The organism is Paenibacillus sp. FSL E2-0190, from assembly GCF_037992965.1.
Classification (GTDB): Bacteria; Bacillota; Bacilli; order Paenibacillales; family Paenibacillaceae; genus Paenibacillus_AQ; species Paenibacillus_AQ odorifer.
Genome location: NZ_CP150306.1, coordinates 864,576 through 979,918, shown reverse-complemented (window position 1 = coordinate 979,918; position 115,343 = coordinate 864,576). Strand labels below are relative to the sequence as shown.

Annotated in this window: 80 protein-coding genes, 15 tRNA genes, 3 rRNA genes and 1 riboswitch (1 of these 99 only partly in view); of the genes, 22 read left to right on the top strand and 76 right to left on the bottom strand. The window is 45.7% G+C overall.

All coding sequences use genetic code 11. From position 1 onward, the window contains the following. Positions 1–139: 139 nt before the first annotated feature. Together glgP and katA are read left to right on the top strand one after the other, a co-directional pair. Positions 140–1,756 carry an alpha-glucan family phosphorylase gene (glgP, locus tag NST25_RS04205; RefSeq protein WP_076219778.1) on the top strand — a complete coding sequence of 539 codons (1,617 nt, stop codon included), beginning with the start codon at positions 140–142 and terminating at the stop codon, positions 1,754–1,756. A gap of 262 nt (positions 1,757–2,018) precedes the next feature. Continuing rightward, positions 2,019–3,476 carry a catalase KatA gene (gene katA, locus NST25_RS04200; RefSeq protein WP_340393374.1) on the top strand — a complete coding sequence of 486 codons (1,458 nt, stop codon included), beginning with the start codon at positions 2,019–2,021 and terminating at the stop codon, positions 3,474–3,476. A gap of 151 nt (positions 3,477–3,627) precedes the next feature. Here the strand turns inward: katA and NST25_RS04195 are convergent, their stop codons facing one another. Further along, positions 3,628–3,822 carry a sporulation protein Cse60 gene (locus NST25_RS04195; protein WP_036686883.1) on the bottom strand — a complete coding sequence of 65 codons (195 nt, stop codon included), beginning with the start codon at positions 3,820–3,822 and terminating at the stop codon, positions 3,628–3,630. A 396-nt stretch (positions 3,823–4,218) separates the two neighbouring features. On the opposite strand from NST25_RS04195, the gene NST25_RS04190 reads away from it, so the two are divergent. Continuing rightward, positions 4,219–4,674, top strand: a complete 456-nt coding sequence (locus NST25_RS04190) for a GreA/GreB family elongation factor (protein WP_340393373.1) — start codon at positions 4,219–4,221, stop codon at positions 4,672–4,674. A gap of 69 nt (positions 4,675–4,743) precedes the next feature. Here NST25_RS04190 and NST25_RS04185 read toward each other — a convergent pair whose 3' ends face one another. The 32 genes from NST25_RS04185 to NST25_RS04030 all read right to left on the bottom strand — a co-directional run bounded on the left by NST25_RS04185 (position 4,744) and on the right by NST25_RS04030 (position 42,822). Further along, on the bottom strand, positions 4,744–5,208 hold the full coding sequence (locus NST25_RS04185; protein ID WP_076279888.1) for a YdeI/OmpD-associated family protein: 465 nt from the start codon (positions 5,206–5,208) through the stop codon (positions 4,744–4,746). A gap of 101 nt (positions 5,209–5,309) precedes the next feature. Further along, positions 5,310–5,380 (bottom strand) — tRNA-Gly (locus NST25_RS04180). Positions 5,381–5,392: 12 nt separating this feature from the next. Further along, positions 5,393–5,466 (bottom strand) — tRNA-Pro (locus tag NST25_RS04175). Positions 5,467–5,498: 32 nt separating this feature from the next. Beyond that, positions 5,499–5,575 (bottom strand) — tRNA-Arg (locus tag NST25_RS04170). Between the two features lie 10 nt (positions 5,576–5,585). Then, a tRNA-Gly gene (locus NST25_RS04165) sits at positions 5,586–5,660 on the bottom strand. Between the two features lie 7 nt (positions 5,661–5,667). Beyond that, positions 5,668–5,752: transfer RNA gene (locus tag NST25_RS04160), tRNA-Leu, on the bottom strand. A 15-nt stretch (positions 5,753–5,767) separates the two neighbouring features. Then, positions 5,768–5,843 (bottom strand) — tRNA-Lys (locus NST25_RS04155). A 7-nt stretch (positions 5,844–5,850) separates the two neighbouring features. Continuing rightward, a tRNA-Gln gene (locus NST25_RS04150) sits at positions 5,851–5,925 on the bottom strand. A gap of 16 nt (positions 5,926–5,941) precedes the next feature. Continuing rightward, positions 5,942–6,019, bottom strand: a tRNA-Asp gene (locus NST25_RS04145). A 25-nt stretch (positions 6,020–6,044) separates the two neighbouring features. Beyond that, positions 6,045–6,121 (bottom strand) — tRNA-Met (locus NST25_RS04140). A 71-nt stretch (positions 6,122–6,192) separates the two neighbouring features. Next, positions 6,193–6,269, bottom strand: a tRNA-Met gene (locus NST25_RS04135). A gap of 15 nt (positions 6,270–6,284) precedes the next feature. Continuing rightward, positions 6,285–6,360: transfer RNA gene (locus tag NST25_RS04130), tRNA-Val, on the bottom strand. Between the two features lie 6 nt (positions 6,361–6,366). Then, positions 6,367–6,438, bottom strand: a tRNA-Glu gene (locus NST25_RS04125). 16 nt (positions 6,439–6,454) lie between these two features. Continuing rightward, positions 6,455–6,547, bottom strand: a tRNA-Ser gene (locus NST25_RS04120). A gap of 5 nt (positions 6,548–6,552) precedes the next feature. Then, positions 6,553–6,628: transfer RNA gene (locus tag NST25_RS04115), tRNA-Asn, on the bottom strand. Positions 6,629–6,631: 3 nt separating this feature from the next. Continuing rightward, positions 6,632–6,708: transfer RNA gene (locus NST25_RS04110), tRNA-Ile, on the bottom strand. A 57-nt stretch (positions 6,709–6,765) separates the two neighbouring features. Further along, positions 6,766–6,882 (bottom strand): 5S ribosomal RNA (rrf, locus tag NST25_RS04105). Positions 6,883–7,024: 142 nt separating this feature from the next. After that, a 23S ribosomal RNA gene (locus tag NST25_RS04100) occupies positions 7,025–9,951 on the bottom strand. Positions 9,952–10,213: 262 nt separating this feature from the next. Next, positions 10,214–11,771 (bottom strand): 16S ribosomal RNA (locus NST25_RS04095). Together the 16S, 23S and 5S rRNA genes with 15 tRNA genes alongside form the textbook arrangement of a ribosomal RNA operon. Before the next feature lie 601 nt (positions 11,772–12,372). Then, positions 12,373–15,120, bottom strand: coding sequence for an alpha-mannosidase (locus tag NST25_RS04090; RefSeq protein ID WP_340011956.1), 2,748 nt, complete (start codon positions 15,118–15,120; stop codon positions 12,373–12,375). Between the two features lie 21 nt (positions 15,121–15,141). Next, a complete protein-coding gene (locus NST25_RS04085) occupies positions 15,142–18,360 on the bottom strand; it encodes an alpha-amylase family protein (RefSeq protein ID WP_340011955.1) in 3,219 nt (1,072 codons plus the stop codon). Continuing rightward, positions 18,300–19,619, bottom strand: coding sequence for a glycoside hydrolase family 125 protein (locus tag NST25_RS04080; protein WP_076185072.1), 1,320 nt, complete (start codon positions 19,617–19,619; stop codon positions 18,300–18,302). Before NST25_RS04080 ends, NST25_RS04085 begins: the two co-directional genes overlap by 61 nt. Before the next feature lie 36 nt (positions 19,620–19,655). Next, the gene (locus tag NST25_RS04075) at positions 19,656–22,814 is read right to left on the bottom strand and encodes an alpha-mannosidase (protein ID WP_340011954.1); all 3,159 of its coding nucleotides are present in this window, start codon (positions 22,812–22,814) and stop codon (positions 19,656–19,658) included. Between the two features lie 4 nt (positions 22,815–22,818). Further along, positions 22,819–25,113 carry a glycoside hydrolase family 3 N-terminal domain-containing protein gene (locus NST25_RS04070; RefSeq protein ID WP_340011953.1) on the bottom strand — a complete coding sequence of 765 codons (2,295 nt, stop codon included), beginning with the start codon at positions 25,111–25,113 and terminating at the stop codon, positions 22,819–22,821. Then, positions 25,110–26,033, bottom strand: a complete 924-nt coding sequence (locus NST25_RS04065) for a carbohydrate ABC transporter permease (RefSeq protein ID WP_036684927.1) — start codon at positions 26,031–26,033, stop codon at positions 25,110–25,112. Before NST25_RS04065 ends, NST25_RS04070 begins: the two co-directional genes overlap by 4 nt. 24 nt (positions 26,034–26,057) lie before the next feature. After that, positions 26,058–26,987, bottom strand: coding sequence for an ABC transporter permease subunit (locus NST25_RS04060; protein ID WP_036684959.1), 930 nt, complete (start codon positions 26,985–26,987; stop codon positions 26,058–26,060). 100 nt (positions 26,988–27,087) lie between these two features. Next, positions 27,088–28,590, bottom strand: coding sequence for an ABC transporter substrate-binding protein (locus NST25_RS04055; protein ID WP_076130103.1), 1,503 nt, complete (start codon positions 28,588–28,590; stop codon positions 27,088–27,090). Between the two features lie 175 nt (positions 28,591–28,765). Next, positions 28,766–30,286: a response regulator transcription factor gene (locus NST25_RS04050; RefSeq protein WP_076185075.1), complete on the bottom strand. Its 1,521-nt coding sequence runs from the start codon at positions 30,284–30,286 to the stop codon at positions 28,766–28,768. Continuing rightward, positions 30,279–32,102 carry a sensor histidine kinase gene (locus tag NST25_RS04045; protein WP_036684922.1) on the bottom strand — a complete coding sequence of 608 codons (1,824 nt, stop codon included), beginning with the start codon at positions 32,100–32,102 and terminating at the stop codon, positions 30,279–30,281. Before NST25_RS04045 ends, NST25_RS04050 begins: the two co-directional genes overlap by 8 nt. 178 nt (positions 32,103–32,280) lie before the next feature. Beyond that, positions 32,281–37,335 (bottom strand): S-layer homology domain-containing protein, encoded by a 5,055-nt coding sequence (locus NST25_RS04040; RefSeq protein WP_340393372.1) that lies wholly within the window; start codon positions 37,333–37,335, stop codon positions 32,281–32,283. An 88-nt stretch (positions 37,336–37,423) separates the two neighbouring features. Then, positions 37,424–37,591: a hypothetical protein gene (locus NST25_RS04035; protein WP_340393371.1), complete on the bottom strand. Its 168-nt coding sequence runs from the start codon at positions 37,589–37,591 to the stop codon at positions 37,424–37,426. Between the two features lie 842 nt (positions 37,592–38,433). After that, the gene (locus NST25_RS04030) at positions 38,434–42,822 is read right to left on the bottom strand and encodes an S-layer homology domain-containing protein (RefSeq protein ID WP_340393370.1); all 4,389 of its coding nucleotides are present in this window, start codon (positions 42,820–42,822) and stop codon (positions 38,434–38,436) included. Positions 42,823–42,990: 168 nt separating this feature from the next. Here NST25_RS04030 and NST25_RS04025 point away from each other — a divergent pair, with 168 nt between their 5' ends. Then, positions 42,991–43,116 carry a DUF4023 domain-containing protein gene (locus NST25_RS04025; protein ID WP_051491363.1) on the top strand — a complete coding sequence of 42 codons (126 nt, stop codon included), beginning with the start codon at positions 42,991–42,993 and terminating at the stop codon, positions 43,114–43,116. Positions 43,117–43,214: 98 nt separating this feature from the next. Here NST25_RS04025 and NST25_RS04020 read toward each other — a convergent pair whose 3' ends face one another. Both NST25_RS04020 and NST25_RS04015 read right to left on the bottom strand, forming a co-directional pair. Continuing rightward, positions 43,215–43,919: a hypothetical protein gene (locus NST25_RS04020; RefSeq protein ID WP_076130101.1), complete on the bottom strand. Its 705-nt coding sequence runs from the start codon at positions 43,917–43,919 to the stop codon at positions 43,215–43,217. A gap of 186 nt (positions 43,920–44,105) precedes the next feature. Beyond that, a complete protein-coding gene (locus NST25_RS04015; protein ID WP_036684918.1) occupies positions 44,106–44,627 on the bottom strand; it encodes a GNAT family N-acetyltransferase in 522 nt (173 codons plus the stop codon). A gap of 169 nt (positions 44,628–44,796) precedes the next feature. Here NST25_RS04015 and NST25_RS04010 point away from each other — a divergent pair, with 169 nt between their 5' ends. After that, positions 44,797–46,392, top strand: coding sequence for an AMP-binding protein (locus NST25_RS04010; RefSeq protein WP_076282593.1), 1,596 nt, complete (start codon positions 44,797–44,799; stop codon positions 46,390–46,392). Positions 46,393–46,479: 87 nt separating this feature from the next. Here NST25_RS04010 and NST25_RS04005 read toward each other — a convergent pair whose 3' ends face one another. Continuing rightward, positions 46,480–47,058: an SMI1/KNR4 family protein gene (locus NST25_RS04005; RefSeq protein WP_076185078.1), complete on the bottom strand. Its 579-nt coding sequence runs from the start codon at positions 47,056–47,058 to the stop codon at positions 46,480–46,482. An 11-nt stretch (positions 47,059–47,069) separates the two neighbouring features. Further along, positions 47,070–47,507 (bottom strand): HEAT repeat domain-containing protein, encoded by a 438-nt coding sequence (locus tag NST25_RS04000; RefSeq protein WP_036684913.1) that lies wholly within the window; start codon positions 47,505–47,507, stop codon positions 47,070–47,072. Between the two features lie 227 nt (positions 47,508–47,734). Between NST25_RS04000 and NST25_RS03995 the strand changes: the two genes are divergently transcribed. From NST25_RS03995 to NST25_RS03985, 3 genes are read left to right on the top strand one after another with little or no spacing between them, the layout of a single operon-like run. Next, entirely contained in the window at positions 47,735–48,235 is a 501-nt protein-coding gene (locus NST25_RS03995) for a DUF4358 domain-containing protein (protein WP_036684911.1), read from the top strand. Positions 48,236–48,241: 6 nt separating this feature from the next. After that, the gene (locus NST25_RS03990) at positions 48,242–49,627 is read left to right on the top strand and encodes an MBOAT family O-acyltransferase (RefSeq protein ID WP_076130098.1); all 1,386 of its coding nucleotides are present in this window, start codon (positions 48,242–48,244) and stop codon (positions 49,625–49,627) included. 20 nt (positions 49,628–49,647) lie between these two features. Then, complete coding sequence (locus tag NST25_RS03985) at positions 49,648–50,787, top strand: DHHW family protein (RefSeq protein WP_076308512.1); 1,140 nt, start codon at positions 49,648–49,650, stop codon at positions 50,785–50,787. Between the two features lie 192 nt (positions 50,788–50,979). Here NST25_RS03985 and NST25_RS03980 read toward each other — a convergent pair whose 3' ends face one another. The 7 genes from NST25_RS03980 to NST25_RS03950 all read right to left on the bottom strand — a co-directional run bounded on the left by NST25_RS03980 (position 50,980) and on the right by NST25_RS03950 (position 58,168). Continuing rightward, positions 50,980–52,389: a HAMP domain-containing sensor histidine kinase gene (locus NST25_RS03980; protein WP_081387735.1), complete on the bottom strand. Its 1,410-nt coding sequence runs from the start codon at positions 52,387–52,389 to the stop codon at positions 50,980–50,982. Next, complete coding sequence (locus tag NST25_RS03975; RefSeq protein ID WP_036684906.1) at positions 52,373–53,020, bottom strand: response regulator transcription factor; 648 nt, start codon at positions 53,018–53,020, stop codon at positions 52,373–52,375. Before NST25_RS03975 ends, NST25_RS03980 begins: the two co-directional genes overlap by 17 nt. 84 nt (positions 53,021–53,104) lie before the next feature. After that, entirely contained in the window at positions 53,105–54,376 is a 1,272-nt protein-coding gene (locus NST25_RS03970; protein WP_340393369.1) for a cellulase family glycosylhydrolase, read from the bottom strand. A gap of 136 nt (positions 54,377–54,512) precedes the next feature. Continuing rightward, positions 54,513–55,448, bottom strand: coding sequence for a catalase family peroxidase (locus tag NST25_RS03965; protein WP_076305192.1), 936 nt, complete (start codon positions 55,446–55,448; stop codon positions 54,513–54,515). A gap of 64 nt (positions 55,449–55,512) precedes the next feature. Continuing rightward, positions 55,513–56,007: a hypothetical protein gene (locus tag NST25_RS03960; protein ID WP_340393368.1), complete on the bottom strand. Its 495-nt coding sequence runs from the start codon at positions 56,005–56,007 to the stop codon at positions 55,513–55,515. A gap of 2 nt (positions 56,008–56,009) precedes the next feature. Then, the gene (locus NST25_RS03955; protein ID WP_340393367.1) at positions 56,010–57,374 is read right to left on the bottom strand and encodes a Dyp-type peroxidase; all 1,365 of its coding nucleotides are present in this window, start codon (positions 57,372–57,374) and stop codon (positions 56,010–56,012) included. A 239-nt stretch (positions 57,375–57,613) separates the two neighbouring features. Then, entirely contained in the window at positions 57,614–58,168 is a 555-nt protein-coding gene (locus NST25_RS03950) for a hypothetical protein (protein ID WP_076179117.1), read from the bottom strand. Positions 58,169–58,351: 183 nt separating this feature from the next. Between NST25_RS03950 and NST25_RS03945 the strand changes: the two genes are divergently transcribed. Next, positions 58,352–58,795 (top strand): hypothetical protein, encoded by a 444-nt coding sequence (locus NST25_RS03945; RefSeq protein ID WP_036684901.1) that lies wholly within the window; start codon positions 58,352–58,354, stop codon positions 58,793–58,795. A gap of 80 nt (positions 58,796–58,875) precedes the next feature. Here NST25_RS03945 and gshAB read toward each other — a convergent pair whose 3' ends face one another. Together gshAB and NST25_RS03935 are read right to left on the bottom strand one after the other, a co-directional pair. Then, positions 58,876–61,206: a bifunctional glutamate--cysteine ligase GshA/glutathione synthetase GshB gene (gene gshAB, locus NST25_RS03940; protein ID WP_340393365.1), complete on the bottom strand. Its 2,331-nt coding sequence runs from the start codon at positions 61,204–61,206 to the stop codon at positions 58,876–58,878. Positions 61,207–61,225: 19 nt separating this feature from the next. After that, the gene (locus NST25_RS03935) at positions 61,226–62,578 is read right to left on the bottom strand and encodes an MATE family efflux transporter (protein ID WP_340393364.1); all 1,353 of its coding nucleotides are present in this window, start codon (positions 62,576–62,578) and stop codon (positions 61,226–61,228) included. 318 nt (positions 62,579–62,896) lie between these two features. On the opposite strand from NST25_RS03935, the gene NST25_RS03930 reads away from it, so the two are divergent. Beyond that, on the top strand, positions 62,897–63,808 hold the full coding sequence (locus NST25_RS03930; protein ID WP_076130090.1) for a winged helix-turn-helix domain-containing protein: 912 nt from the start codon (positions 62,897–62,899) through the stop codon (positions 63,806–63,808). 69 nt (positions 63,809–63,877) lie between these two features. Then, entirely contained in the window at positions 63,878–65,152 is a 1,275-nt protein-coding gene (locus NST25_RS03925) for an MFS transporter (protein ID WP_076279426.1), read from the top strand. Between the two features lie 318 nt (positions 65,153–65,470). Here the strand turns inward: NST25_RS03925 and NST25_RS03920 are convergent, their stop codons facing one another. The 5 genes from NST25_RS03920 to NST25_RS03900 all read right to left on the bottom strand — a co-directional run bounded on the left by NST25_RS03920 (position 65,471) and on the right by NST25_RS03900 (position 74,439). Further along, entirely contained in the window at positions 65,471–66,199 is a 729-nt protein-coding gene (locus NST25_RS03920; protein ID WP_036684891.1) for an ECF transporter S component, read from the bottom strand. Further along, entirely contained in the window at positions 66,181–67,851 is a 1,671-nt protein-coding gene (locus NST25_RS03915; protein ID WP_340393363.1) for an energy-coupling factor transporter ATPase, read from the bottom strand. The genes NST25_RS03920 and NST25_RS03915 overlap by 19 nt, the downstream gene beginning before the upstream one ends. Further along, positions 67,824–68,714, bottom strand: coding sequence for an energy-coupling factor transporter transmembrane component T (locus NST25_RS03910; RefSeq protein ID WP_076190129.1), 891 nt, complete (start codon positions 68,712–68,714; stop codon positions 67,824–67,826). Before NST25_RS03910 ends, NST25_RS03915 begins: the two co-directional genes overlap by 28 nt. Then, the gene (locus NST25_RS03905) at positions 68,714–69,703 is read right to left on the bottom strand and encodes a DUF4430 domain-containing protein (RefSeq protein WP_340393362.1); all 990 of its coding nucleotides are present in this window, start codon (positions 69,701–69,703) and stop codon (positions 68,714–68,716) included. Before NST25_RS03905 ends, NST25_RS03910 begins: the two co-directional genes overlap by 1 nt. Positions 69,704–69,774: 71 nt before the next feature. After that, positions 69,775–74,439, bottom strand: coding sequence for an S-layer homology domain-containing protein (locus NST25_RS03900; RefSeq protein WP_340393361.1), 4,665 nt, complete (start codon positions 74,437–74,439; stop codon positions 69,775–69,777). A 162-nt stretch (positions 74,440–74,601) separates the two neighbouring features. After that, a riboswitch (cobalamin riboswitch) is annotated at positions 74,602–74,803 on the bottom strand. A gap of 341 nt (positions 74,804–75,144) precedes the next feature. Between NST25_RS03900 and NST25_RS03895 the strand changes: the two genes are divergently transcribed. Then, a complete protein-coding gene (locus tag NST25_RS03895; RefSeq protein WP_340393360.1) occupies positions 75,145–76,866 on the top strand; it encodes a cellulase family glycosylhydrolase in 1,722 nt (573 codons plus the stop codon). Positions 76,867–76,935: 69 nt separating this feature from the next. Here NST25_RS03895 and NST25_RS03890 read toward each other — a convergent pair whose 3' ends face one another. The 8 genes from NST25_RS03890 to NST25_RS03855 form a co-directional block, all read right to left on the bottom strand. Beyond that, the gene (locus tag NST25_RS03890) at positions 76,936–77,229 is read right to left on the bottom strand and encodes a transposase (protein WP_076310523.1); all 294 of its coding nucleotides are present in this window, start codon (positions 77,227–77,229) and stop codon (positions 76,936–76,938) included. 21 nt (positions 77,230–77,250) lie between these two features. Then, positions 77,251–77,832, bottom strand: coding sequence for a hypothetical protein (locus tag NST25_RS03885; protein WP_076305183.1), 582 nt, complete (start codon positions 77,830–77,832; stop codon positions 77,251–77,253). Between the two features lie 192 nt (positions 77,833–78,024). Beyond that, positions 78,025–78,975, bottom strand: a complete 951-nt coding sequence (gene arcC, locus NST25_RS03880) for a carbamate kinase (RefSeq protein ID WP_076128616.1) — start codon at positions 78,973–78,975, stop codon at positions 78,025–78,027. Positions 78,976–79,011: 36 nt separating this feature from the next. Then, positions 79,012–80,277: a tetratricopeptide repeat protein gene (locus tag NST25_RS03875; RefSeq protein ID WP_340393359.1), complete on the bottom strand. Its 1,266-nt coding sequence runs from the start codon at positions 80,275–80,277 to the stop codon at positions 79,012–79,014. A 34-nt stretch (positions 80,278–80,311) separates the two neighbouring features. Then, on the bottom strand, positions 80,312–81,853 hold the full coding sequence (locus NST25_RS03870; protein ID WP_036684876.1) for a hypothetical protein: 1,542 nt from the start codon (positions 81,851–81,853) through the stop codon (positions 80,312–80,314). A gap of 89 nt (positions 81,854–81,942) precedes the next feature. Further along, positions 81,943–83,373, bottom strand: a complete 1,431-nt coding sequence (locus NST25_RS03865; protein WP_076302917.1) for a DUF1116 domain-containing protein — start codon at positions 83,371–83,373, stop codon at positions 81,943–81,945. A gap of 1 nt (position 83,374) precedes the next feature. Continuing rightward, entirely contained in the window at positions 83,375–84,919 is a 1,545-nt protein-coding gene (fdrA, locus tag NST25_RS03860) for an acyl-CoA synthetase FdrA (protein WP_076302916.1), read from the bottom strand. A gap of 3 nt (positions 84,920–84,922) precedes the next feature. After that, positions 84,923–85,633 carry a DUF2877 domain-containing protein gene (locus NST25_RS03855; protein ID WP_339171410.1) on the bottom strand — a complete coding sequence of 237 codons (711 nt, stop codon included), beginning with the start codon at positions 85,631–85,633 and terminating at the stop codon, positions 84,923–84,925. 541 nt (positions 85,634–86,174) lie between these two features. On the opposite strand from NST25_RS03855, the gene NST25_RS03850 reads away from it, so the two are divergent. Further along, positions 86,175–87,872, top strand: a complete 1,698-nt coding sequence (locus tag NST25_RS03850) for a PucR family transcriptional regulator (RefSeq protein ID WP_076305179.1) — start codon at positions 86,175–86,177, stop codon at positions 87,870–87,872. 57 nt (positions 87,873–87,929) lie between these two features. Here the strand turns inward: NST25_RS03850 and NST25_RS03845 are convergent, their stop codons facing one another. The 8 genes from NST25_RS03845 to NST25_RS03810 all read right to left on the bottom strand — a co-directional run bounded on the left by NST25_RS03845 (position 87,930) and on the right by NST25_RS03810 (position 97,951). Continuing rightward, positions 87,930–88,586 (bottom strand): SprT family zinc-dependent metalloprotease, encoded by a 657-nt coding sequence (locus NST25_RS03845; protein ID WP_038574107.1) that lies wholly within the window; start codon positions 88,584–88,586, stop codon positions 87,930–87,932. An 80-nt stretch (positions 88,587–88,666) separates the two neighbouring features. Continuing rightward, positions 88,667–90,040: a hypothetical protein gene (locus NST25_RS03840; RefSeq protein ID WP_340393358.1), complete on the bottom strand. Its 1,374-nt coding sequence runs from the start codon at positions 90,038–90,040 to the stop codon at positions 88,667–88,669. A 165-nt stretch (positions 90,041–90,205) separates the two neighbouring features. Next, positions 90,206–92,113 carry a flagellin gene (locus NST25_RS03835; RefSeq protein ID WP_340011932.1) on the bottom strand — a complete coding sequence of 636 codons (1,908 nt, stop codon included), beginning with the start codon at positions 92,111–92,113 and terminating at the stop codon, positions 90,206–90,208. Positions 92,114–92,316: 203 nt separating this feature from the next. Next, entirely contained in the window at positions 92,317–92,970 is a 654-nt protein-coding gene (bshB2, locus tag NST25_RS03830; RefSeq protein WP_038574105.1) for a bacillithiol biosynthesis deacetylase BshB2, read from the bottom strand. A gap of 23 nt (positions 92,971–92,993) precedes the next feature. Continuing rightward, entirely contained in the window at positions 92,994–93,338 is a 345-nt protein-coding gene (locus NST25_RS03825) for a YojF family protein (protein WP_076128602.1), read from the bottom strand. Positions 93,339–93,570: 232 nt separating this feature from the next. Then, entirely contained in the window at positions 93,571–95,451 is a 1,881-nt protein-coding gene (locus tag NST25_RS03820) for a PAS domain S-box protein (RefSeq protein WP_076276980.1), read from the bottom strand. Positions 95,452–95,563: 112 nt separating this feature from the next. Continuing rightward, positions 95,564–97,261, bottom strand: coding sequence for a hypothetical protein (locus tag NST25_RS03815; protein ID WP_340393357.1), 1,698 nt, complete (start codon positions 97,259–97,261; stop codon positions 95,564–95,566). 240 nt (positions 97,262–97,501) lie between these two features. Continuing rightward, the gene (locus tag NST25_RS03810; protein WP_076185108.1) at positions 97,502–97,951 is read right to left on the bottom strand and encodes a VOC family protein; all 450 of its coding nucleotides are present in this window, start codon (positions 97,949–97,951) and stop codon (positions 97,502–97,504) included. A gap of 100 nt (positions 97,952–98,051) precedes the next feature. Between NST25_RS03810 and NST25_RS03805 the strand changes: the two genes are divergently transcribed. Beyond that, positions 98,052–98,990: a YafY family protein gene (locus NST25_RS03805; protein ID WP_339246444.1), complete on the top strand. Its 939-nt coding sequence runs from the start codon at positions 98,052–98,054 to the stop codon at positions 98,988–98,990. A 44-nt stretch (positions 98,991–99,034) separates the two neighbouring features. Here the strand turns inward: NST25_RS03805 and NST25_RS03800 are convergent, their stop codons facing one another. After that, positions 99,035–99,472 (bottom strand): Lrp/AsnC family transcriptional regulator, encoded by a 438-nt coding sequence (locus tag NST25_RS03800; protein ID WP_076185110.1) that lies wholly within the window; start codon positions 99,470–99,472, stop codon positions 99,035–99,037. 138 nt (positions 99,473–99,610) lie between these two features. Between NST25_RS03800 and NST25_RS03795 the strand changes: the two genes are divergently transcribed. The 3 genes from NST25_RS03795 to NST25_RS03785 all read left to right on the top strand — a co-directional run bounded on the left by NST25_RS03795 (position 99,611) and on the right by NST25_RS03785 (position 102,092). Then, positions 99,611–100,195 carry a carbonic anhydrase gene (locus NST25_RS03795; RefSeq protein ID WP_076185111.1) on the top strand — a complete coding sequence of 195 codons (585 nt, stop codon included), beginning with the start codon at positions 99,611–99,613 and terminating at the stop codon, positions 100,193–100,195. Between the two features lie 39 nt (positions 100,196–100,234). Beyond that, positions 100,235–100,678, top strand: a complete 444-nt coding sequence (gene cynS / locus NST25_RS03790; RefSeq protein ID WP_076302909.1) for a cyanase — start codon at positions 100,235–100,237, stop codon at positions 100,676–100,678. A gap of 100 nt (positions 100,679–100,778) precedes the next feature. After that, on the top strand, positions 100,779–102,092 hold the full coding sequence (locus NST25_RS03785; RefSeq protein ID WP_076302908.1) for a purine/pyrimidine permease: 1,314 nt from the start codon (positions 100,779–100,781) through the stop codon (positions 102,090–102,092). A gap of 2 nt (positions 102,093–102,094) precedes the next feature. Here the strand turns inward: NST25_RS03785 and NST25_RS03780 are convergent, their stop codons facing one another. Beyond that, the gene (locus tag NST25_RS03780; protein WP_340393355.1) at positions 102,095–102,769 is read right to left on the bottom strand and encodes a winged helix DNA-binding protein; all 675 of its coding nucleotides are present in this window, start codon (positions 102,767–102,769) and stop codon (positions 102,095–102,097) included. A 168-nt stretch (positions 102,770–102,937) separates the two neighbouring features. Between NST25_RS03780 and NST25_RS03775 the strand changes: the two genes are divergently transcribed. Continuing rightward, on the top strand, positions 102,938–103,561 hold the full coding sequence (locus NST25_RS03775; protein WP_280753659.1) for an NAD(P)H-dependent oxidoreductase: 624 nt from the start codon (positions 102,938–102,940) through the stop codon (positions 103,559–103,561). 20 nt (positions 103,562–103,581) lie between these two features. Here NST25_RS03775 and NST25_RS03770 read toward each other — a convergent pair whose 3' ends face one another. Genes NST25_RS03770 through lpdA form a run of 3 tightly spaced genes read right to left on the bottom strand, consistent with a single transcriptional unit; the run spans position 103,582 to position 106,737 of the window. Next, entirely contained in the window at positions 103,582–104,733 is a 1,152-nt protein-coding gene (locus tag NST25_RS03770) for an ABC transporter permease (RefSeq protein ID WP_340393354.1), read from the bottom strand. Next, positions 104,717–105,346 (bottom strand): HlyD family efflux transporter periplasmic adaptor subunit, encoded by a 630-nt coding sequence (locus NST25_RS03765; protein ID WP_076128586.1) that lies wholly within the window; start codon positions 105,344–105,346, stop codon positions 104,717–104,719. Before NST25_RS03765 ends, NST25_RS03770 begins: the two co-directional genes overlap by 17 nt. After that, a complete protein-coding gene (gene lpdA / locus NST25_RS03760; protein WP_340393353.1) occupies positions 105,343–106,737 on the bottom strand; it encodes a dihydrolipoyl dehydrogenase in 1,395 nt (464 codons plus the stop codon). Before lpdA ends, NST25_RS03765 begins: the two co-directional genes overlap by 4 nt. Positions 106,738–106,931: 194 nt before the next feature. On the opposite strand from lpdA, the gene NST25_RS03755 reads away from it, so the two are divergent. Beyond that, the gene (locus NST25_RS03755; protein ID WP_340393352.1) at positions 106,932–107,498 is read left to right on the top strand and encodes a TetR/AcrR family transcriptional regulator; all 567 of its coding nucleotides are present in this window, start codon (positions 106,932–106,934) and stop codon (positions 107,496–107,498) included. Positions 107,499–107,542: 44 nt separating this feature from the next. Here the strand turns inward: NST25_RS03755 and NST25_RS03750 are convergent, their stop codons facing one another. Then, positions 107,543–108,385: an aldo/keto reductase gene (locus NST25_RS03750; protein WP_340393351.1), complete on the bottom strand. Its 843-nt coding sequence runs from the start codon at positions 108,383–108,385 to the stop codon at positions 107,543–107,545. A 223-nt stretch (positions 108,386–108,608) separates the two neighbouring features. Here NST25_RS03750 and NST25_RS03745 point away from each other — a divergent pair, with 223 nt between their 5' ends. Together NST25_RS03745 and NST25_RS03740 are read left to right on the top strand one after the other, a co-directional pair. Beyond that, entirely contained in the window at positions 108,609–109,598 is a 990-nt protein-coding gene (locus tag NST25_RS03745) for a DUF4003 family protein (RefSeq protein ID WP_340393350.1), read from the top strand. A 21-nt stretch (positions 109,599–109,619) separates the two neighbouring features. Further along, complete coding sequence (locus tag NST25_RS03740) at positions 109,620–110,066, top strand: GNAT family N-acetyltransferase (RefSeq protein WP_340393349.1); 447 nt, start codon at positions 109,620–109,622, stop codon at positions 110,064–110,066. Between the two features lie 163 nt (positions 110,067–110,229). Here the strand turns inward: NST25_RS03740 and NST25_RS03735 are convergent, their stop codons facing one another. From NST25_RS03735 to NST25_RS03725, 3 genes are all read right to left on the bottom strand, one after another. Further along, positions 110,230–110,610: a hypothetical protein gene (locus NST25_RS03735; RefSeq protein ID WP_340393347.1), complete on the bottom strand. Its 381-nt coding sequence runs from the start codon at positions 110,608–110,610 to the stop codon at positions 110,230–110,232. Between the two features lie 889 nt (positions 110,611–111,499). Further along, complete coding sequence (locus tag NST25_RS03730) at positions 111,500–114,145, bottom strand: FtsX-like permease family protein (protein WP_340393346.1); 2,646 nt, start codon at positions 114,143–114,145, stop codon at positions 111,500–111,502. Positions 114,146–114,158: 13 nt separating this feature from the next. Beyond that, complete coding sequence (locus tag NST25_RS03725) at positions 114,159–114,860, bottom strand: ABC transporter ATP-binding protein (RefSeq protein ID WP_036684849.1); 702 nt, start codon at positions 114,858–114,860, stop codon at positions 114,159–114,161. 274 nt (positions 114,861–115,134) lie between these two features. Between NST25_RS03725 and NST25_RS03720 the strand changes: the two genes are divergently transcribed. Then, positions 115,135–115,343, top strand: partial view of an ABC transporter ATP-binding protein gene (locus NST25_RS03720; RefSeq protein WP_076098706.1) — the beginning only. It continues 1,567 nt past the right edge of the window; 209 of the gene's 1,776 nt are visible here — the first part of the coding sequence; the start codon lies at positions 115,135–115,137; its stop codon lies beyond the right edge, outside the window.

Here is a 115,343-nt window from a genome sequence, read left to right as displayed (position 1 = left end):
TTCATCGAGTGTGCTAGAATAGTGGTGCAATCGCTTCCACAATGATTGCCTGTACTATTTTGAGCAAACGTTTGCACCTAAGATAATGCCCGCAGCTTCACTGCAATTTAATCTAATCCGTGATTAGGAGGCTTATCAAGTGAACGAACAAAAATTACCGTCAGTCGCTTATTTTAGTATGGAGTACGGGCTGCATTCCGATTTCAAAATGTATGCCGGAGGTCTGGGCATTCTTGCCGGAGACTACATCAAGGGTGCAAAAGATATCAACGCCCCTATCATCCCTATTGGGCTGAAGTGGAAACAAGGTTACACGGACCAAAAGATTGATGCCAATGGCAATCCGTACGACTCCTATCACAATTATGTTTATGAGTTTCTTGAAGATACAGGGGTTAAGGTAACTGTTAAAGTCCGAAAAACCGATGTGGTATGCAAAGTATGGAAAACTGATTATTTTGGCAACAGCACATTGTATTTACTGGATACGGATATTCCCGAGAATAATGATGCCTGGATCACAGGCCAATTGTACGGCTGGTTCGGCGAAGAACGGATCGCACAAGAGATCGTACTTGGGATTGGTGGAGTCAAAGCTATGCGTGCACTGCAAATCCCTATTGATGTCTATCACTTCAATGAGGGTCATGCGGCTCTAGCGGCTATCGAGCTAATCCGTGAAAAAATGTCCGGAGGCCATACCTTCGAAGAAGCGTGGAAAGCTACTCGCGAAGAAGTCGTATTCACTACCCACACACCAATCAAAGAAGGCAACGAAACCCATCCTCTCGACCGACTTGAGTATATGAGTGCGTTCAACGGCTTAACCCGTGACCAGATGGAGCGGATCGGCGGCGAGCCATTTAATATGACGGTTGCAGGTCTAAGACTATCACGTATTTCCAACGCAGTAGCCCAGCTACACGCCGATACGGCTAATAAAATGTGGAAGGAAGTAGCCGGAAGATCGGAAATTATAGGCATTACTAATGCCATCCATACTCCTACCTGGGTAGATGATAGAATGACGCAAGCCTACGAACAGGATGGAGACTTATGGGCAGTGCATAAAGAGATCAAGGGCGAACTGATCCAGTTCATCAAAGAACGTTCCGGCATTAGCTTAAATGCTGACAATTTACTCATCGGCTTCTCACGCAGAGCAGCTCCATATAAACGAAGCGACCTGATCTTCTCGCAGCCAGAAATTATCGAACCTTATCTGGAGTCTGGAAAGATACAAATTGTATTCTCCGGCAAAGCGCACCCACTCGATGATAACGGTAAAAAAATCGTCAGTAACCTAGTAGCGATGATGAAAAAGTATCCAAAGAGTGTTGTGTTCCTCGAGAATTACGATATGACGATTGGTGCCCAGCTGACGCGCGGTGCTGATATTTGGCTCAACAATCCACGCAGACCATTGGAAGCCAGCGGCACCTCCGGGATGAAAGCAGCTATGAACGGTGTATTGAACTGTTCTATTCTGGATGGCTGGTGGCCGGAAGCCTGCATCGATGGCGAGAATGGCTGGCAGATTGGAGACGGCTTCGAAACTACAGACTTTGAGGTTCTGGATAAGCATGATAGTGATGCACTGTACAACACCTTATTGAAACGTGTGCTCCCAACCTTTTACGAGAATCGTGAACAGTGGGTACAAATGATGAAAAAGAGTATCGAAACCACCCGTACGGAGTTTGCCACCAAAAGAATGTTAGATGAATATTACAACAGAATGTACATTAAAGCCTAAGTACAAGAACCGAATATCTTCTATATCAAAAAATGCAGCGCACCCCTTCAGTGATGGTAGGGATGCGCTGTTTCTTTTTTAATTCTGCTAAGCAATTAATCACTTTGTCTATCATATATATCTGAATGTGCCAACGCTGTATTGACGATTACCACATATTGTAATGAGTCAATTATTTAAAAAGTGTTGCAATTTCTCTAAAAAACATTAATATAGAACTTATACTAAATCTAAAATCAAATCTCATGAGGTGATTCTATTAATGAGCTCCAATAATAATAATCTTACAACCAGCTGGGGTGCTCCAGTAGGCGACAATCAGAATTCAATGACAGCCGGTGACCGCGGTCCCACTTTACTGCAAGATGTCCATTTGCTTGAGAAATTAGCCCACTTTAACAGAGAACGTGTTCCTGAACGTGTCGTTCATGCTAAAGGTGCTGGCGCTCACGGGTATTTTGAAGTTACAAAAGATCTAACCCAATACACAAAAGCTAACTTTTTGTCTGAAGTAGGCAAACGTACACCGTTGTTCATTCGTTTTTCTACTGTAGCTGGTGAATTAGGTTCTGCTGATACCGTACGCGACCCTCGTGGATTTGCCGTGAAGTTCTATACTGAAGAAGGAAACTATGATCTCGTAGGTAACAATACGCCTGTATTCTTCGTTCGTGATGCGATTAAATTCCCGGACTTTATTCATACACAGAAACGTGATCCACAGACACATCTGAAGAACCCGAATGCTGTATGGGACTTCTGGTCTTTATCGCCTGAATCTCTGCATCAGGTAACGATTTTGATGTCGGATCGCGGAATTCCAGCTACGCTGAGACATATGCATGGGTTCGGTAGCCACACCTTCAAGTGGGTAAATGCCGAGGGCAATGCAGTCTGGGTGAAATACCATTTCAAAACAGAACAAGGCATTAAGAATCTAGATACAGACCTTGCTGCCAAAATCGCTGGGGAAAACCCGGATTATCATACAGAGGACTTGTTTAATGCTATTGATAAAGGAGATTTCCCTGCTTGGAAGCTCTACGTGCAAATTATGCCAATCGAGGATGCGAAGACTTACCGTTTTGATCCATTTGATGTAACAAAGGTCTGGTCGCAAAAAGATTATCCGTTAATCGAGGTTGGCCGTATGGTATTGGATCGCAATCCGGAGAACTACTTCGCTGAAGTAGAACAAGTTACATTCTCCCCCGGCTCTTTCGTTCCTGGTATTGAAGCTTCGCCGGATAAATTGCTACAAGGCCGTCTGTTCGCTTATGGTGATGCACACCGCCACCGGGTTGGCCCTAACCATAACAGTTTACCTATCAACCGTCCAAAAGTAGAAGTGAAGAACTATCAACGTGATGGTGGTATGGCCTTGGGCAACAATGGCGGTTCCGGTGCCTATTACGAGCCTAACAGCTTAGGAGGACCTAAAGAATCACCGCAGCATAAAACATCGCCGTTCGAAGTCTCTGGTTATGCGGATAGTGTCTCCTACAATAGTGACGATCACTATACACAACCAGGTGACTTGTACCGTCTAATGTCTGAAGAAGAACGTACCCGTCTAGTTCAAAATATCGTTGGCGCTATGACTCCTGTTGAAAGTAACGATATCAAACGTCTCCAGATTGAGCATTTCTTTAAAGCTGATCCAGACTTGGGACAGCGTATCGCATCCGGTTTGGGTTTATCTGTACCAGACGGAATGTAAGATTGTAAATGCACTTATAAACTAAAGAGGACCTTTGCCCGTAGATGGGAAAGGTCCTCTTTTTGCTAATTAGCTGAAAACATAATAAATGATGACAATCACAACGCCCAGCGTGGAGACAATGGATAGACATGAAAAAAACGTGTTCCAGTTATTGCCTTTCATTTGTCTTATACACGACCAGTATAGTGGTTCTTTGGTGCTCTGCCCCATCACGTGATGATTTAACTACCGAACCGTAACAGATATTCACAATCTGTTCCTCCCGTAGTCCTGCCAGGAACTCATTAGCTTTATTCTCTGCATAAGAATTATCAGCATCTACAAACTCTTTAACTTGAATCATCCTGATCTCCTCCTTTAATAAATTAAGTAGTTATTTTATAGTTCTGGAATCTATATGTGAACTCAACGAAATGTACATGGCGTATCACTCCCCAGGTAACAATTAATGTAAAAATATCTTCAAAATACAGTATAGGCATTTCGCAGTTTTCTACGAAATGCCTATGCATCAGCCTATCATAGCACCCAAGTATGTAATAGTCAAAGGTTTTCATTACAATATTTAGAAGGTTTTAATTCCCCTTTTAAAATGGATTGGATTTACAAATAGAAGCTGGTATACTGATCAGAAGGTCTCCATTAGGGGACCTCTATTTGTATAGGAGGGATTTTAAGATGGCAACACACCATAACAGGTTTACAAGGAATGTGCTACTTAGAGGGGGTGAAATCTACTATGAACCATAGTCTTATCTATGAAGGCTCACGGACACAGCTGCTTCAGCAGCTTATCTATTTTGATGAGGAAAAAATCGCATTTCTAAATCAGTACTTTCCGGTACGGAGCAAGGATAGAAGCAACGCTGAAATTCTGTTATCCCGTTATTGCTCCGAGCTGGAACAATTACTAACTGAGTTCAATGGTGAAGATTTAAATTCACAGGTCTTTATCGGAAGTCAGCTGCAGCTTCGTTACTTGGACGATAATACTACAGATATCTATACCATCGTATTTCCTAACCAAGCAGAACCTAACGATAACAAGATTTCTATGTTGTCACCTATAGGCATGCAACTGCTGCTGGCTGAGCTCGGCAGTACTTGTCAGCTAGCGATTCCTTCAGGTCAACTAGAGGTGAAGATCGAAAGCATTAAGTTCGTGAATAATGGTGAAGTAGGCGTTCTTATATAAGGACGATCCCTTATATACCCACTACAGCAGCGTCCCTTTCCAGATATTAAGGAGGAGGACGCTGTTCTATTATTTAAGCCTCAAACCTTCTTCCAGCTTATTAACTGACTTCTGGATCCTTGCTGCTCTGGTTTCCGGTCTTTTCGCCCCTTCGATCCAGCTCACATATTCCTTCCGATAGGAATAAGCCAAGCTGTTATAATACACCTCTGCCTGCTCATTGCTGCTTAGTGCGTCCAGAAAATCTTCTGGAGCTTCTATCTCTCGCAATTGATGATCTTGTTCCATTGTCACCCGAACTATATCTCCAGGTTGAGCATGGGCTAAGTCTCGCAGTTCTTTTTTCACGACCATAAAATGTTTCCCATTACCATGCGGCATGAGTGTTCCTCTATAGGGAATGTCATTCAGGCTTCCTTTAACTTGTATCCTTGATTTAGTTTCATATATTTGTTCAGCGTCAAAAGGAACCGTAAGATATGTCCAACTCCCATTCGTATCTGGTCTGACTAACCTTGCTTCAAATTCAAACATTGGCCCCTCCTCAAATAAAATCTCTAGTTCCTATTGTATCCATACGTGCTTAACTATACAAAAAAACACCCGCCTAATACCGGCAAGTGTTTCTCTTTATAAGCGGGTGATGGGAATCGAACCCACGCTATCAGCTTGGAAGGCTGAAGTTCTACCATTGAACTACACCCGCAAAGGTATAAAATCGGGATGACACGATTTGAACATGCGACCCCCTGGTCCCAAACCAGGTGCTCTACCAAGCTGAGCTACATCCCGTTAACAATACTATAACTGCTTAGTAATAAAAATGGCGCGCCCTGAGAGATTCGAACTCCCGGCCTTTTGATTCGTAGTCAAACGCTCTATCCAGCTGAGCTAAGGGCGCAAAATCTATATGGAGCGGACGACGGGAATCGAACCCGCGACCCTCGCCTTGGCAAGGCGATGCTCTACCGCTGAGCCACGTCCGCAAAAACATGGTGCGCGTGAAGGGACTCGAACCCCCACGTCGTGAAACGCCAGATCCTAAGTCTGGTGCGTCTGCCAATTCCGCCACACGCGCACACTTTAAAGAAAATGGTGAGCCATGAAGGACTCGAACCTTCGACACCCTGATTAAAAGTCAGGTGCTCTACCAACTGAGCTAATGGCTCTCATAAATGGCTGGGGATATAGGATTTGAACCTATGCATGACGGAGTCAAAGTCCGTTGCCTTACCGCTTGGCTAATCCCCAATAATAATTAACTAAATGGCGGAACCGACGGGATTCGAACCCGCGATCTCCTGCGTGACAGGCAGGCATGTTAGGCCAACTACACCACGGTTCCATAGACATAATGCATAAGTGTAAATTGGTTGCGGGGGCAGGATTTGAACCTGCGGCCTTCGGGTTATGAGCCCGACGAGCTACCGGGCTGCTCCACCCCGCGTCATTAATTAGTATATACTATTCATTTTCACCATACCAGCTTATCCCTAAACATAATGTATAAGAGTAAATTGGTTGCGGGGGCAGGACTTGAACCTGCGACCTTCGGGTTATGAGCCCGACGAGCTACCGGGCTGCTCCACCCCGCGTCAGTGAAAATAATATGGTGGAGGCTGAGGGGATCGAACCCCCGACCCTCTGCTTGTAAGGCAGATGCTCTCCCAGCTGAGCTAAGCCTCCATGATATGACCCGTATGGGATTCGAACCCATGTTACCTCCGTGAAAGGGAGGTGTCTTAACCCCTTGACCAACGGGCCATGCTAATAATTTTTATGGCGGAGAGAGAGGGATTCGAACCCTCGAGACGCTTGTGGCGCCTACACGATTTCCAATCGTGCTCCTTCGGCCAAACTCGGACACCTCTCCATAAATGGCTCCCCGAACAGGACTCGAACCTGTGACAACTCGATTAACAGTCGAGTGCTCTACCAACTGAGCTATCAGGGAATATGGTGGGCCTTAGTGGACTCGAACCACCGACCTCACCCTTATCAGGGGTGCGCTCTAACCAGCTGAGCTAAAGGCCCTTCTAAGACATATTAATATTAAGGGCAAAAAAAATACCACGGGTAATGTGGTTGTCCGCTTGGCGGCGTCCTACTCTCCCAGGACCCTTCGGTCCAAGTACCATCGGCGCTGGAGGGCTTAACGGTCGTGTTCGGGATGGGTACGTGTGGAACCCCTCCGCTATCGCCACCAAACGGGCATTTACAGCGTAAATGCTCAGGCTTAATCGCCTGAAAACTGAATCCGAAACGAATTTGCGTTTGCCCTTCTTACGGGGCCCCCGGAAAGTATTCGGAATTAGCTTCGCAGCTTCTTCTTCACTTTTTGGGGTATTTTTAGGATAAGCCCTCGACCGATTAGTATTGGTCAGCTCCATGCATTACTGCACTTCCACCTCCAACCTATCTACCTCGTCGTCTTCAAGGGGTCTTACTAATTGGGAAATCTCATCTTGAGGGGGGCTTCACGCTTAGATGCTTTCAGCGCTTATCCCGTCCGTACGTAGCTACCCAGCCATGCTCCTGGCGGAACAACTGGTGCACCAGCGGTACGTCCATCCCGGTCCTCTCGTACTAAGGACAGCTCCTCTCAAATTTCCTGCGCCCACGACAGATAGGGACCGAACTGTCTCACGACGTTCTGAACCCAGCTCGCGTACCGCTTTAATGGGCGAACAGCCCAACCCTTGGGACCTACTTCAGCCCCAGGATGCGATGAGCCGACATCGAGGTGCCAAACCTCCCCGTCGATGTGGACTCTTGGGGGAGATAAGCCTGTTATCCCCAGGGTAGCTTTTATCCGTTGAGCGATGGCCCTTCCATGCGGTACCACCGGATCACTAAGTCCGACTTTCGTCCCTGCTCGACTTGTAGGTCTCGCAGTCAAGCTCCCTTATGCCTTTGCACTCTGCGAATGATTTCCAACCATTCTGAGGGAACCTTGGAACGCCTCCGTTACTCTTTAGGAGGCGACCGCCCCAGTCAAACTGCCCGCCTGACACGGTCCCCGTACCCGATAAGGGTACTAGGTTAGAACCTAGATACGATCAGGGTGGTATCCCAACGGCGCCTCCACCGAAGCTTGCGCTCCGATTTCTACGGCTCCCACCTATCCTGTACAGATCGTACCCAAATTCAATATCAAGCTGCAGTAAAGCTCCATGGGGTCTTTCCGTCTTGTCGCGGGTAACCTGCATCTTCACAGGTATTAAAATTTCACCGGATCTCTCGTTGAGACAGCGCCCAAGTCGTTACGCCATTCGTGCGGGTCAGAATTTACCTGACAAGGAATTTCGCTACCTTAGGACCGTTATAGTTACGGCCGCCGTTTACTGGGGCTTCGGTTCATAGCTTCGGGTTACCCCTAACCACTCCCCTTAACCTTCCAGCACCGGGCAGGCGTCAGCCCGTATACTTCGCCTTGCGGCTTCGCACAGACCTGTGTTTTTGCTAAACAGTCGCTTGGGCCTTTTCACTGCGGCCCCCTCGTGCTATTCACACTACCGGGGCACCCCTTCTCCCGAAGTTACGGGGTCATTTTGCCGAGTTCCTTAACGAGAGTTCTTCCGCGCGCCTTAGAATTCTCTTCTCGCCTACCTGTGTCGGTTTGCGGTACGGGCACCTTCTCCTGGCTAGAGGCTTTTCTTGGCAGTGTGAGATCATGACCTTCGCTACTATAATTTTCGCTCCCCATCACAGCCCAGCCTTATCGATGTGCGGATTTGCCTACACATCAGCCTCACTGCTTAGACGGACATCCATCAGTCCGCGTCACTACCCTCCTGCGTCACCCCATCGCTCATAGCGGATTACGGTGGTACAGTAATTTCAAACTGTTGTCCTTCGACTACGCCTTTCGGCCTCGCCTTAGGTCCCGACTTACCCTGAGCGGACGAGCCTTCCTCAGGAAACCTTGGGCTTTCGGCGGATCAGATTCTCACTGATCTTTTCGTTACTCATACCGGCATTCTCACTTGTGTAGTGTCCAGCGCTCTTTTCAGTACACCTTCAACCCCTACACAACGCTCCCCTACCCCAGATACATACGTATCTAGCCATAGCTTCGGTGGTGTGTTTAGCCCCGTTACATTTTCGGCGCAGAGTCACTCGACCAGTGAGCTATTACGCACTCTTTCAATGGTGGCTGCTTCTAAGCCAACATCCTGGTTGTCTGTGCAACTCCACATCCTTTCCCACTTAACACACACTTGGGGACCTTAGCTGATGGTCTGGGCTGTTTCCCTTTTGACAATGGATCTTAGCACTCACTGTCTGACTCCCGGCAATAAGTATATGGCATTCGGAGTTTGACTGAGCTTGGTAATCCTTGCGGACCCCGCACCCAATCAGTGCTCTACCTCCACTACTCTTATACCGAGGCTAGCCCTAAAGCTATTTCGGGGAGAACCAGCTATCTCCGAGTTCGATTGGAATTTCTCCGCTACCCCCACCTCATCCCCGCACTTTTCAACGTACGTGGGTTCGGGCCTCCAGTGCGTGTTACCGCACCTTCACCCTGGACAGGGGTAGATCACACGGTTTCGGGTCTACGTCCACATACTAATTCGCCCTATTCAGACTCGCTTTCGCTGCGGCTCCACCTTCTCGGCTTAACCTTGCATGTTAAACGTAACTCGCCGGTTCATTCTACAAAAGGCACGCCATCACCCATTAATAGGGCTCTGACTTTTTGTAAGCACACGGTTTCAGGTTCTATTTCACTCCCCTTCCGGGGTGCTTTTCACCTTTCCCTCACGGTACTGTTTCACTATCGGTCGCCAGGTAGTATTTAGCCTTAGCAGATGGTCCTGCTGGATTCATACGGGGTTTCACGTGCCCCGCACTACTCGGGATCCGTCTCGGAGAGAACACAGTTTAGGTTACAGGGCTTTTACCTCTATCGCGGGCCTTTCCAGACCTCTTCACCTACCATATTCCTTTGTAACTCCATGTGAGACGTCCCACAACCCCTAAGAGCAAGCTCTTAGGTTTAGGCTGTTCCGCGTTCGCTCGCCGCTACTGACGGAATCACTATTGTTTTCTCTTCCTCAGGGTACTTAGATGTTTCAGTTCCCCTGGTCTGCCTCTACATTTCCTATGTATTCAGAAATGAGTAACTGCGAATTACCACAGCTGGGTTTCCCCATTCGGACACCCCCGGATCAAAGCTTGCTTACAGCTCCCCGAGGCAGTTTCGTTGTTCGCCACGTCCTTCGTCGGCTCCTGGCGCCTAGGCATCCTCCGTGTGCTCTTATTAGCTTAACCTTGATTTTTCCGCAGGAAAATATCATACGATGACATTCTCTTTGGAATCATCTCACTAATAACATTTACTTGTTTGCACAAGTTGCTAAAAGATGTTCTAAAACGCAAATTCGTTTCGGTATCCAGTTTTCAAGGATCAAGTCTTACTTGAGAGCTTAAACTCTCAAAACTGAGCAACGAGTGAGTAACAGGCCTAAACCTGAGTTTTGGAAGCTGAGCTTCCGATTTGAATGTTCTCATTGCAGAGAACGATTCTCCATAGAAAGGAGGTGATCCAGCCGCACCTTCCGATACGGCTACCTTGTTACGACTTCACCCCAATCATCTACCCCACCTTCGGCGGCTGGCTCCCTTGCGGGTTACCCCACCGACTTCGGGTGTTGTAAACTCTCGTGGTGTGACGGGCGGTGTGTACAAGACCCGGGAACGTATTCACCGCGGCATGCTGATCCGCGATTACTAGCAATTCCGACTTCATGCAGGCGAGTTGCAGCCTGCAATCCGAACTGAGACCGGCTTTGATGGGATTGGCTCCACCTCGCGGCTTCGCTTCCCGTTGTACCGGCCATTGTAGTACGTGTGTAGCCCAGGTCATAAGGGGCATGATGATTTGACGTCATCCCCACCTTCCTCCGGTTTGTCACCGGCAGTCACTCTAGAGTGCCCAGCATTACCTGCTGGCAACTAAAGTTAAGGGTTGCGCTCGTTGCGGGACTTAACCCAACATCTCACGACACGAGCTGACGACAACCATGCACCACCTGTCTCCTCTGTCCCGAAGGCCGCTGCTATCTCTAGCAGATTCAGAGGGATGTCAAGACCTGGTAAGGTTCTTCGCGTTGCTTCGAATTAAACCACATACTCCACTGCTTGTGCGGGTCCCCGTCAATTCCTTTGAGTTTCAGTCTTGCGACCGTACTCCCCAGGCGGAGTGCTTACTGTGTTAACTTCGGCACCAAGGGTATCGAAACCCCTAACACCTAGCACTCATCGTTTACGGCGTGGACTACCAGGGTATCTAATCCTGTTTGCTCCCCACGCTTTCGCGCCTCAGCGTCAGTTACAGCCCAGAAAGTCGCCTTCGCCACTGGTGTTCCTCCACATATCTACGCATTTCACCGCTACACGTGGAATTCCACTTTCCTCTTCTGTACTCAAGCCACCCAGTTTCCAGTGCGACCTCAGGTTGAGCCCAAGGTTTAAACACCAGACTTAAATAGCCGCCTGCGCGCGCTTTACGCCCAATAATTCCGGACAACGCTTGCCCCCTACGTATTACCGCGGCTGCTGGCACGTAGTTAGCCGGGGCTTTCTTCTCAGGTACCGTCACTCCGGTAGCAGTTACTCTACCGGACGTTCTTCCCTGGCAACAGAGCTTTACGATCCGAAAACCTTCATCACTCACGCGGCGTTGCTCCGTCAGGCTTTCGCCCATTGCGGAAGATTCCCTACTGCTGCCTCCCGTAGGAGTCTGGGCCGTGTCTCAGTCCCAGTGTGGCCGTTCACCCTCTCAGGTCGGCTACGCATCGTCGCCTTGGTGGGCCGTTACCCCACCAACTAGCTAATGCGCCGCAGGCCCATCCCTCAGTGACAGATTGCTCCGTCTTTCATTCTTCTCTCAGGAGAAAAAAGAAATTATCCGGTATTAGCTACCGTTTCCGGTAGTTATCCCAGTCTGAAGGGCAGGTTGCCTACGTGTTACTCACCCGTCCGCCGCTAAGTTACTTTGAAAGCAAGCTTTCAAAGTAACTCCGCTCGACTTGCATGTATTAGGCACGCCGCCAGCGTTCGTCCTGAGCCAGGATCAAACTCTCCAATTAGTATTGAAAAGAGCGATATGCTCATTTTGAAACATCTGACGAGAAAATTAATTCTCTAATTTTGGATTTCACTTACGTGATTTCCTACTCACTCGTTGTTCAGTTTTCAAAGATCAAGTTCTCGTTGGCGCCGTTTAATGTCTCAGCAGCAACTCTTATACTATATCATGTTCGGCTATTTAATGTCAAGCTCTTTTTTCAACTTCTTTTTCGAGCTCGGCATGTGTACTTCTTGGCCGGACTTAGAATATATCATGTATGGAGATGCATTGCAAGCTTTATTTTTAAAAAACTAAACACATACTTCTCCGCAATTGTATCGCAACCGCATTCCCCTTTTCCGCGTCTATCTATTAACATCAGAGCCCCCTTCATACATAGGTATCAATTCCATTAATCAGAAACTGTATAACAGCTGGAACAATTGCGACTATAGCTTTTACCAAACTAAACAGCAAGCGATTCATGAATGGGAAACAAACAATTGGATCCAGTTGAGATTCCCCTCCCGCCAAGAGGCCATTCAAGATTGGCACAAGTCTTATAGAAGAAAGTAAATCAAAAGATGCCCTGGCAGGGAAGCGCCGGGGCATCTTTTTACCTAGAAGCTTAATTTCGCACCTACAGTTACAATCTCAGATGGTCCGACCTCTAAGTGGTGAACCGAAGACGTTGCTCCTTGTAAAGCAGGGTTAGGCTGCTCTAAGATATTACTTTTAAATAAATACTCTTGAGGACTGTTCACTTTCAGTTGCAATTGTGTCTGCTGAGCGGTCATATTGTACCAACGCAAAAACAAGTCGCCGGAAGCTCCGTTCATTTTCATGGATGAGAAGGCCATGTTATCTCCCTCCCAAACCAATGGGGTATATCCAGAGTTCAACTTCCCGCTATGCAGGCCGGTCTGACATACCGTCCAAGGAGTCTGGAATTGATAGGCCTCTGTAAATGTCCGTTGTTCACTTCCCTCACCAGAATGAGGAATCAGCTCCAGTAGTGCTGTGTATTCGCCCAGGCACTGAGCTTCCGGAGTTGGGAACCAGCCCCAATCCCCCAATTCCCCTACGCTGCGTAGCAAGGTGACGGCAATAGTATTGCGTCCATCCCGCAGAACCTCATATTCGTTCAATCCCTGGTTGGCTATCGTAAGTCCTACATTACCATTGCTGACATCGACAAAGGATTGCTGATGTTGAGTGTTGCTCGGATTTGCCCATTCTGGTGCCGGATTATTGTCCCGTGTAGCCACTTCAAACATAGAATCCACACGATGCACATCGGTAGACAGATCGGTCGGGAACAGCATTCGTATCCGGTGATCCTTGGCTTGGTTATTAATTGTGGATTCAATATGCACACCTTTGCCTTCCCGCTCCAGCGATACGACGGTACGAAGCTTCAAAACCACCGTATTTACACTCCGCTGCGCTTTACGCTCAGGATAATACACAAGTGCACGCTGTTCCGCCTCCAAGGTGTCATCCGCCGAAGCCGGAATCTCCCAGTCTATTCGGATCTCAATGGCCGCACGGAAGGGAGAGTCTTCAATCACCTTAATGACTGCAGGCTGGCCTTTGGTCGTCAGCGCTTGTTCACCTTCTGGCTGCTTGTACATGTATTCATTGCCTACGTCTCCGGTATTCTCGTAAATCCCCAACTCACGATAAGTGGTACCGCTATGCTTATCCAATAACGTAAATGAACCATCCTCAGCAACAACTACCTTGAGAGTTGCATTCTCCAAGCTGCGCTCTCCTTCTATTAAAGAGCTTCCCTGAGCGGATTCCGTAGTTGATTGTACCCAAGCGTAAGTACAGAGCCCAAGCGCAGGCACATTGCGTGCTTCAAAAGTAAGTCTCACTTTGCGGCACATATACGGCTGGCGGAATTGGTCATCAGGCAGATCGTAACCAAAGCTTAAACCCAGGTCTTCCACTGTAGACGCTAATTCCTCCCCTGTGTGATCGACGAGAATCCGGCCGGACAAATCAACAGCCAGCATTCTGCGGGCGGTCTCGTCCAAAGGATAACCCTCGCGCAGATATAACCGTTCAGCATCCAGCTCTATAGTTACCGTTCCCGTACGCTTCCACCCCGTGGTATTCATCACTATAAAAGGAACTGCATCTTCCCCGTATGCGGAAAAGCCAGAAGTCTCCACTTGATCTGCGATAAACTTAGCACTGTCATCTATGATGCTCTCAGCAACATGCCGGCTTTTATCAAAACGAGTTACCATCTCACGATGCACTTCATCCACACTACAACCACAGATACTGTCATGCGGATGGTTCTGCATCAGCGTCTTCCAGGCATAGGTGAATAGATGGTGCGGGTAGTCCTGTCCGGACAGGCGGGCGATGGAGGCCAGCGGCTCGGCTACTTTTTCCAAAAGAGTCTGGCCCAGCTGGTTCATCTGCTTCAAATAAACCCGGGCTGAGGCTGTGTTCACTAAGGTGCCCCATCCGTCAGTACGCTGGCTGCGCAGTTCCCCTGTAACGGTGGAGAGCTCCCGCTGACCCGAGGATAATTGCTGATCCAAGGCTTGCAGATAGTCCGGGAAGTTTGAATGCACGAACTTCACTTCAGGGTATAGCTTTTCGGCGGTGCGGATAGCTTCCGGCAAATCCAATTGCAGAGGCTGGTGGTCGCACCCGTTCATGAACAATAACTCCCCCGTTGAAGCATACTTCTCTGCATCCGCAAGCTTACGGTCCCAGAATTCCCGAGCCGCACCTTCCTCAACAGGAACTTCATTGCCGTTAGAATACCAGTTGGCAAATAGGATACCGAGAATTTTGGATCCATCCGGCCCTTCCCAGATCAGCTCGGAGAAAGAGGACTCATAACCTGCATCCGATACAGTGTTGTTAAATCCCGTAGGCTTCACCCCGCGTCCAAAAAAAGCATTCGTAATCCCTGACTGCAACATCAGCTGCGGAGTCTGTCCGACCAATCCAAACGTATCAGGAAAATAGCCGATTTTGGAAGGCTCGCCGTATTTCTCGGCATCCTGATGGCCGATCTGCATATTCCGCACATTTGCCTCGCCGCTCGTCAGGAACGCATCCTGCAAAATGTACCAAGGTCCAATCAAGATTCGCCCATCCCGGATATACTTCTCCAGCTTCTCTTTGTTCTCTGGCCGAACCTGAAGATAATCCTCCAGAATAATGGTTTGCCCATCGAGGTAAAAACTGCGGAAGGCGGAATCTCCGTCCAGCTTCGCAAGCAGTGCATCCACCAGCTGAACCAGACGGACGTGGTGTTTCTCATAGGGCAAATACCATTCACGGTCCCAGTGAGTATGGGACACGATATGGGCTGTTTTGGTTGTTGTGTGGGTCATCTGTGTGTACACCTCAGTTCTTCAGCATTTATTAAGCGTAATGTTAACCTCTTCAGGTCTGTAGACAGCTACCAGCTTGCCCGCTGAATCAGCTGCAAACAACACCGAACGTTCTTTCTCCAGTAAAAATGAGTAATGAGCTCCAGTTGCAGGATCTTTTATTTCAAGTTCGGCATCCCAGGCGTATTCAGATACGAAGATATACAATGAACCTTCTGCAAAAGCAAGCTTTCGCCCGTACACACCTGGCAGGTCTCCACCGCTGATCCATTCCAGCCCGGTTTCGATACCTGCGGCTTGTGCAGCATATTGGTAGAGCGCGGCGATCGGCTCGTCGCGGTCATTCAGTTCTAAAGGTAGCGGGCACCAGATCAGGCGACCTGTGCCAAGCTGGCGTTCGATGAGGTGATCACCCACACCACCTGAGCTAGACGAATCAACATCTGCATTTGCTGGCGTTTCTTTGACTAGCTCCGCGATTCGCTTCTGTCCATAGGACACCGCAAACTTGCGTCCGTTCAATAGAAGCTGCTCCTCACGGCGCATGTTACCAAGTTTACGGGCTCCTACTATTGCGTCCATACGATCCGAAGGCTGCCAATACGCATCAACCCCCAATGCTCCAGTAATGAGCAGAACGGCACCTGTACGCTCCACTATGTCCAGCAATTGCTGAAGGGCGTCATTATCCAGATTGTGCACACTCGGCAGGAGAATCAACTTAGCCGGCTCTGCCTCCAGCGGAGCCAGCTCGTATTCCGATACGGCGCGGAAAGGCAAATGAAGCTGATAAGATAAGATCCTTGTCAGGCGGGTAGTCGCATCATAGGCGAGCTTCCGGTTAGAGAAGTCATTAGAGTAAGGGAAAACCACGGCAATCTCTTCCAGCTTCCGCCCGTCAAATAATCCCCCGGCTTCGCCGATGAACCGCCCAAAATCATAAGACACATCCGCTTCCGGCTTCTCAGTCCCATCGGCCCGCAGCGCACCGATCTGCGATTCATTGGCATTATCCATATAAAAGTTCGTGTTCCATATCCATTGCACAGCCCCGGCACCTCCAGAAGCAAACGCATAGGCATATTTGCGCTCCAGCATGGCCCGCAATTCTTCCTCACTGCGTTTAGCCCGTCCGTCTGGCGTCTCTACGTACATGATGCCGGTCTCCTGAATGAGGTTCGGTTTGTGATAGGTTTTGGCAAAAATTCCATCCCAGAGCAGATTGTCATTCAACCACCAGCTGTGAACAGTGGTGTAATCGACATCGCGCTCATAAAAGAACGGCGACGGTCGTTGGGCACCCAAAGCCTCATCCTGCCCTACGGTCACTAAATGATCTGGGCAGAGTTCCTTGATAGTCCCGCTAAGCTCCCTTGCCCATACGTTGTGCATGTCCATGGAGAACAGGCAGTAGTCGAGCCAACGTGTGCCGCGCTTTCCGGAATGAATATCCTGCACACTAAAGTTAATCTCTTCTTGCTCAGGAGGTTGTGCAGCCGCAAAATCCGGCAATTCCAGCGGCGTCATATTCCAGCGCTCTTGCAGCGAAGTTATATCACCATGGCGTTCTTCCAGCCAAGCAGAGAAAGCAGCGCGTTCATATTTATCACGCGCCGAGCTCGGTCCGTCCGAGAAAATCCGCGGCGGATCGAACATTGACGGTTCATTGATCAAATCCCAATCGACATGGGTTGTCGTGCGATGCCGTGCAACGATCGAGCGGATGAACCGTTTTTGCGCTTCTACACTGCGCGGATCGAGATAAGGATTCGTCCCTTCCCAAGTCTCGGGCGTAAAGGAGAAGAACGTAAAGGTAACCTGCAGCTCATGCCGCTTCGCAGTCAGTAGAAAAGCATCAATCGCCCGCAGCACTTCTTCCGAGGCATGACCGTCTACCTGCATAATATTGCGGTAGGCTGTCCAGATACCGGTACGAATCCAGTTGATGCCTGCCTTCCGCATCTGTGCCATATCCCGATCCCAGACATCAGCATTTGGCAGGAATAGAAACTTCCGCGCTACGTCAGAGGTCATATAAGTCATGCCGACAACAGGTAAAGGCTGACCGTCTTTGATAAAATAATCTCTTCCAGCCTTAATCGGTTCCCCCTGCGATAACAGGCCCACGTCATATCCCCAAAAGCCTTGACGCAACATCCGCACTTCGCCTTCTTCCGATACAGCATGGCAAGAAAGATGATACAGGCCAGGTTGAATTTCTATAGCAAGCGGTACACGTAGGAAGTTCAGCTCGCGACTGACCTCAAGCTTGCACTCGTGAGTGAAACATGGGATAGACTCCCCGTCTTTGCTCAGAGTGATGTTCAGGGTCCACTGCGCTGCTGTCGGTGACGATTGGCTACGGCTTAGCCGCTGACCCTGCAAAAACAGCAGCGGCCGCTCGCCTTTTTCATAAGAAGCATAGTTAGGCTTCAGCCACAGCTCTGTTACTCCCCGAGCGGCAAAGGTTGCCCAGCGGGTTAATGCTTCCGTTCCGCCTTGATTCCAGAAATCAGGCGTAAGCGGTTGGCCGATAAAGATCCAGCGGCCACCGGCAAAAGGCCCGCCGATATGCTCCCACAGCACAGCTGGAGCTGAAACTTCCCGCCCGGCGGCGGTAATGCCCTTAAGCAGCGGGTAGATCCGCGTGTCCATGGGTCCACTGGAACCCATCTGCTCCGGCAGGTCACTGCTTTTAGTGACATGCGGTACCAGGTTCCAGGTATCCGACAGGGCCAGCAGCTGCTCATCGCCTACGAAGAGCGGAATGTCTCTAAGCGCGACATGCTGCTGTATGCGATCTGCGCTGCTCACCTGCAGCGCTTCATGGATATGCAGCTGGCGGTGATAGGCAGTCTGCTCAGCTTCGATCCGCCACTCTTCAGCGACTAGGCGGACTGGATGCTTAAACGGGGCACCGCCAATGCTGATCAAGCTGCCGCCTCTGCTCAAATAGGCGACGATGGAAGGCCAAGCCTCCTTCGGGAAGTACGGAGCATGGAAGCTAACGAAGCAGTCCCCGGCCTTGGCGCTGTCCAGCGTTTCGGCCAGCTGTGCTGCATGAACAGGAGGGTCAGTATGATGTATTCCTATAGACTGTGCCTGTTCCGCTGTCAGTCCGCCCGCTGCGGTATACCCGGGAAAAGACGGGTCCGCGAACAGGATGATACGGCCCCCGCTCACAGAATACCTTCCTTCATCGCCCGATAGACAAGCTGCGAGAACAAACTGTTCGACCATGCAAACCAGCTGCGGGTAAATACACTAGGATCATCCACATGGAAGCCTTCATGCATATATCCGGTTCCGGCATCCGTACTTTCCAGCATCGCTATCAGTTCCAGCTTCTCTTCGGCAGTCTGAGCCGTAATGCCCTGCATAGACAACGCCATATGCCAGATATAGTTCTCCGGAGTGTGCGGGCTGCCGATCCCTTTGGCAGCTGTGCCTTCATAATAGAACGGATTTTCTTTGCTCAATGCGAAACGTCTGGTGTTCTGGTAGATGGGATCATCCGCCGAAGCGTAACCCAGATACGGAATGGAGATCAGTCCGGGCGTTCCCGCATCGTCCATTAGGCAGTAATTGCCGAAGCCGTCGGTCTCATAAGCATAAATCGGACCAAACTCCGGATGGCGATAAATGCCATAGAGCTTGATGCCATGATCCACTTCAAATTCCAGCTCTTTAAGTTCAGCCAGGAAGTCTAGATCGCGGAAGACCCACTCCGCGAATTCCTGCATCTGGCGCAGCGCGACAACAGCGAACATATTGCCAGGAATGTTGTAGTGGAAATCACAGGCATCATCGCTCGACCGGAAGCCCGACCAGATCATTCCGGTATAGTTCACCGGCATACCGAGACCGCTATTGCGCAGAGAATCTTCCGGAATGCCGTTATTGCGGCTGAACCGGTACGGAGACTGCTCGAAATGCCGCTGCTCTCTTTTGAACAAATCGAAAATCTGGCGCATGGCCGACTTGAACCCAGCGTCGAAGAAATTAGTCAGGCCCGTCTCTTTCCAGTAGGTATAAGCGAGGCGCACAACAAAACATAACGAATCAATCTCAAATTTACGCTCCCACACCCATGGCGACATCTCGGTCACATCCGTAGTGTTCCAGTGCCAGTCATTGGCCGACTCATTAAATGCATTGGCGTAAGGATCGATATGAATATACTGAATATGGCGTTTGATAAGACCGCCGATAATGCGCTGGAGATCGGGATCGTTTTTGGCCAGAGGCACGTATTGAATTACCTGCTCCACTGAATCACGCAGCCAGGAGGCCGGAATATCGCCGGTAATCACAAAGGTGGTTCCGTCATCCAGCAGTTTAGTCGTCGTCTCCAGCGTATTCGGAAAACAGTTCTTGAACAGCTGCAACAGCTTCGGGCGATGTGCCAGCTTCTCCTCTGCTTCGGCAAGTACTTCTTGTACAGCCTGCGGCAGCGGCAGCTGGGGCATTGCTATTTTGGGTAATCGGAATTGTTCCAAGTGAGATATGCTCCTTTGCATCTGTGATGTGATTATTTAATTTCTGATGTAGATTGTTTTGATCTCGTAAGGGGCAAAGTGAAGTTCCAATTCACCGCCAGCCGTATGTTCGATCAGTTCCAGCTGCTCTTCCAGAGCATTGGACAGGTAGACGCTCTGAACTGGATACTGCCATTTGAGCTGAACCCGCTCGCGGCCTCCCGAGGATTCGTAGAAACGGAGAACAGTCCCCTGCCCGTCCTCGGATGGCTTAATCGTATCCAGCACCACGTGCTCACCGGAGAATCCGATAAATGAGCCTGTTGGCAGCAGCTGCCCCTGTGTTGATGAAGGGGCAAAAGTATACAGCTCATGATTTAGCTCTGCTGCACGGCGAACAGTATGAGCCTCCCGCCAATCCCCACGGTGCGGATATAGCGAATAGGTGAAGTCGTGCTCGCCGAGATCCGCAGTAGCATCCGGCCATTTCGGCGCGCGCAGGAGCGACAAACGAATGGTACTGCCTTGGATGTCATAGCCGTATTTGCAATCATTCAGCAGACTGACGCCATATCCACGTTCCGATACATCCGCAAAACGATGCCCGCAAACCTCATACTGCGCCTGCTCCCAGCTGGTGTTGCGGTGGGTCGGACGTTCCAGCGCACCAAATGGAATCTCGTAAGTCGCCTTATCCGTCACAACATCAATCGGAAACCCTACCTTAAGCAGCTTATGGGCTTCGTTCCAGCTCACATGCGTCTGGAAATCAATCCGGGGATTATGGTGATGTAGAATCATATCCTGAGTAATCTCGGATTGGCCCAGCTTCCAGCGGAAGCGCAAAATATCCTGCACCGCACCAGTGCGAACCACTGCCTTTTCTATAAGCTCAGCCTCCCCGGCGGGTTGGGCTTCATAACGGTTGTCAATGTCCCAGGCATCCCAAAGCGTCGGACGGTCATGGAAAAAGTGGAAGCGGTTCGCCGGCTCACCGGATTTTACGATCTCCCGGTTTCCTTTTTTATCAAAAAGACTGGTGATTTCTCCTCGCTCGTTAAAGGTAATACGATAATAGTCCGTCTCCCAACGGTCGCCGAAGGGAATAGCTCCTACAGCAGTTTGATTATGTTCAGCAGCGGCAGATTCTACATTACTTTCATCGGATGTTTTCTGAGACAGATCACGAATCCAGATTGTTTTGTAGCCAAAGGCCGGAATCTCCGGAACGAGAACCGCGACACCAGAAACTGCTGCCTCCTCCGTCAGGACATCTGCTTCCAGCAGTACGTTATCCTCGCCATACACCGCAAAGTTTCCGCTGGCGGCTACTTCTTCGCTGAGAGCAAGTTCGACCACGGCATCCCGCGTCCAACCCAAACCATTAAAAACAATGTAAGGTGTACCCTCGCCTGACGTGTTAATGTTCCCGGCCAATGCCGCAAGCCCTGGCTGAAGCGCAACACGGCCAAGCTCAAACACCTCTGCGTATTCCTTCTCCGAGGTCTCGTATGCTTCGGTAATCGCCGAGCCCGGAATAATATCATGGAACTGGTTCAACAAAATCAGCTTCCAGCCCTGATGCAGCTGCCCGGCAACTACGGCATGTTGCTCCGTGTCCAGCTGCGGCGAAGCTAATGTCTGCCACAGCTCCGCTTCACGGTACAACACTTCCGCCTTGCGGTTGTTCCGCTTGTTGCGGCCGTGCGTAGTGTAGGTGCCGCGGTGCAGCTCCAGATACAGATCGCCCCGCCACTGCGGCAGCTGCGGCTGACAGCGTGTAATGCCTGCGAAGAAATCCGCGGCATTACTGTATTTACTCTCCGGCTGGCCGACCATTAGCTCGGCACGCTGGATATATTCCAGCATCTCGCGGGTGACCCCGCCGCCGCCGTCACCATGCCCATAGAGCAGCATCTGCTCATTATGTTTATCTTTTTCGCGGAAGGACTGATAGTGTTCATGCACATCTTTGGGCAGCGTATTCTCATTGACCCCATGATTCAGGTAAGACAACATCGGCGTGCCGTCAATGCCGACCCAACGGAACAGATCGTAAGGGAAGACATTGGTGTCATTCCAGCCCAGCTTGGTGGTCATAAAATATTTGATGCCACCATGCTGCAGAATCTGCGGCAGAGAAGCGCAGTAGCCGAAGGTATCCGGCAGCCACTCAATCTGCGAGGTGCGCCCGAACTCTTCGAGATAAAAGCGTTGACCATATAGCATTTGCCGCATCAAAGATTCTCCGCTCGGAATGTTCAGATCCGGTTCGATCCACATCCCACCGACCAGTTCCCAGCGTCCTTCACGGATGCGTGCCTTGACCTTCTCATAGAGTACCGGGTCATTGTCTTTCAAATATTCGAACAGCAGCGGCTGGCTCTGCGCATATTGATAGTCAGGATATTCGTCCATCAGGGCATTCACCGTCGAGAATGTCCGGCTCGTCTTGCGCACGGTCTCGCGCGCAGGCCACAGCCAGGCAATATCGATATGGGACTGGCCCACCATGTGGATTGTTCCTTCGGCATGACCGCCGATCTCCCCGACTCTGCCCCGCAGCTTCTGCTCGATTCGCGTAATCTCACCACCCTCGCGGATCTCCTGCGTGGTAAGGCCAACGAATTCATCCATTGCTACATACAAAGCTTCCAGCATCCGGTTACGGCGCTGGTCCTGCTCAGGCAGCAGAATTGCCGAATCGCGAATCACTACTGCCGTGTACATTAGACTCTGCACAGGTCTATTCACTAGCACCAGCTGGCTGTGGATCATCCGAATCGGCGGCTGGATCACCGCCTGTTGATTTAATGGGTCCACCGGCTCGGGGACCGGATCGAAGAGTTCGATTTCCAGGTCCAACGGACGGCCCGATGGATCACCTGCCAGAGTTACAAAGGTATGATTGCGGTCGAGTCCTTGCCGCGATTCACCGTTCACCCGCAGCAGCCCTTCCCCACCTGAAGCAAAAATCAACCCGATGTGGCCCGGCAGCCAGTTAGCCGGAATCTCCAAAGTACGGCGGAAGAAATAGGTCGTTCCTTGCACACTCGGGAACAGATCATAATTGCTGCCGTCCTTATAAGGCTGCAGCTTGTCATACTGTCCCGGCAATTGATACACCGAGGACAGAATCTCCCAATCGCGCAATTCCTGCACCTCTAGCCATTGCTGCTCGGAGAGCTCGCGGATGAAGCGTTTAATGCGTTCCATGTCTTTACCCCCTCACCGTCAAATCGGTGCTCAGTGTATCATTTACATGCTTACCCACCAGCACTTTAAACGCTCCTGGCTCTACAACAGGTCTTAAATCCGGTCCGATATATTGCAATTGCTCCGGCCCTACCGTGAACAACACGGTTTGCTTCTCACCCGGAGCCAACTTGATTTTGTCAAAAGCCTTCAATTCCCTGGCGGGACGGGTGACCTTACTGGCGACATCGGAAATGTACAGTTGCACCACCTCTGCGCCCTCACGGTCTCCTGTATTCTGAACGTCCACGGAAACTATAGCCCCCTCCCCAGCCGCAATTACTTCCGGCTCCACCTTCAACCCGGAGTACGTAAATTCAGTGTAGCTAAGCCCGAAGCCGAACGGATATTGAGGCTGGGAATCGGCCTCCAGATATCTTTTGCCACGGGAACGTTTACCGTTGTAATAGACCGGGAGCTGGCCCACATGCTTCGGCACGGATACAGTCAGCTTCCCGGACGGGTTCACATCGCCGAACAGGATATCCGCAACAGCGTGCCCGCCTTCTTGGCCTGGATACCAGGCTTCCAGAATGGCATGTACATGCTCGTCAATCCAAGGCTCACTCACCGGACGGCCGTTAATATAAACAACGATCACAGGTTTGCCGAGCTGATGAACCTGCTGGATCAGTTCCAGCTGCACTCCCGACAGGGTCAATGACACCCGGTCAATGCCTTCGCCGCAGTCCATATCATTCCAGGCATTCTCCGTCACCTTGGACGCGCCTGTCTTAAGATCAATACTGCCTTCCCCGAAATCGCGTGCACTGGAGCCGCCGACGACCATAACAACGGTATCGGCCTGCTCTGCACAAGCGAGCGCGGCTTCAAAACCTTCGCGCGAATCGCCTTTGATCCGGCAGCCCGGTGCATAGAGCACCCGCTCCGGCTCTGCAGCCAGCTTGCTGCGGATGCCGCTGAGCACGGTCGCTACCTTAGCCGGAGGCTGCGGTGAGGTATAATCGCCGAGCTGGTTATACCCGGCATCGGCGTTAGGGCCAATGACGGCGATCGTGCCGGCGGTCTTGGACAATGGCAGCACACCTGCTTCATTTTTCAGCAGGATGATGCTCTCGCCCGCCACTTGCCGGGCCAGCTCTTGATGCGCTTTGCTGCCGATGACGCGTTCAGCCGCATCGGGATCAGCGAATGGCTGCTCGAACAGGCCCAGCCTGAACTTGAGCGTCAGCACACGGCGGACCGCACGATCCAGCAGTGCCGGGTCCAGCTTGCCTTCACGAACGGCATCCACCAGGTATTTGCCGTACATCTCTCCGGACATCTCCATGTCGATGCCGGCTTCCAGTGACTGCACTGCTGCATCCATGCCATCTTCAGCCACATCATGGCCAGAGGCCAGCATCTCTATAGCTCCGCAGTCGGTAATGATTAGACCCTCAAATCCCCAAGCTTCGCGGAGTATATCCTCTAGTAGCTCTGTATTTGTCGTGCAAGGCACGCCGTCTATTTCGTTATAAGCAGGCATAATGGAGACTGCACCCGCTTCGACCGCTTTTTTGAAGGGCAGCAGATCCACTTCCAGCAGTTCACGCCAGCCCATGTGCACAGGCCCGGCATTCCGGCCGCCTTCTGAGCTGCCGTATCCCACAAAATGCTTCAGCGTAGCCCCCACGCTGCCGCCGCTCTGCAAGGATTCCCCCTGCAGACCTTCAACAGCCGCAACCGCCATCTCGCTGATCAGGTAAGCGTCCTCGCCGAAGCACTCCTCGGTGCGGCCCCAGCGGGGATCGCGCACCACATCCAGCACCGGCGAATACGTAACCGCGCCGCCCTGACTGCGTGTCTCCAGCGCTACGGCGCGGCAGACCTCACGATACAGCTCTACATTCCAGGAGCTGCCGAGCGACAGGGGCACCGGGAATACGGTGGCCCCGATCGCCATGTGGCCATGCGAGCATTCCTCGCCGATCAATACCGGAATGCCCAGCCGCGAATGCTCCAGCACATACCGCTGGAGCGTATTCACCGCTTCCGCACCTTCACGCGGAGACAGGCCAGTAGCCAGCGTCACACCGGTCCACGGGTCAGCGCGCAACATCCCGTAAAGCGAACCAACGCCGCCCCCGGCAACCTTCTCCTTGAAGCTTTCTGTCAAGGTCATCTTACCGTCTCTATGTTCATAGGCCTGCCAGCCAAAAGGCTGAATCAGCTGACCGGCCTTCTCTTCCAAAGTCATCAGTCCGAGCAGATGCTCCGCCCGTTCTTCAGCAGGTAAATTCGGGTTTGTATAACTCATTCCTTAACAGCCCCTACGGTAAGACCTTGAATGAAATAACGCTGGAAGAACGGATAGGCAAAAATAATCGGTCCTGTCGCCAGCACGACCATCGCCATCCGCGATGTATCCTGCGGCATGGAGCGAAGAGCTTCCAGACTGAGCGAACTGTTCTGGGAGTTCTGCAAAATAAACTGCATACTGGTCTCGATCCGCATCAGCATCGATTGCAGCGGGACTAAATTCGGGTTGTCGATGTACAGCAGCGCATTGAACCAGTCATTCCAATAGCCGAGGGTGCTGAACAAAGCAATCGTAGCCAGACCGGGCAGTGATAAAGGCAACACCAATTTCAGGAAGATACGGAACTCGCCCGCCCCGTCGATTTTGCCGGATTCGATAATGGCATCAGGCACACTCGTGCTGTAGAAGGTGCGCAGAATCATAATGTAAAAAGCATTCACCGCCAGCGGCAAAATCAGCGCCCAGATCGTATCCTTCAGGCTTAGAAACTGCGTAACGATAATATAAGTCGGCACAAGTCCACCGTTGAACAGCATGGTAAAAAACGCGAAGAACGAGAAAAAATTGCGGTAACGGAAGCTTTTCCGGGAAATGGCATACGCATAAAAAGCGATAAACAAAAGGCTGATAATCGTCCCTATCACCGTTACAAAAATCGTCACACCATAAGAACGCAGCAGCATATCTCCGGATTCAAACACATAACGGTATGCGCCGAGACTCCATTTTGCCGGAATCAGCTTATAGCCATCCCGCGCCAGCGCCACCTCATCGGTGAAGGAGATGATCACGACGAACAGAAACGGAAACACGCACAGAAACGCAAAGATGCCGGCTATCAGATTAAAAGTGATATTCCAGGGCGTTGAGAGATGGTGGAAATCACGTTCTTTTTTAGTCTTAGTAATGGAAGACATATGGCCCACTCCTTTCATGAGGTTCTAGAACAAAGCGCTATCCTTATTGTATTTGCGGACAATATAGTTGGAGGTCATGACTAGCGTAAAGCCGACAACCGATTGATACAGACCTGCGGCAGTGCTCATACCAATCTCACCCGTTGTTTTGAGGCCTTGATAGACATAGGTATCAATAACATTCGTGACACTGTAGAGCGTACCGGAATTACGAGGCACCTGGTAAAAGAGACCGAAGTCGGCGTAGAAGATTTTACCGATGGCCAGCAGGGTCATGATCGTGATAATTGGACTCAGCAACGGCAGTGTAATATTGCGAATCTGTTGGAACTTACTAGCTCCGTCGATCATCGCCGCTTCATACAGCGACTTGTCGATCCCCATAATAGCTGCGAGATAAACTACGCTGTTGTAACCAACTGCTTTCCACAGATAGACTAGGATCAGGATGAACGGCCAGTAGGCTTTTTCCGAGTACCACTGAATTGACTCTGCGCCAAAAAAGCCCATGATCTGGTTCAGCATCCCGCGTTCGGAGCTCAGGAAACTAAATGCAAAATAGCCGACAACGACCCATGACAGGAAGTAGGGCAGGAACATGCCGGTCTGATACACTTTGGCCAGCTTCTTGTTCACAATTTCGGACAGCACAATCGCCATCAGAACCGACAAGATCAAGCCAAGCAGGATAAATGCTCCATTGTAGAGCAAGGTGTTGCGGGTAATAATGTACGCGTCATTGGTGGTGAACAAAAACTTGAAGTTGTCTAGCCCCACCCATTTGCTGTTGATAATACTCGCCCAGAAGCCGTCGCGGCTAAAGCGGTATTCCTTGAATGCAATAATCGTCCCTATCATCGGCAGGTAAGAGAAAAAGAGAAACCAAAGCGCACCTGGTAAAACCATGAGCAGCATAATCTTGTTATTCATAATATTTTTTATAAATCCGCTGATTGTCTTCACACTTAGATCCCTCCTGTATGTCCTTATATTTCAAAAAAAGACCGGGTCCAGAGGCCACGCCCCTGCCCCGATCTTCTCTTACGTTGATGTTTTACTTGTTGTTGGACGCTTTCCAGGCATCAATTTGCGATTGCGCTTCAGCGATAATTTTGTCCAAACCAGCTGCCTTGAATTTCTCAATAGCTTTCGGTAGATACTCGTCAGGATCAACGGTTCCAGTCATCAGTGGTGACCAGTATTCTTCTTTTACGTTCTGAACCGCAGCGATTTCAGTGGTCACCTTGGAAGTGTCGAAGTTAAAACCAAGCAGCGGTGCATTCACACCGGATTCATTAAACTTTTTGAACTCTTCCCATTTGTTCTCAGGGTCACCCTCGTTCAAATAGTTGATCATGATATTGCCCAGCGAGAAGGTTGGCATGTCATAGTTCTTGGATTCGTCCAGGTTCTTCATGGAATTCTCACCAGTCTTCTCGTAGTGCACGCCTTCGATTCCGGAGTCAATCATGTTGCGCAGCACCGGATCGGTGTTGAGCAGGTTCAGGAACTCCATCGCTTTCTCCGGATATGCGGAGTTAGCCGAGATGGCTTGCATCGAACCCATAACGGACCAGTTGTAAATGTAAGGTTTGCCAGCTGGCGTGGAAACTACAGGATAGCCGTAGCTTGCCGACCACAGATTATCCGCCATCGGCTGGGTAGCCGCACGATCCATGAACCAGTTCGAAGATTTATAGAGATCATCCACCGAAGTTGTAGTTGCTACTTCCGGCGAGATATAACCTGCCTTGTAATATTTGCGAACGGTTTCAAGAGTACTTTTGAGTTCAGGTGTTTCCAGAATGTTCACGATCTTGTAATCCTTTGTGTCCATATAAACAGCCATTGGCATCTTTTCAATGATGTAATCGAACGGCAGTACTGGCATGAAATCCTTCACCATAGCGTAAGGCGTGATGCCCGGTTCATTCTCTTTGATCGTCTTCAGCAGTGGTTCAATGCTTTCCATTGTGTTCACCCCGGAAATGTCGAGGTTATATTTGTCGAGCAGCTCTTTATTAAAGCGCCAAACTTCTTGCGCCGGAAGCTCTTTGTTGGCAGGTACGGCATAATTATGTCCATCTACCTTGGAGCCTTCCAGGAACGCCGGATCAATGGTGTCTACGATGCCTTTTCCATATTCATTAAGCAGGCTGTCCAATTCCATAAAAGCGCCTTTGCGGGCATTTTGCACATAATCGAACGCCCAGGAACACGTAAAGAGAATGTCCATGGGTTCGCCAGCGGCTACTTTGACCTGCATTTTTTGTGTATAATCGCCAAAATCAATCATATTCATCTTCAGGGTGACATTTATCTTCTCTTTAGTGTACTTATTGACTTCTTCCACGACACGGTCCAGATCCTTCTGCGGTCCGCCGATCGTGTACCAGATCAGTTCGACCGGTTTCTCGGATGATGCACCGTCGCCGCCCGCTCCTGAACTGTTAGTTGCGGCGTTGTTTGAATCGCCGCCACATGCGCTGAGCGCAAGCGAGAATGCCATAAGTGATGTCAGTAACAGGGAAAACCTTTTTCTTTTGTTGTTGCCCATTCCTGTATAACCTCCCCTTTGTTTACCTCAAGATCGCTGGCCTAATCCGGAATTAAACCAGCAGCTTTCTCCTTCAAGGACTATCTTTACTGTAATTTATGAAAGCATTTTCAAACAGAAGCTAAACTAAATAAATCATGTAGAAAATAAAGAAAAAGCTTGCAGCGGGGGTCCGCTAGACAAGCCCTTTGTACTCCGTAGGAGATATCCCGACATGCTTCTTAAATTGTTTGTAAAAATAGCCGGTCTCCCAATAGCCTACTTTGAGAGCGATTTCATGAACTTTAAGTGAGGTATTCCGCAGCAGCTCCTTTGCCTTCTCAATCCGGTATTTATTGATATATTCGGTGAACGACTCATTCACCTCTTTATGGAACAGCTGTCCCAAATACACCGGGTGAATATGGTATTGGGCACCGAGGGTCTTCAGTGACACATCTTCATTGTAGGACTCATGGATATAATTCAGCACCTGCTGCACGACTGGACTCTTTACGTCCCGAACTAAGGCGTCTACCGTAATGGTAGCGGCTTCCTGAATAATCTGAGTCAGTTCATTTATGGAAACTGTAGAGCGAATGAGGCCAAAACCGTCTGCGAAAAGCTCCGGTTCTTCCACATGACGAATCTCCTGCAGCTGCATCTTGAAGCGGATCAACCATTCCATGGCAATGCCTTGCAGCAGCACAGGTGTAATCCCCTCCATCCGCCGCAGCTGCTCAAAATGATCCTGGATCCGCACCAGCAGCGCTTCCTTATCCTTCGCCATAATCAGCTTGAGATCATCTTCCCAATTCAGCGGCATACCTTGGACGGCAACCTCATGCCTGTCCTGAACTTCCTCATAATGCAGCAAATTCCGCTCTGGAAACAGCATGAAATATTCCTGAGTCATCTTTGCATGGGCGTAACTCTGAGCCGCCGCCTCCTCCATCTCCTCCACCGTTCCTACGGACAGACGCATTGGCGGACCGCCAGTTAGGGATAACAGCAGCTGCGCATGAAGCCTTTCCACCGCTTCTTTACCCTGCTGATACTCACTAAGCAGATGCAGCAGCACGGTATCTCCATCCATATCCCGGAATGCAATCAAAGACGGGTTACTGCCTACAACCTCTTCCACCGCCTGAAATAGCTCGGCAGCGTCCTGTTCAGGGCGAAGCAGGGCTACCTGCACCAGCGGCTTATCTAGTCTAAGTCCCAGAAAATCAGTCCGTTCGCTGAATTCCTTCGGACCAATCTGGCACCGCAGCCAACGGTACATCACATTATCGCGCAGAATGGAAATACTATGCGCATTGAATTGACTCTCTTGACGGGAGACACCCAGCTTCTCGGCGGCAGTCACTAATGTTGCCCGGAACTCTTGCAAATTAATAGGCTTGAGCAGATAATTTTCAATGCCGAGCGCCATTCCTTCCTTAAGATAACCGAACTCATCAAAGCCGCTGAGGATAACAACTTTGATCTCCGGCTGGATCTCCCGCACAGCCCGGATCAAATCCAGCCCGTTCATCAGCGGCATGGAAATATCCGTAATCAGAATATCTGCTGGGACAAACCGCAACGACTCCAGCGCTTCCTGGCCGTTCTCGGCGTGGCCGACAATCTCCATCCCCAGTGCTGCCCAATCCACAATGTCATATAATCCTTCGATAATAAAAGGCTCGTCGTCCACAATGAAAATTTTATACATGGTTTGGATCATCCTCTCCCAGATCGGGAAAATACACAGTCACGGTTGTGCCGGTACCCGCTTCGCTTTGTAATTCAATGCCATACTCACTGCCATAAAGCAGCTTCAAACGCTCATGAATACTGCGCAGACCAAATGATTCCGATTGTTCATCTGGCTGCAAAAGACCTTCTTTGAGCTGGACCAATCTGTCCGGAGCAATCCCCCGCCCATTGTCTGTAACTACCGCACGCAAATATTTGCCGTCCTTGGCCACAGCCACACTGATGTGATTATCATTCTTGTCCACGCGCATCCCATGTAGAATGTAGTTTTCAATGATGGGCTGCAGCGACATTTTGAGTACAACTCTTCCGGTAAGCTCTTTCCCGCATTCCATTGTATAAGAGAATTTATCCTTATAACGGATGCGGAACAGCTCCAGATATAAACGGCAGGCCTCTAGTTCATCCTTCATCGTATGCTTGGGTTTCTGGTGAACATAGCTTTTGAACAACACCGACAAGCTGTAGATCATCTCCCCGACATCTGAAGCTCCTTGAGAGATTGCCCTCATCCGGATCACCTCCAAGGTATTGTAGAGAAAATGTGGGTTTACCCTGGCTTCAAGCGCGGCAATTTCGGTATGTTTTTGCTTGATTTCAGCCTTGAACACACGGTCTATATGAAGATTCAGCTCATCCAGCATATCGTTGAAGCTCTTGGAGATCTGCCCCAGCTCGTCTTCTCTGACATCGGTAATCCGGGCATCCAGGTCACCGTTTTTCACTTTGCGGGTGAACTTGATAATTTTATGAGTCCTTCTGGCAAAATTATTGATAAATAAAGTGGGCGTAATAATCGCAAACAACAGGCAGATCAAGCAGATAATGAAGATCATGTTCCGCAATCCCCTATAAGTGGCGGCTAATTCCTGCTTAGGTACAGCACTCAACACAGTAAATCCGCCTTGGGTGTGAGTCTGCTTAGTAATGATCATCCCGCCGACTTCTTCACCATCTGTATAAGCAGAATTCATCTGCTCGGGATAAGGATAGCGCTTTCCATAATAGGTGCCCGAGGTATCAAATAACACATCCCCATCCGCTGCCAGCACCAGAATCTTTCCCTTGAAGTCATCCTTATAATTGCCCATACTCCCCCAGACCTCGCTGGCATCAAAATAGACTAGAAGCTGACCAATGTTGCGCAGTGATATCTTGTTATTGACCGGGGTACGAACCGTAAACATCGGCCCCTCCGGAGATGAGATCGCCTGACTGACCCAAGTGTTTGGAGCGGTGACACTGCCTTCCTCCTCCAGATACAGCGCATCCGGTACAAAAGAGTGGGCTGCATTAGTGGAAATAATCTGAAATTTGCCTTGGTCGTTATAGACATACAACTGCTGCTCAGCTGCACTGTAGAGCATTAAACTGCGGATATCAGGATCATCTTCAACTTGATTGCGAAAAAACTGCACGGTATCCGTCGTAGCATTACTTTCGTTGAAATAGCGGTCCAGCCGGTACCTCACGTAATCTTCATACGGATGCTCCAGCAAATACGACGTATTAGCAGTCAGCTCCGTGTCCCGGTACACGTCCCGCATCATAGACTGTACAGAGTCATATTTCTGCTCAATATAGCTGTTGATGCTCTCCACGGTACGTTTCTGAATCTCCATCTGCCGCTGCACTACAGCCTGAGACATGAGCAAGAACATCAGGTAGGAGAAGGTGATAATGGTGACCACGGCAATGACTGAGAAGAGCAGGATGATTTTCATAAACAGATTATTCTTCAGATACTTTCTGTACAATTTCCCCGGAAACATCAGCAACCTCCTACAGCAGGGGGAAGACTAAGCTTCGCTGCTTGTCATTATGAATAAAGTATAGCATGAGGTGCTTCCTGCCTGTGGCTGGTAAAAGCTTGCAATCCTCCGCCAAGCAAAGACAGTCTGCCCATGGAGCAAAGGGCTCCTTGGGCAGACCGTGGTGGGGCTATATAATCTACCGGATGTAATTCAAGATGAACTGCGCAGCCTCGGCACGGGTCGCCAAGCCACCGGGAACAAAATTCCCGTCCGTGCGGCCATTCACCAGACCCATTGATGACGCAGCATTCACGCTGTCTGCCGCCCAGGCTGCTACCTCACCGGAATCGGTGAATGTTGCCGGGGCTGATGACTGAAGCGATCCATGCTCCAGTACATAGGCACGCATTAGCATAGTGACAATCTCCTGGCGGCTGATGTTCGCACTCGGATCGAAGTGCTCAGCAGTGCGTCCACCTACAATACCTGCCCGGACCAGACGCGCCAGGTCCTGCTCATACCAGACACCAGAAGGCACATCACTAAATTTCAATTCCGCCTGATCTTGCAGTCCCAGCACGCCAGCCAGCAGCTTCACAAATTCCGCTCTTGTAATCCTGCGGGCGGGTTCAAATCCATTTTCGGAAGTGCCTTGTACCAGATGTTTAGCCGCCAGCTGGCGGATAGTGTCCGCAGCCCAGTGAGTAGACGGAACATCAGCGAAGGATTTATTGTACTCCAGCACAGCCAGCCTGCCTGTTCCGCTAAACTCCCCTTGCAGGAAGCCATTCGCGTACACTCCGCCGAGATAGGTAAGCGAACCTCCTTCAGCAATAGCATATAAACCAAGCAAATTAGTATTATAATCCGTATTTGTTGCATTCCATTGTAAGGTTACTGGTTTGCTGAAGCTTGGAAGACGGCTAGATGTGCCATTCCCCGCGATGATGCTCAGATCAAACGTCATACCTGTACCCCGCAAGACCACCCCACGCTCTACTTTCAGTGTGCTCATGTTCAAAGTCTCCGGGCTGAGCTTCACCAGAATCTTGCCGCCTGAAGCTTGGGCTTCATTAAGCAGAGCCTTCAATTGCACCAGCAATTCCGGCGCAATACCAAGTGTGGTTCCCGAGGCAGCCAATTCAAGTTGATGGATCCCGAGCAATTCACCTGCATTCACAGGCAGCTCGATAGCTGTAACGCCTGCCGGCACATTTACCGTCACTTTGCCGTTCTCAGTAGATGTACTGAGTGCACTTGCTGGAACTGTCAAAGTTGTGCTAGTAGGACTTGGAAGCGGCGTTGCTGTCGCTGCCGGAGTCGTCCCACCAGTTCCCGTACCTGTCCCTGGAGCCGATGTCGGCTGCGGTGTAGATACAGGAGTATTGTGGACCTTGAAATTAATAATTCCGCTCTTTTGAACAGCCGTATAAGGGTGACCATTCAGTATTTTGGTGTTGGTGACTACGGCCGTGTACTCGCCGCTGTCTGTTTCTTTTGCAGAAGGAATCGTATAATTACGCTCCACAGCACCTTCAATGGCCTGCCCGTCTTTCAACCATTGGTAGCTTAACTCGCCATAAACTGCAGAAGCTACTACGGCAAAAGACACCTTATCACCTACAACTGCCGGATTCTTATCTACACTATTAGAGGTGATAATTGGCGCATCGGGTGCCGGATGTACTGTCACCGTAAGTTCATTACCGGTTCTTGTTGAAGGCTCCGTTCCCTCTTTTCCAGTCAGAACCACACGGAACTGCGTACCGCTGTCTGTTTCAGAAGCAGTAAATGCGTATACCGCCGAAGTCACGCTCTCCGCCACAGTCCATTCCTCTGCGGTTGCTGCCTTCGTCTCCCAGCGAACCGATTCCACATCCCCGCGGATCTGTACGAACAGCTTCACTTCTTCACCAGTAATGACATCAAGTGCAGACGGAAGATCGGTTATGAAATCAGGCGCTTCCCATGGTGCTTCAGCCGGAGTTAAGTTAATTGTGTACTCTGCTTCACTGCTGTCACCAGATTCATTGGTGACGATGACCTTGTACTTATTGCCATCCATCCCGGTAGTCAAAGCAGGGATAGTATAGGAGGCGGACACTCCCAACGCATCTCCATAACCGCTGCCTGTGTCCGCATACCAGGCATAAGTCAGCTGCCCTGCGCCAGTGGCAACTGCCGTTAGTGTCGCGGACGTATTTTCACGGAAGGAGCCTTCCCCTACGATCTGCACCTTTGGAGCTTGCAAGGCCCACTTCGCCTGCAAGTTCAGTTCACCGGTTATTAGATCTTCGGTAAAATTCCATCTTCGCGCACCTTCTCCTTCTCCAACATACCAGCCTTCCAGGTCATAACCCTCTCTGGCAATGCCTGTAGGCTCCATCAGCAAAGTGCCATACACAGCCTCGGCCACAGTATTTGCTGGCTCACCCCCATTAGCATCAAAGAGAACGGGATAGCTTCCTTTCAGATAGACAGGTTTGGAGCGGTTGCCTGCATAATCCTCCATCACCACATGCACAACTTTTGCCGACGAGGTGAAGCTTAAGCTCGCCTTAGTTGTCCGTCCACGGATAATCATCGGCTTATTGCCAGAGCTATACGTTGTGGCAAAAGATTTTGCATTCCCATCCTCATACACATACATATACCGCCAGTCTCTAGTATTCGGCATCGGCAGATTCAGCTTACCGTCCGTCCAGGACCATTCTTCCGCGTAAGGTTCCGCAACCGTGTCGATGAACTGGCCGCTGACCGAGACTGGATCGGTGTTGCCTGCGGTAACGGTGACAATGTAATCATCGCCGTTTACCGGCATCCCCGTGAACAGCGCAGTGCTTGCACCTGCCGGGACAACCACTTGCTGTGACACCGGTTCGGATGTCGTAATCCAATTCAAAGACTGCACTCGAACGGTAATGTCACCGGAAGCTTGGGCGGAGTTCGTCCAGTTCACAGTCAACTCCCCGTCCGCGCTTGAATCCACCTTCACTCCGGAAACCGCCGCATCCAGATCAAAAGCCAGCGTTGCCGCTTCACCCTCCACTCCATCCGCACCCACTGCAACCACTTTAAGTGTTCCGGATTTCACCGGGAGATGCTTCAGGTAGAACACCTCATCGTATTTGCCGCCCATAAATACATCATTCACGTACACATTATATTGCTTGATCTTAGTGTAATCGGGATCTAGCTTCCACTTCACAACCATCTCACCTGTATCTGTAAAAGCTTCCGCAACTGCTAATTCCGCAGGAGCTGCGGGCTTTACGGCAGACCCGTCATAAACGCGCAGCTGTCCGACGTTCATCTGGTAGGTGGACGCTGTTCCTTGCCCGGGATCGAAGACCAGTCCAAGGGCTGCAATATTATGACCTGCGTATGCACTCAGGTCCAGCTCCTTTGTCAACCAACCGTCCGAGTGCTGACCACTGTTTGGAACAGCGACCTCTACGACGGTATTCGGATCATCAGCCAGGATGAGTCCTACTGCCATCGCCGAAGCATCTGTGGCAGATGGCTTGTTGAAGCTGATCGACAGCTTGGAGTTGCCATTGACCTCCAGCTCTGTTTTGTACAGACGCAAGAAGTTCTTCGCATTCAGATTGCCGTTCACCACCAGTGAACTGCCACCGTTATACGCACCGATCTGATCATAGTTGTAACGGTTTGTACTCGCAAGGTTGTACTCCGGTCCATAATCAAAATCTACAGTAAGCTTATTGCCAGCAGTATCCTGCCACCACTGCCAAGTCACTGGGATATCCTGCAAGCTCATATTAGACCACTCATCCGGGTTCGATACTTCACCGTTCACGGAATAGGACAAGCCTTGTCCAGTGTTAAAATTGGTGTAAAAGTTCTTGTCCTTAATTACCGAACGCTCCGCAATGACGGAGGAGATTCCCGGCCAGTAACGGTTGTCGGCATAAACATCGGACACGGTATTGGTTGCCGATTTGACCGTATTCTTAGGGTCCACGTTCGGGCCTGACCACCATAGCTGCTCACGCAGTTTTGTCATCCAATGGTAGTCATTTTCGGATCTGTGCGAGACCGGGTAAGACAGGTTCATGTCCTCATCCAGACCGGCATGAACAAAGTCCGCACCGAGTGTAGCCAAGCTGAGCCGTGGCAAGCCATTGCTGTCCAGCTTGTTCATCAACGCTGTTCCGTTAACGGACTTGAACCGGTCGCGGCCTGCTTCCAGCCCTGCAAAGCCAACCTCAAACAAGTTGTAGCTTGTTCCCAGACTGGCATTCAGATTGCTTAAGTAATTAGCCGCGTTGGTAATCTGTGTATTGCCAGCCCCGTAGTCGAAGAAAAACGAATTGGAGACGGGTTCCTTGGTGCTTTTATCCACTAAAAAGGAGATATTGGTATCATTAATCGTCCGGGCGAACGTATTAGCACCGGTATTGGTGTTCAGCGAGTCGTACCACTGTACATACAGGCCGCCCTCTTGCAGCACCTTCATAAAAGCGATGTAATCGGGGATATCCTGGGTCGCTACATTCGGATTCATCTCTTCCTGATTTACAAAATAACCGTCAAACCCGAAATACCCGGCCATCTCGATCAGTTTATCCGCCACAGGAAAATTACCATTCTCGTCTTTAACTATCATTTGTTTGTACGTCTGCTGTCCACGGTCATTATTGGAAAAAAAGATTCCCGCCAATGACAACACGCCGTTCTTATGCGCTGCATCGGTGTAGGTAGGGTTCGGGATGTTTAGCATGCCGAATTCGAACCATTTTTGCTGCCAGTCCTTCTGGGCCAATTCATCATAATATTCCGGCGGGGTGTACGCAGTCGCTGTACCGTGCCAATAGGAGTAGTAATCGATATATTGCCAAAAGTTAAAGTGATACTGCGCAAACTTGTTCGTATACGGCGCGTTCTCAATAAAAGCATTCCCGTAGTCGCCAGCAACGTTGATCATCTGTGTATCTGCGCTAAGTGCTGGGTTAGCTTGGGTTGCAGCAAATGGGGCATTCCGCTTCTGCAGCGGCACCCGCGATCTCAACAGCTCTGCATCCGGATTGGTTGCCGGACTCCAGTTCGCAATATGGCTGCTCGTATATCCATGTACATTAGGCTGATTGGCACCCGGCGCACTGTCTCCTGTAAAAGGCCACGTATCGCCGGCGTAAGCCGTTAGGGGAAGTCCTGAAACTAGCAAAGCTGCCGCCAGAACAGCTGATGTCAGCTTACGACGCGCCTTTTTACCGGTGTGAAGGTTCATTTTCCACTCTCCTCGTCCTGTAGTTGTTTCGGTTACTCTCATCCATGAAGCGTAATGTGTCTCACTATGTCGCCGAACAGCAAGTAGATTACTTCTGTTGTCCCGTCCCTCTGCTGCTCCTACCCTCTTCTACTTCTACTTCTACTTCTTCTTCTTCTTCTTCTACTTCTACTCTCTTCTGCCTACAGATTCTGTATCCAACCACATTCGTGCAAGCACATTCTGTATTCAACCCCGATCGTGCAAGCGCATTCAATTTTGTCGGCAACCCTCCTGCCTTACTTTGATTAGTCCACCCTAATCTAACCCAGATCTTTCCTTACAAATAGCCGCAAAATTAAAGATATGCTGGATAAATTAAAGATTATCGTGCTATCAGGGCTCGATATCCTGGCAATGAGTGGGTCGTTAAACATATGTTGGTTGAAAATATAAAGAGGATGAAGGAGCGTGGTCTCTTTTGCCTCTTATCTCCGCCACTCCGCCGCATTCACTCATTTCAAAGGCACTTTTGCCTCTCTTTCACGCCCATCCACCGCATTCGCTCATTTCTGAGGCACTTTTGCCTCTCTTTCGCAACACTCCTCCGAATTCACTCATTTCAAAGGCACTTTTGCCTCTCTTTCACGCTAATCCGCCGCAATCGCTCATTTCAGAGGCACTTTTGCCTCTCTTTCATGCCAATCCACCGCATTCGCTCATTTCTGAGGCACTTTTGCCTCTCTTTACTGCAACTCCGCCGTATTCGCTCAAATCAAAGGCACTTTTGCCTCTCTTTTACGCCACTCCGCCTCATTCACTCCAATCAAAGGCATTTTTGCCTCTCTTTCACGCCCATCCGCCGTATTCGCTCATTTCTGAGGCACTTTTGCCTCTCTTTCACGCTAATCCGCCGCAATCGCTCATTTCAGAGGCACTTTTGCCTCTCTTTCACGCCAATCCGCTGCATTCGCTCATTTCTGAGGCACTTTTGCCTCTCTTTTCCGCCACACCACCGTATCGCTTCCTCCCTCACACTACCCAGCTACGAAAAAAAGATTGCCTCTCCGTCATCAACGATGACCTTGAGGCAATCTTTTTTCAAACCATCCGATTTAGTTACTTTCCTTGCTTCTCCAGCAGGTTCAGAATGATTGTTACTGCTTCGGCCCGGGACGCTACCTGGTTAGGTGCGAAACGATTTTGTCCTATCCCATTCACAATGCCCGCTTCTGCTGCTGCTGCAATATATGGCACTGCCCATGCGGGTACATCCTTAGCATCATTGAAGGTTAAGGTCGCTTTTGGATCTACTGTAATACCCAGAGCCCTAACAACCATAACTGCTAATTCAGTGCGAGTAAGCTCCTGCGTAGGACGGAAGGTACCATCATCATAGCCGCTGATAATTTGCAAAGCTACTGCCTGAGCTACAAAAGACTTAGCCCATGCCGGAATCTTCGCTGAATCTTTAAAGCTTGAAGTGCTACCACTGTCCGGCAATTGCAGGGCACGAGCCAGCATAGTGATAAATTCAACCCGATTTACTTTCTGATTAGGACGGAAAGTATTATCCGGATAACCGCTAACGAAGCCCCCTGCTACTGCTTTCTCAATAGCCGCTGCTGCCCAATGGCTGCCAGTATCCGTCAATGATGGTTTGACTACTGGTGTTGCAGTTGGTGTAGGCACCGTTGTTGGTGCTGGTGTAGCTGTTGGTGCTACTGTTGGCGTTGGCGTTGGCGTTGCTGTCGGTTTTGTTGTTGCCACTGGTCCTGTTGATGATCCTGTTGTTGGTGCTGTCGTTGGCGCCGTTGTCGGTTCCGTTGTCGGCGCTGTTGTTGGTTCCGTTGTCGGCGCTGTTGTTGGTTCCGTTGTCGGCGCTGTTGTTGGTTCCGTTGTCGGCGTTGTTGTCGGTTCTGGTGTTGGGTTTACTTCAGGATCTGCTTCCTTAATAATACCGAACTCTTCCAGAACGTATGGTTTAGCATCATTAATATTCTGATCGATCTCATAAGATACAGCTGTTAATTTGCCAGCATCTACAGTAATACCTACAAAGGTCTGAACTTGACCGCGTTTGGGACGCGTAGCATCACTTGGGTCCGGTCCGTATTTAGCTGCTGTATTCTCATTTGCTACTTCGAAGAGATTATAATACGCATCTCCCAATTCTGGTTTCATGTTCTTGTAGTAAACCTTCGCTCCCGCTGTAGCTGGGATCAGATAGATCGTTCCATCTGGATTTACTGTGTACTCTACAGTTTGACCATTGAAGCTTTCCTTGATCTTCACTGTGTCTGCCGCAGTTCCATCAGCTTTAATTGGCTTGGTCCGGGCATAAATATGGTCGTGGCCTTGAAGAACTAAGTCAATGCCCAGTTCAGCCATCATTGGAGCAACCTTCGCTCTTTCTCCATTTGTACCCATAATGTCTTTGTCAGTAGCATGGTTAGAGGTTGTGTATGGACCTTTATGCATAGCTACGATAATCCATTTCGCACCAGCAGCTTTCGCTGCTTTTACGTCAGCCTTCATCCAATCCAACTGTGCTTGGCTGAAGTTAGCAAATTCATCGGAATTCTCATTTGTATTCAGGACTACAAAGTGAGCATTACTGTAATCATAGGAATAATAAGCTCCCGTTTCTGTTGCAGAGCCCGGTGCTTCCTTAATATTGTAGTGCTCATAGAAGGCATTTGCCTTATCCTCATGATTCCCTGCCACTGGCACGATTGTCGTGTTAAGTAGGGTGTCTTGCGAATGACCAAGCAACCAATTCCATTGGGATTCATTAGTTCCGGTATCCACGATATCTCCGTTAATCGCCACAAACTCAGCATTCGGGAACGTCGTAAGTGCTTTTGCCATCGTTTCACCGGAAAGAATCGCTTCATCTTCGGTCTTAGCCTGTGTATCAGCCAAATCGATGAAAGTAAATGCTCCTGTCTTAGCGGCAGTTTCAAAAGTTCCCACTGTACTCCACAGGCCTAGTGCTTTATCCCCTACACGGAAGTAGTATTTTGTATCAGCTTTCAGGCCAGAAGCTTCCGCTTTATGAACTAATTCATCCTTTGAATTTCTGGAAACCGCCGAACGTCCTGTAAACTCAGCAGCCTTAGCAAAGTCTGGAGTAACGCCCGTATTTTCTACAACCTGCAGATCGTTTCCAGTAGACTTCAACGCTGTGTACCAAGTGAATCCTTTTGCACTCACTGGGTCGCCATTAAAGGTAACTGTAACTTTTTTAATCGAATCCGTTGAAGCGATAGCAGCTTCTGAATTTGTTCTGTCACTTACAGCTTTGATAACAAATTGATAGGTTTGGTTTGGATTAGTATTTTCTACAGTGTAAGTATAAGAGGCTTTACCTTCTTCATTAGGAACACTGACCGTCCAATTTGCCGATACCAGATCATTTTGCTCATAAATACGATATCCAGACACTGGTGCACCGGAAGCTGGCGCATCCCAAGTCAACGTTATTTTACCACCATCTGCTGCAGTAGCCTTTGCATTTTGCACAGGTTTAACTGCTACTTCCGATTTATGAATGCTGTAGTTATCATACAAGTCTGTAGAACCACCAGTTGTTGTGGTGTAGGCTTCGTAAGAAAGCTCATCATTCGTTACCGTCATCCCCGTGAACATTTCCTTACCAGGCTGTCCGTATTTAGCTGCAAAAGGGAATGTTCCTGAAGCTACGTTGTATTTCTTATTGCCCGCTGCATTTGTAATCAGATATAAAGTACCTTTAGGATCAGTTACTACTCCGTTTGAGTCCGGAACAATATCCGTCAATGGCTTGTTGTTGTACATTTGATAGCTTCTAGCAAAGGTGTGGTCATGCCCGCCAATTACCATGTCAATGCCAAGCTCATCAAATACCTTCGTTAATTGCGCTCTGTAAAAGAGTACATCTGTATCATTGGTGTGATTGGCAACGGAATAAGGAGATTTATGCAGAAGCACAACCTTCCATTTCTGATTGCTTTTTGCCGCTTCGCTACGAAGCCACTCCACTTGTTTATTGTAAATTTCGTTATTCTCAAGATTTGAGCTTGCACCATAATATTCTGTATTAATTACCATAAAGTGTGCTGAACCGTAGTCAAAAGAATATACAGAACCATCAGGTTTCGCACCTGTATTCGATACGTTCGGCAAATTAAAATGAGAGCTATAATTGCTATAATTTTTACTTTCATGGTTGCCTACCAAAGGAACCAACGGAATATTCGCTAAAATATCCTTAGGCTTATTGAAAAACCATCCCCATTGCTCCTCAATATCACCGTTATCCACCAAATCACCAGAATTCAGGATAAACTCACTTTCCGGGAATTTAGCTAATCCTTCTTGAAGGGTATGATTCCAGATATCAAAATCTTCTTCAGTTGTTCCTTGGGAATCCGTTGTATATAAGAATTTATAAGCCTGATTACTGGAGCCTTCTGTCTTAAAAGTTCCTACGTCGCTCCAGTTATCAGCTTGTCCATCCCCAGCACGGTAAGCATATTCCGTTCCCGGCTGCAGATGATCCGCTATTACCTTATGGCTGGTTAGCACAACTGGTTTTTTAGCTGATTTATCCGCTTTTGTCATATACACACTAGTTGTAACGGATGTCCCTTCATAAGATTGAGCGCCTGCCGCAGGAAACTGGCCATTCTCCAATTTAGAAGCTTCTACTACTTCCAGTTTGGTGCCAGTCACACTTTCAGGTGCATACCAGTTGAATCCCATACTAGTCTGCGGGTTGCCATTAAAAGTAATTGCGATAGAATCAGGCTTCCCAACTCCAGGTTCTACTGTCTCCACTACAGGATAAGCAATCAGGCTCATATCCCAATAAAGGTCAGAGCTAGTGTCGCCCGTCTGGTGAACTTCAGCTGAAAGCTCATTACTTCCATCCTTCAGATTGGCTTTTACGATTTCCGTTAGGTCAACCTTTGTATACTCATTTGGATCACTGCCATTAGTTGTACTAAGTGTCTGATAGTCGATTTCACCAGCTGGCATAGCCTCGCGGTAGATTTCTGCACCATTCAGATACAGCACTACTCCGTCATCAAATGCAAAATTACCTAATACTTTATCCGATTTCGTAATTTCTTCCTTATTCACAGTTACATTTGTCCGGAAATAGGAAGTACGATATTTCTTCTTTTTATCCGTGCCGTAGCTTATGTTTGTATTCAGAGCACCAAATTGCTTGCTGCTGACTCCGGCCCCAGAATCTTTATAACCAAGCGGCGCTTGGCCTGATGCCCATGTAGAATCATCGTAAACAGACCGCCATACCGAACCTTGATCCGTTCCGTTATCTAGATATTTCCATGTAGAATTGCCCGCCAGTAGTGTAATTGGCTCTAGCGTTTGTAATTGCAGTAATCCAGCATCCTCATTGCTGTCTTCTGCAAAAGCTGGCATTCCTGTAAATGTAAGTCCCAGTACCATAACAAAGGCTAGTGTCATGGATACTGCTTGTTTTAATAACCTGTTCATAATCAGTCTCCCTTACTGTTATTATGAAATGCTTGCATCCATTCATAGTAACTACTAAATATTTTCACAATGTACGGATTGATCCACTAGTTTGTAAAAACGGCTTGTGTATTTAATCAGGCAAAAGTGGTTACAGTAACGGCAAGGTTATGATCAAGGAGGACAAACATGGACGATACTCAGGCTTTTGTAGACAAAGTACACGACACCCAGAAGAAAGCAGAAAAGAACAAACAGAATCACGGTAAAGGAACACCAAGCCAAAAGCTGCCTAATAAACAGCACAGTAAATAGAACACGCAGACACGAAAACAAAAAAAGCAGCAAGCCCTCCCGGATCGGAGTGACTTGCTGCTTTACTTTTTGTAAATTGAGCTTTGCTTTTAAAGGAGTTATTTACTCCATTTCACCACATTCACGGCTACCTTCTCTAATTGCGCCTTGCTCAAAGCCTTGTCTGGAGAACTAATCGTCACAAAACGATCATCCAGTTTATAGGTCAAAAACAATGAATCGCTGGTAGGGCTGTACCACTTAGCTTCTGTACCATTGGAAAGCTTTACGGTATCGCCTTTGTAATCATAGGAGTAGTCACGTGGAGAAACGTTCACCCTCATATGGTCGAACAAAAAGTACACTCCATCTTCAGAGCTAGCTGCTTTTTGAAAAGCGTCACCACTCACCATTTGTGCTGGTGCATAAACCGTTTTAAACCCATCGAAATTTGCAAAAGCTTTAGAAATTTGTTCTTTTTGAGCGTTGCTGTACTGTACTGGTGTTAATGTATCTTTATCCGGCACCACAGTTCCAGTACCCAGAATGACCTGATTCGCTGCCGCATCAAAAGTCACTGGCACCTTCAACACATCAGCCAAGGCACGTACAGGAAGATAGGTTGTATTGTTATAAGTAATCGGAGCTAATGTGTTACCTTTATTATCAACAGGCGTATAAGCTGCACCATTCACTTTAAATCCAATGCTGTGATTGAGGTATGCGGTGATTTTTTGCAGCTTAGTTCCTGCGTACACACCAGCCGAACCTGTAATTGCCATCCCAAATACCATCGTTGCTATAATGAACTTTTTACTTTTCATATGTTATGCCTCCTTAGAAGATCAATCTCGGTTTTTACTTTAGCTCAAGTTTTAAAGGAATATGTCTCTAAGTTGTATTTAACTTGTACCCAATTTGTAAAGAAACTATTCATCTGGAGCTCTGGTTTGTATAAAAAAAAGAGCAACCCGCTTATCCCATAAGGATTTAACGGATTGCTGAGGGCTTTAACCTTGATACGGAGTTGTAACCTTATACACTTCTGAATATAAAATTTCTCTATAAAGTTGGAATTCTTCTTCATCAACAGGGTTAGGGTAAGTCATAATTAAGAGTGGTAAATCTTCATTTCCTTCACGCAAAGGAGGCTGCACATAATCGTAAGGGTTCAAATGAAAGCCCAGCCGCTCATAAAAGCCGATTCTCCGCTGCTCCATTTCACCCAGTGGCCGCTCAACTTCCAAAAGGACAGGCTTGTTAGATAGACTGATGTATTCAGTCATCAGCTTTTTGCCAATTCCTCCACCTCTGATGCTCGGGTCGACTGCTATATGTTCTACAAAACGAAAGCCGGGGAACTCCCAGCAGGCCATAAAAGCAACAATTTTGCCCTCAGAATTCATCTCGGTAATGAGACGATAATCTGGAACGTCCAATAACTCCTGTTGTCCCTCAAAGGTTCTGATCTCAGAAGTAGGAAATGAGGCTTCCATAATAGCGAATATTTCATCAAAAGTTGTGTGATTCATAACATAAGTTCTCACTTTCTGGATTTGTGGTCTATTATAAGTTTACCTTACACATATTATCTTAACCCGAAATTCATTAAGAACTCAAGGTACTAGTACCTGGTACTAGGATAACGTGATATACTAAATAGAACAGTTATACACATCTTGTTTGATATAGGAGAGGTTCATATTGGATAATCAGCAATGGATCGCACCTGAGTTCTACAATCTCACTTCGGAAATGGAAAGTCATGCTCCTGAGAAGATTGCGCTTAAGTGGTTAAATGAGCAAGGAGATTATGAGGAAATTACTTACGGTGAATTACGCAAACAAGCTAACCGGCTGGCCGGAGGACTTGCGAAGCTTGGGCTGCAACAAGGGGATCGTATTCTTGTTATGGTTCCACGCCGCATCATCGCTTATGTCATCTATTTAGCTTGTCTGAAACAAGGACTTGCCATCATTCCATCCTCAGAAATGCTGCGTGCCAAAGATTTATCCTACCGCCTGCGCCATTCTGAAGCCAGAGCCGTTATTGCTTGGTCCGAAGTAACCGGGGAAGTGAATAAAATCTCAGAGGATCTTCCTGCTCTCGATTACCGTCTTTCCGTATCTGGCAGCTCAGACGAACTCGGTGAAGGCTGGCTGGATCTAGAAAGTCTGATGGTTGGACAACCAGAGACCTTCACAGCAGTCGCAAGCCGCCGGGATGATATGGCTATTCTCGCCTACACCTCAGGTACCACTGGGAACCCTAAAGCGGTCGTTCATAGTCACGGCTGGGGTTATGCTCACTTGCGGATCACCTCACCTCAATGGCTGGATATTCAAGGATCTGACACCGTCTGGGCAACAGCAGCTCCCGGCTGGCAAAAGTGGATCTGGAGTCCCTTCTTAACCGTTCTTGGCAACGGAGCTACAGGTTTTGTATATAGTGGATCCTTTCATCCCAAAAAATATTTGCAGCTATTGCAGGATCACAAAATTCAAGTATTATGCTGCACCCCAACGGAATATCGTCTAATGGCTAAAACAGAAGACTTAGGTCGTTACGACTTGTCTACCCTGCGCTGTGCAGTATCTGCCGGAGAGCCATTAAATCAAGAGGTCATTAACACCTTTCAGCGTGAGTTCGATATCACAATCCGTGATGGTTACGGCCAGACGGAAAGCACCCTAATTATCGGAACACTCAAAGATACTCCAATACGCATTGGTTCTATGGGTAAATCAATCGCTCCCGGCTTAGTCGAGGTTGTGGACGAAGACGGCAAGCCACTGCCTGCTGGAGTGGTTGGTGATATTGCCGTACATTTGAGTATGCCAGCCCTGTTCCACACTTATTACAAAGATCCCGGTAGAAAAGAAAGCTCCACACACGGCGAATTCTTCATAACCGGCGACCGGGCAAAGAAGGATGAAGATGGTTATTTCTGGTTCGAGGGTCGTGGGGATGACATCATCATTAGCTCAGGTTATACTATCGGTCCTTTCGAGGTAGAAGAAGCATTGATGAAGCATGCCTCCGTTAAGGAATGTGCGGTCGTTGCCAGTCCAGACGAAATCCGTGGGCACATTGTTAAAGCATTTATCGTGCTTAAGGATGAGATTGTTGGTTCACCAGAGCTTGTAAAAGAGCTGCAATCCCATGTTAAAGAGTGGACAGCCCCTTATAAATATCCGCGCAAAATCGAGTTTATTCAGGATCTTCCGAAGACGACCTCCGGTAAAATACGGCGAGTAGAGCTTCGTGAGCAAGAGAACCAAGCTGCGCAGGAATAACATTGTTATAAAGATCACCTTATTTAAAAATAAAGAGCAGCTAGTCCATAAATGGACTGCTGCTCTTGTTTATTTGGCATCAGGTCGTTACTCGGACCAATATTTCGCATCCGGGTTCAGTGCCGCACCAACTTCGCCTTCTAATACTAAATCGCAATCGAGGTAGCCCTCTTCATCCAGGAAATAAACCTCCTGCTTGTAGAACTCGCATAAGGTCTCCAGGAATTTATCAGGCGAATCATACATCACAATTAAATCGCCGAAATCATGGAGCAGGTCACATACCTGTTCCACACCCTCAGCAGACTTATAATAACAAATGAAATCACTGCCATAGTTCGTTAAGATAGGCAAGATAATTCCATCAGGATGTTGACCTTTTTCCTCCAATATCCCAGCTAATACCTTCATCTCCTCTTCATATTCATCCATATGAATCAGGCGGTACCCTGGAATAAATTCGATAAGGCTTGGTTCCTCTTCCTCACTGCTTGTCCCTGAGACAGTGCTATAAATAGCTTTCAGCAGTTCAGGAGTCTCCGGCAAAACAGCCGTAATCTTTGCTTCGTTACCACCCTTGCCCAAGCTGGCAATATAATCAGGGCGTAATTCTGCGGACAGCTTAAGGTATTCTTGAAATTGTTCTGTCAATTTATTGGTGTGCATATTGTCATCCTTTACTTATTTGCGGAAGTCCACATCTTCATCAGCCACGTATCGAAGTCAGCGCCTTTTTCACCTTCATAAGCGTCGTACACGTCAACTCTCATCTTCTTCAGCTTCTCTTTGAAGTCCTCGTAAGAATGATCTCTTGGCAGGCTCTTTTTAATTCTCAGCAGGATCTTGGATACGCCTTTAACTAGTTCAGGCTTGTTCTTCGATGGCACCTTAACGTCTTCACCAAAAGCCTTCAGCTTAAGGTAAGCAGCTTCTTGAACTGTATATACAGGATCGCTCTCCATTAAACGCGTCAGGATATCGATAATTTGTTTGTGGTTGGTCTGTCCCAGCTCTTCAACTGCTTCTAGACGCGCTCTCCAATCCGCAGAGCGGTTGGCAGCTTTCTTTAATTCCTCATAATTCTCCGGTAGTTCATTGTTCAGTTCTTCGATCATTCCGTTCAATCCCCTTCTATTAAAAACTATCTATCTTACAGTAACAGTATAACCAACCATTGCGCAAGCTAAGAGAGGAAGATCTTTGCATGAATTCATGTGAATATCATATTTCCGCAAAAATATGGGTAAAGTATCCGGAGTAAGTACCCAGCGCAACATTCTATCGACTATATACGTTAGTAACTAGAGAAATTCAGACAATACATCAAGGAGAGTGACCTAAGTTGAAAAAGCATACCTTCATGCTAGCGTTAACCATTGTACTAAGTGTGGTGCTTGGCGCCTGTTCCAGCAACAACAGTAACAATGGGGCTGCCATTGAAACGAATCTAACTGCAAAAGAAATGGTCGATCAAATGCTGAGCAAAGTAGAGCAGCCATCATTAATGGAGCTTGATGCGGCTACAGTCGAACAGCTATATCATCTCAACCCAGAATTGCTTGAAGATTATAGCATTAGAATGCCTATGATGAATGTGAAAACTAACGAAATCGCCGTTCTGAAAGTTAAAGATGTAAAAGATATGACTACTGTTGAGGATGCCATCAAAGCGCGTGCAACAGATGTTCAAAAACAATTCGAAACCTATCTGCCTGATCAATACGAAAATGCCAAGAACTATAAACTTATTAAAAAGGGTAACTATTTCCTGTTCGTTATTGCTGATCCTGCGGATCAAGATAAACTCGTAGCAGACTTCGATACTTACTTCACAGAAAAATAAATAACCATGGTATTCAGCAGCCTACTTTTCCTGTTCCTATTCCTGCCGGCTGTCCTAGCGCTCTATTATGTTTCGCCCTGGCGAATCAAAAACCTCATATTGTTTTTAAGCAGCCTGGTTTTTTATGCTTGGGGCGAACCTGTCTACATTGTAATCATGTTGCTGTCCACCATTACAGATTACAGCTTTGGTCTACTGCTCAGCAGACCAAAGCTGACTGCGGTGCAGCGCAAGTGGATTGTGGTTAGTTCCGTCATTATTAATCTAGGCTTATTGTCGTATTTTAAATACGCAGATTTTCTCATCCAAAATATAAATGGACTCCTCGGTACACATATTCCTTTAACGGATTTACCTTTACCTATTGGGATTTCATTTTATACTTTTCAATCCATGTCCTACATTATTGACGTCTATAGAGGAACTACGAAAGCACAACGCAATTGGATTGATTTCGGTACATTTGTAGCCCTGTTTCCACAGTTAGTAGCAGGTCCGATTGTTCAATATAACACCATTGCCGGGCAACTACGTGAACGTTCGGTCGATATCCCCATGTTCGCAGAAGGTGTACGGAGATTCATAATCGGATTAGCCAAAAAAGTACTGCTCGCCAACAACATCGGTATGCTCTGGCACACCATATCCAGCTCCAATCTAGATTCCCTGCCTGCTTTTACCGCTTGGCTTGGGATTATTGCGTTTGCTTTTCAGATCTATTTTGACTTCAGCGGGTATTCGGATATGGCTATTGGTCTCGGTCTCATGTTCGGCTTCCGCTTTAACGAGAACTTCAACAAACCTTATATCTCTCAGAGTATTACTGACTTTTGGCGGAGATGGCATATTTCCCTTAGCAGTTGGTTTCGTGACTATGTCTACATCCCGCTTGGAGGCAACCGCCGGGGGTTAAGCGTTCAAGTGCGCAACATTCTCATCGTGTGGCTGCTCACGGGAATCTGGCACGGGGCAAGCTGGAATTTTCTGCTCTGGGGATTATACTTCGGGGTCATTCTTATCTTTGAAAAATGGTGGGGATTAAAGCTATTAAGCCGCCTCCCCCGTTGGACAAGACATTTATATGCTGTAGTACTTATACTCATCGGATGGGTCTTATTCGCTTTTGAAGAACTTCCTCTGGTCATTGGCTACTTACAAGCGATGCTTGGCTTTAATGGACAGCCGTTATGGAATAACACCACTTTATACTTCACTTACACGAACGCGATTCTACTCGTGGTGTTAACCTTTGCCTCTACACCTGTGAAGCTCTCCAAGCGGATGGATTCTAGATCGGTTCCTGCTCTTGTTTGGTATGGTGTGTTATTTTTCCTATCTGTTGCCTACTTAGTAGATGCAACCTTTAATCCATTTTTATATTTCCGGTTCTAACCATTAGGGGGTGATTGTTTATGAAGCAGAAGACGGATCGAATCCTGGCTGGGGGATTTGTTGCAACGTTATTTCTGGTCGCTATCCTCTTTTTCTTACTGCCTGTTCAGCGTTTCTCTGAGCTTGAGAACCGGTATTTGCAAAAGGCCCCCCATCTGACATGGGACAATTTATTATCCCACACCTATGCGGAAGAGGCCGAAAGCTTTGTAACTGATCATTTTCCATTTCGGGCCAAATGGGTATGGGTGAAATCGGCGGTGGAACAGATGAGGCTACAGCAAGAGAATAACGGAATCTATAAAGGAAAAGACGGCTATCTTTTCGAAAAATTCGCAGCACCTGATTACACTAAAGTTCAGCAATATGCAGCAGCTGTGAAACGCTTTGCCGATAACAATCCTGATGCAAACACCACTTTCTTACTCGCACCGACATCGGTTGGCTTGTACAAGGAACGTCTACCCTGGTTAGCTCCTGTCTACTCGCAAGCTGAGGTGAATCAAACAATAGCTAAGGATGTAGGAGATAGCCTTACTTTTATAAATGGATTTGATGTTCTTAGCCCACATGCCGCAGAGCCCATTTACTATCGGACCGACCATCACTGGACAACCTACGGTGCCTACTTAGCTTATGTAGCCTATGCTCAAAGCATGGGCTGGCAGCCTCTGTCCCAGAGCGAATACCAGATTCAGACTGTGAGTAATTCATTTCTCGGAAGCTATCATACCCGGGGGCAATTTATCGGGGTCACACCTGATTCCATTCAAATGTACAAACCTAATCATGAGGTATCCACCCAAATGTACATTCAAGATACCGGTGAGACTTTAACAAGTATGTATGACCTAAGTTATCTGGTGAAAAAGGATAAGTACTCTTATTTCCTAGGGGGCGTACATGCGCTCATGAAAATCACCAGCCAGCTTGATCCAACAACGGTCAAACAGAAAAAGCTGCTCGTCATCAAGGACTCTTATGCACATAGCGTTATTCCTTTCCTAACTCAGCATGTGCCTGAAATCCATGTGATCGATATCCGTTATTATAATGGAAACATCAGTGATTATATGGCTCAAAATGATATCAAGGATGTCTTGCTGCTTTTTAATACGGCTACTTTTATTGATAATGCGGCGCTATTGAAGTTAAATTAATGATATTGCGATGGATGCGGTGAAAAGATCTTTAATAGGTGTTGTGCGTAACTGCGGGAATGTTGGACTTTCGGTCGCTGTTGTCTCCAGATGTTTTTGATTTTACCGCTATCAGCGGATAACATCCGGAGACAGCTTATGCTTCCGATGCGAGCTTTCCTTAGGAAAGCTTTCAGGCGAACGCTAACGCTCCTAAAGTTCCAAAATTCCCTCCGTTACTTCAAACCAAATACTAAAACTAATATATGAGTCCTCTAATTTGGACTCGTATTTCAGATCATTTTTGCCAAGAATCTCCGCGACGATGGACAGACCAAGTCCAGTACCGGAGATTTCTTTATTTCGAGACTCTTCAATTACATAGAATGGGTCCCAGATATACGCTAAATGCTCCGTTTTCAGGCGAGTGGTTTTATTGGAGATCGTAAATTTTAATGTACGAGTAGTGTCACTCCCTAGTTTTATTTCAAAAAAATCCTCTTCACCATATTTAATGGCATTACTAATTAAGTTGTTGAATACTATCTCGATTTGGCTGATATCTTCTTCAACGATTGAGGATTCAAGCGAATGAAAGTCGCTCATTAAGGTTATGTTTTTATTTTTTAACGTAATATTATATTGTGAGATCACTTTTAGCAGAAGCTCTTTAAGATCAAAAGGCTCTTTATGCACTTCTGACTTCTGGATCTTGGACAATTTAATTAAATAATCCACCATATCCGACGTATACTTCACTTGCTCCAAAATGATATCCGTATACGTGCCATCATCCAGACCGTCCTGAATGCCAATCGTATAGGCTTGGATTAAGGATAATGGTGTTTTCACTTCATGCGAAATGCTTGAGATAAGGGTATTTAAACTTTGATTTTTCTCCTCTAATTTGGCATGGGTGCTCTTTAGACGCTGACTCATCTGATTGATGCTTTTCGAGAGCTCTTCGATTTCATCCCCCGTTTGAATCGTCACTTGTTTAAAATCGAGATTGGATATATCCTTCGCGACATCCTGTAATTGTTCTAACGGTGTAATGATCTTTTTTGAAAAATAAGCCACTAACAGCAAACTGATAATAATCCCCAGTAGAATGGAGTAAAAGCTGAATTGATTTACGAGGGTCAAGGCATCTGTATTGTGCACAACCACAGTTCCTATGAGGATTAGACTGCTATCCTGCTCGTATATTTTCGTTAACAGACTCGATTTCAATTTGCCCTGATTAAATAAAAGATTAACCGTGTTGCCTTGTTTTACTTTTTGTAATACCTCATCTGTGATCCAAAATTTATTAAGTGCCACCTTATCTTTAAACAACGCAAATTGAATATTTTCGTTAATTTCTGCTGTACTTCCACTGTTTTCAACCCTAACAATCGTTACGTTATTATTGTTCTCGATCCTGCTTTCATTTTCCATGAGTTGATCCAAACGGAGATCCTTTACTTCGTCATAAATGGTGTTGATCTTGGTTTTCATTTTGTATAGGTAATAATCTGCTGAGAAATAGTTGTGCAGGAAATAAGACGTACCAAAAACAATCAGCAAAATAATGCTCACCATGATCAATAACTTCGTACTTATTTTATGAATTTTTATCATGGAAGCTGTACCCCATTCCCCTATGCGTGATCACGTGGTCAGCCCCAATTTTATCGCGCAGCCTCTTAATATGCGTATCTACCGTTCTTTCTTCGCCCAGATAATCCATTCCCCAAACCGCAGACAATAAGGCATCTCTGGATAAAATACGTCCTTTATGCTCATACAGGAAGGTTAGCAATTCAAATTCTTTTTTATATAACGCCAGTTCGGCCCCATTCTTGTACACTTTCTTCCGCTCAAAATCGATTTCTAAATCCCTGATCGCAGCCACTTTTTCGGTGCCTAGCATTTTTTTAATTCTAAGCATCAAAATCCTTGGGTCGAATGGTTTTCTTATATATTCATCTGCTCCTATATCCAAGGCACTGAATTCATCATCATGGGAAGACCTTGCGGTCAGCATTACAACTTTAGCCAAACTAACCTTCTTGATTTCATTACAAACCTCAAGCCCGCTTCGCTTAGGCATCATCCAATCCAGCACCACAAGATCAATCCTATTGGAAAAAAAGAGCTCTAGCGCTTCCTCACCATCCGCTGCTGTCCAAACGTTATAGCCTTCTTTTTCAAAATAAGTCTTCAATATAGTGGTCATGTGTTTCTCATCATCCGCAATTAAAATATTCAAAGTAGATTCTCCTTCCTATAATTATCAGAAGAAAAAGGCGAAATCCTTTACAGGTTTCACCTTTTCATATATTTTCATGCTACGTTATTGCAACTTCTCTAGCCCCTTCGTCAGTACGTTCCATATCGGGTTATCGACTGTCTTTCGATCAGGCTGTTCACCCTTCTCTATCGCTTCCCAATACTCCCAGGTTGGAGGCTCAGTGCCAAGTTCATAATCCATGCCATCCCAAGTATCCTCCCGGAACGCATAAAACGCCCAGTGCCAGCCGTAATCATCAAAAATCGAGATTAAATCAGCCAAGTATTGATCTGCACCTTTTACAAGCCGGTTCGTGCCAAATTCTTCAGCGACAATACGATTAGCAGGGATGTTATTTTTTTCTGCCCACTGTGCGATAGGTTCTAGAAAATCCTTTAAGGCTTTCTTATTGAATGCTTTTTCCGTCTTCTCCTCACCTACTTTAACTGTTCCAGGATATTCATAGGTTAAGCCTTTTTTCTTATTTTGGCTGGTGAGTTCGTAGGGTTCGTACATATGAAAAGCATATAATACATTCGCATCATCGATGGGTTTCAAATATTTAAAGGCCCATGGTGTAGCATACAGACCAGAATTGACGATAATAGGGGTTTCCGTATCTACGGTTCGAATCGCTGTCACAATAGTCTCATATAAAAGATTCAAATCCGCCGGAGTATTCTCCACTGAGCTATACCATTCGTTGTAATCCTCTGTCCAGAAATCATTAAATCCAGTAGCTTGTTCAGGATGTGGCTCATTAATAAGATTATAGCCGACCACCGCAGGATGATCTTTTAATCTTTCCGCAAGATCCTTCCAAAATGTTGCCGCTTGTTCATGATAACTGAAATCCTTCCAGATTCGATCATCATTTGTATAATTATTAAACTGCCGCCACCGATCGCCGGGCAAACTAAGGACTGTCAGCACTACTTTTGAACCCCGCGCCTCGGCTGCATCCAAGTCTGCTTTTAACGCTGTAAAATCATCCTCAACAAGCCCCTCGTATTTATCTGCATTCCCTATTAAAAAGTCTTTATCTGGATTAGCATCCGGTTGATCGTTAAACAGGAAATCACTATCTTTTGCCCATTTATCTGGCGCAAGTCTAATGAACTCTATATTATTTTCTTTCGCTGCATCATAATTTTCGGGTATAGATTTGGAATTCATGAAATTTGTTCCTTTACGCTGTTGATCCCAGAAAGCGATCCTCTCATTGACCTCTTTCTTTACCTCCTTCTCCGGTTCAAGATTTGCTTGTAGTGTTGCTGCACTGCATCCTACGACTGCCAACAAAATCAATACGATAAATCCTTTAAACTTCTTCATTCTCTCACCTCGTAACCTATCGTAGCCAATCTCTGTTACAAGAGTGTCACAAGACATACCTAAAAAGACTGCCCTAAGGATGTCGGCAGACATTCTAGGACAGCCCGATCATATTCATAGAATATAAAATAAATGCTTACTGATTAGTACTTCGACGGGAATGTGACTCCGCATAGGCATCATGTCGAAAGTTCAGAATAGGATCTTCAGAGCATTCAATGCCGGCAGGTACAACTGTCGGATCAAAGACGTACTCTTGAGCCTTCTCGTCTGCCACGCCGGTGATCGACAAATGGCCGACAACAATCCGTTCCCGGTCTTCAGGCCAAGCAGACGTCGGGTCATCCGTAGGATCTCCCTCCTGTCCGAGGATTACTGTCAATTGAAACGCCACAGGACCTTTGGACAGTCTCTCGATTAGTTCATCCTCCAAATAATCGGGAGATCGATTCTCCACCTCTTCCTGGGCCAGAAAGTGCAGACCCGCTTCCGGTTCCCACTCATATTTAATAGCCCGCCGCTCGCCAGCAGCATTGGTGAAGTAATAGGCATGAATGGAATGATAAAGGTTGGTTGCAAAACTGAGTGGCGGTTGCAGCATTTTCACGGCTTGAAGCCCAGCCCGGCTTTCCGAATACTTCTCCATGACGGCTTTGAATTTGTCTGCAATGGTCGCTCCCTCAAACGAATTTTCTTTAATTGTACGTAAGATATTAATAAAGGATTGCGGTGTTTTGGCAAAAAAGATCGGCAATGTAATTGTCACCAAACTTGTCACGCCCCCATCAGGCAATACAAACTGAACCGCCATTCCTTTTGCAGGCGAAAAAACATCAGGGATGGACGGATTAGTCGAGCTATTGGAGAAGCGTACAAGAGCTTGCACCTCATGATTTTGCAAATGTGGCGCTGTTGTCAAAGGACCCGCTTGGCCGTTAGGGGTGAACACCGCCTGGTAGACAACACCTTTGGCGTGCGCGCGTCGATAACCCGGATATTTGCCTGCTACCTCCTCAATGGAGTTTACCGCTTCTTCTGCGAGTTCAGACGACACTGATTTATTATTGTTCATTTTCGTTCACCTCTTTGTAATTTATCAGGAAGGAAAAGGGGACAAGGCCCCCTTTTCTAGTTTTTTAGCTTTGTGATGCGTCGAGCAGGTCATTCCAGGCCTTCGTAATTCGCTGTCCGCGCCAAATATCTCTGACCGTGGCATCGGGATAAGCACTGTACCAGCCGGATGCAGTGATCTGATGGTTGGCGATGAAGTCTTTCGCTTCCGAAGATTCAATTCCCGGAAAATCCTTCACTTCATTAAACATGTTATTCAACAACTCTGGAATTTCAGTTCCAAAATCATCGATATAACTATCCCAATCTCCATCATAAGCCGTCGCGAACAACAGCCGCGTGTCGTTATCAAAGATTACGAAGCGCATGTCGTGAACGGTCGCGATCTTCGCCATCGTTTCGGCTTGTCTCGATGCACTTTTTTTCAGCTTCTCACGGAGACGATTCGCCCCACCTTCTTTAAGCGGCGCAATGATGGTAAGCTCAGATATTTCACCTTCCCGCAGGCCGGCACGTCCAGCGCTTGTAATTGGATTAGTCTGATCTTGTCCTTCTAACATGTTTATTCCTCCTTAGATGTATGTTGATCCAACTCTGCCATCCACCGCAATGCAGTCATGCTGGGAACAAAGAAATACTCCCCGCCTTTGGTGATTGAAAAACTTGGAATTTCTTTCATCCGGTGGCGAATAGGTTTGTCCGGAATGGTAAACATCCCTTCCCCCTCATTCTTACCGGTAATAGGGTCTTTCTCGGTTGACATGCCCGCGAAATTGCCTCCATTTAACCAATCGCTCTTGATAAACTCGAATTGGCGGGACAATGAGCTGCATATACCTGCAAAAATAAGGCCTCTATCCTGACCATCATCCTCCATTACACCTTTTGGCAGTATAGGGCCATACATCGTTGACCGCCGGAGCAACCGGTGAATGTTCACATTAACAACCGAATCCTGCAAGCTGTCTCGGGGAAATGCACGACGGATATGCGAGCTTACCGGACATTTCAACCCTTTATGATCATCCCCATACGTAAATGCGTTCCGTCGGCTGACATCTTCGCCCAGTGCCGGATCATCTGCTTCAGGAGCCAGACTTAAAGGGGCTCCGCTCGGCCATCTTCCTACCATTTTAGCGGCCAAAAGTTCTTCCTCTTCCCGATTATCCGCATGCTCCCGCAAATAACGACGGAAAGTCGCGACCCTCATATGCAATTTGCGGAAACTGAGGTAACTGCCATTGTGGCCAAGTTCTGCCGGCTGTGGTCCCTGTGTTATAGTGCCGGATTCATTTAAATGCCCGAACAGGAATTCACCGGCTTTAATCTCCGCTTCCTGTCCCACCGCATTGGGTATATGGTTTCCTTCGATTCTCGGATTGCTGATTCCATCCATGAATCCCAGATGAGTACGTCCGTCAGGATTCATTCCGACATCCAGCTGGTAAACGACGGATACACCATTCAGTTCGCAGTGGATTCGACGGGCTGCTTCTCCTGCTTGTAGCAGCGCTTCTTTGGTGGGCGCGAACAGAGCAAGCGCCACATCGACTTTGTCAGTACCCAGCGGGTCTTCCCAGTGCTCCGGGCTGCTTTCGTTTACATCCCCTAGCTTAGCTGCCCGGGCAGCCATGCCCTCCCGGAACTCCAGGTCGAAGCTGTTGAGTGACTCCTTGGGAATCCCCAGCTTCTGGAGTCCTTGATAGGTAAAACCAACGTTGACCCAAGCACCTTCGTGAGGATTATTCCACTGTCCGGCCGACGTCACTTCGTCGAGAAGCCGCTTCAGCATCACTTTCCCGTCCTGTTGATGATCGATAGACAGCAATACATAGGTTCCTACGTAGGGGGTAGGCCGTTCTTGTAAGACGATTCCTTGAATGTCATCATAATTCAGTTCTTCCGTTTCTGTACCTATGACGCTCACTCCTCCCTCGTCTTAAAGTTGTTTTCATAATATTAAAAACGGGTATTCTCTCATCCGTCTCTGGATCTAATTAAACTTAGCCCTAAATGGTTAATCAGGTTAACAGTCCTCCCCAACTAGACAATAACGGTACATTGTCTAAAAAATAGACATATCGTTAGATTTGTCTAAAATCGAGACAAAAAAGAGATATTCTAAAACCGGACCGGCTTTAGAACATCTCTTATCTTCGACTAACCTCACAAATCATATTCATAGTTATCAAACTTGCCATCTGATGCGAAGACATATTCGCAGATGTTCTCACCCCATCTAGCTATAACACTAAAGACGCGACCCGAAGTGGGAATATCACTGGTGGATGCTGGAGGGTTCACAAATTCATATTTCCCTTCGACGAGTGTTACAGGAACTTCTACAATTGGAAGCTGCGATTCATCAAAGCTCTCAGTTAGATAGGCCATCTTTACTGTGACTTCACTCGGTGCGTAATCTCCAAAGTCGACCTGCAGTTTCTCCCCTGGTTTCAAACGATGCAGCCCCGTTAGAAGCGTAGGTTCACTATGCCAAGCCGTATAGTAAAAGGAAGCCCGATCATAGTCCGCTCCATTCCAGCTCGTCTTTAGAATGACATAATTCTCTATAGCATCTGTACTATTCTCATGTGTAATGATAAGGGGCGACGGTTCAGCAGGACTTTTGAAAGAGCTCTCGGATTTACTCATTATTCCTCCGCGTTCCCCAAGCACCACCGCACCAATGATAACTACTGCCAACAGCATCAATGAAATCAATAATATCCTTTTAGACTTATTCCTATATTTGATAATAGCTCCGCCTTTCCTTAAACTTATAACCCTTCTTTCATTTAACACTTGATCATCAAGCCATGCAAGTAGGTAGCTGATGAATTATATAGCAAATCCAAGAGTTAACTCTTCTTCTATCATATTCTATTTCTAGGAGGTGAATATAAGATGACCATTCAGTTTGTAGATTTAAGACTATCCAACCAAGCTGCTTCGGATGCTACACCAGCAGTTATTCCACTAGCGGCGACTCCCCTTGTTTTTGGGGATATTGGTATTCAGACCGCAGGCGTGTCGGCTGAGAATCAAGGCAATGTCCGCGTACTTTTGACCGGATTTCTAAAAGTAGAAAACAATCCTCTTTTCAATACCAATACCGTTAATGTTCGCAGAAACGGAACGATCATTTTCACCACGACATTTGGGGTTGCGATCAGCAGAGAAAATGAAGCTTTCGGTTTTACAGCAGTAGATATTCCACCACCAGCGGCTGTCGCAACAGGGCAAATTCAGTACACAGCAGAGATCTTCACAAATGCAGCTGCAACAGATCCCTTTAATAATGTCCAAGCCAGAAACTTTAGTGGCGTTGCAGCTGCGGGTAACTCCTAACATGAACATGTAGTGGGTGAGGGAGCGAATTGCCCCTTTAAAAACAGAAGCTCAACCAAAGGTACTGGTTGAGCTTCTGTTTATTCCCCAAATAATAGATTCAGAATCCGTTCATCCGCCTTTCGGTTCTTCCCTTTATAAGGATAACAATGAATATGAATCGCTGGATTAAAGTTAATCTCAATAACGCTATAGTTCGTATCATTGGCTTCTTCCTTGATGTCATCAATCATCATATCCACTCCACAAAAAGTGGCGCCCGCAGCTTTAGCCGCTTGAATCGCCCGAGCCTTATAACTATCTGGGATCTCATCCGTAAAATCCAGGCTGTCACCACCCGTGCTAATATTAGAGTTCTCCCGAAGATAGATGACTTCGTTTAATGGAGGAATATCACTCCAAGCCTGAGCGTGGTTGTTCAAGAACATCGCTTCTGCTTCACCGATCTGAATTTTCTCAAGTGGTGTCTTATACCCACGGCCTCTTAACGGATCCTTATTTTTCTCGTGCACTAGTTGTTCAATCGTATGTACACCATCTCCAATCACATTTGCAGGAACCCGGTGCAATACTCCGACTACTTCATCACCCATGACAAGAAAACGATATTCTTTACCCGTCATGAATTCCTCTAGTAGCACTGTTCGATCAAACTCGAAGGCGATTTCGAAGGCTTTTTGATAATCTTCTTTAGAGAAGTCGTCTGTAAAAATAGTAATGCCGAGTCCAAAATTGGTTGATTTGGGCTTAATCACAATAGCCTTGTTACGGTAAGTGCCATGCGCATTCATTGCCTCTTCCAGATTTCGAAAAGCTTCTCCTGCGGGAACACGAATGCCTTGCTGTTTAAGAACTTCTTTCGTAACGATCTTATTCTCCATGATTAATACCGTACTATAAGAATCAAGGGAGGTCTTCGTAGCTTGCTTAATATATTCTTTATGATCACCTTGCGTAAGAACTACAAAGTTCTCTTCCCGATCGATCAATTGAAACTTAATGCCACGTTTAACCGCTGCCTTCAAAAGAAGCTGTGTAGATAGCTCCAGATCCTCATATCCCACAAAACGGTATCCATTCGCAAGACTTTCCTTAGCATATTGTTTAGCTTTATTCAGATGGTATTGTACAAAAGAGGATTGTTGAACTTCCGACTTCACAATAGCTGCAAAACTCCGGTCTGGCTCTACAATTTTATTCTTAGCTCCATGCAATACGTTCAAAAAAACTTCATTCTCCGGGTTCAACAGTTGGATCATATTCTGCATCTCATGAATACAAGTTAATGCCTGCTGCTCCATCGTTGTACATGAATCCCCGTAATCATGCAAACATCCCTTTATTCCTTCCATGATTAGTTGATCATGATTAAGATTCGCCATCTTCTGATCCTCTACTCCGAACGGTTCGTCCTCCTTCAGCAGCATATACAGGATAAAAAGATGAATGAAAATCATCGTTTCTTTGCCGATTCCTATTTTGTAGAGTGGATTCAGATCAATAAACCGAAGCTCCAAATAAGCTATCCCATCTTGCATCAGTTCCTCTAAAGGATGTTTGCCTCTTGCTGTCTTCACTCTAACCGGACTATAAAACTCTTTTACACTTAATAATTCTTCCGATTCGATCAAAGCTTGTAAATCATGAACATAATCCCTTAACGAAGCAAAAGATACATAAAGAGGTTTTTCATTTCGATACCCACATTCGCTATTCCGCAGTGAATTCATATTCTGATAATAAAAGCTTTTGTCGTCATCTGATTCCCCGCGAGCAACACATTGTTCCATATAAGTCTTATCAAAAACAGGGCTGGCGCCTGTTAAATAGATAAGAAGCCAACGGTACCGCAATAGGTTACGGGCTATTTTTAAGTAGGTAGCGTCTTTGAATTCTTTAAAGCTCACCTGTGGATCTGCTATGTCATGAAGCTGTCTCAGAAATTGTTCATCAAAAGAGAAATTGTAATGGATTCCGCTCAGCAATTGTCTTTTGCGACCGTATTTGTCTGCTAGCTGATGTCTGTATTCATCCTCAATCGGATTACCCATCTTGGCAATGGGGATGTCCTGATCATTCGGTAGCCTTGGAGGATTACTACTTGGCCACAGATATTCTTCCTTGAGCTCAAGCGACACAATATCCTGCAGCGCCTCCAGAAAGTTATAAGTCTCATCAATAGAATCAAAAGAGGGGGTGACCATTTCAATTTGACTCTCTGAGAAGTCGGTTTGAATATACGGGTTCTCCATTTTATTTCCAAAAGCTTTAGGATGTGTTGTCAGCGCAAGTCTTCCCTCTGGATCCACTCTGACATTTTCTTTTTCCAATCCAAATTCGCCGTGAAAAAGCTCCTTATTCAAATGGTTATCCCTTAGAAGCTCTATGAGTTTACGATTTAATAAAGCCATTTCAACGATCATCCTTTGCTTAGTAGTTTATCTGCTGTTTGTTCATTTTGAATAAAGATCTTCTAAACCAGAACACAAGAATAACCCCTTTAAAAACACTGCTTAGAGCAATCGACATCCACACCCCATTCAGGCCAAAAGGTTCGGATAAAATCAAGGCTAGTGGAATTCGCAGTGCAGTAAATATAATACTGAAGATTGGCGGGATATGAGTTTGGCCAATGCCGTTAAAAGCACCTACTGTCATCAATTCCATACACATAAATAATTGTGAGAAGCCAATGATGCGCATATAATCAGTGCCTAATTCCAGGCTTGTCTGATCTGATAAAAACAAGGAAAATAGCTGCTGCGGGAACGCAATAAATATAAGCGATATGATCACGCCAAAGATGGAGGTTAAGATCAAAGCCTTACGATATCCCTGCCCTATACGGTCCAATCGGCGTGCTCCATAATTTTGACCAAAAAAGGCAGCAATAGCTCCCTGTAGTCCTCCAATAGTCATATAAGAAATAGATTCAATTTGAATCCCTACTTTTTGCACCGCAATCGCATCCGCCCCAAAACGTACAATGATCTTAGCAATGACGATCGATATGAGCGTAAAGGTGACCCGTTGGATTGTGATCGGAAGTCCCATACGAATTACTTCTTTCATTTGACGAATGTCCCATGCTGATGTGTTCGAAATGATTTCTGACTTTCTTGTCTTTATGATAAAAAGAGCCGTAACTAAGATGTTCGCTGTCAATGTTGCCGTGGCTGCCCCCGCTACTCCCCAACCTTCAAAACTGCCCCAGCCAAAAATTAAAAATGGATCAAGGACGATATTAACCATAAGACCAACAGAGAAGATCTGAAACGGTTGTTTACTATTTCCCATCGAGTTTAAGAGTGTGGCAAACAAAGTATTTACGATGGAAAATACCGTCCCGAAGATCGAAATCATTAAAAATTGTCGTGCCATCCGTTCAACTTCATCACTTCCAAGATCAAAAAAACCAATCAACTGATTGTTGGTCAACAGAACTAAACTCATATAGAGAAGTCCTAATAAAATAGACATCGTAAACCCGTTTTTCATATAAGATTTAGCCTTCTCTATCTGGCCAGATCCCATACAAAACGCAACCTTAATCCCTGTACCGATCGTAATCATAGTCGACAATGCAATCGCTAGATTAATGAAAAAACTCGCCGTGCCAATCGCGGCAACAGGACCACTTCCCAATCTTCCAACCCAAATCATATCGACGAGGCCATAGGTTGTGGAGATGAAATTCGTCGCAATAATGGGAAGCGTTAATTTCATTAAGGTAGGCATAATAGGACCCTGAGTCAAATCATTCGTGCCCTGCAATTCCTTCAAATCTAAAAACACCTTCTTCATCTGAGTTTCAGATTTATTATATAACCAAACACTTATATAATCAATTGATTATATTTGAGCAATCTACTCAGAACTCCTAAAAAGTATATAAATTGTGTAGACATCAAAAGACAGTTCCTAATGCACAAAATGTGCCCAACGGAACTGTCTTTTTTCGTAATTAAAATTTCTTTTGTTTTTCAGTCGAAAAGCTATTGAAAATGGAATATTGTTCGTTTACAATAAAACCAATAAAAAGTTCTATAATTATAGAACTAATTAATGTTTCAGTAACTTAATCAAAGGATGGAGAAGCTCATGGAATATAAAGTAGAAGTCGATTTTGCCCCCATGTATGAATGTGTGAACAGTATGACTGCTTTTCTAAGCAAGCAGAACCATACTGCTATGGATTCCGGTAAGCTCTGGGTGCGTGAAGTCCAAGCAAGATTTGCCCCGATGTTGCTTCGTAAAATGCAAGAGGTCGTTAAGAAACTTGATGATTTCAGTTTGGCTCCCTACATTTGGTGCTGTCCAGTAGAACGTTCGGTTAGCAGCTTTCTGGATTGGTTTGATGGGTTAACTTCGGGTGAACTGTATGAAATATCTGGACGTTTCGGCCAATCGGTCCCCTCTAATCTTTCCGAGCTAAGGGACACTGCCTCTGACATCCTGCGCGAATGGAACGCGGGTTACTTCAATGGAATCGACCCTAATATCCTCAAGGGGCTTGAACAGGAAGCCGAGTCAAGACGAACGACACTGAATGGGAACAATGATATGGAAGTCTTTGAAGCAGCAACCGACGGAATGCGCCTCTATCCAACCGAACGTCTGAAGCAGGTCATTATCATTCCGCAATATCATGCCCGCCCACTGGTCACCACCTCTATGTTTGATGAATTCGTGTTCACTAGCTACTCTTGTGATGTTCTCCCTCCGGAAGCTGGCCGGCCTGCTCCAGCACTACTTCGCCTTACCCGGGCACTCTCGGATGAAACGCGGCTGTATATCCTTCGTTTGCTTACAGGCAAGCAGTTGAATTTCACGGAAATCGTGCGGGAAGTCGGACTTTCTAAAAGTACAATCCACTACCATCTGATCGCGCTGCGCGCAGCAGGGCTGGTCATTGTCCATACCAACGTTAAAAGCACATCGTACAGCCTGCGATTGGAAGCCTTAAATGGGCTACCGCAGCAGATTGGGTCATATCTAGAGAGTCAAGCATAAACGCCTTAAGCATCCTTATAAGGACGGTAAGTGTATATGCGAGAAATATAAGAAAGGAGCAAACAGGCTATGATAAAACGCAGCTATTATGGTTTACTCTCAACCATAACTTTAAGTGCTTTTGGGGATGCTTTTGGCTTGTTGGCTATGGAATGGCTCGTCTATGAGCTGACGGGTTCCAAACTAGCGATGGGAGCACTCGCGCTCAGCTCCGGCATACCTGAGCTGCTGCTGCGCTTGCTGGGCTCGCCGCTGTCCGACCGACTCCACCGGGTACGCTTTATGGCCTGCTTGGCAGCCATTCGCCTGCTGGCTATAGCATTACCGCTTGGCATGGGTCTGGCTGGCCAACTGCAGCTGTGGCATCTGTTTGTCGCCGCTGGTCTCAGCGGGGCCTGCGCCGCCCTGTTCATGCCAACAGCCATGGCTGTTATTCCCGGCGTTGCCGATAGCCGGAAGCTGGTGCGGGCTTTTGCTATCATCGATGGCAGCAAAAGTGCAGCAGTCTTGCTGGGCCCCGCCCTGGCTGGGGCGTTGACCGCTGCCAGTGGCGCGCTGCCAGCCCTTAGCATCAACATGTTATGTTACGTTGCGGCCATCACTACCTTGCTGTGCCTGCAGAAGCTACCCAAGCCCTCTCCAGCTCCAGGCCGTTTCTCCATTGCCATCTACGTTCGCGAAATAGCTGAGGGTTTTACCTTCTATAAACAATTCCCCGCCATGCTTACGATAATGATGATGGCCTCTATTAGTAATCTAAGCTCAATTGCCGTTTGGACCATGATGGTTCCTTTTGTACGCGAAGTGCTCCACCGTGATGCGGCGACGATGGGCACACTTAGTACAGTTTTCGCACTTGGAACCTTAGTCGGGCTAAGCGTCATTTCCATGATAGGGGAAATTAAAAAGAGGCGGTTTGTCATGCTCGGAAGTCTGGGGACCATCGGTTTAGTTACAACATTATGGGGGTTATTTCCTAGTTTTTCTTTTGCTCTCGCCGCCGTATTCGCCACCGGAACGATAGGTCCCTTCTTCGGCTCCTTAAGCTCTTCACTCCATGGACGTCTGGTTCCGAGCAATCTGCAAGGAAGAGTCAACTCCATCCGTTTTTTAATCGGTGGCGGTTTACAGCCTTTTGGTGCTTTTGCCGGCGCCGCGATTGCTGAACTCTATGGTGTGCCTGCGCTTTTTGTCATCGCCGGCTTGCTTCCAATGCTCTGCGCCAGCGCAGCCTTGCTGCTCCCCGGACTCAAAACACTGGACGGTGACCTCTCCACACTTGAAGCCACTCATAAGCAGCCCGATGCCGGGGTTCCCCCGCACAAAGTTGTTGCTGAACGTTAAGTGAATCAAAAAAACAGGCGATACCGGATACCGGAACATCGCCTGTTTTTATAAGTTTTCACCTAGGAGCATCGCTACTAGGTATATTCTCTTTTCAGTGGCTTGTCACAGTGGCCTGATTCGTAGCCACTAGTTCCCCTCCCCCTTCCGGTAAAAACCGAAGCGGGAGGCGTTGAGCCTTTAGTTTGTGTTTGTGTGTTGGTGTTTTGGAATTCGCGCTGATAGCAGCGGAGAGAACGGACTGATTGTGGAAAAGCGGAGCGTCCGCCAGCGTAAAAAGCCCACAGCGCACAACGTCCAAAAGCTAACACCAAGAACCTAAGGCTCAATCAACCCATATTTCGTTTTTATCCGATCCAACTTCTCAATCATAGGATTAGCAATAAAAAACAAAAACACCACCGTCGAGATCGCATGCACCATATCAAACCAAAAACCTGAAATATAAGTGGTCATTAAAGCCGGCCATGAGAACTCTGAAGTGAACATCATCAGCGAGCCTATATTGATAATGCCTCCGTATACGAAAAACGTCGCTAAGCCTCCGAATATACACAGCGACAGCTTATTCTTTTTAAGCAGACCCTTCTTGAAGAAAATGCCCGCCAGGAAGCCAATGATGCCAAAACAAAACATTTGCCAAGGCGTCCAAGGCCCCTGCCCAAAGAAGAAATTCGAGACAAAGCCTGCAACAGCGCCAACCAGAAACCCTGCCTCCGCACCCAAGCTTACCCCTGCGATGATGACAATAGCAACCACTGGCTTAAACTGCGGCAACATAAAAAAGGCTGCGCGTCCCGCCACGGCAATGGCTGCTAACACCGCTATAACGATCAGCTCCCTCGCCTGCGGCTTCCGGTTCTCGAATACCATCGCAAAAGGAATCATCGTATAGATAACAATTAATAGACTGATAAAATAATACTTCCGATCATTTAGCACAAAGATGCCTAATAAAATCGTAGCTGGAATGACTATGAGGATTAGTAGTGCCGCTAATAAAGTTCGACGACTCAAACGACGATCCGTTATCTGCTTCTTTGACATAAATCAATCACACCCTCTATCGTTACTCCCTCATTCCATACATGACGCGCCATACGGTTGGCGGCCGTTGTATAGAAGCTGTTTCCCGCAAAAAACTTCTGTGCTTCATTCGTAGTGATGATACTTCCATCAAAAAACATGGCGCAGACCTCAGCGTATTTGGCACAAAATTCAACATCATGCGAGACCATTACAATAGTAACGCCTTCGGCATTGAGCTTTTGCAGGAATACGGCTAGCTTCTCTTTGAAGGGTCCATCCAGTCCTTTGGTCGGTTCATCCAACAGCAGAATCTTTGGTTTTAACAAAAGCACCTTCGCCAACGCTGCACGCTGTTGTTCTCCCCCACTGAGATCATACGGATGCATGGAGAGGAGATGTTCCAGTTCTGCGAACTTTACCACAGCTTCAACTCTGGCGGTTTTTTCTTCCTTCGTCAAAGAGAGCTGGGATAACATTTCATATAAATCTAGCTCGACTGTTTTTTTCACAAATAAGGTTTGCGGATTTTGCGGGAGGATGCCCAGATTGTTAGTAAACAACGCTTTGGCATTCATCTTCGCAGGGTTGTTCCCACCGATTAGAACTTTCCCTCTGTAAGGCTGAAGGATCCCGCTCATCAGCGACAGCGTTGATGTCTTCCCCGTCCCATTCCCGCCAACAATACAATAAAATTGCCCTTGCTTCACTTCAAACGACAAATCTTTAATGATATCCGGGCCATTTTTATCATATTTAAACCATACGTCCTTAAACTTTATGACTACAGGGCCGGCCTCTTTCGTGCTAGGCTGAGTTTCTGCCATCGTTGCAGGAGTCTTACCCTTTAGAAAAGCATCCAACCATTGGCGCCCTTCCTTCACAGTCACAGGCCACGCTAAGTCATGATCTACTCCTGCAACAATCTGCATCGGTGAGGGCATGGACAGAAACATCGGATGGTTCAGCTTACTTAAAGCCTCGCCCACCTTTTGCGGGGTATCATCGGCGATCACAACTCCCTCATTCAGCACAATCAACCGATCTGTAAGCGGAAGAACATCCTCTAGACGATGCTCGGTCATGATCACGGTTGTTCCCAGCTCACGATTTATTTTTTTGACCGTCTCCAGAAAATCGGAAGCCGCAATAGGATCTAGCTGGGAGGTAGGCTCATCGAGGATTAGAACCGAGGGATGCATAGCCATTATGGAGGCTAAGTTAAGCAGCTGCTTCTGGCCGCCTGATAACTCAGTCACACTTTTATGAAACCAGGTCTGGATCCCAAAAAAACTGGCCATTTCCGCCACACGCAGACGAATAGTAGAATGATCATACCCCAAACTCTCCAGCCCAAAGGCAAGCTCATGCCATACTTTATCTGTCACTATTTGATTGTCCGGACTTTGGAGTACATAACCAATTTCCGCTGCCTGCGTTCTTTGATCGATCTCCTCTACAGGTTGACCCTTATAATAAATTGCCCCTTGGCGATTGCCATGTGGGGTTAGAATTGTTTTCAGTTGTCTAAGCAGAGTGCTTTTGCCACAGCCTGACTTTCCACAAATAGTAATGAAGTCTCCACTTTCAATCGTTAGATTAATATTCGAAAGAGCCACTTGCTCTTGTTCAGGAAAAGTAAAGCTTAGTTCTTCGATTCGATAGATTTCCATTTCATTGCCTCCACCATATTGATGAGCACTGGGATCATACATAACGCAAAATAAGCGATATATATAAGAATACTAAAAGGCGTAATTGCGCTCGCTTTAATCGACGGATAGAATCTCATGGTGTTCTCACCCATCACTGCCCCTACGGCTACCAGCGCAATTAAGCCTGTCATGATCAAGAGGGCTACTTTGTCTCGGGCATCTAACCGAAAGATAGAAAAGCTTGTACGGCCCGGCAATCCATACCCTCTCGATCTCATGGAATCCGCTGTCTCAATCGCATTTTCCAAAGCCCAGGTGGTCATAATGGAGAGGATCGTAATGCCATTCCGCGCACGCGCGAGGAGATTTCCCTGTGAGACATCCCGGCCTATACATTTTTGAGCATTAGAAATCACCTTGATTTGCGCTAAATATCTAGGAACAAAACGAAGCACCATCGAAAAAATCAACGACAGTGCCGGCAGTATTTTTCCGAATATATAAATAAACTTATCCGAGGTCATCACGACGTTATAACAGGAGAACCAAATAATTACCGTCACAAACATAGACGCCGCTGCCACGCCATAAAGAATCGATTCCTTCGTAATAGGGTTCCCGTTGTTTAAATAGAACAAGATCGTTACCCCTTGGTGATTAAAAACAGGATTCATCACTGCCATAAATAGCAAAAAAGGAATCATGTAAAGCAGATTAAATCGGATGCCCTTTTTTCCTTTTAACATAATTGAGTAGGCTACAGCACTAATAAGGGCAATCACTTGAAATATAGGATGCATGAACACCATGCTAAACAGTAATACAACAACAAAATATAGAAAATTCACAAACGGATGAAAGGTAGAAAAGCTATCCTTCATTATTTCTGAGCTCCTCCTGTGGCTACATAACCACCCACATCTCGACCTAGATCACAAGTGTATACCCAATCAATGACATCGCCATCTTTGAGAACATAGCGGCTACTGCCGTAGTTAGGGAACCAGCCATTTACTTTGTACATCCATCCACTGAGCTCTCCAGCATCGAATTCATACAGATTATTTATACCTTCAATATAATTACTGTTATAGATCGGCGTCATACTGAATTCCATATGGATTTTATTCTTTTTCATTTCTCTTAGTAAAACATCAAACACAGACTCACCTTCATAAAAAGTTACCTTCTGCGCTTTATAAATGATACCATCTGCCGGCAATACTTCAAGCTTATCCTGATTAAAAATATCCATGTTATCTAAAATTGTTGCCGCTGAGACGGACAAGGTAGCCGTTAATTGCTTCTTCTTATCTACCGTTGCATCTTGCCATTCCACTGGTTTAGGTTTCCCGCTTGGCACTGGATCGGTAAGAAATTTATCCTTTTTCGGTTCCTGCTTGGTTTCTGTTGTCGCTACTTTTGAATCAGGTTTTGTTACGGGTTTTGCCGTCGCTTTCGTTTCCGGCACGGACGTTTTAGCCGCTTTCGGCGTTGCGGTCGGTTGCTTCGTTGCAGCAGGTTTTGTTGTTGCGACCGGTGTTACAACTTCTGTTTGTGCTGCAGTTCCTGTTGGTGTTACAGCTTCCGTTGGTGTTGCCGATTCATTTGGTTTTAGGGTTTCAATGGGCTTAGCTGTTTCACTTGGCGTAGCTGACGGTGTTATCTCTGTTGTCTCGGTAGCGATTGCCTCAGTGGGTTCAACATCATCATTTGTTGCGGAAGCAGTGTTCTCTGGCTCTATAACCTGTGTCTCAACGCTACTATTTGCGACCTTGTTTGGGCTCTTCTGGTAATCCCCGCCCCAAAAGAAGGCGATAGCCAATACACCTATGATTAGTATCGCGGTTAACCATTTCTTCTTGTTCATTTCTCTAGTCCCACCTTAAATAATAAGCAAGGGTATACACGCTACCCTTGCTTATCTCTCTAAATAAAATTCTATTTGACGTCAGTCATATCATAAAGACGTGTCTGGCCATTAACGAGCCGATCATAGGAAACCAGTGCATACATCGCCTGATCCGTAGCCATAAGATCTACTTCTCCTGGTTGCGCGCCTCCATTGCCTACTCCACCCTGCTTCACGTGATAAAAGCCACCTTCAGGTGCAGCAAAACTAAGCAATGCGTCTACTGCGGAATGTCCATTTTTAATAAATCTGGAATCCTTATGCGGGTCAATACCAAGGCCAGTTAAAGCTACAATCACCTGAGCGATGCTTTCGGAATTTGTAGATTCCCAGCTTGCAAAACCACCGTCTGCAGTCTGTGTTTTGGATAACCAAGCAATCCCCCGGTCCACAGCAGCTGTTACTTTGGCGTTGGTTTTGTAATAAGGCGTTAAGCCTTGAATGACCATCCCCGTGATATCTGGATCAGCCGCTGTAGCATTACTGCCTAGTGCCCATCCACCGCCGCTGATCTCTCTGCCCAAAATATAATCAATGAGCAGCTCTCTAGTCGTCTGCGTCTTTACATCCTTAACCACTGGAATGTCGTAATGATTACTGTCCAGTGCAATGAGAGCAAACACAGGTCCATTAATACCTTGCTTAATTACAGTATCAAAATCCGCGAGCGGTTCCAGTAGGTTATAACCCGCCACTTTATCAATATTTTTGTTGATTGAAGTTAATGCCAAAATAACTCTATCATATTCCGTATATTTTACGCTATGCAGCTTCCCAGCTTTTTCTTTAAGAGTTGCTTCTACATTCGCGTAGTACTTAGTGTAATAACTATCTGGAACCTTCACGCCTGAACGTGCCAGCCCGAACACTGTCCAGTCCCCGCCAACCGAGGAGATAACCGGGTTTGTTACTGTTTTTTGCAAAAAGGCAGCTGTGTTCTGAATGTAAGAACTAACTGCTGTATTCTGAATAGTTGGACTAACCACTTTGTTCCCACTCTTATAATCATGGGTTCTAGTAGCTACAACAGCCGCCATTTCTCTAGTTACAAGCTCTTTAGGTTTAAATTGATTATCATCACCTAACATCAAACCAGTCGCAACAACGGTCTCTACATCTGCTTTGGCCCATGCCGATACGGTGTTGATATCTTTAATCGCTGTTCCTGGCTTCGTCGCCGGGATGGCCAATGCTCTGACGATAATTGCTGCCATCTGCTCACGAGTAATCTTGTCATTTGGCTTAAATTCATTATTAAAGCCTGTGATTAGACCTGCCTTATGCGCAGCATTCACATATGGATAGAACCAATCACCTAGAGCGACATCCTTATAGGTAATACCTTTATCACTCTTAATATCAAGTTCTAATGCAGAAACGAGAATCTTAGTGAACTCCGCTCTTGTGATATAAGCTTTCGGATTCACCTGACCATTACTACCTTGGATATATCCTTTTACTGTAGCTGTTTCAATCGCTGAATAAGCCCAGGAAGAGATCTTATCAGCATCTGTATACAGTTGTTTAATATCATTTGTCTGGTTAGGATCCTTAGGAGTCACTGTTGGAGATGGACTCACATTTGGATCAACGCCGGCTTCCGGATTAGCTCCCCCACCAGGAGCAGGAGTAGCACCAGGCTTAGGCGTTGGGGTTGGAGTAGGGCTTGTAGTTGGTATCGGTGCATTTAGATCCACACCCAAATTCGTAGTATAACGCCACTGAATTCTTTCCCCGGCACTTAGTTTATATGAAGATGCACCATAATCAGGATAGACTCCATTCACATTATACATCCATCCACTGCCGCTGCCATGGTCAAATTCACCGTCGCCTGCGATCGATTCTACATACACACTTCCATATTTACCGCTCCAAGAATCTCGATATTCGATACCGCGGCTATCTAATGTTCTTTTTAGTACAGACCACACCGTGTCACCAGATTGTAGCTCTACCTGTACAGATGGAACAACATATCCCTTATTAATTGTAAGCTTATCCACGGACAGGGTTACATATGGTTTCGATGGAGTGGTTCCGCCACCATTGCTGCCGCCATTTCCTTCACCATTTCCGCTACCATTACCGTTACCCCCGTCGCCGCCAGGTGTTTGTACTGCACTGGAAGCATACGCAATGTAGTCAGTGAAGTGATTGGTTTTTACAATTAAGTCATTTCCACTATCATAGGCATACTCAGACTTACCGCTTGCAAAACCTAAGTCATCACTTGCAAATTTTTGAATGGCATGAGGGGTGCCATTTTGAATATAAGCAGCTTCTTTTCCTTTAAGGTCCTTAAAGGTTAACGTAATAAATTGACTGAATTCTACTCTTGCACTACTACCCATGGAAAATGCTTGAAGAATGTTATCAAGCTTCTTGTCCCCAGGAATAATCTGATTCACACTATCTTTTAGTGCAGATTCTGCACCGGTTAAAGCTGAAATCAGTTCAATCGCAGAGGCATCCCCACTTGTAACTTTTGCACCCTTAGGAATGACTACAGATACGTTACCTTTTATGGCCTCTATCTGAGGAAGGTCGCTGTTACTTGGTAAATTGACACTAACCTTCGATTGATTTTCTTCCGAAATAGCTACTGTGATTTCTTTGTTGCTATCTCCAGCGCTGATCGGAACGATATAATCATTAGCGTCATTTGGGATTTCAACTTTCGGGTTCTCCCCAGAAGGTAACGGAAGTTCTTTCGGACCCTCTGGTTGCCCAGGCCCCGGTTCTTCTGGTTGTTCCAGTTGCACATCATTCATATCAAAGAGACGGTTGCTATGATTGATCAGACGATCATAGGACACAAGTGCATACGTACCTTGGTCCGTTGCCATATTGTCTACTTTGCCTGTGAGGATATGCTTAAATCCACCCTCAGGTGCAGCAAAGCTAAGTAATGCATCAATAAGCGAATTTCCACTTTTAACAAATCTAGCGTCAGTGTGCGGATCTACGCCTACACCAGTTAAGGCTACAATTACCTGCGAGATACTTTCGCTGCTAGTGCTTCCCCAGCTTGTAAATCCGCCTTGATTGTTTTGGTTATCGGACAGCCATTGGATGGCCCGATCCACGGCGGCTTTTACATCATCACGGGATGCATAATAAGGTGCAAGAGCTTGCATCGCCATCGCAGTCATATCGACATCGGCTTTAGTTACGCCTAATGCCCAGCCACCAGCTTCTGCTGTACCTTTTTTAACCTCTTTATCTAAAATATACTGAACTAGTTTTTCTCTTGTGGTCTGTTCTGTAACTCCATCAACTACAGGAATCTCATAGTTATGGCTATCTAACGCGATCAGAGCAAAAATCGGACCATTATTGCCTTGCTTTTGGATATATTGATAATCAGCGAGTGCTTTTCTCAGATCATATCCCGCAACATTTGTGATATCTTTTCCGATAGAGGTAAGTCCTAATATTGCTCTGGAATTCTCTGTGCTTTTATTGGCGTCGAGTTTTCCATCCTCTTTAATGGTTGATGCTATTTTCGTAGCTACATTGTTGTAATAAAGATCGTAATAACCGTTAGGTACTGTATAGTTCGCCCGGGCCAGAGAAAGGATCGACCATTCTCCGCTGCCTGTTCCAAACGTTGGATTCTTTACAGTATTTAAAATATAAGCAAGGTTTTTATCTAACTGTTGTTTGACGGCAACTGTAGTTTCCAGTTTGTAAGTAACCTGATAAGTTACATTTGTTTTGTTTCCAGCTCCGTCAAGAGCCGTTACAGTAATTGCATTACTGCCTGAATTCAGAGTAGCTTTGTACTCCCCATTTGCAGGTGATAAAGTAACTCCATTCAGCTTCACTTCTGGAGTAATGTCACTATATACATTGTCTGTGACAGCTACTTTGAAGCTTATTTCTTTATTGGATACTTCCTGTTTATCTTGTATGCCACTTACTGTAATAACAGGGGGTTCTATGTCTAATGCATTATTAAGACCGACAAGCGCATGATCTACACTTATTTGAGAGCTTGCCATGTTTTCGAGCACGGAATAGGCTTCATAAACTGCCGATTGCACTACTGGTCTGTCCAAAATAGTTTCTTTATTAGGGGCACTGTTAATCTCGGCGATTTCCGCAGTTAAAGCATCCTTATTGGCAAGTTGAACTGGGATTTCCCCCCAGCCGCCAAGATCAGAACCATAGCCATAAGTGGTGAACTGAGTTCGAATGATGTCACCGTCTTGAGGCTTATAATCGGTCATCCCAAACGGAGGAAACACATTATTTACTGCATACATCCAACCCGACATGGAGGTGTAGTCAAACTGACTTAACCACTCTGAGTCTGCTTTAGTGCCGACTGTATTCCCATCGGCTGAAATCATATCTAAAATATATTGTGGAATATTGACTTCGCTTCTGCCACTATCTTTAACTTCTGATAAATAAAAACCACTATCTATATTTCCTAAATATCTATAATTCCCATCACCTAGCGCACGTGTTATTAAAGATGCGCCATTATCGCCTTCATAAATCGGAACTTTAATAGGTTCCTTAATATACCCTTGGCCTAAGGTGAATTTCTCCACGGATACAGATACATACCCTTTAAGGGTAGAGCTTGCTCCATCTGCTTGAGCCGGGATTACACTTGTAGAGAATGTCGTAATAAATACAGCTACAATAAGTAACCACGCTAAAAACTTATTTTTCTTCATTTTTCCATAACCCTTCCCTTCATACCTATGATAAAAAACAGAATAAACTTTCTCATAACCACAAAAAAACCACTCAACATAAACGTCAAGAGGTTAAGATAGTGAACCACAATAATAGCTGGCAAACACTATTCAAGCACCTCTCTATCGATCGTAGAGTTTGATGGTGTAACAGAAAAAGGCAGATATTCTGGCTCAAGTATCATCACCCTTGCTGCCTTCCCAGTTTCCCAGTGGCATTTTGCAAGGACTCCTCTTTCACAGCGGCGGGACCGCGCGGGATTCACACCCGCTTTCCATTTAACCAATCTATGATTGTACTTCCGCAACATTCATAGTTGGCACCTATTTCTAATTTTAAATTTTCATGCTTCATCATATCTAATATATATGCTTTTGTCATGTTATATTTCTTTTTTGTATAACGGGCAGCTAGAGATAATCCTATTGAATAACCAATTTCTACGAGTAGGGTTATTCAAATAATTTCTTTATCCAACTGTGGGGTAAATTAATTTAAATCACTAATTCTTATATGAATTTACCACAAATTAGTAAGGTACTCGCTAAGTGTATTCTATGTTAGGGTATATTCAGAAAGCGTTTACAAAATAAAACTGGAGGTGTTTGTGTTCATCTAACCACCGAGTACAGCGTCAAAGCCAGGTCCAAGCATCCTAAATTTATCTCACAAAGGAGAATTCAATGACTACGCGAATCCAGAAATCCTTCTTATCATTGACACTTGTCACCGCTCTTCTGCTCTCTCTGTTCTCATCCATGGCCGCAGCTGCAACTAAGGACGAGCAACAAGCTAAGGCAGCGCCAAAGAGTAAGATCCAATCCTATGTAGACGAAATGCAGCCCGGATGGAACCTTGGCAATACTTTAGATGCTACAGGTGAGGATGAAACCTCCTGGGGCAATCCACGTGTGACCCAAGATCTTATTAAAAAGATCGCCGCTCAAGGCTATAAAAGCATTCGGATTCCTGTGACCTGGGATACTCACATGGGTGCGGCACCAGACTATACCCTAGAAAAGGCCTACCTCGACCGTGTGGAAGAAGTTGTCGGCTGGGCACTGGACGCCAAGCTTTATGTCATGATTAATGTCCATCATGATTCCTGGCTATGGGTAAGCCATATGGAAGAAAAACACGATGAAACGCTGGCGCGTTATGATGCAGCCTGGACTCAAATTGCCGATCGCTTCAAGGACAAATCCGATAAGCTGATGTTCGAGAGCATAAATGAGCCTCGGTTCACCGATGGTGGAAGCACAGACGAAGCAAAAATGGAGCAAATGCTTACTGAACTTAATAACTCTTTCTATCAAATCGTGCGGAAATCCGGTGGGAAAAACGACCTCCGCCCACTTGTATTACCTTCATTAGAGTCTTCACCTACGCAAACAAGAATGGATCATCTCTATAAGACGATTACGGCTCTGAACGATCCAAATATTATTGCGACCGTTCACTTCTATGGCTTCTGGCCTTTTAGTGTGAACATTGCCGGCTACACCACGTTTGAAAAAGATACAAAAAACGATATCACTCAAACTTTTGATAACGTTTACAATACATTTGTAGCTAAAGGCATCCCTGTCATCGTCGGCGAATTTGGTTTATTAGGTTTCGATAAAGACACGGGTGTGATTGAACAGGGCGAGAAGCTTAAATTCTTTGAGTATCTGACTTATTATTTGAAAGAAAAGAAAATGACTTCCATGCTCTGGGATAACGGGCAGCATTTCAACCGTAAAACTTATAAGTGGTCTGATCCTGAACTCCACAATGTATTAATGTCTGGTCTGAAGGAGCGTTCCTCCAGCACCGAAAGCGATTTGGTCTACCTAAAAAAAGGTGCACAAATCAAAGATACCAAGGTTAAGCTGAACCTGAACGGAAATAAGCTAACCACCATTAGTGCCAACGGAAAGTATCTGACCAAAGGTAAAGATTACACCTTAAATGGTGAGGAGCTCATCCTCAAAGCCAGCCAACTTAAAAAGCTCACAGCTTCCCAAAAATACGGTGAAAATGCCGTGCTGACTCTGAAATTCAACAAGGGTGTTGCGTGGAGACTTAAGGTGATTGTGTATGACACAGCTAAATTAAGCGATGCAAAAGGCACGACTGAATCCTTTGCCATTCCGACCACCTTTAATGGTAACCAGCTTGCCACAATGGAAGCTGTATATACCGCTGGTGGCAATGCAGGTCCGCAGGACTGGACTCCATTTAAGGAATTCGGCAATACCTTCTCACCTTCTTATAACACTAAAGAAATCAAGCTGCTTCCCGCGTTCTTTAAAGATGTTAAAGACGGCGAGGTAATCCTGAAGTTCCACTTCTGGAATGGTGATATCATCACCTACAAGATCACGAAGAGCGGAACAAACGTTGTAGGAAAGTCCTCTTAACCCCCCGTCCTGTTAACAACACAAATAGGGGTGTCCTTCGCAGGAACATCCCTATTTGTATTGCACCGATCACATATAAACCTCGTCATACGAAATTATCATCAACCGATAAATTAAATAAACGCCAAGATAGGCTCCGGTAATAAGAAACATTGGATTTAAAAATATCGCATGGATCGAGGTCATAAATACAGCATGATCTCTTAATATTTCGTAAATTGCCAAGGCAGAAATATTTCCAAAGATAATCGTACTTAAGATCGAAACAACATTAAAAACCATACGCCACTTTATCGATTTCCCCTGTAACATCAGCATAACAATGGGAACAAGAATACTACCAAGTACGATTAGAAATTTCATCCAGCTCACCTCGGTAATTTTTTAATCGTCCAGTTCCACACTTTCGATTTGTCCGTCTGCATTTACCGTCCACTCGATTTCAACGCCATTGTTCAATCCGAGCTTGTCTTCATCTTCAATGACTATATGATCAGGAATCGTTAAGGTTTGCTCTTTACCGCCCTCCACTTGAACAGTAACCTGTTTACCCTTAACCGCAGTGATCCTTCCGTCATATTCAATCTGCTGCAAAACAATCTTTTGATTCGGATCTGTGATGGTGACCCGCTTGCCTCCGTCAGTTAGCAGCTCAACCTTTTTATGATAGTTATCTTTTAACGAAACCTCCTTGATAACTCTCTGAATGCTAACCCCCTCTGGAAGTTTCCCAGTATTTGAGCCGGGTGACGCAGATGTTAGGGGTTGTTCTGTTGCGTTATTCGTAGGTACAGGTGTAGTTGCTTCTGCAGAAGGTGCTGCGGTTTCTACTTGAGCTGTTGGAGTAGGCACTTGAGTCTCATCCGCTGCTTTAGTGCAACCACTTAGCAATACCGTACATGCACAAATACAACAAAGAATTGTAGCCCTGGTAAAACGTTGTGTTGTTCCTTTATTCGATATCATCTTTTACCCCCGCATTTTAATGTATTTTTTTCTCTATAGTGGACATAGTTTTACCTCTTATCTTCCTTTTATTCACCAGAATATGGCCATCTGAAAGCAACAGTTAGATAACAATTCATGAATATGTCAAAAAACCGCCCTGATTTAGATCAGTGGCGGTCTCCATGAAATGATGAGATAAATTAGATCCTATTAATTTACAATATGTGTGCCAGCCTGTTGGCTCATCGCAGCTTTCATATTTTCCGGATTGGTAATGATAACTCTGCGTCCCTCTTTTTTCAAAAAGCCAAGACTTGCTTCAATTTTAGGCTGCATACTGCCAGCAGGAAAATGACCCTGCTCCGCATATACCAACATTTCTGCCGCTGTAACTTCTTCAAGAGCCTTCTGCTCAGGCGTACCGAAATTCACACATACCTGAGGAACTCCTGTTGTAATGATAAGAGATTCTGCATCGATCTGTTCGGCCAGCAGACTTGTAGCAAAGTCTTTGTCAATGACTGCATCGATACCTTCGTAGGTATTATTTTCGGTTTTGATCACAGGAATCCCGCCTCCGCCAACAGCGATTACCACATAACCCGTCTCAATGAGTGATTTAATGACGTCTTTTTCAACGATATCAATCGGCTTAGGCGATGGAACAACACGGCGGTAACCTCGTCCTGAATCCTCAATGATGACCCAATCTGGCTTGGCACGCTTCATCTCCTCTGCTTGCTCAAGCGTGAAGAAGGAGCCCACTGGTTTCGAGGGAGACTGAAAATTCGGATCATTTTTGCTAACCTCGACCTGAGTAATGACTGTGGCAACCTTTTTGTCTAATCTGCGATGAATGAATTCATTTGTTAAGGCCTGCTGAATTAAATAGCCTATGCCCCCTTGCGTGCCCGCCACGCAATTGACCAGCGGAGTAACATCCATTCCAGTGACTTCCGAAGCCACCTCGCTTCGTCTCAGCTCGAATCCAACCTGTGGACCGTTGCCGTGAGTAACCACCACATCGTTGCCTGCTTGCACCAGATCAGCGATATTCACAGCAATTTCACGTACTGCCTCAGACTGATCCTCTATAGAATCGCGGCCATTGTCTTTCACCAATGAATTACCGCCAATGGCTACAACTATAAATTTACTCATTCCATTCCTCCTGACGGATCAGTTGATCCTCATTTATTAGCGTTTAAGGGCCAGCTGAAATTGTTCCTTCGCGGAGTGAAAATCCGGATTGGCAGGATTATAGCTGATAGCAATATCTATTTCTTGAATGGCCATTTCATGATCACCAAGTAAACCAAGTGACTGTGCCTTATGATGATGATATAAAGGATTGCTCGGATCGTTAGCAATTGCGTTCTCAATCGCCTCAACTGCCTCTTGATGCCGGCCAAGTGATCTCAAGCTGTTCGCCTTATGAAACGAGAAATCATACCGTTCAGGCTGCTGTTCCAGAAGCTGATCCATAACTTTAACCGCTTCCTCATGCCTGCCCAACTCTCTTAAATAATTGGATTTATGATAGCGGAAGAAGCTTTCGCCAGGATCGCGTTCTATCGCTTTGTCATACTCTGCTAACGCTTGCTCGGATCGCTTCATCATTCGGTAGGCATTTGCGGTATAGAAATAGAAATCAAGGTCATCCGGTTCGATAGTAAGTGCCTGTTGATAGGCTGCCAAAGCTTCCTCATATCTCCCGAGTTCCCCTAAGAAGTATCCTTTATAGTAATAGAAGTCTGAATTATTACTGTCCTCTTGCATTGCATGTTCCATAACCAAACTTGCTTTCAGGAAATCCTCTGCCCGAGCTAGCTCTTGAGCGCTTTGAATACTTGGATGAATCGTTAGCTTTTCTTGATTGAGAATACGGATGACCCTCTCCTGTCCCAGCTCTTCTGCATGCTGCAACGATGATTTGCCGTCACGATCCGGCAATTGAACATCCGCTCCAGCATCCACCAACAACTGAATAATATCAGAGTATAAACGGCCACCATTCCCGAGAATTACTGCCTCCAACAAGGCAGACCATCCCAGATTGTTCATATGGTTAACTGCAACGCCTGCTTCCAAGCATTTCTGAACAGTTCTTAGATACCCCTTCTCGCTGGAAGGAAGCAGTGTAGTTCCCCCAAAACGATTTACACTGGTTGTATCCGCACCTGCGGCAAGAGTTAAAGACAGAATCTCATGGAATCCATTGGCACCGGCACACAGGTAGGGTGATAACATAGTGATATCTCTTGCATTCACGTCACTGCCTGCTTCAATCAGCTTTTGAGCGAGAGGAATATGATTTTTTTGCGTTGCCGCCATCAGCGCAGTACGACCACTGGCATCCTTATGATGAACATCGACACCACGAGCTAAAAGCTGTTCTACGGCAGCTAAATCCCCGCGATCCGCTGCTTGAATTAAATCTTCTGACAGAGTTTGATTAGTCATGGCTCTAGCTCTCCTATTTCTTTTTATCAATTATTTATTCGGATTGCAGCTTGTTCGCTGGGTCACGAAGGTCTGAAAAATGCTTATAAACAAATAATCCTGCAACCATCAAATAGGCGTATACGAACGGCATAAGTGAAGCTTGAGCAAATCCAACAGTCGGCGCGTGAATGATCCCAAATAAAGATAGGCCAGACGCGATTACAGCAAAGACAGCAGCCCGCAGTGGTTTATTCAGGATAGAGAAAATAGTGATGGAGCCCCAAATCAAGCTGCTAAGCGGTGCACCATTTCCTAAATGCATCAGGCCGTTGTAATAAACCCCTTTACTTAATAAGAGATCAATCCCCACCTTAGAAGCCGAAGTTTCAGCCGCATTAAAAATGTTGTTCGCAAGCGTTAAAGCCCAGTTAGCAATCCATGGGAACAAGGTGATAAAGATAACGGGAACTTCATTTTTAGGTGTCTCTCGAACCACCTGATTCGCCGTAACGACCCCGACATAGACCAGAATCGGAACAATCGCCACAACAGGTATGATAGACAACAGCAGTGCCCCTATACCAAAGAGACAAATAATTAACATGGAGAAACCAGAAGCTATGGTATAACCAAGTCCAGCCCCAATAGATTTCCAGCCTGCATGACCAATGTACACAGTTACCGGGAACGGATTACCTGTAAAAGCACCAATACTTGAAGCAACCCCGTTCGTTAGCATGACGTTACGAGTGTTATAAGGATCTCCCGCAGCATGTGCGCTCTCAATATTTTCAAGGTCAAAAATATAATTCGCCAGTCCCAATGGAATTGCAGAAGCCAGGTATGGCAAGGCATGCGGAATCCCTTGAATTAAGCTGGTAATATGCACCTCAGGTGGATTAAACCCCAGTGTTGAAAGAGCCGTTGTGATCGCTTCTGGATTCTGCAAGCCGAATATCCAAGCCAGCGCGGTTCCTGCAATCAGCAGCAGGAATCCTGTAGGAATTTTTTTGAATATCGGCGATTTGCCAAACCAGTTAATAAAGATGATCACAAGTACAACAAAAGCAACCACTGGTGTTTCGAAGGATTGCAGCATCGGGTTCATGGCCAGCAATAACAATCCAAGTCCAGATAAACAAGATAAAAGTACGGTTCTTGGAATAACCTTACGCAGCACATCTCCCAGAAATGAGCCGACAATAAGGATCAAAGCTTCGAACAGGCACCATACGAGACCAATTTGCAGCGCAAATGATGCATCATTGGTTTCTCTAAATACGGGAATTAACACTAGAAAAGTTACCGTAAAAATCGATGGAGCACTAGGTCCTGAAGGTAATGCGGTTATATCCGTTCGGCCTGTTTTTTTGGCTAGCTGATATCCAAACCAGCCATAAGCAATACTTGCGATAAAAATCGCGAGTCCAAACGCAGGAACGACTCTGCCGTAAACCATACCTTCCGGAAATCCTACTACAAAAATTAACAATGAAATCATCGTAAGCAGATTGGTTAAATTGTTAGCAAGCAGCCCGAAAAACGCGGCCCAATCTCCCTTTTTCCAGAACATCTTCATAAATACTTGATCCATAATAAATCTCCCCCTAGATCGTTAGCGCTTACATACCAATGGCTTATGAAGCCCTCAGGCCCTTGAATAGGCCTGAAGGGCGGGTGGTTCTATGAATGCATGCTCTGGCTAAAAGCGAGAATGGCTTGCTCGAAACACTCGATTGGAGGATGAGTGATTCCGGCTCCAATCATTCCGATGCCTGGATCCTTATGGGCAATAGCCGTGTTGATCACTGGCATAATGCTGGTTTGACCCACTTTACGAATATCGATTCCAGTAGGAATTCCGCGGAAGTTCAACAAAGGAATCGTCACATTTGGATTCTCCGTCGTAGTAATTTCCTTCATTTTCACAGAATAGTTCATGGCATCATCTACGGTTCCCCCAACTAATGCTACAATCGCCGGCGCGGTTGCCATGGCGAAGCCACCTATACCATACGTTTCGGTAATCGCACTGTCACCGATATCGAGTCCCGAATCTTCCGGCTTATACCCTGCAAACATCGGTCCGACAACCTTTTGCGCAGGGCCGGTAAACCAGGTATTGCCTGGCATTCCACTGACACGAATACCGAATTCCACGCCATTGCGAGCCATCGTTGTTACGATGGTGCTATGCTCGATGCCATGGGCAGCATCAAGCGCACATTTACAAAGAGCCATCCAGGTTGGTCCGGAGAAATAATCACTCATTGCCACAAAATCGAACACTTCGATTTTCTGCTCATTAGTAAAATCCGTTCTCAGGATAAGCGGCGTTAATGCCTGAATCAAAAGAGTCGTTCCAGCGTTGTTGCGGTTATGGCATTCATCTCCCATATGGAGCGCCTGTGATAACATGAGCCGCAGATCAATGCCGTTCTCAGAGAACTTCATCGCCTCACGCAGCATCGGTCCAAGCACATCTCTCATCCAGATCAAACGGGCAACGACCGTTTCATCGTTTGCACCCATCCGCAAGATTTTCGACAGTTGCTCACTAAGGTTCGTATAAGCGATGTTGCCATACGTTTTATTCTCTACAATGTGCATGAACATAGAGGCTGAGGTTACCCCTGCCATGGACCCCACACAATTATGCTCGTGACAAGGGGAGAACGTAATCTCACCTGATGCCGCTAGTTCGGCAGCTTCATTCAGATCCTTCGCCAAGCCCTCAAAGACCAAAGCGCCGGTAACTGCACCTTTCATGGGACCACTCATCTTATCCCAGGTAATCGGAGGCCCTGCATGTAATATCGTAGTCTTAGTCATCCCTGGTACGACATTGATCGCTTGATCAAAACCAACCAATACCGGTTGTGAATTCACGATTCGCTCTACAGCCAGCTTGTTGGCAGCCTCAATCTTTGCAGCAATCCCCTCTTGCTCTAACGCATCCAGTGCGGCAATTAATTCGGGCTTACCTCCACCAGGTGGCTTCCATTCCAGATGGGTTACGTTGCCTTTTTGCTTCAGGATATCATCCTTGAACATTTCTAGGCCGACATTGATAACGTGAAGTTCACTCTTAAATAACTCATTGATTCTGCTCATGTTATACTCCCTTCTCTACAAAACCTCTGGCAAGAAGTCCTGCATTCGTATTACTGCTTGCATAGGTAACGCCCGCGGATACCAGCTTATCAAGCTGTTCTTGGACGAAAGGTGTATCCAGATCGGTTCCAAGTACATAGCCGACAATCTCCAAATGTCTGCCTTCTTGTTCCGCTGCTTGCTTAGCCTCAATAATTGCAGGCACCATAACACCTACTGGATCCTCATGCGATCCATAGCCTAATACAAAATCCATAATGATCACGCCCACCGCCGGGTCCTTTGCTTCCTGCTTGAATCTGGCAATCCGTGAAGAAGGATCAATCATCGGATGTGGTTTGCCGTTAGTGAACCCATCATCCCCAAAGTCAATAAACGTATGCGCTTGGCTGATATGGATATCACCCAGCTGATATTCCGGATCTTTTGGAATATTGCTATAGACATCGTCGTATTTCTCCATCGCTAGATACATTGCTTCATCACATAAAGTACCGCCGCAGAATAACCCACGAATATACTTCTGTTCTGGCTTCAGCTTGACCTTAATCTCCTCAATCAGCGGAAGGTTTAGCGGATGCTTGTCAATTTGACTCTCATCAATGCCGGATAGAATTACCGCCTTTAGCGCGGCCTCTTTGGTTGTTTTGGCAAAATGTCCACCTGCTTCCAGAACAGCTTCCTCCGTTCCTCCGATAAAGCAGACCACGACAGGCTTATGCATATTTTTGATTTCATTCAGCACTTTTTGTTCCACACTTTTGGCGGGTGGCTTGGAAATCAACACAATGACCTTAGTGGCTTCGTCTTCGTTAAGCGCTTTCATCGCATCAAGCATCATTACTCCGCCGACACGTTCACTTAGGTCTCTGCCGCCTGTGCCAATCAACTGTGAGATGCCTCCGCCAAAATCGTGAATCCGCACGCTGATTTCCTGACTTCCTGTGCCGGATGCACCCACGATGCCGATATTGCCTTTACGAACCTTATTGGCAAAACATAAGGCCATATTTCCAATGATCGCGGTTCCGCAATCCGGCCCCATCATCAGCAATCCACGCTCATGTGCTATTTTTTTTAATTCAATTTCGTCTTCTACGCTTACGTTGTCACTGAACATCATGACATGTAGATTATTCTCCAGCGCTTTTCTTGCTTCTCTGGCTGCAAACGCTCCGTTGACTGAAATCACTGCAAGATTAGCTGCTGTCATATTCTTCACTGCCGACTCAATTGTTGGATATTTAAGCTCTGTACCGCCAACTGCACTATCTTTTTTAATAAACAGCTCTTCGATTGCTTCAAAGGCAACTTCAGCCAGCTCAGGGGATGCTGCTTTGATTACGATCATCAGGTCACTATTCTTAGCTTCCTCTAGCTCAGGGGTTATCAGCCCTACATTCGCTAATACCTCTTTATTCATTTGAGTAGCCATTGCGATAAAAGCTTGTTCGACACCCTCTATTTGATTCGCTTTGGTCGACAACGACATGAGCGAGACGGAATCAAAGTATGTGTTTCTTTTAATTACTATTTTAGTCGACATATCTTACCTCCAACGTTGTTCTAGATTAAGATTCAAACCGCTAATGATCCCCAAGGCAATATCTGTTCCGGAAGAAGAACCTATATCCAGCACTGCCGATAAGCCAAGAAGCATATTTTCCTTACTCTCATACATGAGCGAATGCAGCATCTGACCCATTGACTCTCTCACCTGACCCCAAGCCGCTTTTTTCAGAGCCATATAGCTTATTTCATTCGTTAATTCAGCTGCATCGTTCACGACTTCCCTGCACCACGGCTGATATTTACTAATAGGACTCTGAGGCAGATGGATCGCAGCAAACAATCCAACTAAAAAATCATCTCCCGACGGAGTCAGCCCTGAGCCTAACCCCATTAGTCGAATTGCATAATGAGTAGCCTCTTCCATGCTGTCATTCGCCAAGGCATTGAGAAGACCTGAAGATCGCTCTTCCAGCAGCCGCATCGTTTCTCTCTCAAAGCTGCTAGAACCCGCAAACTGCTTCATACCGCCTGCTTTTCCATAGCTATTGATAAAAGCCCTTGCCGCAGCCAAATTATCTCTTAGCGTCTTTACTTCTATTGGAAAAATAGATAAAGAGCTCTGCCAAACTGTCAGTTCCTTGATCGATATTGAAAGCTTAGTGCCAATATATAATTGATCATTCTCCGCAAAAACTTCATCTCCCACAACCAGTCCAAGATCCGAAAAACTACTAACCTCTGTGATCAAAGTATTAGGCGCATTATCTATCCTACTGCTCGCAATGGTATATAATTCATCAGTTGCCTTGCACCTTACATTTATCGTCCGCTCAAATATGCTGTGTACATTTCCGAAAAATCTTGATTCTCGAATCCGATGAAAGAACGCGCTATCACTGGATATCCCAGCTTTTAAATAAGAGGTACACTTGCTCTGAGAATGCTCCGTTTGATCGCCCCCTTGAGAAGGAAGTAGATAATGGTTTGGTCACTTACTGTCAGGTTATCCTATATAGAAAGCGTTCTCATAAAAAAACCGTAACGGTTGATGATGAATGATAGAAGATGTTACACTCAGTTCATAAAATTCCAAGAATGATGAAGATTGAGCTGCTTTCTGTGTGAAAAAGGATATTTTTGTGAAATATATCACAGTTTAACGGATAAACGTTACCTGACACCCTTATTGTAGTCCTCCGTACACTGGGGGTCATCATACAAGAACACTAAAAACAACAAGTAATCACTATGCACATTGCACAATGGGCGAAGATGAGAGGTGTGAATTGATGCTAACGATAAAAGATATCTTACAAATCAAATCCATCGAAGGCATAAAGATCGTTGCGGGGCATTCTGGCCTAAACAATCAAATCTCCGTAGTTAATATCATCGAGAATCCGGACGTATTTGACTGGCTGACCTCGAACGAGCTGCTTTTATCCACCGGATATATCTTCAAAGACAGCACGGAGCTGCAGAACAAATTCATTCATGAGCTGGTGGAGAATAACTGTGCAGGACTCTGCATCAAAATGAAGCGATATTTCGATGCTATCCCGCAGAATATGATCGAGCTTGCTGATAAGCATGGACTCCCGCTACTGGAGCTCCCTTTTGAATACACCTTGTCCAGAGTCATTGCGATCATTAACGAAAAGACCAACGCGGATTACGATGCTGTGAACCGACGCTCGCTCGACCTTCATAATGCGCTGTTCAAAATCGCACTCGAAGGAGGCGGTATTGAGCAAATATCGGCGGAATTGTCCGACACGATCCATAACCCTGTTCTTATATTAGATAGAGACTGGAACCTACTCTGCTATACAGATCATAAGGATAACCCATCTCCACTTCAGGAATTCCTGCCACTGGTGAAGAACAGGCCAGTTTTTCCACCAGAGTTCACGGTAGCTTTTCCAAAGTATATTACTGAAATCAAAAAATCCATCAAACGCACCTACTATTCTCAGGGACAGCCGTACAAGTGCTGCATTATGCCGGTTTCTGTATCCAGTAACGCTTACGCGTATATCGTCGTTCTGCAAACGGTACGCAAGCTGGTTGAATTTGACTACACCGCATTAGAGCATGTATCCACGATGCTTGCACTGGACCGGATCAAAGCCAAGGAAATCGAAGAGGTAAAGCATAAAATTAGGCAGGACTTCTTCGACGACTTATTAGCTGGCAATATTACTTCAACAGAAACACTGCATTCCCTATCTGCTATGCATGGGCTTAAAGTTAACTATGCGTATTACTGTACAGTTATCCATATTGAAGCTACACAGCTGGAAAACTACACGGACATGGTTTATAGAAAATACGAAATGGAGCATATGGTCAAAAAATGTGTCAATTTGATCTATGGCTTGTCCAGTAATGCAGGTGGAGAGCTAATCTGTTACTATCGCAATCAGCAAATCATCATCTTGATCGGAAAAAATGAAAATAAACCGCCAATTTCCGTAAGCGATACGAAAGCCTTTGCTCAAGAGGTGCTGCAGTTGCTGGCTCAGGAAATGACTAAAAATCATTTTCTCATCGGCATTGGCAGTCAGTATAAGACACTTGCTTCGCTCCATCGAAGCTTCTTCGAGGCCCAAGAAGCTATGCGGCTCATGCAGCGGTTTAATAAAGACAGCCGGAGCATTGCTCACTTCGAGGATTATTCTGTCTATCATTTTTTGGATTCCAATATTAAGCCTACGGAAATGGAGACATTCTTTAACAAAGTTCTGGGAGGCATCCATGAACATGACCAGACGATGAACACGAGATTCATGTCTACCTTGGAGTATTATTTTATGTACAATCAGAATGTAACCGAAGCCGCCAAAGCGATGTTTATTCACCGCAACACCTTTATTTACCGGATTGATAAAATCAAAGATTTGCTAAATATAGATCTGAAAAACTCAGATGAGCTATTCGAGATTCAACTGGCACTTAACCTCTATCGATTGCTGCAAAGGGGTTAAAATAACGAAGGGTATTCCCGGCAACCATTACTCTAGTTGCACTGGAATACCCTTTTTTCATAACGTCATAGCCCGTCCATATCTTGCTAAATATTCTTCCTTCTCCTTATAATCCGGCATTAGGCTTCCAACCCGTCGCCAAAAGGAGCGATCATGGTTCATATGCAGCAAATGACATAACTCATGGATGATCACATAATCGATAACCTCCACGGGAGCCATGGCCAGACGATAGTTAAAGGTTAGCTTTTTATCGGAGCTGCAGCTTCCCCATTTGGTCCTGGACTCTACAATCTCGATACTCTTAGGTTTTACTCTAAGCTGCGTCTGGTACCTAGTGATCCGCTCTCCTATAAGCTTCTTGCAGCTAGAGAAATAGAACTTTTTCAGCTTTAACTGAAGTTGTTCTTCACTTAGCTCCGCTGTCTCTATAAGCTCATGCAGAGAATAATATTTGCCTAGATACAGGAACTTTCCTTCATCTTCGTACGCTCTGATCATCTTTGGCGTTTCACGAGCCGCTTCGAGACTTTGCAGCTTCTCCACAATCATTTTTCCATTACGCTCAACCACACTTTTAATCGTCTCTTCAGATGTTTTCTTAGGTACCTTGAGTGTTATGCGCCCTGACGAATCTATATGAATGGAGATTTTTTTCCCGTTTCCATATTGAACATTAAACTCGATCACCTGATTGTCGTAATCAATCTTCATACCCACCATCGTTTCTATAAGATTATTCGCAATAAAAAAGAAGAACGCACCTAGGCGTTCTCCTATTTTAACACGATTCCTCAATACACCGGATATCCCGCTACAAACATTGCCAAGTACAGTATACTACCCACAACAGATATAACAGTGAGTGCAACATCCTTCGGCTTTTCATTAGTGAGCGCAACGGCAGCAAAAGCTAGCGGAAATGCAACAAGCAAATAACGCGGGGCTGACAGCAGCCAGGTAGCTCCCACTACGAAAGCAAAATACACGATAAAATAAGCAGTGTAGGATGGCCGTAGTTTTCTTGCTCCCATAAACATGATAATTAGTGCTGAGAATATAGCGATTAAATTAGGCAGCCACATGCCGAGAAAAGAACGGCTATCTCCACTTTTAAAGGTGCCCACCGCATATTCCATCTGATATCTTACGGTATCGAAAAAGAGATAGAACTTCTGTGACCAATGCTCCCTCTGGTAAATACTGAACTGAAAAGCATTTCCCGTAACATAGTAGTTGATGTAAAGATAAGCCAGTAAACCCATCGATATGATAGCAAGACAGCCAATGGCGGTGGTCAGTTTATGTATAAACGCTTTTTTATCTAGTAATTTATAATTCCCGATAAGTTCCCGTGCAAATTCAATCGCAACCGGTACAATCAACAGCACCCCTGGAGAACGCGTATACGCTGCAAGTGCACCGCATAAACATCCGATGAGCCATTCTTTTTTTCTCACAAAATATAAACACAACAGCGATAAGGCCAGAAATAGAGATTCGGTCATAGGAATAAAGAAAAAGAACGCAGCCGGAAATATAAAAATATACTTTACTAATCGCATAGCACTCTTTCGATGCATGTCTAGTGCGGCAAGCTCATAGGCGACCAAGGCAGCAACAAGCGAGCAAATATTAGAAACGATGAATCCAGCGACGAGATAATTCCCTACGAATACCTGAACTACTTTAATTAGATTTGGAAAAAAAGGAAAAAATACAATATGGTATTTCGGATCTCCCTCCGTCACATACCAATTCTCCGCGATGCCCAAATAATGTGAAGCGTCGATTCCTGATATATGCCAGGTCTCAGCTATTTTGTTAAACAAACCACCGGAATAGCCATTCTGTATGATCAAAAATATATAACCGATAATCATAAGCAAAATTCGACTAGCCACTACCCAGCCGATAATATATAGCCAAGCCTGCTTTCTGTCCCGTATTTTATTTTCCAGAGTTACTTCAGGTGCTGGATTTGTCAGAACAAAATCTGTCAAAACAGGTATAGTGCGGAGTCCCATTAATACAAAAAGTACGAAACAGGCCACGGAAGCAAGGGTACCCATCATAGACCAACTAGTGGTCGAGTTTACCCAGAAAATAGCCGTCACCATCATAATGAACATGAAGATGAAGGAAATGATTTTGTCGTGCTTTTTCATTTGAACCTCCAAAGATAAATTCTTACAATAATCTAGTTAAAAAAGGAAAATATTACGCATAGAAATATAATAGTCTCTGGAAATTTTTTTGTAAATCATTTCTTAGATCATCATAGATTCTAAAAAAAGCCTATGCACTGAAATGCATAGACTGTATGTATAGCCCTATTTTAACAACTCTAACACGCCTTGAGGCTGTTGATTAGCTTGAGCCAACATCGCTTGCGATGCTTGAGATAAGACATTGTATTTGGTAAGCTTCATCATTTCCTTTGCCATATCCGCATCTCTTATTCGTGATTCAGCTGCTGTTAAGTTTACTTCGTAATTGGTTAGGTTATTATGGATATGTTCTAATGCATTTTGATACGCGCCGTACATTGAACGCCTGGATGAAACGGTATTTATAGCTTTGTCTATTTTCGAAATCGCTAATTCGGCACCTTGTCTAGTTGAAAGATCTATATCCGCAATTCCCAGAGCAGTAGTTCTAGCATCTGTTAATTTAACAGCGAAGTTATTCCCAGAGTTTGCTCCCACCTGAAGATTTACTGTTTTGTAATCATATGTGGTACCAGGGTTTGATCCGTAAGATACATTGAAATTGGTTATCCCAGTTGTAGTTGAAAAAGTGTAACTTCCGTCATCATTACTAATAATGTTATTTAGTCTATCCGTAGAGCCCCCACCATTTAGATTAACATTAGCCAATTCATTACCCTGTGGATCAAAGATGGAAAGACGATAATTATTATCTACTATTCCTCCAACGATGTAATTCCCATCTTTCATTTCTGTAATGCTTGTAAGTTGACTGGAGTTGGAAGTTTCATTTGAGATATTCTTCTCCCACAATACGTTTCCACTACTGTCTAGTTTATAGATTAATCCACTAGTTTTAGTAGAGTCGTTATAAGAACCAACAATTATGGCCCCTCCATCACTGGTTGCGATGGCCCGGTAACCTTCATCATCCCCAGCAGCACCGACTCGTGTGTCCCATAACGGATTTAAGTTACTATCATATTTCACAACCCAGCTTGACTTATCGGTATAAGAACCGTTTAGTTGGAGACTTGATGAACCAATAGCCAAATAACCGCCGTCAGCAGTTTCAATAATAGAATTAAATTCTTCGCTTCCATAGCCAACAGGATTGGATTGTGAAGAACCCACTATCGAGGTGGATTGTTGCACACCACTACTATTAAATTTAGCCATAAGGCCATCCCAATTTTGAATACCGGAACCCGTCCCTGCCACAATAAAGGAACCGTCACTAGTCTCAATTACTTCATTCCCCATAATGGAGTAGACACCAGATACCCCTGTACTCCACTGCTCATTCAAATTCGCATCCCATTTAATTATATTTATCCTTTGATCGGAAATTGCCCCTGCTGAGAAATCATTTCCTAATAAAATATAACCACCATCACTAGATTCCTTAATACTATACACATCCATATTAGGAATTGCTTGTGACCAAACCAGATTACCCATACTATCTAATTTGAAGGGATTATTACCGGGAATTCTTATTCCGACGTAACCTCCATCTGAAGTCTTAGATAAATCTCTGGCAGGTATGTTAGCGGTCCAGTTCGTACTTATATTGCCCTGTACTGGGGTAATATTCGTGTTTACTTCGAGGTCATTATTCAATAAATGAATTCCATTAAATTGAGTGTTATTAGCAATATCATTTATCCCAAGCTTTATCTGCTCAACTTCTTTTTGAATCAATGTTCGATCAAAATTTGTTAAGGTATCATTTGAAGCCTGTATTGCAAGCTCCCGTAATCTTAGCAGATTAGGATCTTGTATAGTTCCAAGTCCACTCTCAGCAGTCTGAATTAGTGAAATACCATCCTGTGTATTCCTTGCTGCCTGAGACAATCCACGAATCTGTGCTCTCATTTTCTCAGAAATTGCTAATCCTGCAGCATCATCTGCCGCTATATTTATCCGAAGTCCAGAAGATAACCTCTCTAGTGAACTTGTAATAGATTTATTATTTTTATTTAATCTGTTCAAACTATTTAAAGACGTGATGTTGTGACCGATTCGCATTTAATCACCTTTCAATTGTTAGTATCTTCTATATCGGATAGTCCTTAGTAATTTTTTAGGTCAAATTACCCGTGTCTTAAGGCCTCGCCTTAAATTCCCACCGTCCCCCGCTGAAAAGTTGAATATTCACATACAAAAACGGCGATCTATCACCGGTTAAGCACCGACAACAGATCACCGCTAAAATTCTGACTAGATCATTATCATTCAAACGGATAAATCCAGAAATGTTCTGTTCCAAAACGAGCTTGGATCTCTTTATCATTTAAAGGTTTGCTGCCCAACAGCTCAGCAGCTTGGAATTGGGAACGATGCGCCTGAATGGACGCCATCTTGTGCTTGAGGAAATCTCTCACATCATTGATAACCTTTGGCTCCCCAATCTCTACAATATTATTAGCAAAAGCTATACAGTGAACAGGAGGTCTTTCTTCCTTCGGAAGTCTTGCAACGGTTCGGATCACTGCGGCTCCAGTAGCATCGTGATCAGGATGAACGCTGTACCCAGGATAGAAAGTGATGATCAGCGAAGGTTTAAGCTCTTTCAAGAGCGCATCAATCTGCCCATCGAGCAAGACTTGATCTTCGAATTCTATCGTCTTGTCGTGAAAACCAAGCATTCTTAAATCCTGTATGCCAATAGCCTCGCAGGATTCCTCCAGCTCCTTCTTACGTATTTCCGGGAGGGTTACCCGATTCGCAAAGGGCGGGATGCCCATATTTCGGCCCATTTCTCCAAGCGTTAGGCATGCGTAGGTAACTTGGGTCCCATTTTGTATATGTTTGGCAAGGGTACCTGATATACCGAAGGCCTCATCATCCGGATGTGGCAAAATAACAAGAATATGTTTTTCCACAGAACTCTTCATCTCCTCTTCCATTAGAACGGCTCTCGGCTTAATTGTAACGATACGATCAGTTTGCCTTGAGCATCATGTCCAGCCATAATCAATCTGCCTGTCTCACTCTCTTCATAGTGAGTTAGCCCTTCCGAGTAAACCCAGCCCTGCGACATTTTTAAGCCGACCCGATAAGGACCGTTGCCGGAAATCGAACCATGGGAATATCGAATAACAGCATTGGTAATAAAAGTAGCGGCTGGATGCTTCGAACTATCTAAATGGGCAGCGTAGGCTCCCGTTGTCATCTCAAGATGGATATACAGATCCTGATCTTTAAGCAGGTCGATCCTATCTTGTACTTCTGATTGATTGATTAGCTGCAATGTTGCGCCTCCGTCTCTGACTGAATATATACATACAAAAAATAAGATCCATACCTTATAGAAGGACGGATCTGTTATATGATAAGCGGGTCCGTATTTCTTTTCAAAGTATAACGTGCAATGCTATGTAATTCAATGGATAGAGCGATCCCCTCCAAGTGAACAGTAATGGACTGGCTTTTTACTGTTCACCTGAAGGGGATAATATCACTGAGAGGTTATGCTGTTTATATTAGATCACAAACTGATCTAACATCTTTATGATGACTTCACGCTTTACAGGCTTGCTGATATACTCGTCCATTCCGGCAGCTAGACAATTTTCACGGTCACCCTTCAAAGCATTAGCCGTGACCGCGATGATGGGCGGACATTTCTCTTGATGCTCATCTCTTAACATCTTCATAGCCTCTATACCGTTCATAATGGGCATGTGAAGATCCAATAAAATAAGATCAAAGGGTTCTTTCCGTGCTGCTTCAACCGCATCTATGCCGTTTGTGACGGCGATAACACTGTGACCCATTTTTTCGAGTATTTTGGTCAGCACTAGCGCATTGATAGAGTTGTCTTCAGCAAGTAAAATTCTTGCCTCACGTGCGGTATGAAGCTTGTTAATGTTAGCCTCTTGGCTAGGAATTACCACTGATTTCTTGGGCCTGATTGTGAAGGTAACCGACGTACCGCTCTTGCCGTCACTCTCCGCATAGATCTCACCACCCATCATTTCGACAATTCTGCGGCTGATGGCAAGGCCAAGACCCGTGCCTTCATGTCTCCGCATCATAAAGCTATCCACCTGCTCAAACGGTTCAAAAATATCAGTAAGTCGATCAGGATCAATTCCAATGCCAGTATCGGTTACCGTAAAGGCCAGCAGGAAGGGATCATCCTTTACAAGCCTCACTTTTACCGATATGCTGCCCGCGGGTGTGAATTTCACAGCATTCCCTAGCAGGTTCAAGAACACCTGCTTCAAGCGTTCCTCGTCACCGTAAATAAAGTCAGGAACGTCATGATTTATGATGCTGGTGAGCTCCAGATGTTTTTGTTCAGCTTTTATTGCAATAACAGAAAAGCTGTCCTTGAGGCAAGTTCGCAGATCGAATGTATCCTCTTGTAGCTCGCTGCGGCCTGCCTCAATTTTTGAAAGATCAAGAATATCATTGATTATATTGAGCAGGATTCCTCCGCTTTTGCGAATGATTTCTACATATTCACGTTGTTCTTCATTAAGCTCTGTTTCAAGCAGAATATCAGTCATGCCGATCACCCCGTTCATGGGAGTGCGAATTTCATGACTCATCATAGCCAGGAACTCACTTTTAGCTCTATTCGTGGATTCTGCGGCTTCCTTAGCTAGCGACAATTGCCTTTGCTCGGAAATGTCCTTGCATATAAGGTAAAATCCGATATTATGATTGTTCACATAAATGGGTGCAATGCTGGTGAGCACTTCAACGACTTCGCTGTCCTTAGTGACAAGCTTATTGATATACTGCTCAACTGTATTATCGTAAAGGGCTCTTTCCAGAATGCGCTGGACATTCTCTTCTCCAATCAGACTCGCAAGCTTCATCCCGATCAACTCGGACTCGATGGCATAGCCCGTTATCTTTTCCGCCATACTATTGGTGTTAATGATTCGACCGTCAAGGTCAAAAGAAATGACGGCGTCATGGTTATATTTTTTAAGCGACGTATACCGTTCAACAGACTCCTGAAGGCGTTGCTCGGATTCCTTTTGCTTTGTAATGTTAACGATTTGGCAAATGAAGTATGCTGGCTGGTTCGACTCGTCGCTGAATAGGTGGAGCGTGAGCTGTCCCCAAATATAATCTCCATTTTTTGTGATAAACTGCTTTTCCATCTGCACTTCTGTTTCCTCACCCAAAACTGCTTTTAAATCATGAAGGTTGCCGAAATCCTCGGGGTGAGAAAGGTCTTCTAACCGCATACCCTCAAACTCTTCAGTGGAATAACCAAAAGTCTGCTCAAAGGCCGGGTTTACGGTCAGAATCAAACCATTTGGCGATAAAAGGGCGATCCCAAAGGAGGCGTGATTAATCACCTGTTGGTTGAATTGTTCCTGGTTTAGATTTACGCGATGCATAGCGACCTCCATGGATGATGTGATTTTTGCGTGAAAAAATAGACCTTCTATTTAGAAGGTCCTATTTATAGCTTATAGTCTAATTTACCCACTTTGTTATTAATTGAATCCGTTAATTTAACGGGATCGAATAGAACACTCTGGATCCCTTATTGTTCGTATACCAAATGATTTTGTCCCCACTAATAATAGGACTGCACTCTGATAAGGCAAAATGCTTGATCGTTTGGATGTCGCTAGTAGCTTTTCCCGCTCCATCTATAAGAACATATTTCAGATCACCCGGATGATTCTCTTTATCAAACTCCTGCCACAGCACCATCATTTTATCGTCTGTGATTTTTACTAGTTTAGGGATGGATGCGATCAGGTTCGTGCCTACATATTTAGCCAAGGTAATGTGATTCACCGAAGTACTGCTCAGGTTGGACTTGGGCAACACACTAAGTATGACATCCCTTTGGTCCGTTTCTAAACCCACCATCTCAAAAGATGTATACTCTTTGACTAGGGAATGATCTACCGAATTCATAGCGACTATATAGTTCGCCGGGGACATCTCAAATCCGCCTATAGAAACACCCGTCGCGTTCGCTCCGATTTTGCCGGGAATATTAAATAAATCCACTTCGTTATAACTGGCTCCGTCTCCTTTATTCAGAACAATCGAACGGGGATAAGCGTCGCCATGATCGACTAGAACATGCGCAGTACCATCAAACAATACATATTGGTCAAAAGAGTGACTGACATGATTCTTCTGGAATCTTCCCAAATCATTGGTCACGGTCATGGTTTTAGTATTTACAATAATGGTAAGCTGGGATTGATGATTTAATTTATCTTCTGTCGTGTATCGTGTACGTGAAGTGTGAAATACAAGCGTATCTCCAGCTTCAGCCATCCTGCCGGAGCCTGAATCAAAAGGGCTAACGGTATAGCTCTCCCCACCCTTTATGGAGACACTGTCTACTCTATTGAAGCTTTTATCATAACGGACAATACGAATGACTTCCTTGCTATCATTCTCTTCGCGGTTCTCTTGGCCAAAAGCAATATAGTTATACTTCTCCCCACTAAAGAATCCACCAAACACCGGAAGCTCAAAAGGAATGCTCTTATTGCCTGTTAGTTCGTACTTCTCATTGTACGTTTCAATCGTAAACTCTTTGTTCGCCTCAATAACACTTACAGTCCCATCCTTATTATTCACAAGATAAGAAGAGGCCGTACTTTTCCATCTAGGAAAATAAGAAGATTCCGCATTACTCTCAGCTACAGCCGCCGTCTTTACCCGGTAAGCATGATCTGGGATTTTGGAGAATAACGATATGCGATCAGACTGAACGTCAAATTCAATATCGAACGGAATTTTACCCGCCAAATCTCTCAACTGGAAATAATTGTTATCATCAATATTGTACGCCGTAATAGACTGCAACTGTCCATTGACCAGCACCTTAGAATTTGAAAGCGTAGCTGCATAATTTCTATTGCGGCTATAATAGTTACTTGTTGTTTTCTTTTCGGGCGTATAAGCTTGTCCAGTTATGATCTCAATCGCATTGTTCGCTTTATTCCAAGTGATATCAAACTGGCTGCTCGTTCCCGAGAAATACTCTGCCAAATCGCGTAGTCTGAAATAATTGTTATTCGATATATTGAACCCATTCAGGTTCCGCTGTTCTCCATCAAAATATGTACTGCTCTCGGTTACCTTAGCCTTCACCGTATTGCTCGCAAAGGTTGTAGTGCCGAGTGCTGGTGTAACCAGTAATAACATCAGCAATATACTAAAAATCCTCTTCATCCGTCTTTCCTCCATTAGATATAATCATTAGCTATTATATTTATCGGTAATTTGCTGTGCCGCCTTAATTTTGAAATGAACGTAAAAAGCACAATCTGCACAGTCTCGCGATCTGCGTTCTATCGTTTGGTTGGGACAACCCGTCTCTCAAGAAAAAAGCCGGCCAAACTCAGGACAATACACCTGAAATTTAGTCGGCTGAATATTAAACTTAGTTTGTTTTAGAAGCAGGAAGCTTTTTTAATGTAATCTTTCATCAAACATGAGTTGGATTTGAATACCAAAGGGATCTTCAATGATACCGTAGGCTTTACTAAACACATTGCTAGATAACGGAGCAATAATTTTCACGCGCTCGTCTGTGATTAAGCTTTTATAAAAACCTTCAATCCCCTCTAAGTCAGCACTTTGAATACATAATGAAGTGTTATTGCCCACTGTATATTTCTCATTCGTATTCATTGTATCTTCTGCTATCATTATTTTTGTTTTTCCGATTAACAGGACAGAGTGAGTAATATAATCCTTATTTTCATCCGTAAGCTGTATGGAGCTGTCACGCTCTGCTAGTTGTTGATAGGTAACACGTAACAATTCATCTGCATCAAAATGCTTCTTGTAAAATTCTATAGCTTCCTTAGCTCTTCCATTCATCGATAAAAAAATAGCTACTTCTAGGGTTGTACTCATAGTATAAATCTCTCCTTTTTATATATTTGATATCTGGCCTTAAACTTATTATCCTATATAAAGGCATCAAAACATGACACCTTTATAAGGAGTTTTATATATGAAAAAATCAGAACGGTTAAATGACATGATGAGGTACTTAAACAATCGAGAATTCTTTAATTTAAGTGATCTCATGGATAAATACGCTATTTCAAAAAGTACAGCTCTACGCGATATTAGTTCATTAGAACAATTAGGTATGCCTATTTTCGCGGAACATGGAAGACACGGACGTTATGGACTTTTAAAAAACAGATTGTTATCCCCTATTATTTTCACGATAGATGAAGTCTATGCGCTGTATTTTGCCATGCTGACATTAGAATCTTATCAATCTACACCCTTTCATTTAAGTGTTAACAAGCTAAACGAAAAGTTTGAGCACTGTCTATCGAGTACACAAATCAACCAGATTCACAAAATGAAAAAGGTCCTGCAATTCGAAATGTATCAGCATAAGCATGTCAGCCGTTTTTTAGATAAAATCCTAGCAAGTATTCTAAATGAGAGTGCCTGTAACATTGAATATACAAAAGAAAACCAAACAAAACGCTACCCTGTTCAATTCTTTAGGATTTCCGCTAAGTTTGGTCAATGGTATGCCACTGGAATAGAGCTTACGACGAATACATATAGAGTTTTTAGATGTGATCGAATAACCTTCATTGAAGAAAAGGAAAACAAAACTCGTTATTCTATAGAAGAACTTCTTAGTCGTTCATTAGAAATCTATCAGTCTGCGAAAAGTATTGACTTTGAAGTTGGGATTGCGGAACAAGCAAAGGATATTTTTTATAAAGAACATTATCCTTCTATGGAAATAGAGGTGGGTCCGAAAACAGTCATTAAGGGATTCTATAATCCAGGTGAAGAGGATTTCTTGGCTAATTATTTTATGCGATATGGTCATGCTGTTACATCCGTGAAACCTGAAGCCTTAAAACAAATGATTCAGAATAGAATAGAGAATCTCTTACATCATTATCAAAAATTATAAATTGGAAAAAAAAGAGGGGTCTACGCCCCTCTTTTTTGTATGGATTAAGATTTTATTTTTCCGATGGATAGACTCACTCGATAATTCCCATGATTCAAAAGTTGAGCCAGAAATGCCTCAAGCTCCTCATTAGAAGCAAAATGTCCGGTTAATACATAACATCCTTCTCCGCTAATTCGATGCACTTCGGTAATAGCATCCTCTGCCATCACGAACTTCTGAAATAAAGGATGATTGGCTGATTCCACAAAAAATGTAATAAAGGCTGTGATAGACAGACCTAGCTTTGCTTTATTAGTAACGATCGTATATTGCTCGATAACCCCCAAATCTTCTAAACGCCTAATGCGATTTCCGACCGCTTGGCCGGTCATATGTATCTTTTGGCCAATGTCCTTCCACTGAATTCTGGAGTTTTCTCTTAGTAATGCTAGTATCGCAAAATCGATATGATCAAAAATAAAAATCAATCCTTTCGTCATGAAAGCAAATGGACATATAGCGTTTCGCCAACTTATTCAGCATTTAAGCATGAATATCTATACTTAGTTATATCCTGATTCACTAGTTAGTAGCCATTGAAACAGTGATAACTAAAACACTTCAAAGGAGGCCCAAGAATGCTATTACAAGAAATTTTGGAGTATAACGATCAGTTCGTAGAAGACAAGGAGTATCTACCTTATGAGGGAACGAAATTCCCTAAAAAACGCATGATTGTCGTAACATGCATGGATGCTCGACTGATTGAGCTGCTGCCTAAAGCCCTAAACATACACAATGGGGATGCCAAAGTCATCAAAACAGCAGGTGGAACGATTACCCATGCATTTGGAAGCATCATGCGCAGTATCGTAACGGCTGTCTACGAACTGAATGCGGAAGAAATTTATATCATCGGTCACCACAATTGTGGCATGAGTCAAAGCAACCCTGAAGGAACACTTCAAAAAATAATGGATCGCGGAGTCGCGACACCAGAAATTCTTTCTTCACTTGAATATGCAGGTATCGATCTTCATAAATGGTTGTTCGGCTTTACGAATGTCGTAGATTCGATTAGAGGAAACATAGATCTGGTGCGTAATCATCCGCTCATTCCGAAAGAGGTAGCTGTTCATGGTCTGGTGATTGCACCAGACACTGGTAAACTCGATCTGATTGTAAATGGATATGAACAAGTAACAGGCCACGACAAGCACTAAGCGATACTCATTATACTAAACTAAAGGGAGCAATGAAATATGAATAGAAAAGAAGCGACACAACAGATATTGGACGCTAAATTTGCAAAAGGATTAACTTGGGGCGAAATCGCAAAGGTAAGCGAGCATTCAGAGAGCTGGGTTGTAACTGCACTGTTGGGTCAAGCAACAATGACACGTAATGAAGCAGATAAAATGGGGGAATTGCTTGAACTCGACGAACAAGTGGTTCAAGCGCTCGCACAAATCCCACACCGTGGTGATGTCATCGATATGCCGCCTACAGATCCAGGATTGTATCGCCTATACGAAATGCTGCTTGTATACGGTCCAACGATTAGAGAACTTGTTTTAGAGAAGCTTGGCGAAGGTATCATGAGCGCAATCGATTTCCAATTCGACGTACAAAAGCAAGAAGATCCGAACGGTGACCGCATCATTCTGACGATGAACGGAAAGTTTTTGCCATATCGCAAATGGTAATAGATTAATAAGCAAGCCACCTTTTAACGATTTCAAATCGAAAGGTGGCTTTCATTTTCCGTATAGATTGTAAAGTTAACAATAGTAAAGGTGAGTTGATATGGAGAATAAACGCGTTACTAATAGTCTCAGTACTGTACAATGGTTTATTTTTTTGCTAGCCAATGCAGTGGCTCTGCCCATTGTCATTGGAGGTATTTTTCAATTGTCGTTTGAACAAATTTCAACCTTAATGCAGCGGACGTTTTTCGTTGTAGGAATCAGTTCGTTTATTCAGGGGTGCTTCGGACATAAATACCCTATTGCAGATGGACCTGCGGGATCATGGGTAAGTATCTTTGTCATATTAGGCAACTTAGCCTTCATTCAAGGGCAAGATCAGATGCATACATTACAAATTCTAGAAGGAGGATTAATCGTAGCCGGTCTTCTTCTCTTCGTATTAGGAACTACAGGGCTAGTTTATAGGCTTCAATTTTTATTTACACCCTTAGTTTCAGGTTCATTTTTGTTCATTCTCTCCTTGCAATTAAGCGGTGTATTAGTCAAGGGCATGCTTGGATTACAGGGAACAAGCGCCGAACCAGATGTTATGGCAGCACTCATATCCTTTTTTATTTTTGGACTTGTTATTTTTCTCTCTATTAAAGGAAGAGGATGGATTAGTAGTTACGCCGTACTGATTGGAATCGGCTTGGGTTCGGGACTATTTGCAGCATTGGGGAAAGTGAGGCTAACATTTACAGCTTCAACTCCCGTCTTGAAGTTCCCTCAAATTTTTGCTTGGGGAGTACCTCAATTCGATCTAGGGATCGTGATTACCTCACTGTTGTTTACGTTTTTGTTAGTATCCAATACAATTTCTTCTATTTCCGCTGTAAAACAAGTAGTTCTGGTTGTACCGAAAGATGAAAAAACAGCATTAAGTCGAGGGATTTGGACGGGAGGGATCTCTCATATACTAGCCGCCCTATTCTCAACGATAGGCGTTGTTCCATTGCCAGCCTCGGCGGGCTTTATGAAATTAACGGGGCAAAAGCGAATTCGGCCATTTCTTATGGCCTGTCTGTTACTAACCGTTATCGCGCTTATGCCGTCCGTTGTCAATGTGCTAGCGTTACTTCCAGCGCCAGTAGCCAGTGCAGCACTTCTAGCTACTTTTGTACAAATCGTAGGGATTGCATTCCAATCCTTGTTGCGGGAACAGCTTGATCATCGCCGATTAACGATACTAGGAATAACGTTGTTGGTGAGCATCGGACTTATGTTTTTGCCTCCAGCGGTATTTCAGAGTCTTCCTTCCACACTTCGATATATTTGCAGTAATGGTCTGCTTGTCGGCACTATACTGGCCATGCTTTTAGAGCAATTGTGGAAGGGTGAAAAGAAAATAAGCCATTATCAAAAAATATAAAGCTAATCAAAAGGGGTGAAAAACATAGCTTGGAGAACTGCCTTAGCCTTTTTGAGGTTACGCGTATCCAGTTGGTTAAGCATGTCTACGATTTGACTCATTTCATCGTTTTTCATTGCCTCAAGAGATTCTCCAGTGTTTAATAGTTCTTCTTCAGCAACCGATTCCGAATGAACCCATGATGCTTCTAAAGTATCCCTGAACGCTTGGATCAGAAATAACAATTCATCTGTGTTATATCTCTGTAGAAACCGGTTTATCCCTTTATTCATCTGATGATGTAGAGCTTGGTGCAAAACGAATATTTCTTTACCCAGAGGTGTTGTAAGAAACAGCACTTCTTTTTTATTATCGGGAAGATACTCCGTGCGAATAATTTGCTGCTGCACTAATTTTCTAGTGATTTTGGACACGCTGCCTTTCGGAATTCCGAATTGCTTCGAAATGGTAGTGCCATTCACCGGCTCAAGCTGTCCAATCGCATCTATTACATGCAGCATCATGACTGTGGAGTCTTGGAGGAAATCAATGATAAGGGGGTTACTGCAGTTCTGAATCAACCATTCCTTCTCTTCATCATCCTCCGATTGAAATCGCTTTTGTAGTTGGGGAATCATCTCTATCATTTTTTTTATCAAAATATCCTTATTAGGTAAGTTCTCGAAAGAATGCGTCACTGTTAAGTCTCCTCGTAAATTCATCTTATGCACATTTTAACAAGACACAGATCATAAATAAAGTTTCCTAGAAATAATATTGACAACAAGGAAACTTAAAACGTATTATTGTTTCCATAGTTAATATTTTATTTCTGGGAAACAATAATACGAAAAGAAGGTATTTATATGAATGTCTTAATTATTTTTGATCATCCATACGGAGCAACAGCGTCCGAGAATGTCCCCCATCAGCGAAGCTATTCCGCAGCCTTATTAGCCTCCGTAATGCGAGGTCTCACCACCAAAGGCCATACGATTGATCTTATCGATCTGCATGCCGATGGATTTGATCCCGTCATGTCGCACGAAGAACTCACTGCTTGGCGGCAAAAGAGAACCCCCGACCCGCTAGTCGCCAATTATCAGCAGCGTCTTATAGCAGCGGATCATATTGTCTTCATTTTCCCTATATGGTGGGAAGCCATGCCCGCTCTTACCAAAGGTTTCCTTGATAAGGTATTCGCAAAAGGCATTGTCTACGAAGAAACTAAACCTGGGCGGCCCTTCAAATGCTTACTCCCGAATATTAAAGGAGTATCCCTGCTGACCGTAATGAACACGCCCGACTTCTTTTATCGTTGGATTTTTGGCAACCCCATCACCAAAATTCTATTTAGAGGCACCTTCCGCAAAATGGGAATACGGAAGAACCTCCGTTGGTATAATTATGCCGGGATGTCAGATCGCAGCTTAGAAGAGCGGGTGAAGCATCTTGATAAAACAGAACAACGGTTTGCACGACTGGACTAAACTAGACTAGATCAAATTACTCAAGCGCTGACTGATTCTGAGAACTGAATCTCTGGTTTCTTCATCTCCCTAAGCACCAGCAATCCAATGAATAAGGATACAACGCCGATAATCATCAACAGCGCCCCCAGCTCCTGACTGTAGGCTGTTAGCGCCCCATCCCGAAAAGCCATTCCACGTATGAGGCGATTAAGCCAGTTCATAGGTAATACCCATGCGGAAATTTGAAAAAACTCTGGAAAGGCAAGTGGACTCAGCTGGATTCCAGTAGCAAGAAACGACGGATACAACACGAAATTGGTTCGTAAATTAACTTTGGATACATCTTTGGCAGTATAACCAATCAACAGACCCATAAGCGACAAGGCAAAGGCATATACAAACAGTGGAATAATAAACAGATAAAGCGCTGCTTCAAAGCGCATTCCCCCCACCTGCTTTAATAAGCCATAATTTAGGAGCAGCGAAATAGTGGTCAAAACAGCGTAAGGTACACTGCGAACCCAAATCTGCCAAGGAGACTTCCCGTTTGCAAAGAGTTTCCCCTCCTGCCGCAACCGAGGGACAATTGAACCCGCTGCGCTTGTTGTAATCATCAGCACCACAATATTCACAAATCCAATGACCATAAAACCCACATAACTTGTGGTCGGGTTAAACAACATCCGCTGCTGGAGAGATAACGGAGAAGCAAGCCCTTTAGAGGTTTCGGCATCCATCCCCTTTTGGAGGAACCGGGTCATAGAAAGAGTCACATTTTCCGTCTGGATGACTTCCTGAATCGCAGTCCGGATGCTGGTTAACCCTGATGGCATTGTATTATCCATTAAGATGCCAATATTCGTTGATATCCCCTGCTGCTGATGTTGCCCCAACTCTTTGGGAAGCATGATGACCGCTACAGCCTGCTCATTTGCTAGTAACGTCTCTGGGTTCAGGCGGCTGGAGTACACATTTGTTACGTTCATATATGGAGAGGCATTTATCTTTGAGATCAGCTGTCGTGAATACGAACTGTGATCCTCATCAATGACAACAACATGCGATTCGCTGATTTGGTTCTTCGAGAACATTAAGCCAAAAAATAGGGCCGCAATAAGCGGACCTATAAAAATCAGGCGTAAATACTTACTGCCCGCCACGTACTTCCATTCGTCAATCAGTGACTTCATCGAGCTTCACCTCCGCTGTCATCCCCGGAAGCAAATCAGCATTCCCATCCATAGTTACACGGACAAGAAACATGCTTAAATCGGCTTGCCCTTTTTCACGTGACATACGTAAGCTCGCAAATTGAGGCGCGGCTGCGATAGATGTAATTACACCTGTCACCTCCGTTGGGTGCTCCAAATATGGAAAATGAACGCCAATACTTTGATTCACCTCTAGCTTTTGGATTTCACTTTCTTGTATGTAGAGATCTGTATAAAAGCTGTTTTTTTGCAAAACCGCCATTGGCATTCCTAGCTGGACTAGATCCCCCGGCTTTACAATAATCTTGTTGACTGATCCGTCCTCCGGCGCAACTACATCCGTTTCTCCTTCAGCAGATTTAACCTTAAACAGCACCTCTCCCTGTTTTATAGAATCACCTGCAGCCACACCGACCTCGACAATTGACCCTGGACTATTCTGATAAAATATTGTCTTCTGCTCCGCATCCAGAATCCCTTGTTTCCTGCTCTCAGCCTGACTGACTGCATCCTTTCCTTTTACAGCAAGAAGCGCCCCTCCAACAATCAGCACAATCGCAATTCCTATATATAGCCCTGCTTTTATCTTCATTTTCCACTCTCTTTCATCACCATTTTTTTAACTGCATTTTCAGCAGCCTCCATAATTACTTCTCCCAATGTGGGATGAGGGTGAATGGTCATCGCCAAGTCCTCCACAGTGGCTCCCATCTCAATAGCAAGAGCAAGCTCCGACACGAGTGTGGATGCCTCTACTCCAACGATTTGTGCACCCACTACGACTCCTGAATTCAGGTCCGCTACAAGCTTGACGAAACCTTCCGTCTCCCTCAAGGCCAAGGCTCTCCCGTTAATCCCAAAGGAGGATTTGCCAATAACCAGCGAAATGCCTTTTGTCTTTGCTTCTGTTTCACTTAAGCCGACACTGGCCAGCTCTGGGTGCGAAAAAACAACGAGCGGGATGGCTCGATAATCAACTTCGGAGGAGAGACCTGCAATGGCCTCTGCCGCAATCTTGGCTTCGTAGGATGCCTTGTGAGCGAGAGTCGGGCCTGCCGTAATATCTCCAATTGCAAAAATATGTGGGATAGCTGTTCTGCACTGTTCGTCCGTCGCAATCAATCCCCTACTCGTCACTGGCAAGCCTATGCGATCTAGTCCTAAATTGCCGTCTGTATTTGGTTTTCTGCCCACAGTAACTAACACATATTCCGCTGTAACATGCTGCTGTTCCTGATTTTTTAAATAATGCAGTGTAATGGTATCTGCACTCTCTACTACGTTCACAGCTGTCGCTCCGGTAATAATCTTCATGCCATTGGCTTTCAGCTGCTTTCCAACAGGGCTCACAAGCTCCGCCTCAAATCCAGGCAGCACTTGTTCTCCCCCTTCCAGAATCGTTACCTTTGTTCCGAATTTGGCATACATCTGCCCCAGCTCGACACCAATATAGCCCCCACCTATAACTACTAGGCTAGTTGGAATCTCAGGGAGCGACAGCGCTTCTGTGGAAGACAAAATACGTCCGCCAACAGGAAAGGCTGGCAGCTCAATCGGACGAGATCCTGTAGCCAGGATAGCGTTTTTAAAGGATAAGGTTTGCTCCTGTCCAGACTGACTGATGATAGCTGTATGTTCATCCACCAAGCTAGCCTCTCCTTCGAAAATGCTCACCCCAGCAGTCTTTAATAAATAACTGACTCCACCTGCCTGCTTATTCACAACTCCTTGTTTAAAATCCTGAGCATTTTTAAAAGATGCTGACGCATCTACAAAATTAAAAGGACTGAGCAAATCATAGCGATGTGATTCAGCAATTAATGCTTTGGATGGGATACATCCAACATGCGTGCAGACTCCGCCAAGCTGGTTGCGTTCAACAATCGCTGTTTTCATCCCAAGCTGTGCAGATCGCAGCGCCGCCACATAACCTCCCGGACCTGATCCAATGACCAATGTTTCTACGGCTTCAAGCTTACTCATCTCCTGATACCTCCTGTTGAACTGTTTTAAAATATGATGAACGTAATATATTATTACCATCATATTTTAAAACAGTCAATAACCTTGCCTCGCCTTTCACGAGCTAACTTTCTCAGAATCGCTAAATTGACAGGCTTTATTATGACGCCTATAATATTTTAAAAGTAGAACTATGAAGCTGTGGAGTGATTACAATGCCGTATCCCAAAGGTCATAAAATAAAAGTTCGAAATAAAATCGTTGAAAGTGCTGCTCAGGCTTTTCGCACCAACGGTATTCACGATGTAAGCGTTCCGTTCATTATGAAGGGGGCCGGATTAACTCATGGCGGGTTTTATTCCCATTTTGACAACAAAGAACAGCTTGTAGCGGAAGCCTGCCGGTATGCCATCAGCGATACCATCGCACTTCTGCAGAAGGTCGCTGACCAGGAAGAGCAGAACCCCAAAATCGATGCTGTCATTGATTATTATTTAAGTCCGTATCACCGCGACAAAATGGAGATGGGCTGCATTATCCCTGCCCTTTCTAGCGAAATATCCCGTTCCTCAGAAGAAGTTCGGCAGGTATTCACGCAGGAACTGGAGCGGATGATTGCTTTTATCTCTGATCTGGCGGGAATTGACGCGTCCAAAGGTAGCGCACTGTTCAGTACTATGGTTGGCTCCCTTGTTCTTGCACGGACGGTTAAAGATCCTGAACTAAGTGACAACCTACTCTCGTCTGGCAAACAGTATGCCAAAGCGCTAGTAAGAGCCTAATATAAAAAAACACGCCAATAAATGGCGTGTTGTAGTTAAATTTATTAAAATTCTTCATACGATGCGGGATCTTGATCAGCTATGCGACCTGTTGGCGAGGTTAATGCGGAAATAACGGTCATCTCAGCTTCCGATAATTCAAAATCAAAAATATTCAGATTATCACGCTGATGCTCTAGAGAGGAAGCCTTTGGAATAGGAATAGCCCCAAGCTGTATATGCCAACGTAAGATAACTTGCGATATCGATTTATTATGAACCTTGCCTATTTCCGCTATTTTCTCATTTTCCAGTATACTGCTAGCCCGTCCCAATGGACTCCACGATTCAATCACTACCCCATGCTCTTTGTTCCATGCACGTTGCTCTTCCTGATTAAAATGAGGATGCAGCTCAATCTGATTCATACTCGGCGCTATACCCGTTTCTTGTATCAAACGTTCAATATGCTCCGGCAAAAAGTTACATACACCGATGGAGCGAATCAAACCTTGCTTACGTGCCTCGATCATCGCCTGCCAGGCCTCAACATATAAATTCACTCTAGGGTTAGGCCAGTGGATGAGATAGAAATCATAGTAATCCAATCCGGCTCTGAATAAAGACTCCTGTATAGTAGACAACGCTTCTTTATAAGAGTGATGGCGTCCTGGCAGTTTGGAAGTAATGAGTAGCTCTTCCCTAGGCACAGAACTTTGCCGAACAGCCTGGCCTACAGCACCCTCGTTCTCATAATTAAACGCAGTGTCGATCAGACGATAGCCAACATCAATCGCCTTAGTGATGTTTTGTGCTCCCTCAGTTCCGTTTAACGCGTAGGTACCAAAACCAATCGCAGGCACCTTCACTCCATCGTTCAATACGATTTCAGGTATTCTCTCAGTCATCGTCGCTCTTCTCCTTTGTTGTCATTTAAACCTCTGTCGATCCATCTTATAATTATTATAACATCCTCATAGTAAACTCAATCATGGGGTCACCTGAACAACCTCTAGCCTATTAGTAAGCCGCTTTCGTGGGCATCCGATTTATTTTTTATAGTAAAATGAATCTACAACACAGGATTTTCGTAATGTTATGAATTAAAAGTAGAGATAAGAGGTGTATCCAATGAAGGAGCAATATCCAGCTAGGCTTGAATTGTTCGCAGACAACGCTCAGAGGATCAAAAAATCTTTTCCATGGCAAAATGCAATGGTTAATCGGTTAGCGGCACTATTGTATGCTGTAGAAGACAAAGTTGCAGATGACGAAGCCATCCGTGCCAGCTATGAGCTAATTAAGGAGAGTACCGGGATTTTCTCTCAATTTAGAGGGACTTCGGTGATCAGCATTGCTGCCCTGCTCTCTCTTTCTGACGAGAAGGAAACTCTGCTTGCAAACACACTTGCCGTGTATGATTTAATGAAGGAAGCCAAATTCAGAGCCTCTGATTATCTCGTCGTTGCTGCCTATCAAATCGCTGCTAATGAAACATCGGATCAATATCAGCGTACGGTAGAACGGGCAAAGCTATTTTACGATAGTATGAAGGCAAAACATCGTTTCCTTACCGGACAGGACGATTATATCTTCTCCGCGATGCTTGGTCTTTCGGATATCGATGTTGAGAGTGGCGTGGACCGCATGGAGCAGCTCTATGTAACGCTTAAGCCCGAGTTTATGTCAGGCAACAGTGTGCAAGCCCTGACCCAGGTATTGGTTCTTGGGGAAGAAGCCCCTCAAGCAGCGGACCGTGTATTGGCATTAAGAGATGCATTTCGTGCACAGGGTATCCGGCTAGACAAGGAATATACCCTCTCCTCACTGGGCGTGTTATCCCTGCTCCCTTGCAACAAGGAGGACATCGTTACTGATGTCTCGGAGACTTACGAATTTTTGCGTACAAAAAAGGGCTTCGGGAACTGGTCTATTGGCAAGCAGGAATTACTGCTCTTGTCTTCTGCACTGGTAGCCTTCAGATCTGTGGAGGATGTGCAAAACGGCGTATTAACTACGATGCTTTCTACCAACATTACCAATATTGTAATTGCGCAACAGGCTGCTCTTGCCGGGGCAGCGGCTGCATCAGCTGCGGCTGCAGCTTCTTCTTCGAATTAGATTGAATCGTGAGGGAAAGATATGGACTCAATAAAAATCTTCACAACTAGAAATGAAGAATTGTTAAACCGTCTACTGAACATTTGGGAATCATCCGTGCGGCATACTCATCTTTTTCTATCCGAGCAGGATATTGATGCTTTGCGGCCGCTGGTCACGCAGGCGCTTGAGGGCATAAGCGATTTGTTTGCTTTTACAGATGATGAGGAACAGTTGCTTGGCTTCATAGGGGTTCAGAATAAAAAGATTGAAATGCTGTTCGTAGAACCTGCTGCAATGGGAAAAGGCGTTGGAAAAGCACTCGTAGCTTATGTCATACAGGAACTCGCCGTACACCTCGTGGATGTAAATGAGCAAAATCCCCAAGCTTTAGGTTTCTATGAGCATATGGGATTTCAGGTTTTTGAGCGTTCAGCACTCGACGAACAAGGTAATCCTTTTCCTATCCTGCACATGTCGCTTAAGTAGCCTTTTCCTATGCAGGAGACAGTTCGATGCATTTTAATATTGTAAAAAGACAACAGAGCAGCGATTCTCTCGTTTGAGAACGCTGCTCTGTTGTTTAGTTGTCTGCAGTTTAGGTTGGCGAAGCTAGGAGCGGATAGGAGGAGCTAGGCGTAGATAGGAGGAGCTAGGCGAAACGGCTCCGAGTATTCGGTTCAGCTGTATCTTCATCTAATTCTACCCCTACTTCTACTTCTGCTTCTGCTTCTGCTTCTACTTCTACTTCTGCATTTACTTCTACTGCTACAGCTACTTCTACTTCTACTGCTTCTGCTGCTGCTACTGCTACTGCTACTGCTGCTACTGCTACTGCTGCTTCTGCTTCTGCTTCTGCTTCTACTTCTACTTCTACTTCTACTTCTACTTCTACTTCTACTTCTACTTCTACTTCTACTTCTACTTCTACTTCTACTTCTACTTCTACTTCTACTTCTACTTCTACTTCTACTTCTACTTCTACTTCTGCTTCTGCAACTACTTCTAAATCTACGCATAAACCCTCATGCACATCGCCGAATCATAGCTCCCTATTGCTTACGGACTCAGATGACGCTATTTGCTCATTTATCACCTTTGAGGCATAGTTTCGGACTCCAGTGTCGCTATTCTATAGAAAGAGCATCATTTCTGGCGTTTTTTATGCCAATAGCTGCTATGGAGTCCGATACCATGGCAAATGGCGGATAATCCGGCGTTTAAGGTCATCTGGGTCCGATGGAATCCGCTAGCGTCAGTTCCTAACCATCCCCAGTTACTTCCGGACCCAGGGGGCGCTATTTGCTCATTTATCACCTTTGAGGCATAGTTTCGGACTCCAGTGTCGCTATTCTATAGAAAGAGCATCATTTCTGGCGTTTTTTATGCCAATAGCTGCTATGGAGTCCGATAACATCTCAAATGGCGGATAATCCGGCGTTTAAGGTCATCTGGGTCCGTTAGCGTCCGATAGCGTCAGTTCCTAACCATCCCAACTTGCTTCCGGACCCAGAGGACGCTATTTGCTCATTTACCGCCTTTGAGGCATAGTTTCGGCCTCCAGTGTCGCTATTCTATAGAAAGAGCCTCATTTCTGGCGTTTTTTATGCCAATAGCTGCTATGGAGTCCTATAACATTCCAAATGGCGGATAATCCGGCGTTTAAGGTCATCTGGGTCCGATAGCGTCCGATAGCGTCAGGCATAGTTTCCGATAGCATCTAATATCGTCAGAAATCATCGGATGGCATCGATAGCGAACGATTGCGAACGATAGCGTCAGATAGCGTCGGGTCCTAACCATCCCCTGTTCCTTGCGGACTCAGAGGACGCTATTTGCTCATTTATCGCCTTTGAGGCATAGTTTCGGACTCCAGTGAAGCTATTTCATAGAAAGAGCCGCAGCTATGGCGTTTTTAGATGCTATTCCACCGACTTCAAAGCCTCTATCATATGGATTCGTTTGAGCTTAATATGCATGAACGCCATGACTATACCGGAGAACAAGAGGGTTAGGAGCGCCGCATAAATATAACTTGGCCACTTGATGATCGGAGCGAACATCGTCGCATCCAGCTCGGCCGTCTTCAGGACGAAGCTATGCAGCACTATGCCGAGACCCGATCCAGCCACAATACCGAGTAGGCTAAGCAGCATATTTTCGCGGTAAATATACATGGTTACTTCCTTGTCGTAGAAGCCCAGTACCTTAATGGTTGACAGCTCCCGGATCCGCTCGGACACATTGATATTGGTCAAATTGTAGAGGACGACAAAAGCCAACGCCGCCGCTGAAACAATGAGCACCAAAGTTACAACGTCCATACTCTTCATAGTCTCATCGAAGGCGGAACCTACACTGCTGGAAAAGCTGATGGCAGCGACGCCCTCATTAGCCGTCAGCTTCTCACCAAATTTGTCTTCCCATGTTTTATCATGTGCGGTGTAGTTCAGAAGTTCTGTGTTGAATACTGGTTTTTCTCCGAACACAGAAGCATAATACGCCGGTGTCATATAAACATAGTGCATTACATAATTCTCTGTAATCGCCGCGACCTCAATCTCGAACGTCTCATAATCTTTGTCCACCACGGTCAATTTATCGCCAGACTCCAGCCCATACAGCTTAGCCAGCTTCTCTGAGATAATAGCCCCATCATCCGTAAGCATCCGCCCTTCTCCACTTTTTCGATCCCGCAACTCCACGAAATCGGATAGAGAGTCAACGGAGGTAGGAACGAACAGATGAACCTCTTGATCATTTACACCACTAGCATGTGCGGTCATCTGTTCTTGCGCCACACTCAGCTTCCCAGTTACTGCAGATTCACCAGTGATTAGTTGGTCGTAGGCTTTTAGCACATCGGCAGATGCATCTTCATGCAGCGCCACCAGTGCATCATATTTCATAATCGTGCCGAATTGCGACCCGGCGATGCTGCCAATTGAATCCTTGAGACCAAATCCCGTCAGGATCAGCGCTGTACAGCCAGCCACACCGAATACAGTCATGAACATCCGCTGCTTATAGCGGAATAAGTTTCGTGCGGTAACCTTTTGGACAAAGCTCAATCGCTTCCATATAAAAGTGATCCGCTCCAGTAAAATACGCTGGCCACTCTTTGGTGCCTTCGGACGCATCAATACGGAAGCATTGCTGCGCAGTTCTACCCGTGAGGCAATCCACGCCGTCAACGTAGTACATATTAACGCTACGATAACGGATATGATCGAATACGAAAGATAGAAGTTCTTCGTGATATCCGGTAAATTATAGATTGCACTATACGCATCGTAGATAATACCCGGAAACAGGGTAAAACCAACCGCAAGACCCGCAATTGAAGCCGCCAGACTGGCAAGTGTACCGTAGACCAGGAATTTGGCCATAATGTCGCGGTTGCCATAACCAAGTGCTTTCAGTGTCCCGATCTGTAAGCGATGCTCCTCAACCATCCGTGTCATGGTCGTCAAGCTGACCAACGCAGCAATCAAGAAAAAGAACACAGGAAACGCACTGGCAATCGCCGACAACCGATCAGCGTTATCTTTATATTCGGCATATCCCGGATTAGCGCTTCGGTCAGTAACGTAGACCTTAAGCTGCTCCAGCTCTGCAAGCTTTTGCTCCCCTGACGCCAATTCCTCCTTGGCAGAAGCAAGTCCGGCAGCAATTGCCTTCATACTTGCAGCCTGTTCCTGCTGCACTTCCTCCGGCTGGCGCTGCAAATCCGCAAGCTGCTGCTCGGCGGCGGCCACCTTTGCGCGGCCACCAGAAAGCTCTTTCTCGCCTTCCTCCCGCAGCTCAGCAAGCCGTGCTTCCGGCACGCCGGACATCGCCTGCTCTACAGCATGGGTATGCTGTTCGATCAGATCTTCATATTCCGGCGAATAAGCCTTCACCCCGGCTGTATCCTTAAAGGACAGATAGGCCTCCGTATACACCGGAAGCTTGAAATCTGACTCCGGGATCGCGGCGAACGCATCCGCCGTACCTTTGCCGATCCCACTGGTGCCCCGGGTACTTTGCTCAATAAACTGTGCACTTCTAACAAAACCAACTACGGTATACTCCAGTGTCTCGAAGCTGTTCGACAGCTCCGCATCCGTACCGTTTCCACTAAAAGATACCTTGTCACCCAACGCATATTCTTCCGCTAGCTTATCGTCCAGCACGATTTCACCGGAACGCTCCGGTAGATGGCCTTCAATTATACGGTATTGATTAAGTGGTTTATTCGTGTTGTAAGAATTGACTTTAAGTATTAAGGCATTATCACCTATGAATACATCTGCACTATAGCTCGGTTGAATCTCATCGATCCCCTGTACATTTCTGAGTAATCCAATGTTGTCTTCGGTCAGGCCGTAGTTAGTCTGCACCTTCAGATCCATCAAGCGCTGCTCTTTGTAAAAGGTTCCAGCTGTATTCAGCATATCTGGCCCAGTAGCCTTGATTCCGGCAAAAAAGCTGACGCCTAACATAATAATTGCAAAAATCGAAATAAACCGGGCTTTGGTATGCCCAATTTCACGAAAAATATCTTTCCACAATGCTCGCTTTTTCATAGATGCCTTCTCCTTACCATTCAATATCGTCAACGGATACCGGCGAAGGATTGATCACCATCTTCCGTACCTTAGCGTTGTTAATCTCTATAACCCTGTCAGCCATCGGAGCGATCGCCAGATTATGTGTAATTACGATGACCGTTGTCCCGGTGTTACGACAAGTATCCTGCAGCAGCTTCAGCACCTGCTTGCCGGTGTTATAATCAAGCGCCCCTGTCGGCTCGTCGCAGAGCAGCAGCTTCGGCTGTTTAGCCAACGCTCTGGCGATAGCGACACGTTGTTGCTCACCACCGGACAACTGAGCAGGGAAATTATCTAACCGCGCGCCCAGACCCACATCCTCCAGCACCTTACGTGCATCTAGTGCACGCGGGGAAATCTGCGAAGCAAGCTCAACATTTTCCAGTGTGGTCAGATTAGGTACTAGATTATAGAACTGAAATACAAAACCTACGTCATTTCGGCGGTAGCCTGTCAGCTCCTTGGCACTAAACTTGGCGATATCAATGCCATCCACAATGACCTGACCTTCATCGGCGGAATCCATTCCACCCAGAATATTAAGCACCGTAGATTTACCCGCACCACTTGGGCCGACGATCACGGCAAATTCACCTTTTTTTATCTCAAAATCAATCCCGTCATTCGCGACAATTACATTCTCGCCCATCTTGTAACGCTTGTACTCCCCTTTTACAGCAACAAAACTCATTCCTCTTCCTCCTGTCCCTATCCGAACTAAGTCTAATTACTCTACATTGTCTCAGTTTATCATAATTAGAACGCCCAAGCCCGAATGGCAAACCCTCATTACACAAGGTGAAATTCACATCATTAATAAGTTCATTTTTTTGTAACAATAATGTAACAAGGAAATTTTACCGTAAACGATACTTAGTCATTTGATAATGTTATAATCACTTTGTTTTATTTACTCTTTTCAGGCAAGAGTGAAAGAACAAGAACAATCAGAAACAGGTGATCAGATGTTCGAACTGAAATGGCTATGGCAGAACCTAGAGGGAAACCGGACGCGATATATTCTGGCACTCTGCCTTTCGGTGGTGGGCTCAAGTCTTACAATCGTGAATCCGTACATCAGTCAGCGCATTGTCGATACGTTTATAGCCGGTGACAACGCCCTGCAGAATCTTACACAAGAACGGCAATTATTGATTATGCTCTGTCTGGGCAT

Bases quoted from the DNA above. Each gene is read 5' to 3' on its own strand.
- katA (WP_340393374.1), top strand. From the start codon at position 2,019: ATGAGCTCCAATAATAATAATCTTACAACCAGCTGGGGTGCTCCAGTA.
- NST25_RS04195 (WP_036686883.1), bottom strand. From the start codon at position 3,822: ATGATTCAAGTTAAAGAGTTTGTAGATGCTGATAATTCTTATGCAGAG.
- NST25_RS04190 (WP_340393373.1), top strand. From the start codon at position 4,219: ATGAACCATAGTCTTATCTATGAAGGCTCACGGACACAGCTGCTTCAG.
- NST25_RS04185 (WP_076279888.1), bottom strand. From the start codon at position 5,208: ATGTTTGAATTTGAAGCAAGGTTAGTCAGACCAGATACGAATGGGAGT.
- NST25_RS04090 (WP_340011956.1), bottom strand. From the start codon at position 15,120: ATGACCCACACAACAACCAAAACAGCCCATATCGTGTCCCATACTCAC.
- NST25_RS04085 (WP_340011955.1), bottom strand. From the start codon at position 18,360: ATGGTCGAACAGTTTGTTCTCGCAGCTTGTCTATCGGGCGATGAAGGA.
- NST25_RS04075 (WP_340011954.1), bottom strand. From the start codon at position 22,814: ATGGAACGCATTAAACGCTTCATCCGCGAGCTCTCCGAGCAGCAATGG.
- NST25_RS04070 (WP_340011953.1), bottom strand. From the start codon at position 25,113: ATGAGTTATACAAACCCGAATTTACCTGCTGAAGAACGGGCGGAGCAT.
- NST25_RS04065 (WP_036684927.1), bottom strand. From the start codon at position 26,033: ATGTCTTCCATTACTAAGACTAAAAAAGAACGTGATTTCCACCATCTC.
- NST25_RS04055 (WP_076130103.1), bottom strand. From the start codon at position 28,590: ATGGGCAACAACAAAAGAAAAAGGTTTTCCCTGTTACTGACATCACTT.
- NST25_RS04050 (WP_076185075.1), bottom strand. From the start codon at position 30,286: ATGTATAAAATTTTCATTGTGGACGACGAGCCTTTTATTATCGAAGGA.
- NST25_RS04045 (WP_036684922.1), bottom strand. From the start codon at position 32,102: ATGTTTCCGGGGAAATTGTACAGAAAGTATCTGAAGAATAATCTGTTT.
- NST25_RS04040 (WP_340393372.1), bottom strand. From the start codon at position 37,335: ATGAACCTTCACACCGGTAAAAAGGCGCGTCGTAAGCTGACATCAGCT.
- NST25_RS04030 (WP_340393370.1), bottom strand. From the start codon at position 42,822: ATGAACAGGTTATTAAAACAAGCAGTATCCATGACACTAGCCTTTGTT.
- NST25_RS04025 (WP_051491363.1), top strand. From the start codon at position 42,991: ATGGACGATACTCAGGCTTTTGTAGACAAAGTACACGACACCCAGAAG.
- NST25_RS04020 (WP_076130101.1), bottom strand. From the start codon at position 43,919: ATGAAAAGTAAAAAGTTCATTATAGCAACGATGGTATTTGGGATGGCA.
- NST25_RS04015 (WP_036684918.1), bottom strand. From the start codon at position 44,627: ATGAATCACACAACTTTTGATGAAATATTCGCTATTATGGAAGCCTCA.
- NST25_RS04005 (WP_076185078.1), bottom strand. From the start codon at position 47,058: ATGCACACCAATAAATTGACAGAACAATTTCAAGAATACCTTAAGCTG.
- NST25_RS04000 (WP_036684913.1), bottom strand. From the start codon at position 47,507: ATGATCGAAGAACTGAACAATGAACTACCGGAGAATTATGAGGAATTA.
- NST25_RS03990 (WP_076130098.1), top strand. From the start codon at position 48,242: ATGGTATTCAGCAGCCTACTTTTCCTGTTCCTATTCCTGCCGGCTGTC.
- NST25_RS03985 (WP_076308512.1), top strand. From the start codon at position 49,648: ATGAAGCAGAAGACGGATCGAATCCTGGCTGGGGGATTTGTTGCAACG.
- NST25_RS03980 (WP_081387735.1), bottom strand. From the start codon at position 52,389: ATGATAAAAATTCATAAAATAAGTACGAAGTTATTGATCATGGTGAGC.
- NST25_RS03970 (WP_340393369.1), bottom strand. From the start codon at position 54,376: ATGAAGAAGTTTAAAGGATTTATCGTATTGATTTTGTTGGCAGTCGTA.
- NST25_RS03965 (WP_076305192.1), bottom strand. From the start codon at position 55,448: ATGAACAATAATAAATCAGTGTCGTCTGAACTCGCAGAAGAAGCGGTA.
- NST25_RS03960 (WP_340393368.1), bottom strand. From the start codon at position 56,007: ATGTTAGAAGGACAAGATCAGACTAATCCAATTACAAGCGCTGGACGT.
- NST25_RS03945 (WP_036684901.1), top strand. From the start codon at position 58,352: ATGACCATTCAGTTTGTAGATTTAAGACTATCCAACCAAGCTGCTTCG.
- gshAB (WP_340393365.1), bottom strand. From the start codon at position 61,206: ATGGCTTTATTAAATCGTAAACTCATAGAGCTTCTAAGGGATAACCAT.
- NST25_RS03930 (WP_076130090.1), top strand. From the start codon at position 62,897: ATGGAATATAAAGTAGAAGTCGATTTTGCCCCCATGTATGAATGTGTG.
- NST25_RS03925 (WP_076279426.1), top strand. From the start codon at position 63,878: ATGATAAAACGCAGCTATTATGGTTTACTCTCAACCATAACTTTAAGT.
- NST25_RS03920 (WP_036684891.1), bottom strand. From the start codon at position 66,199: ATGTCAAAGAAGCAGATAACGGATCGTCGTTTGAGTCGTCGAACTTTA.
- NST25_RS03915 (WP_340393363.1), bottom strand. From the start codon at position 67,851: ATGGAAATCTATCGAATCGAAGAACTAAGCTTTACTTTTCCTGAACAA.
- NST25_RS03910 (WP_076190129.1), bottom strand. From the start codon at position 68,714: ATGAAGGATAGCTTTTCTACCTTTCATCCGTTTGTGAATTTTCTATAT.
- NST25_RS03905 (WP_340393362.1), bottom strand. From the start codon at position 69,703: ATGAACAAGAAGAAATGGTTAACCGCGATACTAATCATAGGTGTATTG.
- NST25_RS03900 (WP_340393361.1), bottom strand. From the start codon at position 74,439: ATGAAGAAAAATAAGTTTTTAGCGTGGTTACTTATTGTAGCTGTATTT.
- NST25_RS03895 (WP_340393360.1), top strand. From the start codon at position 75,145: ATGACTACGCGAATCCAGAAATCCTTCTTATCATTGACACTTGTCACC.
- NST25_RS03890 (WP_076310523.1), bottom strand. From the start codon at position 77,229: ATGAAATTTCTAATCGTACTTGGTAGTATTCTTGTTCCCATTGTTATG.
- NST25_RS03885 (WP_076305183.1), bottom strand. From the start codon at position 77,832: ATGATATCGAATAAAGGAACAACACAACGTTTTACCAGGGCTACAATT.
- arcC (WP_076128616.1), bottom strand. From the start codon at position 78,975: ATGAGTAAATTTATAGTTGTAGCCATTGGCGGTAATTCATTGGTGAAA.
- NST25_RS03875 (WP_340393359.1), bottom strand. From the start codon at position 80,277: ATGACTAATCAAACTCTGTCAGAAGATTTAATTCAAGCAGCGGATCGC.
- NST25_RS03870 (WP_036684876.1), bottom strand. From the start codon at position 81,853: ATGGATCAAGTATTTATGAAGATGTTCTGGAAAAAGGGAGATTGGGCC.
- NST25_RS03865 (WP_076302917.1), bottom strand. From the start codon at position 83,373: ATGAGCAGAATCAATGAGTTATTTAAGAGTGAACTTCACGTTATCAAT.
- fdrA (WP_076302916.1), bottom strand. From the start codon at position 84,919: ATGTCGACTAAAATAGTAATTAAAAGAAACACATACTTTGATTCCGTC.
- NST25_RS03850 (WP_076305179.1), top strand. From the start codon at position 86,175: ATGCTAACGATAAAAGATATCTTACAAATCAAATCCATCGAAGGCATA.
- NST25_RS03845 (WP_038574107.1), bottom strand. From the start codon at position 88,586: ATGAAGATTGATTACGACAATCAGGTGATCGAGTTTAATGTTCAATAT.
- NST25_RS03840 (WP_340393358.1), bottom strand. From the start codon at position 90,040: ATGAAAAAGCACGACAAAATCATTTCCTTCATCTTCATGTTCATTATG.
- NST25_RS03835 (WP_340011932.1), bottom strand. From the start codon at position 92,113: ATGCGAATCGGTCACAACATCACGTCTTTAAATAGTTTGAACAGATTA.
- NST25_RS03820 (WP_076276980.1), bottom strand. From the start codon at position 95,451: ATGCATCGCGTAAATCTAAACCAGGAACAATTCAACCAACAGGTGATT.
- NST25_RS03815 (WP_340393357.1), bottom strand. From the start codon at position 97,261: ATGAAGAGGATTTTTAGTATATTGCTGATGTTATTACTGGTTACACCA.
- NST25_RS03810 (WP_076185108.1), bottom strand. From the start codon at position 97,951: ATGAGTACAACCCTAGAAGTAGCTATTTTTTTATCGATGAATGGAAGA.
- NST25_RS03805 (WP_339246444.1), top strand. From the start codon at position 98,052: ATGAAAAAATCAGAACGGTTAAATGACATGATGAGGTACTTAAACAAT.
- NST25_RS03800 (WP_076185110.1), bottom strand. From the start codon at position 99,472: ATGACGAAAGGATTGATTTTTATTTTTGATCATATCGATTTTGCGATA.
- NST25_RS03795 (WP_076185111.1), top strand. From the start codon at position 99,611: ATGCTATTACAAGAAATTTTGGAGTATAACGATCAGTTCGTAGAAGAC.
- cynS (WP_076302909.1), top strand. From the start codon at position 100,235: ATGAATAGAAAAGAAGCGACACAACAGATATTGGACGCTAAATTTGCA.
- NST25_RS03785 (WP_076302908.1), top strand. From the start codon at position 100,779: ATGGAGAATAAACGCGTTACTAATAGTCTCAGTACTGTACAATGGTTT.
- NST25_RS03775 (WP_280753659.1), top strand. From the start codon at position 102,938: ATGAATGTCTTAATTATTTTTGATCATCCATACGGAGCAACAGCGTCC.
- NST25_RS03770 (WP_340393354.1), bottom strand. From the start codon at position 104,733: ATGAAGTCACTGATTGACGAATGGAAGTACGTGGCGGGCAGTAAGTAT.
- NST25_RS03765 (WP_076128586.1), bottom strand. From the start codon at position 105,346: ATGAAGATAAAAGCAGGGCTATATATAGGAATTGCGATTGTGCTGATT.
- lpdA (WP_340393353.1), bottom strand. From the start codon at position 106,737: ATGAGTAAGCTTGAAGCCGTAGAAACATTGGTCATTGGATCAGGTCCG.
- NST25_RS03755 (WP_340393352.1), top strand. From the start codon at position 106,932: ATGCCGTATCCCAAAGGTCATAAAATAAAAGTTCGAAATAAAATCGTT.
- NST25_RS03750 (WP_340393351.1), bottom strand. From the start codon at position 108,385: ATGACTGAGAGAATACCTGAAATCGTATTGAACGATGGAGTGAAGGTG.
- NST25_RS03745 (WP_340393350.1), top strand. From the start codon at position 108,609: ATGAAGGAGCAATATCCAGCTAGGCTTGAATTGTTCGCAGACAACGCT.
- NST25_RS03740 (WP_340393349.1), top strand. From the start codon at position 109,620: ATGGACTCAATAAAAATCTTCACAACTAGAAATGAAGAATTGTTAAAC.
- NST25_RS03730 (WP_340393346.1), bottom strand. From the start codon at position 114,145: ATGAAAAAGCGAGCATTGTGGAAAGATATTTTTCGTGAAATTGGGCAT.
- NST25_RS03725 (WP_036684849.1), bottom strand. From the start codon at position 114,860: ATGAGTTTTGTTGCTGTAAAAGGGGAGTACAAGCGTTACAAGATGGGC.